Annotated in this window: 94 protein-coding genes, 2 tRNA genes and 5 pseudogenes (1 of these 101 only partly in view); 52 read left to right on the top strand and 49 right to left on the bottom strand. The window is 64.6% G+C overall.

What is annotated here, in order from left to right:
• Positions 1–503: 503 nt before the first annotated feature.
• The 4 genes from G7007_RS05270 to G7007_RS05285 all read right to left on the bottom strand — a co-directional run bounded on the left by G7007_RS05270 (position 504) and on the right by G7007_RS05285 (position 5,565).
• Entirely contained in the window at positions 504–1,130 is a 627-nt protein-coding gene (locus tag G7007_RS05270) for a TetR/AcrR family transcriptional regulator (RefSeq protein ID WP_181099638.1), read from the bottom strand.
• Positions 1,130–2,722 carry a glutamate--cysteine ligase gene (gshA, locus tag G7007_RS05275; protein WP_181099640.1) on the bottom strand — a complete coding sequence of 531 codons (1,593 nt, stop codon included), beginning with the start codon at positions 2,720–2,722 and terminating at the stop codon, positions 1,130–1,132. Before gshA ends, G7007_RS05270 begins: the two co-directional genes overlap by 1 nt.
• A 138-nt stretch (positions 2,723–2,860) precedes the next feature.
• Positions 2,861–3,250, bottom strand: a complete 390-nt coding sequence (locus G7007_RS05280; protein ID WP_181099642.1) for a PaaI family thioesterase — start codon at positions 3,248–3,250, stop codon at positions 2,861–2,863.
• Positions 3,250–5,565: a Tex family protein gene (locus tag G7007_RS05285; protein ID WP_181099644.1), complete on the bottom strand. Its 2,316-nt coding sequence runs from the start codon at positions 5,563–5,565 to the stop codon at positions 3,250–3,252. The genes G7007_RS05280 and G7007_RS05285 overlap by 1 nt, the downstream gene beginning before the upstream one ends.
• Before the next feature lie 281 nt (positions 5,566–5,846).
• On the opposite strand from G7007_RS05285, the gene ompR reads away from it, so the two are divergent.
• On the top strand, positions 5,847–6,587 hold the full coding sequence (gene ompR, locus G7007_RS05290; protein WP_181099651.1) for an osmolarity response regulator transcription factor OmpR: 741 nt from the start codon (positions 5,847–5,849) through the stop codon (positions 6,585–6,587).
• A gap of 124 nt (positions 6,588–6,711) precedes the next feature.
• A complete protein-coding gene (locus G7007_RS05295) occupies positions 6,712–8,025 on the top strand; it encodes an ATP-binding protein (protein WP_181099654.1) in 1,314 nt (437 codons plus the stop codon).
• Positions 8,026–8,079: 54 nt separating this feature from the next.
• Here the strand turns inward: G7007_RS05295 and rimK are convergent, their stop codons facing one another.
• Positions 8,080–8,985 (bottom strand): 30S ribosomal protein S6--L-glutamate ligase, encoded by a 906-nt coding sequence (gene rimK / locus G7007_RS05300; protein WP_181099656.1) that lies wholly within the window; start codon positions 8,983–8,985, stop codon positions 8,080–8,082.
• On the bottom strand, positions 8,982–9,464 hold the full coding sequence (gene rimB / locus G7007_RS05305) for a retropepsin-like aspartic endopeptidase RimB (protein WP_060395549.1): 483 nt from the start codon (positions 9,462–9,464) through the stop codon (positions 8,982–8,984). The genes rimK and rimB overlap by 4 nt, the downstream gene beginning before the upstream one ends.
• Before the next feature lie 112 nt (positions 9,465–9,576).
• Between rimB and G7007_RS05310 the strand changes: the two genes are divergently transcribed.
• Complete coding sequence (locus G7007_RS05310) at positions 9,577–9,978, top strand: RNA-binding S4 domain-containing protein (RefSeq protein ID WP_181099657.1); 402 nt, start codon at positions 9,577–9,579, stop codon at positions 9,976–9,978.
• Positions 9,979–10,008: 30 nt separating this feature from the next.
• Here G7007_RS05310 and G7007_RS05315 read toward each other — a convergent pair whose 3' ends face one another.
• A complete protein-coding gene (locus tag G7007_RS05315) occupies positions 10,009–10,812 on the bottom strand; it encodes a phosphatase PAP2 family protein (protein ID WP_181099660.1) in 804 nt (267 codons plus the stop codon).
• A gap of 108 nt (positions 10,813–10,920) precedes the next feature.
• On the opposite strand from G7007_RS05315, the gene hslO reads away from it, so the two are divergent.
• The 3 genes from hslO to G7007_RS05330 all read left to right on the top strand — a co-directional run bounded on the left by hslO (position 10,921) and on the right by G7007_RS05330 (position 14,166).
• Positions 10,921–11,823 (top strand): Hsp33 family molecular chaperone HslO, encoded by a 903-nt coding sequence (gene hslO / locus G7007_RS05320; RefSeq protein WP_181099662.1) that lies wholly within the window; start codon positions 10,921–10,923, stop codon positions 11,821–11,823.
• Positions 11,824–12,004: 181 nt separating this feature from the next.
• A complete protein-coding gene (locus G7007_RS05325) occupies positions 12,005–13,546 on the top strand; it encodes a phosphoenolpyruvate carboxykinase (protein WP_181099663.1) in 1,542 nt (513 codons plus the stop codon).
• 197 nt (positions 13,547–13,743) lie between these two features.
• Complete coding sequence (locus G7007_RS05330) at positions 13,744–14,166, top strand: acyl-CoA thioesterase (RefSeq protein WP_181099665.1); 423 nt, start codon at positions 13,744–13,746, stop codon at positions 14,164–14,166.
• A 52-nt stretch (positions 14,167–14,218) separates the two neighbouring features.
• On the opposite strand, the gene G7007_RS05335 is transcribed toward G7007_RS05330, so the two are convergent.
• The 4 genes from G7007_RS05335 to yrfG all read right to left on the bottom strand — a co-directional run bounded on the left by G7007_RS05335 (position 14,219) and on the right by yrfG (position 18,867).
• Positions 14,219–14,686, bottom strand: coding sequence for a glycine zipper domain-containing protein (locus G7007_RS05335; RefSeq protein WP_181099667.1), 468 nt, complete (start codon positions 14,684–14,686; stop codon positions 14,219–14,221).
• A 211-nt stretch (positions 14,687–14,897) separates the two neighbouring features.
• Positions 14,898–17,237, bottom strand: coding sequence for an FdhF/YdeP family oxidoreductase (locus G7007_RS05340; RefSeq protein ID WP_181099669.1), 2,340 nt, complete (start codon positions 17,235–17,237; stop codon positions 14,898–14,900).
• A 5-nt stretch (positions 17,238–17,242) separates the two neighbouring features.
• Positions 17,243–18,073 (bottom strand): formate dehydrogenase accessory sulfurtransferase FdhD, encoded by an 831-nt coding sequence (gene fdhD, locus G7007_RS05345; protein ID WP_181099671.1) that lies wholly within the window; start codon positions 18,071–18,073, stop codon positions 17,243–17,245.
• 131 nt (positions 18,074–18,204) lie between these two features.
• Positions 18,205–18,867, bottom strand: coding sequence for a GMP/IMP nucleotidase (yrfG, locus tag G7007_RS05350; protein ID WP_181099673.1), 663 nt, complete (start codon positions 18,865–18,867; stop codon positions 18,205–18,207).
• Positions 18,868–18,932: 65 nt separating this feature from the next.
• On the opposite strand from yrfG, the gene nudE reads away from it, so the two are divergent.
• Positions 18,933–19,496 (top strand): ADP compounds hydrolase NudE, encoded by a 564-nt coding sequence (nudE, locus tag G7007_RS05355; RefSeq protein ID WP_181099675.1) that lies wholly within the window; start codon positions 18,933–18,935, stop codon positions 19,494–19,496.
• The gene (cysQ, locus tag G7007_RS05360) at positions 19,493–20,323 is read left to right on the top strand and encodes a 3'(2'),5'-bisphosphate nucleotidase CysQ (protein WP_181099676.1); all 831 of its coding nucleotides are present in this window, start codon (positions 19,493–19,495) and stop codon (positions 20,321–20,323) included. Before nudE ends, cysQ begins: the two co-directional genes overlap by 4 nt.
• On the opposite strand, the gene G7007_RS05365 is transcribed toward cysQ, so the two are convergent.
• The 5 genes from G7007_RS05365 to rfbB form a co-directional block, all read right to left on the bottom strand.
• Positions 20,312–20,770 carry a YiiD C-terminal domain-containing protein gene (locus G7007_RS05365; RefSeq protein WP_181099678.1) on the bottom strand — a complete coding sequence of 153 codons (459 nt, stop codon included), beginning with the start codon at positions 20,768–20,770 and terminating at the stop codon, positions 20,312–20,314. The two genes, cysQ and G7007_RS05365, sit on opposite strands and share 12 nt — an antisense overlap.
• The gene (locus G7007_RS05370) at positions 20,767–22,176 is read right to left on the bottom strand and encodes a sigma-54-dependent transcriptional regulator (protein ID WP_181099680.1); all 1,410 of its coding nucleotides are present in this window, start codon (positions 22,174–22,176) and stop codon (positions 20,767–20,769) included. Before G7007_RS05370 ends, G7007_RS05365 begins: the two co-directional genes overlap by 4 nt.
• Positions 22,173–23,987: a sensor histidine kinase gene (locus G7007_RS05375; protein WP_181099889.1), complete on the bottom strand. Its 1,815-nt coding sequence runs from the start codon at positions 23,985–23,987 to the stop codon at positions 22,173–22,175. The genes G7007_RS05370 and G7007_RS05375 overlap by 4 nt, the downstream gene beginning before the upstream one ends.
• 38 nt (positions 23,988–24,025) lie before the next feature.
• On the bottom strand, positions 24,026–24,901 hold the full coding sequence (rfbD, locus tag G7007_RS05380; RefSeq protein WP_181099682.1) for a dTDP-4-dehydrorhamnose reductase: 876 nt from the start codon (positions 24,899–24,901) through the stop codon (positions 24,026–24,028).
• A gap of 63 nt (positions 24,902–24,964) precedes the next feature.
• Positions 24,965–26,047 carry a dTDP-glucose 4,6-dehydratase gene (rfbB, locus tag G7007_RS05385; protein WP_181099684.1) on the bottom strand — a complete coding sequence of 361 codons (1,083 nt, stop codon included), beginning with the start codon at positions 26,045–26,047 and terminating at the stop codon, positions 24,965–24,967.
• A gap of 331 nt (positions 26,048–26,378) precedes the next feature.
• On the opposite strand from rfbB, the gene aguA reads away from it, so the two are divergent.
• Both aguA and G7007_RS05395 read left to right on the top strand, forming a co-directional pair.
• A complete protein-coding gene (gene aguA, locus G7007_RS05390) occupies positions 26,379–27,485 on the top strand; it encodes an agmatine deiminase (protein WP_181099686.1) in 1,107 nt (368 codons plus the stop codon).
• Between the two features lie 635 nt (positions 27,486–28,120).
• Entirely contained in the window at positions 28,121–29,410 is a 1,290-nt protein-coding gene (locus G7007_RS05395; RefSeq protein ID WP_181099688.1) for an OprD family porin, read from the top strand.
• Positions 29,411–29,572: 162 nt separating this feature from the next.
• Here G7007_RS05395 and G7007_RS05400 read toward each other — a convergent pair whose 3' ends face one another.
• Both G7007_RS05400 and G7007_RS05405 read right to left on the bottom strand, forming a co-directional pair.
• Positions 29,573–30,961, bottom strand: coding sequence for an ATP-binding protein (locus G7007_RS05400; protein WP_181099690.1), 1,389 nt, complete (start codon positions 30,959–30,961; stop codon positions 29,573–29,575).
• Position 30,962: 1 nt separating this feature from the next.
• Positions 30,963–31,679, bottom strand: a complete 717-nt coding sequence (locus G7007_RS05405) for a response regulator (protein WP_181099692.1) — start codon at positions 31,677–31,679, stop codon at positions 30,963–30,965.
• A 134-nt stretch (positions 31,680–31,813) separates the two neighbouring features.
• Here G7007_RS05405 and G7007_RS05410 point away from each other — a divergent pair, with 134 nt between their 5' ends.
• The 3 genes and pseudogenes from G7007_RS05410 to G7007_RS05420 form a co-directional block, all read left to right on the top strand.
• Positions 31,814–34,108 carry a TonB-dependent siderophore receptor gene (locus tag G7007_RS05410; RefSeq protein ID WP_181099694.1) on the top strand — a complete coding sequence of 765 codons (2,295 nt, stop codon included), beginning with the start codon at positions 31,814–31,816 and terminating at the stop codon, positions 34,106–34,108.
• A gap of 264 nt (positions 34,109–34,372) precedes the next feature.
• Positions 34,373–34,612 carry a type II toxin-antitoxin system RelB/DinJ family antitoxin gene (locus tag G7007_RS05415; RefSeq protein WP_181099696.1) on the top strand — a complete coding sequence of 80 codons (240 nt, stop codon included), beginning with the start codon at positions 34,373–34,375 and terminating at the stop codon, positions 34,610–34,612.
• Positions 34,602–34,691: pseudogene (locus G7007_RS05420) on the top strand (type II toxin-antitoxin system RelE family toxin); the annotation flags it as partial. The gene G7007_RS05415 and the pseudogene G7007_RS05420, both read left to right, overlap by 11 nt.
• A gap of 709 nt (positions 34,692–35,400) precedes the next feature.
• Here G7007_RS05420 and G7007_RS05425 read toward each other — a convergent pair.
• The 7 genes from G7007_RS05425 to G7007_RS05455 form a co-directional block, all read right to left on the bottom strand.
• Positions 35,401–35,476 (bottom strand) — tRNA-Thr (locus G7007_RS05425).
• A 105-nt stretch (positions 35,477–35,581) separates the two neighbouring features.
• On the bottom strand, positions 35,582–35,797 hold the full coding sequence (locus G7007_RS05430; protein ID WP_181099698.1) for a hypothetical protein: 216 nt from the start codon (positions 35,795–35,797) through the stop codon (positions 35,582–35,584).
• A gap of 327 nt (positions 35,798–36,124) precedes the next feature.
• Positions 36,125–37,381 carry a methyltransferase gene (locus G7007_RS05435; RefSeq protein ID WP_181099700.1) on the bottom strand — a complete coding sequence of 419 codons (1,257 nt, stop codon included), beginning with the start codon at positions 37,379–37,381 and terminating at the stop codon, positions 36,125–36,127.
• 46 nt (positions 37,382–37,427) lie between these two features.
• Complete coding sequence (locus tag G7007_RS05440) at positions 37,428–38,117, bottom strand: ABC transporter permease (protein ID WP_060392157.1); 690 nt, start codon at positions 38,115–38,117, stop codon at positions 37,428–37,430.
• Positions 38,114–38,809: an ABC transporter permease gene (locus G7007_RS05445; RefSeq protein ID WP_181099702.1), complete on the bottom strand. Its 696-nt coding sequence runs from the start codon at positions 38,807–38,809 to the stop codon at positions 38,114–38,116. The genes G7007_RS05440 and G7007_RS05445 overlap by 4 nt, the downstream gene beginning before the upstream one ends.
• A 56-nt stretch (positions 38,810–38,865) precedes the next feature.
• Positions 38,866–39,621: an ABC transporter substrate-binding protein gene (locus G7007_RS05450; protein ID WP_181099704.1), complete on the bottom strand. Its 756-nt coding sequence runs from the start codon at positions 39,619–39,621 to the stop codon at positions 38,866–38,868.
• Positions 39,622–39,632: 11 nt separating this feature from the next.
• A complete protein-coding gene (locus G7007_RS05455; protein WP_181092744.1) occupies positions 39,633–40,406 on the bottom strand; it encodes an ABC transporter ATP-binding protein in 774 nt (257 codons plus the stop codon).
• Positions 40,407–41,008: 602 nt separating this feature from the next.
• On the opposite strand from G7007_RS05455, the gene gabP reads away from it, so the two are divergent.
• On the top strand, positions 41,009–42,409 hold the full coding sequence (gene gabP, locus G7007_RS05460) for a GABA permease (RefSeq protein ID WP_181099706.1): 1,401 nt from the start codon (positions 41,009–41,011) through the stop codon (positions 42,407–42,409).
• 262 nt (positions 42,410–42,671) lie between these two features.
• Here gabP and G7007_RS05465 read toward each other — a convergent pair whose 3' ends face one another.
• From G7007_RS05465 to G7007_RS05485, 5 genes are all read right to left on the bottom strand, one after another.
• Complete coding sequence (locus G7007_RS05465; RefSeq protein WP_144940928.1) at positions 42,672–43,115, bottom strand: hypothetical protein; 444 nt, start codon at positions 43,113–43,115, stop codon at positions 42,672–42,674.
• A 231-nt stretch (positions 43,116–43,346) separates the two neighbouring features.
• Positions 43,347–43,422: transfer RNA gene (locus G7007_RS05470), tRNA-Phe, on the bottom strand.
• Positions 43,423–43,512: 90 nt separating this feature from the next.
• On the bottom strand, positions 43,513–43,785 hold the full coding sequence (locus G7007_RS05475; protein ID WP_181099708.1) for an oxidative damage protection protein: 273 nt from the start codon (positions 43,783–43,785) through the stop codon (positions 43,513–43,515).
• Positions 43,782–44,849, bottom strand: coding sequence for an A/G-specific adenine glycosylase (mutY, locus tag G7007_RS05480; protein ID WP_181099710.1), 1,068 nt, complete (start codon positions 44,847–44,849; stop codon positions 43,782–43,784). Before mutY ends, G7007_RS05475 begins: the two co-directional genes overlap by 4 nt.
• The gene (locus G7007_RS05485; protein ID WP_181099712.1) at positions 44,846–47,095 is read right to left on the bottom strand and encodes an AsmA family protein; all 2,250 of its coding nucleotides are present in this window, start codon (positions 47,093–47,095) and stop codon (positions 44,846–44,848) included. The genes mutY and G7007_RS05485 overlap by 4 nt, the downstream gene beginning before the upstream one ends.
• 379 nt (positions 47,096–47,474) lie before the next feature.
• On the opposite strand from G7007_RS05485, the gene G7007_RS05490 reads away from it, so the two are divergent.
• The 6 genes from G7007_RS05490 to hisF all read left to right on the top strand — a co-directional run bounded on the left by G7007_RS05490 (position 47,475) and on the right by hisF (position 52,560).
• The gene (locus G7007_RS05490) at positions 47,475–49,136 is read left to right on the top strand and encodes an OFA family MFS transporter (protein WP_181099714.1); all 1,662 of its coding nucleotides are present in this window, start codon (positions 47,475–47,477) and stop codon (positions 49,134–49,136) included.
• A gap of 197 nt (positions 49,137–49,333) precedes the next feature.
• Positions 49,334–49,927, top strand: coding sequence for an imidazoleglycerol-phosphate dehydratase HisB (gene hisB / locus G7007_RS05495; RefSeq protein WP_181092749.1), 594 nt, complete (start codon positions 49,334–49,336; stop codon positions 49,925–49,927).
• Positions 49,927–50,565, top strand: a complete 639-nt coding sequence (hisH, locus tag G7007_RS05500; protein ID WP_181099716.1) for an imidazole glycerol phosphate synthase subunit HisH — start codon at positions 49,927–49,929, stop codon at positions 50,563–50,565. Before hisB ends, hisH begins: the two co-directional genes overlap by 1 nt.
• Positions 50,565–50,828 (top strand): DUF2164 domain-containing protein, encoded by a 264-nt coding sequence (locus G7007_RS05505; protein WP_181099718.1) that lies wholly within the window; start codon positions 50,565–50,567, stop codon positions 50,826–50,828. Before hisH ends, G7007_RS05505 begins: the two co-directional genes overlap by 1 nt.
• 106 nt (positions 50,829–50,934) lie before the next feature.
• Positions 50,935–51,663, top strand: a complete 729-nt coding sequence (gene hisA, locus G7007_RS05510; protein ID WP_181099720.1) for a 1-(5-phosphoribosyl)-5-[(5-phosphoribosylamino)methylideneamino]imidazole-4-carboxamide isomerase — start codon at positions 50,935–50,937, stop codon at positions 51,661–51,663.
• A gap of 126 nt (positions 51,664–51,789) precedes the next feature.
• Complete coding sequence (hisF, locus tag G7007_RS05515) at positions 51,790–52,560, top strand: imidazole glycerol phosphate synthase subunit HisF (protein ID WP_060392171.1); 771 nt, start codon at positions 51,790–51,792, stop codon at positions 52,558–52,560.
• A gap of 622 nt (positions 52,561–53,182) precedes the next feature.
• On the opposite strand, the gene choV is transcribed toward hisF, so the two are convergent.
• The 3 genes from choV to G7007_RS05530 form a co-directional block, all read right to left on the bottom strand.
• Positions 53,183–54,361 (bottom strand): choline ABC transporter ATP-binding protein, encoded by a 1,179-nt coding sequence (choV, locus tag G7007_RS05520; RefSeq protein WP_181099722.1) that lies wholly within the window; start codon positions 54,359–54,361, stop codon positions 53,183–53,185.
• Entirely contained in the window at positions 54,358–55,206 is an 849-nt protein-coding gene (gene choW / locus G7007_RS05525) for a choline ABC transporter permease subunit (RefSeq protein ID WP_181099891.1), read from the bottom strand. The genes choV and choW overlap by 4 nt, the downstream gene beginning before the upstream one ends.
• Before the next feature lie 72 nt (positions 55,207–55,278).
• On the bottom strand, positions 55,279–56,226 hold the full coding sequence (locus G7007_RS05530; RefSeq protein WP_181099724.1) for a choline ABC transporter substrate-binding protein: 948 nt from the start codon (positions 56,224–56,226) through the stop codon (positions 55,279–55,281).
• A gap of 442 nt (positions 56,227–56,668) precedes the next feature.
• On the opposite strand from G7007_RS05530, the gene G7007_RS05535 reads away from it, so the two are divergent.
• Positions 56,669–58,048, top strand: coding sequence for an L-serine ammonia-lyase (locus G7007_RS05535; RefSeq protein ID WP_181099726.1), 1,380 nt, complete (start codon positions 56,669–56,671; stop codon positions 58,046–58,048).
• 391 nt (positions 58,049–58,439) lie between these two features.
• Positions 58,440–59,546, top strand: a complete 1,107-nt coding sequence (locus tag G7007_RS05540; protein ID WP_181099728.1) for a choline metabolism transcriptional regulator GbdR — start codon at positions 58,440–58,442, stop codon at positions 59,544–59,546.
• A 205-nt stretch (positions 59,547–59,751) separates the two neighbouring features.
• Here G7007_RS05540 and G7007_RS05545 read toward each other — a convergent pair whose 3' ends face one another.
• The 4 genes from G7007_RS05545 to G7007_RS05560 form a co-directional block, all read right to left on the bottom strand.
• Positions 59,752–60,009 carry a hypothetical protein gene (locus G7007_RS05545; RefSeq protein ID WP_181099730.1) on the bottom strand — a complete coding sequence of 86 codons (258 nt, stop codon included), beginning with the start codon at positions 60,007–60,009 and terminating at the stop codon, positions 59,752–59,754.
• A 391-nt stretch (positions 60,010–60,400) separates the two neighbouring features.
• The gene (locus G7007_RS05550) at positions 60,401–60,796 is read right to left on the bottom strand and encodes a lysozyme inhibitor LprI family protein (RefSeq protein WP_181099732.1); all 396 of its coding nucleotides are present in this window, start codon (positions 60,794–60,796) and stop codon (positions 60,401–60,403) included.
• A 133-nt stretch (positions 60,797–60,929) separates the two neighbouring features.
• On the bottom strand, positions 60,930–61,646 hold the full coding sequence (locus tag G7007_RS05555) for a hypothetical protein (RefSeq protein WP_181099734.1): 717 nt from the start codon (positions 61,644–61,646) through the stop codon (positions 60,930–60,932).
• Positions 61,647–61,697: 51 nt separating this feature from the next.
• Positions 61,698–62,471, bottom strand: a complete 774-nt coding sequence (locus G7007_RS05560) for a hypothetical protein (protein ID WP_181099736.1) — start codon at positions 62,469–62,471, stop codon at positions 61,698–61,700.
• A gap of 250 nt (positions 62,472–62,721) precedes the next feature.
• Between G7007_RS05560 and G7007_RS05565 the strand changes: the two genes are divergently transcribed.
• From G7007_RS05565 to G7007_RS22480, 7 genes are all read left to right on the top strand, one after another.
• Positions 62,722–63,699, top strand: a complete 978-nt coding sequence (locus tag G7007_RS05565) for a dipeptidase (RefSeq protein WP_060392181.1) — start codon at positions 62,722–62,724, stop codon at positions 63,697–63,699.
• Positions 63,700–63,777: 78 nt separating this feature from the next.
• Positions 63,778–64,308, top strand: coding sequence for a DUF5943 domain-containing protein (locus tag G7007_RS05570; protein ID WP_060392182.1), 531 nt, complete (start codon positions 63,778–63,780; stop codon positions 64,306–64,308).
• A 16-nt stretch (positions 64,309–64,324) separates the two neighbouring features.
• Complete coding sequence (gene dgcA, locus G7007_RS05575; RefSeq protein WP_181099738.1) at positions 64,325–66,385, top strand: dimethylglycine demethylation protein DgcA; 2,061 nt, start codon at positions 64,325–64,327, stop codon at positions 66,383–66,385.
• Positions 66,386–66,571: 186 nt separating this feature from the next.
• Positions 66,572–68,527, top strand: coding sequence for a dimethylglycine demethylation protein DgcB (dgcB, locus tag G7007_RS05580; RefSeq protein ID WP_181099740.1), 1,956 nt, complete (start codon positions 66,572–66,574; stop codon positions 68,525–68,527).
• The gene (gene etfA / locus G7007_RS05585; RefSeq protein WP_181099742.1) at positions 68,527–69,759 is read left to right on the top strand and encodes an electron transfer flavoprotein subunit alpha; all 1,233 of its coding nucleotides are present in this window, start codon (positions 68,527–68,529) and stop codon (positions 69,757–69,759) included. The genes dgcB and etfA overlap by 1 nt, the downstream gene beginning before the upstream one ends.
• A 10-nt stretch (positions 69,760–69,769) precedes the next feature.
• Positions 69,770–70,540: an electron transfer flavoprotein subunit beta gene (gene etfB / locus G7007_RS05590; RefSeq protein ID WP_181099745.1), complete on the top strand. Its 771-nt coding sequence runs from the start codon at positions 69,770–69,772 to the stop codon at positions 70,538–70,540.
• Between the two features lie 105 nt (positions 70,541–70,645).
• Positions 70,646–71,425 (top strand): RHS repeat-associated core domain-containing protein, encoded by a 780-nt coding sequence (locus G7007_RS22480; protein WP_258198495.1) that lies wholly within the window; start codon positions 70,646–70,648, stop codon positions 71,423–71,425.
• Between the two features lie 80 nt (positions 71,426–71,505).
• Here G7007_RS22480 and gbcA read toward each other — a convergent pair whose 3' ends face one another.
• A complete protein-coding gene (gbcA, locus tag G7007_RS05600) occupies positions 71,506–72,798 on the bottom strand; it encodes a glycine-betaine demethylase subunit GbcA (protein ID WP_181099749.1) in 1,293 nt (430 codons plus the stop codon).
• Between the two features lie 294 nt (positions 72,799–73,092).
• Here gbcA and gbcB point away from each other — a divergent pair, with 294 nt between their 5' ends.
• The 3 genes from gbcB to G7007_RS05615 all read left to right on the top strand — a co-directional run bounded on the left by gbcB (position 73,093) and on the right by G7007_RS05615 (position 74,910).
• Entirely contained in the window at positions 73,093–74,193 is a 1,101-nt protein-coding gene (gene gbcB / locus G7007_RS05605; protein WP_181099751.1) for a glycine-betaine demethylase subunit GbcB, read from the top strand.
• Between the two features lie 199 nt (positions 74,194–74,392).
• Positions 74,393–74,623, top strand: a complete 231-nt coding sequence (locus tag G7007_RS05610; RefSeq protein ID WP_181099753.1) for a hypothetical protein — start codon at positions 74,393–74,395, stop codon at positions 74,621–74,623.
• The gene (locus G7007_RS05615) at positions 74,620–74,910 is read left to right on the top strand and encodes a cell division protein ZapA (RefSeq protein WP_181099754.1); all 291 of its coding nucleotides are present in this window, start codon (positions 74,620–74,622) and stop codon (positions 74,908–74,910) included. Before G7007_RS05610 ends, G7007_RS05615 begins: the two co-directional genes overlap by 4 nt.
• A gap of 308 nt (positions 74,911–75,218) precedes the next feature.
• Here G7007_RS05615 and G7007_RS05620 read toward each other — a convergent pair whose 3' ends face one another.
• A complete protein-coding gene (locus G7007_RS05620) occupies positions 75,219–76,259 on the bottom strand; it encodes a threonine aldolase family protein (protein WP_181099756.1) in 1,041 nt (346 codons plus the stop codon).
• Between the two features lie 347 nt (positions 76,260–76,606).
• Here G7007_RS05620 and G7007_RS05625 point away from each other — a divergent pair, with 347 nt between their 5' ends.
• The 6 genes from G7007_RS05625 to purU all read left to right on the top strand — a co-directional run bounded on the left by G7007_RS05625 (position 76,607) and on the right by purU (position 84,166).
• A complete protein-coding gene (locus G7007_RS05625) occupies positions 76,607–77,860 on the top strand; it encodes a serine hydroxymethyltransferase (RefSeq protein WP_181099758.1) in 1,254 nt (417 codons plus the stop codon).
• Positions 77,861–77,875: 15 nt separating this feature from the next.
• A complete protein-coding gene (locus G7007_RS05630) occupies positions 77,876–79,126 on the top strand; it encodes a sarcosine oxidase subunit beta family protein (protein ID WP_181099760.1) in 1,251 nt (416 codons plus the stop codon).
• 15 nt (positions 79,127–79,141) lie between these two features.
• Positions 79,142–79,477 carry a sarcosine oxidase subunit delta gene (locus G7007_RS05635; protein ID WP_181099761.1) on the top strand — a complete coding sequence of 112 codons (336 nt, stop codon included), beginning with the start codon at positions 79,142–79,144 and terminating at the stop codon, positions 79,475–79,477.
• Positions 79,474–82,491 carry a sarcosine oxidase subunit alpha gene (locus tag G7007_RS05640; RefSeq protein ID WP_181099763.1) on the top strand — a complete coding sequence of 1,006 codons (3,018 nt, stop codon included), beginning with the start codon at positions 79,474–79,476 and terminating at the stop codon, positions 82,489–82,491. Before G7007_RS05635 ends, G7007_RS05640 begins: the two co-directional genes overlap by 4 nt.
• Before the next feature lie 173 nt (positions 82,492–82,664).
• The gene (locus tag G7007_RS05645) at positions 82,665–83,297 is read left to right on the top strand and encodes a sarcosine oxidase subunit gamma (RefSeq protein WP_181099765.1); all 633 of its coding nucleotides are present in this window, start codon (positions 82,665–82,667) and stop codon (positions 83,295–83,297) included.
• An 11-nt stretch (positions 83,298–83,308) separates the two neighbouring features.
• Positions 83,309–84,166: a formyltetrahydrofolate deformylase gene (gene purU / locus G7007_RS05650; protein ID WP_181099767.1), complete on the top strand. Its 858-nt coding sequence runs from the start codon at positions 83,309–83,311 to the stop codon at positions 84,164–84,166.
• Between the two features lie 712 nt (positions 84,167–84,878).
• Here purU and G7007_RS22115 read toward each other — a convergent pair.
• Positions 84,879–85,112 (bottom strand): annotated as a pseudogene (locus G7007_RS22115) (RHS repeat-associated core domain-containing protein); the annotation flags it as partial.
• A gap of 545 nt (positions 85,113–85,657) precedes the next feature.
• Here G7007_RS22115 and fdhA point away from each other — a divergent pair.
• A complete protein-coding gene (gene fdhA, locus G7007_RS05660; RefSeq protein WP_181099772.1) occupies positions 85,658–86,857 on the top strand; it encodes a formaldehyde dehydrogenase, glutathione-independent in 1,200 nt (399 codons plus the stop codon).
• Positions 86,858–86,949: 92 nt separating this feature from the next.
• Here the strand turns inward: fdhA and G7007_RS05665 are convergent, their stop codons facing one another.
• Positions 86,950–87,891 carry an RHS repeat-associated core domain-containing protein gene (locus G7007_RS05665; RefSeq protein ID WP_219858963.1) on the bottom strand — a complete coding sequence of 314 codons (942 nt, stop codon included), beginning with the start codon at positions 87,889–87,891 and terminating at the stop codon, positions 86,950–86,952.
• A gap of 741 nt (positions 87,892–88,632) precedes the next feature.
• Here G7007_RS05665 and G7007_RS05670 point away from each other — a divergent pair.
• A pseudogene (locus G7007_RS05670) lies at positions 88,633–89,340 on the top strand (IS3 family transposase); the annotation flags it as partial.
• Positions 89,331–90,113: pseudogene (locus G7007_RS05675) on the top strand (zinc-binding dehydrogenase); the annotation flags it as partial. The pseudogenes G7007_RS05670 and G7007_RS05675, both read left to right, overlap by 10 nt.
• Positions 90,114–90,160: 47 nt before the next feature.
• On the opposite strand, the gene G7007_RS05680 reads toward G7007_RS05675, so the two are convergent.
• Positions 90,161–90,370, bottom strand: a complete 210-nt coding sequence (locus G7007_RS05680) for a hypothetical protein (RefSeq protein ID WP_181099773.1) — start codon at positions 90,368–90,370, stop codon at positions 90,161–90,163.
• Between the two features lie 230 nt (positions 90,371–90,600).
• Positions 90,601–91,380: an RHS repeat-associated core domain-containing protein gene (locus G7007_RS22485; RefSeq protein WP_181099775.1), complete on the bottom strand. Its 780-nt coding sequence runs from the start codon at positions 91,378–91,380 to the stop codon at positions 90,601–90,603.
• A gap of 263 nt (positions 91,381–91,643) precedes the next feature.
• Here G7007_RS22485 and G7007_RS05690 point away from each other — a divergent pair.
• Positions 91,644–92,444, top strand: a pseudogene (locus tag G7007_RS05690) (IS5 family transposase); the annotation flags it as partial.
• A 10-nt stretch (positions 92,445–92,454) separates the two neighbouring features.
• Here G7007_RS05690 and G7007_RS05695 read toward each other — a convergent pair.
• Entirely contained in the window at positions 92,455–93,372 is a 918-nt protein-coding gene (locus G7007_RS05695) for an acyltransferase (RefSeq protein ID WP_181099895.1), read from the bottom strand.
• Between the two features lie 194 nt (positions 93,373–93,566).
• Here G7007_RS05695 and rloA2 point away from each other — a divergent pair, with 194 nt between their 5' ends.
• The 4 genes from rloA2 (at position 93,567) to creD (ending at position 97,855) form a co-directional block, all read left to right on the top strand.
• Positions 93,567–94,067: a retropepsin-like aspartic peptidase RloA2 gene (gene rloA2, locus G7007_RS05700; protein WP_181099777.1), complete on the top strand. Its 501-nt coding sequence runs from the start codon at positions 93,567–93,569 to the stop codon at positions 94,065–94,067.
• A 242-nt stretch (positions 94,068–94,309) separates the two neighbouring features.
• A complete protein-coding gene (gene creB / locus G7007_RS05705) occupies positions 94,310–94,990 on the top strand; it encodes a two-component system response regulator CreB (RefSeq protein WP_181099779.1) in 681 nt (226 codons plus the stop codon).
• Positions 94,990–96,435 (top strand): two-component system sensor histidine kinase CreC, encoded by a 1,446-nt coding sequence (gene creC / locus G7007_RS05710; protein WP_181099781.1) that lies wholly within the window; start codon positions 94,990–94,992, stop codon positions 96,433–96,435. Before creB ends, creC begins: the two co-directional genes overlap by 1 nt.
• Positions 96,436–96,526: 91 nt before the next feature.
• Positions 96,527–97,855 (top strand): cell envelope integrity protein CreD, encoded by a 1,329-nt coding sequence (gene creD / locus G7007_RS05715; RefSeq protein ID WP_181099783.1) that lies wholly within the window; start codon positions 96,527–96,529, stop codon positions 97,853–97,855.
• Between the two features lie 285 nt (positions 97,856–98,140).
• Here the strand turns inward: creD and G7007_RS05720 are convergent, their stop codons facing one another.
• From G7007_RS05720 to aceE, 5 genes are all read right to left on the bottom strand, one after another.
• Positions 98,141–98,764 (bottom strand): glutathione S-transferase, encoded by a 624-nt coding sequence (locus G7007_RS05720; protein ID WP_181099785.1) that lies wholly within the window; start codon positions 98,762–98,764, stop codon positions 98,141–98,143.
• Between the two features lie 10 nt (positions 98,765–98,774).
• Entirely contained in the window at positions 98,775–99,440 is a 666-nt protein-coding gene (msrA, locus tag G7007_RS05725; protein WP_181099787.1) for a peptide-methionine (S)-S-oxide reductase MsrA, read from the bottom strand.
• Between the two features lie 63 nt (positions 99,441–99,503).
• On the bottom strand, positions 99,504–102,197 hold the full coding sequence (locus G7007_RS05730; RefSeq protein WP_181099789.1) for a putative bifunctional diguanylate cyclase/phosphodiesterase: 2,694 nt from the start codon (positions 102,195–102,197) through the stop codon (positions 99,504–99,506).
• Between the two features lie 294 nt (positions 102,198–102,491).
• Positions 102,492–104,150, bottom strand: a complete 1,659-nt coding sequence (gene aceF, locus G7007_RS05735) for a dihydrolipoyllysine-residue acetyltransferase (protein WP_181099791.1) — start codon at positions 104,148–104,150, stop codon at positions 102,492–102,494.
• An 11-nt stretch (positions 104,151–104,161) separates the two neighbouring features.
• Positions 104,162–106,807: a pyruvate dehydrogenase (acetyl-transferring), homodimeric type gene (gene aceE / locus G7007_RS05740; RefSeq protein WP_060392210.1), complete on the bottom strand. Its 2,646-nt coding sequence runs from the start codon at positions 106,805–106,807 to the stop codon at positions 104,162–104,164.
• A 380-nt stretch (positions 106,808–107,187) separates the two neighbouring features.
• Between aceE and glnE the strand changes: the two genes are divergently transcribed.
• The 6 genes from glnE to G7007_RS05770 form a co-directional block, all read left to right on the top strand.
• The gene (gene glnE / locus G7007_RS05745; protein WP_181099793.1) at positions 107,188–110,118 is read left to right on the top strand and encodes a bifunctional [glutamate--ammonia ligase]-adenylyl-L-tyrosine phosphorylase/[glutamate--ammonia-ligase] adenylyltransferase; all 2,931 of its coding nucleotides are present in this window, start codon (positions 107,188–107,190) and stop codon (positions 110,116–110,118) included.
• 267 nt (positions 110,119–110,385) lie between these two features.
• Positions 110,386–111,435, top strand: coding sequence for a lipopolysaccharide heptosyltransferase II (gene waaF / locus G7007_RS05750; protein WP_181099795.1), 1,050 nt, complete (start codon positions 110,386–110,388; stop codon positions 111,433–111,435).
• Between the two features lies 1 nt (position 111,436).
• Entirely contained in the window at positions 111,437–112,495 is a 1,059-nt protein-coding gene (gene waaC, locus G7007_RS05755) for a lipopolysaccharide heptosyltransferase I (protein WP_181099797.1), read from the top strand.
• Positions 112,495–113,619 (top strand): glycosyltransferase family 4 protein, encoded by a 1,125-nt coding sequence (locus tag G7007_RS05760; protein WP_181099799.1) that lies wholly within the window; start codon positions 112,495–112,497, stop codon positions 113,617–113,619. The genes waaC and G7007_RS05760 overlap by 1 nt, the downstream gene beginning before the upstream one ends.
• Positions 113,616–114,422, top strand: a complete 807-nt coding sequence (gene rfaP / locus G7007_RS05765) for a lipopolysaccharide core heptose(I) kinase RfaP (protein WP_181099801.1) — start codon at positions 113,616–113,618, stop codon at positions 114,420–114,422. The genes G7007_RS05760 and rfaP overlap by 4 nt, the downstream gene beginning before the upstream one ends.
• On the top strand, positions 114,422–114,696 hold the 5' end (the start) of the coding sequence (locus G7007_RS05770) for a lipopolysaccharide kinase InaA family protein (RefSeq protein ID WP_181099803.1). 460 nt of this gene lie beyond the right edge of the window; the window shows 275 of its 735 coding nt (coding positions 1–275); its start codon is at positions 114,422–114,424; its stop codon lies off the right edge, out of view. Before rfaP ends, G7007_RS05770 begins: the two co-directional genes overlap by 1 nt.

Raw genomic sequence — 114,696 nt, forward strand, 5'->3', positions numbered from 1 at the left:
GATCATCCAGCACTCGGTTCAACCTTGTGAATGCGTGCTCACGCCGGGGGCGGGCACTAGATACCGTTCGAACTGTTCGAGTGAGGGTGGAAGGCCCGAGCATATCTACAATGCGGGCTCGATGCCCTAGGAGCGGCTCTGCTTCATGGCCTTCCCTCGATGATCAGTCGAGAACTTTGGCCTGCAAGGAGGCAAAAGTCGAGATACAAGGAGCGGCCCCTGTGCCGCGATTGGCCCCGCAGGGGCCACATTCGCACTTGGCAGGAACCATAGAATCTCCCACAGATTGCATGCGCAGCCATGCCTACACCGACAAGCTGCAGCGATCTGGGTGGGCGCTGGCTTGCCAGCGACAGAGCCCTGTCAGGCGGCGCCTGCATCGCGGGCAAGCCCCCACGGAGGGCTGCGCTTGCTTGTAGCATGCCGGTGAATCCGTGAATACGGCGATGACCCTATCTTGTGGTCTTTCCAAAGACGTAGAAAAGCCTGGATTCACGCATACATTAGCGCTTGGCCAACCACGGCGGCAGGTATACCCCCATGTACGCCACGAACACACGCAACCCTTCCTCGGCCATGCGCGGCGTGATCGTGCCATGCACGTGCAGCGAACGTGCGTACACCCGGTCGCTCAAGGCCATCGCCAACGCGAACACGTCCACGTCATCGGGCAGGACCGGCAACTGGAAATGCCGATCGAACAACGCGTGCATCAAGGCGCCCAGTTCCAGGTCATGCTGTCGGTCGGCCTGGTCGATCTCGACCAGGCCATGCTGTACCAGAATGAGCTGCCGCGCCGCCGCATCGGCCTGGTAGCGTTCGAGCATGCGTTGCTCGATCACCTTGGCCAGGTCATGCCAGGTGTGCAGCGCCGCTGCCTCCACCGGCGCCAGCAGTGTCGCGCGAAAGGCCTGATGCACGTCCAGGGTCAATGCCTCGAGCAGCGCCGGAACGCTGGCGAAGAAGTGGTAGACCGAGGAAGGGGGCATCCCTGCCAGTCGGGCCACGTCGTACATCGACAGACCGGCCACGCCCGATTCGGCCAGCAAGGTCCGGGCGGCCGCCAGGATGGCGTCGATCCTCGCCTGGCTGCTGGCCCGCGGCTTGCGCGGGCCGGACACCCGGCTCATCAGTTGCTGATGGCCAAGATGCTCGCCTGGTAGGCGCTGACGAACAGGTCGAAATCGCCGACCTCTTCCTGCTCCAGGCGCGACTGCTCGGCCAGCGACTCACGGGCGGTCGATTCGTAGGCCTGCTGGGTGGCGACATCCAGCGGCGTTTCACGGAACGCCTCGGCGTGGGCGCGGCTCTGGCGCAGCGAGAAGGCCACGAAGCCCTCCTGGTGCTCGGTCATGCGCGCCAGGACCTGGGCCGAGGGCGTGAGCGACACATCGTCGACCTTGGCCTGTTGCGCTGCCAAGGCCTGGGCATGGGCGTCGCCCCCGTGAGCCTGGTCCAACAGGTCGGCCAGCGCCCCGATGCCGTCGAGCAGCTCGGTCGCCCACTGCTTGAGCGTCACCGACTCGCCGCCGCGGCGCAGCTCCAGGCCGGGGCGCCGGCCCTCCTTGACCACCGCCAGGAAGTTCTGCGTGCAGTCCTGGCATTCGCCACCTTCGAACAGCGGGCTGTCCTGCAGCGCGCAGTACAGCAGGAAGGCATCGAGGAAGCGTGCCTCGGTCAGGTCGATGCCGACCGGCAGCAACGGGTTGATGTCCAGGCAGCGCACTTCGATGTACTGCACGCCACGCGCCATCAGCGCCTGGATGGGGCGTTCGCCGGCGTAGGTCACCCGCTTGGGCCGGATGTTCGAATAGTACTCGTTCTCGATCTGCAGGATGTTGGTGTTGAGCTGGACCCAGTCGCCGTCCTGGTGCGTGCCGACCTCGACGTACGGCGGGTAGGGCGTCGCCACGGCCCGGCGCAGGCTGTCGGTGTAGCTGGCCAGGTTGTTGTAGCAGGGCGTGAGCCCGGACTGGGCGTTGCTCTGGTAGCCCAGGTCGCTCATGCGCAGGCTGGTGGCGAAGGGCAGGTAGAGCGTGTTGGCGTCGAAAGTCTCGAGCGAGTGCGCGCGATCGCGCAGGAAGCCGGCGTCCAGGGCTGGCGACGCACCGAACAGGTACATGAGCAGCCAGCTGTAGCGGCGGAAGTTGCGGATCAGGGCGATGTAGGCCGAGGACTGGAAGTCGCGGTCGCTCTCGCCGGTGTCCTGCCCGTCGCGCAACAGCGGCCAGAAGGCCTCCGGCAACGAGAAGTTGTAGTGGATGCCGGCGATGCACTGCATGGTCCGGCCATAGCGCAGGGCCAGGCCCTTGCGGTAGACATGCTTGAGCTTGCCGAGGTTGGAGCTGCCGTACTCGGCGATCGGGATGTTCTCCTCGGTCGGCAAGGTGCACGGCATCGAGGGGCTCCACAGGTATTCGTTGTGCAGCTTGCTGTAGACGAAGCGGTGGATCTGGTCCAGCTTCTCGAGCACCTCGGCCGGATCGGCCAGCGCCGGTGTGATGAACTCCAGCAGCGACTCGGAGTAGTCGGTGGTGATCTGCTCGTTGGTCAGCGCCGACCCAAGGGCTTCGGGGTGCGGCGTCTGGGCCAGGCGACCTTCGTCGGTGACTCGCAGGCCCTCGCGCTCGATGCCGTGCAGGCACTGCTTGAGCAGGGGAAGATGGGCGCCGAGCAGGCTCAGGCGGCGGTTGAAGAGGTCGCTCAAGATGTATTCCTTCACACGTCAGTCGCCCCAATATGGGGGTAGCCTGGACGGTCTGCAAGGTTGGGAAAAAGGAACGGGCGTTGTCGCCTGGTCAACACGAGCTCCGGCAATGCCTGTGCACTGCCGAAGGTACCGTAAAGAAGGCTCGGGCAGCTAGAGCAGGGCGAAGGTTCCCTGGGCCTTGGCGATCCGTCTGTCGCCCTGGAACACGTCGGCTTCCACCACCAGGGTGCGGCGCCCGGCGTGCAGCACGCGCGCCGTGCACACGACCTCGCCTTCACCGACCGCGCGCAGGTAGTTGATCTTGCACTCCAGGGTCACGCTGCTCTGGTCGAAGCCGTGGCTGGCCGAGCAGGCCAGGCCCATGGCGATGTCGACCAGGCTGAACAGCGCGCCGCCGTGCAGCGTGCCGCCCCGGTTACGCAGCGGAGGCGTCAGGGTCAGCGCCACGACGGCCTCCGCCGCCGCGGCGTCCAGACGGAGCAGGCGGCAGCCGAGCAGCCGGCTGAAGGCGCTTTCGACGTGGTCGGCCGGGACGTCCATCACTTCTTCTTCAACGTCTTGGCGTTGGCGAACAGCGAGGCCATGGCGTTGTTGGCCGGCGCGGGCGTCTCACGCGGGCGAGCCGGTTGTGCCGGGCGTGCGCCGCCGGCACCGCGTCCACCGCGCTGGCCCTCGACCTTCTCGCCCGGCGTGTCGCTCATGCGCATGGACAGACCCACACGCTTGCGCGGGATGTCCACTTCCATGACCTTGACCTTGACCACGTCGCCGGCCTTGACCGCCTCCCGTGGATCCTTGACGAACTTCTCGGACAGCGCCGAAATGTGCACCAGGCCATCCTGATGGACACCGATGTCGACGAAGGCGCCGAAGTTGGTCACGTTGGTCACCACCCCTTCGAGGATCATGCCGGGCTCGAGGTCCTTGAGGTCTTCCACGCCGTCCTGGAACGTGGCGGTCTTGAATTCCGGACGCGGATCTCGGCCTGGCTTGTCCAGCTCCTGGAGAATGTCGGTCACCGTCGGCAGGCCGAAGGTCTCGTCGGTGAAGCGCTTGGGGTCGAGGCGCTTGAGGAAGCCGCTGTCGCCGATCAGCGAGCGGATGTCGCGGTCGGTGGTGGCAGCGATGCGCTGCACCAGCGGGTAGGCTTCCGGGTGCACGGCCGAGGCGTCCAGCGGGTTGTCGCCATTCATCACGCGCAGGAAGCCGGCGGCCTGCTCGAAGGTCTTCTCGCCCAGGCGGCTGACCTTCTTCAGGGCCGCGCGGGTGGCGAACGGCCCATTGGCATCGCGGTGCGCGACGATGTTGTGCGCCAGGGTCGCATTGAGCCCGGAGATGCGCGCCAGCAGAGCGACCGAGGCGGTGTTCACATCGACGCCCACGGCGTTCACGCAGTCCTCGACCACCGCGTCCAGGCCACGGGCCAGCTTCACCTGGGACACGTCGTGCTGGTACTGGCCGACGCCGATCGACTTGGGATCGATCTTCACCAGCTCGGCCAGCGGATCCTGCAGACGGCGGGCGATCGACACCGCGCCGCGCAGCGACACGTCCAGCTCGGGGAACTCGCGGGCCGCCAGCTCCGAGGCCGAGTACACCGAGGCGCCGGCCTCGGAGACCATGACCTTGGTCATCTTCAGGGCCGGGTACTGCTTGATCAGTTCGGCGGCCAGCTTGTCCGTCTCACGGCTGGCAGTGCCATTGCCGATGGCGATCAGCTCGACCGCGTGCTTGGCGCACAGGGCCGCGAGCACGGCCAGGGTGCGATCCCAGTCGTTCTTCGGCACGTGCGGGTAGACGGTGGCGGTGTCGAGCAGTTTGCCGGTGCGATCGACCACCGCGACCTTGCAGCCGGTGCGCAGGCCAGGGTCCAGGCCGAGCGTGGTGCGCGGTCCGGCGGGGGCGGCCAGTAGCAGGTCGTGCAGGTTGTGGGCGAACACCTCGATGGCCCCGCTTTCGGCACGGTCGCGCAGCTCGCCGAACAGGTCGGTCTCCAGGTGGGTGTAGAGCTTGACCTTCCAGGTCCAGCGCACCACTTCGCCCAGCCACTTGTCGGCCGGCCGACCACGGTTGTCGATCCCGACATGCTCGCCGATCATCAGCTCGCACGGGTGCAGGGTACCGGGCAACTCCTCGCCGACCTTGAGCGTCGCGCTCAGCACGCCTTCGTTGCGCCCGCGGAAGATCGCCAGGGCACGGTGCGACGGCACGCTGCGCAGCAGTTCGTCATGGGCGAAGTAGTCGCGGAACTTGGCGCCTTCCTCGTCCTTGCCAGCGACCAGGCGGGCGCTGAGCACCGCGTCCTGCTTGAGGAAGGTGCGCAGTTTCTCGAGCAGGCCGGCGTCCTCGGCGAAGCGCTCCATGAGGATGTACTTGGCGCCTTCGAGGGCGGCCTTGACGTCGGCCACGCCCTTGTCGGCGTCGACGAAGCGAGCGGCCTCGGTTTCCGGGGTCAGTTGCGGGTCGGCGAACAGCCCGTCGGCCAGCTCGCCGAGGCCCGCCTCGAGGGCGATCTGGCCCTTGGTGCGGCGCTTCTGCTTGTACGGCAGGTACAGGTCTTCGAGGCGGGTCTTGGTGTCGGCCAGGTTGATCTCGCGGGTCAGCTCGGGCGTCAGCTTGCCCTGCTCCTGGATGCTGGCCAAGATGCTGGCGCGGCGCTCGTCGAGCTCGCGCAGGTAGCGCAGGCGTTCTTCCAGGTGGCGCAGCTGGGTGTCGTCCAGGCTGCCCGTCACCTCCTTGCGGTAACGCGCGATGAAAGGCACGGTCGAACCTTCGTCCAACAGGGTGACGGCCGCCTCGACCTGCTGCGGGCGTACGCCCAGTTCCTCGGCGATACGGCTGTTGATGCTGTCCATGGAATCCACCTGAAAGTCTGTCGATGCCGGCGCCATGACCGGCGGCACTGGGAAAAACCGCGCATTATACGCGCCGTCTCCCGCTTGCGGTGATGGCCCGGCGCCAGGCAGTCGGCCGAGAGGTGAGGCGGCCGTCGTCGTGCCTGGCGAGCGACATGCTCCGAACGAGCCCTGCCGCGCCGCGGATCCCGTGTCCTGCAAGGAAAAATCTGCTAACAATGCACCCGGCACGGCGTCCCAGGGCTACGCCATAATGCGCGCCGAGATCAGAGGAGTTATCCATGAGCAGCACCGCAACCAACGCTGAAGGCGAAAAGATTCTCATCGTCGACGATGACCCGGGGCTGAGCAGCCTGCTGGAGCGCTTCTTCACCAGCAAGGGCTATCGCGCGCGCGCCGTGCCCAACGTGGAGCAGATGGACCGTCTGCTGGCCCGTGAAGTCTTCAATCTGATCGTGCTCGACCTGATGCTGCCAGGGGAAGATGGGCTCTCCGCCTGCCGTCGCCTGCGCGCGGGCAACAACCAGATCCCGATCATCATGCTCACCGCCAAGGGCGACGAGCTCAGCCGCATCAAGGGCCTGGAACTGGGGGCCGACGATTACCTGGCCAAGCCGTTCAACCCCGACGAACTGGTCGCCCGGGTCAAGGCCGTGCTGCGCCGTCAGGCCACCAGCGTTCCCGGTGCACCGGGCAGCGAGGACGAGACGGTCACCTTCGGCGACTACGAACTGTCGCTGGCCACCCGCGAGCTGAAGAAGGGTGATGAAGTGCACATGCTCACCACCGGCGAGTTCGCGGTGCTCAAGGCCCTGGTCATGCACGCGCGCGAACCGCTGACCCGCGACAAGCTGATGAACCTGGCCCGTGGTCGCGAGTGGGACGCGCTGGAGCGCTCCATCGACGTGCAGATCTCGCGCCTGCGACGCATGATCGAGCCGGACCCGTCCAAGCCGCGCTACATCCAGACCGTCTGGGGTGTCGGCTACGTCTTCGTGCCGGACGGAAACGCCAGCAAATGACGGTCAGCCCACCGGCTGGCTGTGCCGCGACAGGGCGGGCCCACGGGCTCGCCCTGTTTTCGTCTGCGGCATGCGAACCGGGTCTCCCGGTCCCTTCGCCCTCGCACCTTGGTAGCTGTCCCCGATGAAGACCCCCGTGTGGTTCCCGCAAAGCTTCTTCGCCCGCACCCTGTGGCTGGTGCTGATCGTGGTGCTGTTCTCCAAGGCCCTGACTCTGGTCTACCTGCTGATGAACGAGGACGTGCTCGTCGATCGGCAGTACAGTCACGGCGTTGCCCTGACCCTGCGTGCCTACTGGGCCGCCGACGAGGAAAACCGCGACAGGATCGCCGAGGCCGCAGGCCTGATCCGGGTCACCGGTGCGGGCGTGCCCGAGGGTGAGCAGCACTGGCCCTACAGCGAAATCTACCAGCGCCAGATGCAGGCCGAGCTGGGCGAGGACACCGAGGTGCGTCTGCGCATCCATGCGCCGCCCGCACTCTGGGTCAATGCGCCCAGCCTGGGCCCCGGTTGGCTGAAGGTGCCGCTGTACCCGCACCCGCTGCGCGGGCAGAAGATCTGGAACGTGCTGGGCTGGTTCCTGGCCATCGGCCTGCTCTCCACGGCGTCGGCCTGGATCTTCGTGCGTCAGCTCAATCAGCCGCTCAAGCGTCTGGTGTTCGCCGCGCGCCAGTTGGGGCAGGGGCGCAGCGTCCGTCTGCCGATCAGCGACACGCCCAGTGAAATGACCGAGGTGTACCGCTCGTTCAACCAGATGGCCGAGGATGTCGAGCAGGCCGCACGCGAGCGAGAACTGATGCTGGCGGGCGTTTCCCATGATCTGCGCACGCCCCTGACACGCCTGCGGCTCTCGTTGTCCTTGCTGCCGACCGAGGGTGAGCTGACCGACGGCATGGTGCGCGACATCGAGGACATGGATGCCATCCTCGACCAGTTCCTGGCCTTCATCCGCGACGGTCGCGACGAACCGGTCGAGGAGGTCGACCTGGTGAGCCTGGTGCACGAGGTGGTGGCGCCGTTCAACCAGCCGGAGGAGCGCGTGCGGCTGTGCCTGGAGCCCATTCCGCCTTTCCCGCTGCGCCGGGTCTCGGTCAAGCGCATGCTGACCAACCTGGTGGGCAATGCCCTGTATCACGGCGGCGAGGCGGTGGAAGTGGCGGCCTCCGTATCGGGGGACCAGGGCGCGCCTTACGTGGTGCTGAGCGTGCTCGACCGAGGCGCAGGCATCGATCCGTCGGAGCTGGAGACCATCTTCAACCCGTTCATCCGGGGTGACCGGGCACGCAGTGGCAAGGGCACCGGGCTGGGCCTGGCCATCGTCAAGCGCATCGCTGCGCAGCATGGCGGCAACGTCGAGCTGCGCAACCGCTCGGGCGGGGGGATCGAAGCCCGTGTCCGTCTGCCGTTGGGGCTGTTGCTGCCACGCGATGCGGTCTGAGCCGCCGCCCTGGAGTCGACCCTGCCAGACGAGGTGACGGGCAGGGCCTGGGGGTCAGCCCTTGCCCTTGGTGCGGGTCTGGTTCGGCCCGCCGTGCTTTTCCAGGTGCTCGATGATCATCCCGGCGACGTCCTTGCTGGTGGTGACTTCGATCCCCTCCAGCCCGGGCGACGAGTTGACCTCCATGACCAGCGGCCCATGATTGGAGCGCAGTATGTCCACGCCGGCGACGCTCAGACCCATGACCTTGGCAGCGCGGATGGCGGTCATGCGCTCTTCGGGGGTGATCTTGATCAGGCTGGCCACGCCGCCCCGGTGCAGGTTGGAGCGGAACTCGCCAGGCTTGGCCTGGCGCTTCATCGAGGCGATGACCTTGTCGCCCACCACGAAGCAGCGGATGTCGGCGCCGCCGGCTTCCTTGATGTATTCCTGCACCATGATGTTCTGCTTGAGACCCATGAAGGCCTCGATCACCGATTCGGCGGCCTTGGTGGTCTCGCACAGCACCACGCCGATGCCCTGGGTGCCTTCCAGCACCTTGATCACCAGCGGCGCACCATTGACCATCTGGATGAGGTCCGGGATGTCGTCGGGCGAATGGGCGAAGCCGGTGACCGGCAGGCCGATGCCCCGTCGCGACAGCAGCTGCAGCGAGCGCAGCTTGTCCCGCGAGCGGGCGATGGCGACCGATTCGTTGAGCGGGAACACGCCCATCATCTCGAACTGGCGCAGCACCGCGCAGCCGTAGAAGGTCACCGAGGCCCCGATGCGCGGGATCACCGCGTCGAAGCCTTCCAGCGGCTTGCCGCGGTAGTGGATCTGCGGCTTGTGGCTGGCGATGTTCATGTAGGCGCGCAGGGTATCGATCACCACCATGTCATGGCCACGTTGAGTACCGGCTTCGACCAGGCGGCGGGTTGAATACAGACGCGGGTTACGCGAAAGCACAGCGATCTTCATGCAGCACCTGTGGCTGGAATGGTTGAAACCGGAAAGGCCGGTTTGTCCTGGACGTACTTCAGACCCGGGTTGACCACCAGCTGACCCTGGACCAGCGCCTTGGAGCCCAGCAGCAGGCGGTAGCGCATGGTCTTGCGACAGGTCAGCGTGAACTCGACGTCCCACACCCGATCGCCCAAGGCCAGGGGCGTGCGGATCACATAGCGATGCTGGGCGTGGCCATTCGAGCTCTTGATGGTCTTCATGGTCACCAGGGGCGCTTCGCAGCGGCGATGCCGCAGCTGCACGATCGAACCGAGGTGGGCAGTGAATCTGACCCACGGCTGGCCGTCTCGTTCGAACGGTTCGATGTCCGTCGCATGCAGGGCGGAGGTGCTGGCTCCGGTGTCGACCTTGGCGCGCAGACCGGCCAGGCCGAGCAGGGGCAGGGCCACCCACTCACGCAGGCCGATCACACTCAGGTGGTCAAATGTTTTCACGAATGCATAACCCTGTGAATGCAGGTGGGCACTGTAAAGCACGGCAGGGCGTTTTTGCATCCGCCACCGACAGTAGTACAGTTCTGTGACAGACAGCATTCGAGGAAGCGAGATGGCGCAGAAGTCGGAAGAAGACGACAAGGTCCGTCTGGATAAATGGCTATGGGCCGCGCGGTTCTACAAGACCCGTGCCCTGGCCAAGGCGGCCATCGAAAGCGGCAAGGTGCATTGCCGGGGCGAGCGCTGCAAGCCGGGCAAGGAGCCGCGAGTGGGCGACCACTTCGTGCTGCGCACCGGTTTCGATGAACGCACGGTGGTGGTCAAGGCGCTTTCCGTGGTGCGCCGTGGGGCGCCAGAAGCCCAGACGCTGTACGAGGAAACCGAAGACAGCATCCAGCGTCGTCAGCAGGCGGCGGACCTGCGCAAGGCCGGGGCCCTCGGTGTGACCACCGACGGACGCCCGACCAAGAAACAGCGGCGCCAGATTCATCAACTGCAGGGCAGTCACGACTGACGTGAGGGGGCGCCCAGGCGCCCCAGGCCATCAACGCGGTGCCTTGACCACGCTCAGGCACCTGACCAGCGGCAGCCGCGCCAGCAGCGCGAACAACCCGGACGTCCAGCGCAGCAGGGCCGCGCTGGCCTTGGCTGCCAGAGGGGTGTAGCAGCTCCAGCCCAAGGCCAGGATCGCCATCAGCAGGCCGCCGATGTAGTCGTCCTGCCCCCAGTGGGCGCCAGCGACCAGGCGCGGCAGCATGAACAGCACGGCCAGGCCCCAGATCACCAGGTACTGCCCGACACGGCGGCTGAACAGGCTCATGAACAGGGCCCAGATCAGCAGCACCGAGGCATGGTCGCCCGGGAAGCTCTGGCCGGAACGGTCCTTGAGCTCCCAGCGCGATTCCAGGTGTGGGTAGAAATCGCTCAGGCGCACGGCGTCGGGCAGCACCATCGAAGGGCTCTCGTGTTGCCAGCCCATCGCGTCGGTCCACTTGGAAAACAGCGCGCGAATCACCACTAACAGGATCAGCGTGACCAGAAAGCCGAAGAAGGCCTCGCGGACCTGGCAGGCCTTGAACACCCAATTGCCCTTGATCAGCAGGCTCAGCAGGATCAGCCCCACGACGATGTCGAACGGGCGCAGGCTGCCGACCGTCCAGATGGCACGCCAGACCCCATGGTCGGTCAGCGGTGCGTTGAGGCTGTGGAACAGCCATTCGTCGAATGCGGTGCACAACATCTGGCCAAGAGGCCATAACCAGAAACACAGTAGAGCGATGGGCAGCAGGGTACAGGCTGCCAATGGCCCCCAGGACCACTTGGCTTGGAACAGTGGCCGATTGTCCATAAGATACCTTCCATAACACGCAGGGATTCGAGACGCCACGAGGGCGCCAAAACGGGCTCGTCATCGAGCTGCAAACATTTTGTCATCATTTTCAGATACCCAGAACTCATGCACGATATTCCCGAGACCGATTTCACCCAACGTTTCATCTTCGATGACCGCGATGTGCGCGGCGAGTGGGTGGAGCTGGACCACAGCTACGCCGAAGTGCTGGCGCGCCATCCCTATCCGCGCCCGGTCGCGCTGCTGCTCGGCGAGCTCATGGCCGCTGCTGCGCTGCTGGTCGGCACGCTGAAGTTCGACGGCATCATGACCTTGCAGGCGCGCTCGTCGGGACCGATTCCCTTGCTGATGGTCGAGTGCTCCAGCGAGCGCGACATCCGTGGCATGGCCCGTTACGAGGCCGAGCAGATCGCCGACGATGCCACCCTGCACCAGATGATGCCGGCCGGTGACCTGACCCTGACCATCGATCCGGTCAAGGGCCAGCGTTACCAAGGCATCGTCGACCTGGACGGCGACGACCTGTCCCAGTGCTTCACCAACTACTTCGTGCAGTCGCAGCAGGTGAACACGCGCTTCTGGCTCGATGCCAATGGCGAGCGTGCCCGCGGCCTGCTGCTGCAACAGCTGCCGGTCGACCGCGAGCGTGACGAGGATGATCGCGCCGCCAGCTGGCAGCACGTGACCACCCTCGCTGCGACCCTGTCGCACGAAGAGCTGCTGACGCTCGACAACCAGACCTTGTTGCACCGCCTGTACCACGACGAAGCCGTCCGCCTGTTCGATACCCACCCGCTGCGCTTCCGTTGCAGCTGCTCCCGCGAGCGTTCCGGCAATGCCCTGATCAGCCTCGGCGAAGCCGATGCACTGGCCCTGGTGCGTGAGATGAACAACCGGGTCGAAGTCGATTGCCAGTTCTGCAACGAGCGCTATGTCTTCGATGAAGCCGACATCCGCCAACTGTTTGCAGGGGGCGGGACAGAAGCGCCGTCAGAAACTCGTCACTGAAACGTTTAACCTCAGGAGATTCTCCTGTCATGCAGCGCTAAGCGGCTGTTCTGACAGGAGGGGTCTACTTTTTTTGGGCGTTTCTGGCATAATCCGGCCACTTTTTTTCGCTGTAGTAGTTTGGAACAGACGACTACAAAACGTTTGGAACACTCGGCCGCAGGCCTGATAGGGTATTCTCATGACGCAAGCCAACAACACCGTGTACACCGACCTGAATGTCGATGATCTGGTAAAAGAAGCGCTGTCTCGCGGTGAAGGGGAGTTGGCTGACACGGGTGCACTGGTCGTGCAAACCGGCCACCGTACCGGGCGTTCGCCAGCCGATCGTTTCATCGTCGACGAGCCGAGCACCACCGCGGCCATCGCCTGGGGCCCGATCAACCGCAAGTTCCCGGCCGACACGTTCGATGCCCTGTGGGACCGCGTCGAGGCGTTCAACGCTGCCCAGGACCACTTCGTTTCCTACGTTCACGTAGGGGCGGCGGCCGAGCACTACCTGCCGGTCAAGATGACCACCCAGACCGCTTGGCAGAATCTGTTCGGCCGTTGCCTGTTCATCAACCCGGCCCAGTACAACCCGGCCGGCCGCGATGAGTGGCAGATCCTCAACGTGGCCAACTTCGAGTGCGTGCCCGAGCGTGACGGCACTAACTCCGACGGCTGCGTGATCATCAACTTCGCCCAGAAGAAGGTGCTGATCGCGGGCATGCGCTACGCCGGCGAAATGAAGAAAGCCATGTTCTCGGTGCAGAACTTCCTCCTGCCAGCAGCCGACGTGCTGCCGATGCACTGCGCCGCCAACATCGGCGAAGACGGCGACGTCACCCTGTTCTTCGGCCTGTCCGGCACCGGCAAGACCACCCTGTCGGCCGACGAAAGCCGTTACCTGATCGGTGACGACGAGCACGGCTGGGGCGAAGGCGTGGTGTTCAACATGGAAGGCGGTTGCTATGCCAAGTGCATCGACCTGTCCGAGAAGAACGAGCCGGTCATCTGGAAAGCCATCAAGCACGGCGCGGTGCTGGAAAACGTCATCATCGACGACGCCAAGCACGCCGACTACACCGATGTCAGCCTGACCCAGAACAGCCGTGCGGCCTATCCGCTCGAGCACGTCGCCAAGCGCTCCGACGCCAACCTGGGCGGCGAGCCGAACGCGGTCATCTTCCTGACTTGCGACCTGACCGGCGTACTGCCTCCGGTGTCGATCCTGAACAACGAACAGGCGGCCTATCACTTCCTGTCCGGCTACACCGCGCTGGTCGGTTCCACCGAGATGGGGTCGGGCAGCGGCATCAAGTCGACCTTCTCCACCTGCTTCGGCGCACCGTTCTTCCCGCGTCCAGCCGGTGAATACGCCGAACTGCTGATCAAGCGGATCAACGGTTTCGGCTCGAAGGTCTACCTGGTCAACACCGGCTGGACCGGTGGCGGCTACGGCGTCGGCCAGCGCTTCAACATCCCGACCACCCGTGCCGTGATCGCGGCCATCCAGAGCGGCGCGCTGGTCGGTGCTGAGACCGAGCACCTGGACATCATCAACCTGGACGTGCCGAAGGCCGTGCCGGGCGTCGAGACCCACCTGCTCAACCCACGCAACACCTGGGCTGATCCGGCTGCCTATGACGAAGCTGCCAAGGGCCTGGCCAAGCTGTTCATCGAGAACTTCAAGAAGTTCGAAGTCTCCGACGCCATCACGGCTGCGGGCCCACAGCTGTAAGACGCTGGTGAATTGCCCGACAGCTCAGTCACTGAGGCTGTCGGGTTGAAGCACCCAGGGCCGCCAGGCGGCCCATCGCTGGCAAGCCAGCTCCCACAAGGCACAGGGCGCAGCTCATGACCTTGTGGGAGCTGGATTGCCAGCGATCTGGCTGCGCAGCAGCTCCGCGAACACCCTCTGACCAACAGGTCGCCCCCATGATCGATGCTCCCTCCCGTACCGATTGCGGTTACTTCCACACCCTCACCAGCCGTTACCAGGACAACGACGCCAATGGCTTCCTGTCGGGCGCAGCCGTGCATGCCTGCTTCGAGTCCGCCGTGCAGGCGTTCTTGCTGCAACGGGCCGGGCTCGACCTGCGTGAAGGGGCGTTGGCGGCCTTCGTGATCCACACCTCGGCGGATTTCCTGGCATTGCCCGGTTTCCCGGACGGACTCGAGGTGGGGCTGGGTATCCTGGGCGCCAGCGGCAGTACCGTGGAATATCGACTGGTGCTGTTTCGTCGGGGCGAGGATCAGGCCTGCGCCACGGGCAGGTGGGTGCAGGTGTTCGTCGATCGCGCCAGTGGCGAGCCGGCGCGGTTGCCCGAAGGGCTGAAAGAGGCGTTGCGGGCCTTGTAGGCCTGGAGCGAGCCAGGGCCGGCCATGGGATGGGCCGGATCAGGCGCTGCCCTCAGCGATGACGCCAGTGGCGCTTGTGCTTGCGATGGCCGTAGTGGTGACCACGGTCATGACGACGGTTGTCGTAGCCGCGGCGGTCACGACGATCGTCCTGGTCGGCCTTGTTGCCCATGTAGTTGCCCAGGGCACCGCCAGCGCCACCGCCAGCCGCTGCACCGATCAGGCTGCCGGTGTTGCCACCCACGCTGCGCCCGACCACGTTGCCACCGGCTGCACCCAAGGCACCGCCGATGGCCGCTTCACCGCGCTGGCGCTTGTCGGCACCGACGGCACTGCCGGCTGCGCCACCCAGACCGGCGCCGATGGCCGAACCGGTGCTGCCGCCGATCGACTGGCCCACGACGGAGCCGAGTACCCCACCCAATGCGCCACCGATACCGGCTTCGGTGTTGCCACCCGCCATGACGGCACCACTGAACAGACCAAAGAACAACAACAGAATCGAGGAGTACTTCTTCATTGAGAAAGCCTCATGTAATGGACGAGGCGAATGTGAAGTGCGACGTTGAAACTGGCAACCAAAAACCGACGAATAACCTGTTGCACTAACAGTTTGTCAGGTTGTTGTTTTTACAGTGAAACTTTATTCAAAAGCCCCGGTCTTACGGGGTTCGCTTAGTTAAAGACCCGTTCTTTTTCGGACGGGTCTTTACGGTCGTTTTACTTAAGTTTTACACAATACGCCCGGTGTCGCGAGGGGCTTCCAGTCGAATGGCCACGAACTTCGACGTGGGGGTATGACTGCCATCGCCGATACTGTCCAAGGGCACCAGCGGATTGACTTCAGGGTAATAAGCCGCTGCCTGACCGCCCGGAATGTCGAACGCCAACAGCGTGAAACCGTTGACCCGCCGCTCGATGTCATCCCCCCACAGCGACACGATGTCCACCTTCTGCCCTGGCACGAAGCCCAGGCGCATGATGTCCGCCTCGTTGACGAAGATCACGTCGCGCTGGCCGCGTACACCGCGGTAGCGGTCGTCCAGGCCATAGATGGTGGTGTTGTACTGGTCGTGGGAGCGCATCGACTGCATGACCAGGTCCGGCTCCTGGCCGCTGGCACGCACGCGCGCGTCGATCAAGGTGTCCGGCAGCAGGTTGGGCTTGAAGTTGGCCTTGCCCGTGGGGGTCTTCCAGACCCGCGAGCCGGCCGTATTGCCCAGGTAGAAGCCGCCCGGCTCGAGTAGGCGTTCGTTGAAGCCGGCGAAGCCTGGGATGGTATCGGCGATCAGTTCGCGGATGCGGTCGTAGTCGGCTACCGCCCAGTGCCAGTCGATCGGGTGGTTGCCCAGAGTCGCGGCAGCGATGCCCGCCACCACGGCCGGTTCCGACCGCATGGCCTTGGACAGCGGCTGAAGCTGGCCGTTGGAGGCGTGCACCATGCTGAAGGAGTCTTCCACGGTGACGGCCTGCGGACCTTCGGCCTGGCGGTCGATGTCGGTCCGCCCCAGGCACGGCAGGATCAGCGCCTGCTTGCCGTGTACCAGGTGACTGCGGTTGAGCTTGGTGCTGATCTGCACGGTCAGGTCGCAGTTGCGCAACGCCTGGTGCGTACGTGCGGTGTCGGGCGTGGCCTGAGCGAAGTTGCCACCCAGGCCGATGAACACCTTGGCGCGGCCGTCGAGCATGGCGTGGATCGCCTCGACCGTGTTGTGGCCATTCTGACGCGGCACCGTGAAGCCGAAGCGGCGCTCGATGTTGTCCAGCAGCACCACCGGCGGACGCTCGTTGATGCCCATGGTCCGGTCGCCCTGCACGTTGCTGTGGCCGCGCACCGGACACAGGCCGGCCCCAGGCATGCCGAGGTTGCCGCGCAGCAGCATGACGTTGACGATTTCCTGGATGGTCGGTACCGAGTGACGGTGCTGGGTGATGCCCATCGCCCAGCACATGATCACCCGCTTGCCCTTGCAGTACATCCGGGCGGCCTGCTCGACCTCGGCCAGGGACAGGCCGGACTGCGCCTCGATGTGCTCCCACGACGTAGCGTCGACCGCTTCGAGGTAGGCATCGATCCCATGGCCGTGCTCGGCGATGAAGGCATGGTCGAAGATCGCCGGTTCGCCCTTGGCCTGGGCCTCGCGCTCCCATTGCAGCAGGAACTTGGCCATGCCGCGCAGCAAGGCCATGTCGCCGCCCAGGGCAGGGCGGAAATAGGCGGTATTGGTCGGCCGGTCGCTGTTGGTGAGCATCTCCAGCGGGTTCTGCGGATGCTGGAAGCGCTCCAGGCCACGCTCCTTGAGCGGGTTGACCGAGACCACCTGGGCACCGCGCTTGACCGCGTCACGCAGCGGATCGAGCATGCGCGGGTGGTTGGTGCCCGGGTTCTGGCCCCAGACGAAGATCGCATCGGCGTGCTCGAAGTCGTGGAAGGTCACCGTGCCCTTGCCCACGCCGACACTCTGGCCGAGCGCCACGCCACTGGCTTCGTGGCACATGTTCGAGCAGTCGGGGAAGTTGTTGGTGCCGTAGGCGCGCACGAACAGCTGGTAGAGAAACGCCGCTTCGTTGCTGGCCCGGCCCGAGGTGTAGAACTCAGCCTGGTCAGGGCTCTCCAGCCCCTTGAGGTGCTGGGCGATCAGGGCGAAGGCGCCGTCCCAGTCGATCGGCTGGTAGCGGTCGGTCTGCGGGTCGTAGACCATCGGCTCGGTCAGGCGACCCTGGTATTCGAGCCAGTAGTCGCTCTGCTCGAGCAGCGCACTCACGCTGTGCTTGGCGAAGAACGCCGCGTCGACCCGGCGCTTGGTGGCTTCCCAGTTCACGGCCTTGGCGCCGTTCTCGCAGAACTTGACCATGCCGCTTTCGGGCGAGTCGCCCCAGGCACAGCCCGGGCAGTCGAAGCCGCCGTTCTGGTTGGTCTTGAGCAGGGCGCGGATGTTCTTCAGCGCGTTGTCGCTGCCGACCCAGGCCTTGGCCACGCTGCGCAGCGCGCCCCACCCGCCGGCAGGGCCGGCGTAGGGCTTGTAGCGCGGGTTGGACTTGGTCTGGGGAAGTTGCTGATGGGTGGTCATGGCGATCACGGCTCCCTCACGGGGCTGAATACCCGCGGTGCACTGTGTTTGGGCAAATGAATGAGGTTGAGGTTGTGGCGGCGCGCCCACTGCGTGGCCAGGCCGGTCGGCGCGGACAGGCTGACCAGGGTCTGGATACCGGCGCGCAGGACCTTCTGGATCAGTTCCAGGCTGCAGCGGCTGGTCACGATCGCCAGGCCACCGGCCGTGTCGATGCGCTGGCGCAGCAGGCCCCCGATCACCTTGTCCAGGGCGTTGTGCCGGCCGATGTCTTCGCGGCCCATCAGCAGCTCGCCCTGGGCGTCCATGAACAGGGCGGCATGCACGGCGCCGCAATCCTGACCCAGGACCTGGAACGGTTCGATCCGCTGGCGCAGGCCCTGCAGCCAGGCCGCCGGGGGCAGCGGGGCGCCGGGCAGCGCGCTTAGCTCAGGCAAGGCCTGCTCCAGGGCCTCGACCCCGCACAGGCCGCAGCCGCTGGTACCGGCCAGTTGGCGGCGCTGGTCCTTCAAGGCCCAGAAGGCGCGGCTGGCGATCTGCACGTCGGCGTAGAGCGCCGAGCCACTGCCCGAGAGGGTGAGGTCATACAGGTCCGACAGGTCGGTGACGATGCCGCTGCCGACGCTGAACCCGACCACGAAATCCTCGAGGTCCGTGGGGCTGACCAGCATCACGGCCTGGTTGAGACCGTTGTAGGCGATCGCCAGGGCTACTTCCTCGGCAAGCGGGGTCGCCTCGGCAGTCTGTGCGTCGAGGGGTTGATAGTCGTAGGTGCTGCGAGCGGCAGGCAGGGCGAAGGACGTGGGTGCCGCGCAGACCGGAAGTGTGCTGTTCATGGCAACGGATCACCGGCGGCGTTTATCACTCGATCAAGCGTATGCCTCAATGGACACCCCGTCTAATCGCTTGACTCGATACGGTGATAGACGCCGTCGATGGACGGCGGTCGCGCTACCTGCCCGTCAGGCTACAGCTCCTCGAGCAACGCTCGGTAATCCTCCACGGCGGCGAATTCCTCGGTGTCGCGCGGTCCGCGCCGGCTGTCCGGCTCGCGCACGGCCAGCAGGTGCCCCACCCCGTAGCGTCGGGCGCTGCGCAGGACCGCCAGGGTGTCGTCGATGAACAGGCTGCGCGCTGGCGTGAAACCGATGTCTGCCTGCAAGGCGTCCCAGAACTGCGGGCTTTCCTTGGGGAAGCCGTAGTCGTGGGAACTGATCAGGCGCTCGAAGTAAGGGGCCAGCTCCACCCGCTCCAGCTTCAGCGACAGCGAATCACGGTGCGCGTTGGTGATCATCACCACGCGTTTGCCTGCGTCGCGCACGGCAGCCAGGAACACGTCGGCGTCCGGGCGCAAGGCGATCAGGTCGGCGATCTCGCGCTTGAGCTCGCGGATCGGCAGGTTCAGCTCGCGGCTCCAGAAATCCAGGCAGTACCAGTTGAGGGTGCCCGCATTGCGCTCGAACAGCGGTTGCAGTTCCAGTTCGGCCATGGCCCGACTCACGCCGTGCACCTGGGCATAGCGGGCCGGCAGGTGCTCCAGCCAGAACTGGTTGTCGTAGTGCAGGTCGAGCAGGGTGCCGTCCATGTCCAGCAGCACGGTATCGATGGACGTCCAGTTCAGAAGAGGCATGTGAAGTTCTCGATCGGTCGGCAAGCCACGGTATAGTACCCCGTTCATGCCAAGGAGCCGTTCCCATGCGCCAGAAACCCACCGTGCTCGGTCGCGAGATCGTCGCCAGCAGCCGCCTGTTCCGAGTCGAAGCCGTGCAGCTGCGTTTCACCAACGGGACCGAGCGGACCTACGAGCGGCTGGTCGGCAGCGGCACGGGCCATGGCGCGGTGATGATCGTGGCCATGCTCGACGATGAGCATGCCGTGCTGATCGAGGAATACTGTGGCGGCACCGACAGCTACGAGCTGTCCTTGCCCAAAGGCCTGATCGAGCCTGGCGAAGACGTGCTGGCGGCCGCCAACCGTGAGCTCAAGGAGGAGGCCGGGTTCGGCGCACGCCAGCTTGAACACCTGACCGAGCTGTCGCTGTCGCCCGGCTACATGAGCCAGAAGATCCAGGTGGTGCTGGCCACCGACCTCTTCGAAGAGCGCCTGGAAGGCGACGAGCCCGAGCCGATGCGCGTGGACAAAGTCAACCTGCGCGAGCTGTCGTCGCTGGCCACGCATCCGCAGTTCTCCGAGGGCCGGGCACTGGCGGCGCTGTACCTGGTGCGTGACCTGCTGTCGCAACGGGGGCTGTTCGCATGAGTGACGAGCGCGACCTGATGCAGGCCGTCGTCACCCTGGCACGTCGTGCCGGCGAGGCGATCATGCCGTTCTGGCGGGCCGACGTGGCGGTGACCGCCAAGGCCGACGACTCCCCTGTGACGGCCGCCGACCTGGCGGCGCATGCGGTCATCGAGGCCGGCCTGAAGGCGCTGGCACCGGAGATTCCGGTGCTGTCGGAAGAGGACTGCGACATTCCGCTCGCGCAGCGCGAAGGCTGGACGCGCTGGTGGCTGGTCGATCCGCTGGACGGCACCAAGGAGTTCATCGCCGGCAGCGAAGAGTTCACCGTCAACATCGCCCTGGTCGAGCGCGGCGAGGTGGTGTTCGGCGTGGTGGTGATGCCGGTTAACGGGCGCAGCTATCACGGCGGGCGCGGGCTGGGGGCATGGCGGGCCGACGCAGGGGATGTCGAGCGGCCCATCCGCGCCCGGCACCAGCCTGCGGCAGGCGAGCGCTTCACGGTGGTCGCCAGCCGACGTCACTCCAGCCCGCGACAGGAAGCCCTGCTGGCCGGGCTGGGCGAGGCGCTGGGCGAACTGACACTGGCCAACATCGGCAGCTCCTTGAAGTTCTGCCTCCTGGCCGAAGGCTCTGCCGACTGCTACCCACGCCTGGCGCCGACCTCGCAGTGGGACACCGCCGCGGCCCAGGGCGTGCTCGAAGGCGCCGGTGGCGAAGTGCTCGACCTCGAAGGCCAGCGTTTCGCCTATCCGCCTCGCGAGTCGCTGCTCAACGGTCACTTCCTTGCGCTGCCTGCTGCCGCGCCGTGGCGCCAGACCTTGCTGGCGCTGGCCTCAACGGTGTAGCACGTACTGCCCGCTGAAGGTCACGGCCGGCGTTTCGTCCCCTTCGTTGAACACGACGGTGTCCAGGACCAGCCGCGCGCGTCCGCGCCGCTGGTACAGCCTGACGAAGCGGTCCCAGGCCTCGGCTGGCGGCGCCTCGCACACGGCGATCGCCACGCCGGTGACCGGCCTTGGGTAGCCGATCTGACCGTCCTGGATGACGATGTGCCCGTCGTCGATGCCGGCCTCGCGCAGGCGCAGGTGCAGCCAGCCCCAGCCGGCCAGCACGGCCACGCAGTACAGGCTGCCGCCGAACATGGTGTTCTTGTGGTTGACGTTGGCGGCCAAGGGCAGCCCCAGACGCAACACATGGGCCTCCCAGCCGCGTACCTCCAGCCCCATCTGCCGGGTCAGCGGAATGTCGTCGTGCAGCAGGGCCTGAAGGTCGTCACAGGTCTGGCGAGTCATCGGGCATCCTCCTGATCGTCCTGGGTGTGGCCATCGGTGAAGCTCAGGCCATGCTTGCGCAGCTTGTCGTGCAGGGTCTTGCGCGGCATTCCCAGGGCTTCGGCCAGGCTGCGCAGGGACGTGTGGGGCCGCGCCATTTCAGCGACGATCAACCCACGCTCGAACTGCTCCACCTGCTCGCTCAGACGCCCCTCGGCCGGGCCTGCGGCACTGACGGCCTGGGCATCGACCGGCTCCTGGCCATCGAGGGCCAGCTCCAGGCCCAGGGCGAAGCGTTCGGCGGCGTTCTGCAGTTCACGCACGTTGCCTGGCCAGGCATGGCGCAACAGCAGGGCGCGCTGTGCAGGCTGCACGTCATGGCGCGGCAGGCCATGCCGTTGGCTGGCCGCATCGGCGAAATGCTGGAACAGCATCAGGATGTCGTCACCGCGTTCGCGCAGGGCGGGGATGCGCAACGAGGCGACGTTCAGCCGGTAGTACAGGTCGGCGCGGAAGCGGCCCTGGTCGGCCGCCTGGCGCAGGTCTTCCTTGGTGGCGGCGATCACGCGGATGTCCAGCGGGATCAGCTGGTTGCCGCCCAGGCGCTCGACCACGCGCTCCTGCAGCAGGCGCAGCAGTTTAACCTGCACGTCCAGGCTCATGCTCTCGATCTCGTCCAGGAACAAGGTGCCACCGTTGGCGAACTCGAACTTGCCGATGCGGCGTTTCTGCGCGCCGGTGAACGCGCCCGGTTCGTGCCCGAACAGCTCGCTCTCGACCACCGACTCGGCCAGCGCGCCGGCGTTGATCGCCACGAAAGGCCCGCTGCGCCGCGCCGACAGGTCGTGCAGGGCACGTGCGACGACTTCCTTGCCGGCCCCGGTCTCGCCGAGGATCAGCACGTCGGCGCGGGTACCGGCCAGGGCGCCGATCTGCTCGCGCAGGCGCTGCATCGAGGGCGACTGGCCCACCAGGCGGGTCGCCAGCTGCTGCCGGTCGCTGAGCGCCAGGCGCAGGCTGCGGTTCTCCAGCACCAGCCGACGCACATCGAGGGCGCGCCGTACGCTGTCGAGCAGCGCGTCGCTGGCGAAGGGCTTTTCCAGGAAGTCGTAGGCGCCGGCTCGCATGGCCTGCACGGCCAGGGGAACATCGCCATGTCCGGTGATGAGCAGCACCGGCAGGTCGCGGTCACGGGCATGCACGCGCTCGAGCAGTTGCAGGCCGTCGATGCCCGGCATGCGGATGTCACTGACCAGCACGCCGGGCCAGTCAGGCTCGATCCGCTCGACCAGGCCCTGGGCGCTGTCCAGCGTGACCACCTTGAGGCCGGCCAGGTCCAGGGTCTGGCTCAGGGCGCGGCGCAGGTGCGGGTCGTCGTCGACCAGGATCACCTGGACGTGACTGTCGATCATGTCTCCGGGCGTCATGCCGAAGGGTCCTCCGAAGATGGCAGGCTGGCGCCGGGCTTGGCGACCCGCAGTTGCAGGGTCAGCAGGGCGCCGCCTTCCGGGTGGTTGGCCAGCAGCAGTTCCCCACCCAGCGCACGCATCAGGCTGTCGCAGATGGCCAGCCCCAGGCCCAGGCCCTGGGTGCGGGTCTTGGTGGTGAAGAACGGCTCCTTGGCCTGTTCCAGGGCCTGACGGGTGAAGCCAGGACCGTTGTCGCGAATGTACAGGTAGACGTGCTCATCACGTCGTTCGGCACTGAGCCACAGGCGTCGCGGGTTGGCCTTTTCGGTCAGGGCATCGAGGGCGTTGGCCAGCAGGTTGCCGAGCACCTGGCGCAGGCGGGTTTCACCGGCCTGCACCCAGAGCGGCGCGTCCGGCAGGTCGCGGATCAGCTCCACCGCCATGGCCCGTCGACGCTTGGCCAGCAACGCCAGGGCATCGTCGAGGGCCGGCTGCAGCGCTACGCTTTCCGGGGCATGCCGATCGCGCCGGGCGAAGGCGCGCAGGTGCGCGATGATCGAGGCCATGCGCCCGGTCAGCTCGCCGATCAGCTTGAGGTTGCCACGTGCGTCGTCGAGCCGTTGGTGGTCAAGCAGGATTTCGGCGTTCTCCGCGTAACTGCGGATGGCCGCCAGTGGCTGATTGAGTTCGTGGCTGATGCTCGCCGACATGGTCCCCAGTACCGACAGCTTACCGGCCTGGACCAGTTCGTCCTGGGCGCGCACCAGGTCCTGCTGGGCCTGTTCGCGTTCGAGCACTTCCTCCTTGAGGCGGGCGTTGAGCCCTTCGAGGTCGGCGGTCCGGGCGACCACGCGCTTTTCCAGTTCCTGGCGGCCATGGGCCTCCAGGTCGATGCGGTCGATGTAGTGGCGCCGCCGCTGCATGGCCAGGCCCAGCAACAGCATCAGCACCAGCAAGGCCCCGGCGCCGATGGCCATGACCGTCTGCACCGAGCGATCGACCAGCGTGCGCGGCGCCAGGATGCTCACCTGCCAGCCGGTCTCGGCGATCCCTTCGCTTTGCACCAGCCAGGCATCGGGCTTGAGCGCCAGCGGTTGCGGGGACTTGGTGGGGTAGGGCTGGATCGCCGCGACCGCCTCACGCTCGGCCTCGGTCAGCGGGCGCGTCGCGCGGAATCGCCAGTCCGGGCGCGAGGTCAGCACCACCACGCCGTTGTGGTCGGTCAGCAGCAGTTGTTCCGGGGTGTGGCCCCACAAGGTCTCGGTGTGGTCCAGGTCGACCTTGACCACCAGCACGCCGATGGCCTGCCCGCCATCGCGTACCGCAGCGGCGAAGAAGTAGCCTCGCTTGGCCGACGTCGTGCCCTGGCCGAAGAAGCGGCCCAGGCGCCCTTGCATGGCCTCCATGAAGTAGGGCCGGAAGGCGAAGTTGCGCCCTGCGAAGCTGTCAGGCTTGTCCCAGTTGGAGGCGGCCAGGGTGTTGCCATTGACGTCCATCAGGTACATCACCTCGGCGCCGGTCTGGCGGGCGATGTCCTTGAGCAGCCGATTGGCGTTGGTCAACCCCTCGAGCTTGAGCGGGTCGGCGAGCGCAGTGCGCAGGGCCGGCAGCTCGCCCAGGATCTGCGGCAGCGTCTCGTAGCGGTGCAGGGTGCCGAGCAGGTTGGCGACGTACAGGTCGAGGGTCTGGCGGTTCTGCGAGGCCAGTTCGCTCTGGTAGTAACGTTCGGCCAGGTGGTGCAGCGGCCACAGCAGCGGCGCCAGGCACACGGCCAGCAGGGCAAGGCTGCGCCACCGGGGGCGGCGCGTGGGTATCGAAATGGAGATCATCGCCAGCATGCGTCAGGAGGGCCTGACGCGATTATGCGCTAGTTGAAGGCATCCATCAGCGCCTGCCGCCAATCCGGCTGTGTCACGTGCCACTGCTCGCGCAGGCGAGTGCAGTTCAGGCGTGAGTTGAGTGGGCGTCGGGCGGGTGTTGGGTACTCGCTGGACGGGATCGGTATCAGACGGGCGCACGACCTGCCTTGGGCGGTGAGCTGCTCGGCGATGGCCTGGGTGAAACCGAACCAGGACGTTTCGCCTTGGGCCGTCAGGTGATAGACGCCCCAGGCCCCTGCCTCACCGGCCTGCCAGCGTTCGATCAGTGCAGTTGTACTGGCGGCGATGGTGTCTGCAGACGTCGGCGCACCGATCTGGTCGTCGACCACGCGCAGCTCGGGTTTTTCCTGCAGCAGGCGCTGCATGGTGAGGAAGAAGTTGCGGCCGTGGTTGGAATAGACCCAGCTGGTGCGCAGGATCAGGTACTGACCGCCGGCGGCCATGACCGCTTGCTCACCGGCCCACTTGCTCTCGCCATACACGCCCAGGGGGTTGGGGGTGTCGTCTTCGTCATAGGGCGCGGGCTTGAGCCCGTCGAACACGTAGTCGGTCGAGTAGTGGATGAACGGCACGCCCAATTCGGCGGCGACCTGGGCCAGCAGCCCTGGCGCCTCGCCGTTGAGGGCGAAGGCGGGGGCCGGGTCGGTTTCGGCCTGGTCCACGGCCGTGTAGGCGGCCGCGTTGATGATCAGGTTCGGGCGCAGTTGGCGGATGCGCTCGCCGACCTGCGTGGCCTGAGCGAGATCGATTTCAGCGCGACCCCAGGCGTGCAGGCGATGCTGGGCCAGGCGCTCGCGCAAGGCGCGGGCAACCTGACCGTCGCGGCCGATGATGAGAATGTCGAGTGTGGTGGTAGGACTCATGAAACCTCCTGGATCAGTGGGCCACGGCGGCTGCCCTGGCCCTGTCGATCGAACGCCTGTGGATCAGGCGATCAGGTCTTTCGGCTCGCTGTTGCCCAAGCGTTCGCGCTGGTAGCTGCCGTCCTGAACGTGGCGGCACCAATCCAGGTTGTCCAGGTACCACTGCACGGTCTTGCGCAATCCACTCTCGAATGTTTCACGTGGAACCCATCCCAATTCGCGTTCGATCTTGCTGGCGTCGATGGCGTAGCGCTGGTCGTGGCCGGGACGATCCTTGACGAAGGTGATGAGGTCGGCGTACTGGGCCAGCCCGGCAGGACGCTGCGGCGCGAGCTCTTCGAGCAGTGCGCAGATGCCGCGCACCACGTCGATGTTCTTCTGCTCGTTGTGGCCGCCGATGTTGTAGGTCTCGCCGACCTGGCCTTCGCTCACCACCTTGAACAGGGCGCGTGCATGGTCTTCGACGAACAGCCAGTCGCGCACCTGCAAGCCATCGCCATACACCGGCAGCGGCTTGCCTTCTAGCGCGTTGAGGATGACCAGCGGGATGAGCTTTTCCGGAAAGTGGTAAGGGCCGTAGTTGTTCGAGCAGTTGGTCAGCAGCACGGGCAGGCCGTAGGTGCGGTGCCAGGCGCGGACCAGATGGTCCGAGGCCGCCTTGCTGGCCGAGTAGGGCGAGCTGGGGGCGTAGGGCGTGGTTTCGGTGAACAGGTCGTCCACACCGTGCAGGTCGCCATAGACCTCGTCGGTGGAGATGTGGTGGAAGCGGAAGGCCGCGCGTTCCGTCTCTGGCAGCGCCGACCAGTAGCCGCGCACGGCTTCGAGCAGGCTGTAGGTGCCGACGATGTTGGTCTGGATGAACGCCGAGGGCCCATCGATGGAGCGGTCGACGTGGGACTCGGCTGCCAGGTGCATGACGGCGTGGGGCTGGAAGCGCTCGAGGACCTGGCTGACCGCCGCCTGGTCGACGATGTCGGCCTGCACGAACTCGTAACGCGTGTCGGTGGCGATGCTGCTCAACGACTCCAGGTTGCCGGCATAGGTCAGCTTGTCGAGGTTCAGCACGTCATGGGACGTGTCGTTGATCAGGTGACGGACCAGGGCCGATCCGATGAAGCCTGCGCCGCCGGTGATGAGAATTCGCATAGGAGTGCTGCCTTGCCTGACTGTCGGTTCGTGATAGGGCATGAGGGTCGTCGTTCGGCGCGCATTATTCAAGGCTGGCGCATGCAGACGACGCTTCACGGTGCGACAGCATGCGATACCAGAGGCCTGGATAAGTTCTGCTGGCCGATTTTAATCGGCAATCGACACAAATTTTAGGCGAGTTAAGGTGTCTGTTCGCTTCCAGACTCGATAAATATCGACTATAAAGACAGCGTCTGTCACGGTATGCTCGACGACGTATTCGCGTCGTCTTGGTCCGTTCACTTCACCCATTCGGCCTGGCCCCTGGCCGCCCTTGAAGAGGTTACCCATGAAGACCCTCACCACCACCCCCCGTGCCGACGGCTTCCACATGCCGGCCGAATGGGCACCGCAGAGCCAAGTCTGGATGATCTGGCCGGAGCGTCCCGACAACTGGCGCCTGGGCGGCAAGGCGGCGCAGGCTGCGCACATCACCTTGGCCAAGGCCATCGCCCGCTTCGAGCCGGTCACGGTCGGGGTGTCCGCCGGCCAGTACGAGAATGCCCGCAGCCGCCTGGACCTGCCCAACATCCGCGTGGTCGAGCTGAGCAGCGACGACGCCTGGGTGCGTGACACCGGTCCGACCTTCGTCATCGACGACCACGGTGAGGTGCGCGGCGTGCACTGGGACTTCAACGCCTGGGGTGGCTTCGAAGGCGGCCTGTACGCGCCCTGGAACCGTGACCAGGCCGTGGGCGTCAAGGTGCTGGAGATGGAGCGTTGCCAGCGCTACCACACCGAAGGCTTCGTGCTCGAGGGCGGTTCGATCCACGTGGACGGCGAGGGCACGCTGATCACCACCGAAGAGTGCCTGCTCAACCGCAACCGCAACCCGCACCTGGACCGCGCGCAGATCGAAGCGATCCTGCGCGATCACCTGGCGGTGGACACCATCGTCTGGCTGCCCGAAGGGCTGTACAACGACGAGACCGACGGGCACGTCGACAACTTCTGCTGCTACGTGCGCCCAGGCGAAGTGCTGCTGGCCTGGACCGACGACCCGCAGGACCCGAACTACGGCCGCTGCCGCGCCGCCCTCGAGGTGTTGAACGCCAGCCGCGACGCCAAGGGCCGTGAGTTCCTCGTGCACAAGATGCCCATCCCCGCGCCGCTGTACGCGACACAAGAGGAATGCGACGGCGTCGACCAGATCGCCGGCAGCCAGGAGCGCAACCCCTCGGTTCGTCTGGCCGGTTCCTACGTCAACTTCCTCATCGTCAACGGCGGCATCATCGCCCCGAGCTTCGACGACCCGATGGACGCCGAGGCGCGTGCCCTGCTGACCAGGCTGTTCCCCGATCACGAAGTGGTCATGATTCCTGGTCGCGAACTATTGCTGGGCGGCGGTAACATCCACTGCCTGACCCAACAGCAACCGGCGCCTTACAAGGGCTGAGTCATAAGCGGCAAGCGGCAAGCTGATCGTGTGAGGGCAGCCATCAGCGCTTCCCCCAACCTCAGTGGTACAGACAATCGCGGTCCGTGTGGCGACCCCTGCCGGGGCGGCCGCAATGGACCGCGAAGCGCTTCCTCCTTCAGCCCTACCGTCTTTCTATCTCTCCTCACCCCCAATCGCCCACGCTCTTAGCTTGCAGCTTGCAGCTTGCAGCTTGCAGCTTGCAGCTTGCAGCTTGCAGCTTGCAGCTTGCAGCTTGCAGCTTGCAGCTTGCAGCTTGCAGCTTGCAGCTTGCAGCTTGCAGCTTGCAGCTTGCACTCTCAGACCCTTCCTACATCCCTCTCAGAAAAAACAGATTGCACCGATCCCGCCGGTATCTGCGCGTAATTTCTCTGCTAAGCCCCCAACCTTTGGTTATAACGCTCTGTTTTTCACGTTTTTTTGACATCTTCGCTTCGGCGCGGCTAGGATGCCGCGTCCGCCTGTTGGCCCTTACCGGTCTTTGGTCGTACGAGCGCCTGCCATCTCCGGCGAGCGCCGCCCGTCCAGACCTGTAACGCGTCGAACCTACGAAGGGGCGTCAGGCCCGGCGTTTCGTCGACAGCGCGTTTTTGATTCGTTACAAGGAAAACAACATGTTCAAAACCAGGATCAGCCTCATCGCCGTGGCACTGATGGCCGCGACCCAGGCCCAGGCCAATGATCAGGCCGCCAGCAACGGCTTCATCGAAGACAGCAGCGCCAGCGTGCTGCTGCGCAACGCCTACATCCACCGCGACAAGAAGCACGGCGCCTCGAACCAGGCCGAATGGGGCCAGGGCTTCATCGGCACCTTCGCGTCGGGCTTCACCCAGGGCACCGTGGGCGTCGGCGTCGATGCCTTCGGTCTGTACGCCCTGCGCCTGGACGGCGGCAAGGGCCGCAATGGCGGTGCGGGTGTCGACTTCTTCAAGCCGAGCGATGGCGAGCCGACCAACTCCCCGCACAACCTGGCGCGCGCCGGTGCGGCGATCAAGTTCCGCGTGTCCAACACCGTGCTCAAGTACGGTGACATGATGCCGTCGCTGCCGGTCCTGCAATACGACGATTCGCGCCTGCTGCCGGAAAGCTTCGCCGGCACCATGGTCACCTCCAAGGAGATCGAGGGCCTGGAGCTGAACGCCGGTCGCTTCACCCAGGAAGCGCGCAAGAGCATGGAAAGCCGCGACAGCGGCGGCCTGAAGTCGATCAACGTGCTGGGCGGCAGCTACAAGTTCACCGACAACCTGTCGGCCTCGCTGTACACCTCGGACATCGAGGACGTGCTGAAGAAGCACTACCTGGGCGTGAACTACGTGCACCCGATCGCCGACGACCAGGCGCTGACCCTGGACTTCAACGGCTACAAGACCAGCATCGACAGCCAGTACGAGCGTGAAGCCGGCCTGACTGGCGACTCCAACACCATCTGGAGCCTGGCCGCGACCTACGCGTACGGCCCGCACTCGTTCACCCTGGCGCACCAGCGCAGCACCGGCAGCACCGGCTACAACTACGGCTGGTACCAGAACCGTGGCGGCGTCGGCGACGGCGGCTCGACCATCTACCTGGCCAACTCCTACTGGTCCGACTTCAACGCCGAGGACGAGCGCTCCTGGCAGGTCGCCTACGGCCTGGACTTCAGCGCTTATGGCGTGCCAGGCCTGAGCTACAAGGTCGCCTACGTGCGGGGTGACAACATCAACACCCACGGCTTCGGCGAAGGCAAGGAGCGCGAGCTGTTCAACCAGGTGCGCTACGTCGTTCAGGAAGGCCCGGCCAAGGACCTCTCGGTCAAGCTGCGCAGCTCGATCCTGCGTACCTCCAACAGCGTGCGCCAGAACGGCTACAACGACGACGGCAACGAAGTGCGCGTGTTCGTCGAATACCCGATCAGCATTCTCTGATCCGCTGGCCGGGGTGGTGTGCAGCCTTGCGGCACACCACCCCGGCCGCACCGACGTCTCTTCGGCGCCCAGCCGCGTCCAGCGCGGCCATCGAAGAGACACCGGGTAGCGAACGCCAAGGGCCGTTCAGGGCCTTGCGCGATACCTCCTCTCGATCACGCCTCACACCTCCCGCTCGACCGGCAAGCTCACCGTCGCCTGCAACCCTCCACCTTCCCGGTTCGTCAGCGTCAACCGCCCGCCATGACTCGCCGCGATCCGCTCGGCGATGCTCAACCCCAAGCCATACCCGCCATGGGCGCGATTGCGCGAGCCTTCACCCCGCACGAACGGCTCGACGATGCTCGCCAGCTGGGCCGGATCGATGCCTGGCCCGCGATCTTCCACGTGCACGTGCACCCAGCCCGCTTCACGCTCCAGGCGGATACTGACCTCACGGCCATAGCGCAGGGCATTGGTGATCAGGTTCTGCAGGCAGCGCTGCATCATCAGCGCGTCCACGTCCACAGCCCCGACGCTGCCTTGCACCGGCAAGGGTTCATCGGCACTGCCCAGGTCGGCGCAGACCCGGCTCACCAGGCGATCCAGGGCCACGACCTGCAGGTTCTGCTGCTCGCCGGCCTGCAGGTAATCGAGCACCTGGCCGATCATGCCGTCCATCTGCGCGACGTTCTGGCGCAAGCGGTCCTTGTCCGTGCCCTCGGGCAGACGCTCGAGACGCAGGCGCATGCGGGTCAGGGGCGTGCGCAGGTCGTGGGAGACCGCCGCCAGGAAGTAGGCCTTGTCGTGGATCATGCCCACCAGCCGCTGCTGCATGGCATTGAACGCCTGGGCCGCCTGACGCACTTCATGGGGCCCGTCCAGCGGCAGCGGTGGTTGCGCCAGGTTCTGGCCCAGCCCGTGTGCCGCGTCGCTCAGCCGTTGCAGCGGCCGCAGGCACAGACGCACCGCGATCAGACAGACCAACAGCACGGCGATGATCCGCAGGACATAGACGCGCAGCAGGTAGTCGCCGATCAGCACCCAGGCCGACTCGCCGCTCCAGCCTTGCAGCTCGCGGCCCTCGACGATCAGCCAGTGCCCATCTGGCAGCCCTACGGCGAAGCGCAGGTGCGCCTGGGCCGTGCGCAGGCCGAACAGGCTGTGCCAGACCACCGGTCGTCCCTGTTCGTCGATCAGTTCGCCGAGCAACAAGCGGACTGCCCGTGGCTGGCCCGACTCGTAGGTGAGCGCCTGGTCGAGCAGCAGCTCGATCCGATGCCGACCGGGCCGATCATCGTGGCGCGTGGCAGGCAGCCGATCGGCACAGCGCACCCGATAGCGCGGCGGCACCTGGGCGCTGGGTACGTGGCAGTCGGCCTGGGCGATGAGCGGAGCGGTCCGCGCTGCCATTAGCCGCACCGGCGCCTCCAGCACCTGGGCGAAGCGCACGTCGAACCAGATGCTGCTGGACATCAACTGCACCACCAGGGTGCCGCTGACCATGATCAGCAACAACTGACCGAACAGGGTCCGCGGCCACAGACGGCGAAGCAGGGCAGGGACGGCCATCTCAGCTGGCCGCGGCGGCGCGCGCGATGCTCAGCAGGTAACCTTCATTGCGGATGGTCAGGATCTGCACGCGGCTGCCCGGCAGGCGTTGCAGGTGTTGACGCAAGCGGCTGACGCACATGTCCACCGAACGGTCCTCGGGCAGATGATCGCGACCGAAGGCGCTGCGCGTCAGCAGGTCCCGCGAGACCACGCGCTCGCTGGCCTCCAGCAGTTCACGCAGCACCCGATGGTCGGAGCGCGGCAAGGTCAGGGTGGTGCCATCCGGGAAGGTCAGCAGGCGCTTGACCGAGTCCAGCCGATGCCCGGCGAAGGCCTGCACCGTGTCGTCCTGCGGCTCGGCGCTTTCGAGCCGCTGCGGGCGGCGCAGCACGGCCTTGATGCGGGCGATCAGCTCACGGGGCTCGAAGGGCTTGGCCAGGTAATCGTCGGCGCCGACTTCCAGCCCGACGATGCGGTCCAGGGTGCTGCCCTTGGCCGACAGCATGATCACCGCCAGCCCCGGGTGCGCCTGCAACTGCCGACACAGGCTCAGGCCGTCTTCGCCCGGCAGCATCAGGTCCAGCACCACCAGGTCGACCTTGTGCTGCGCCAGGCGGGCGCGCATCTGCGTGCCGTCGGCCGCTTCGATCACGGTGTAGCCGGCCTCGCTGAGGTAATCGCAGAGCAGTTCGCGGATCTCGTCGTCATCGTCGACGACCAGCAGGGTGGCATTCATGGGTAACGGCCTCGTTGGAAAATGCTGGCGCTCGTTACGTTCGATTACATCCCCGTACAAGCTCGTCATGGAGCCCGAGAGCCGCATTCGTAGAATCCTACCAAAAAATCATCTGCGAATACGACGCTTTCCCAATGACATCACCGAACCGCACCCCTGCTTTCTCCTTCATCGGCCGGGGCGGCAGCCGCCTGACCCCGTTGGCCGCCTGCATTGCCCTGAGCCTCAGCCACGGTGCATGGGCCGCCGATGTCCAGCCGCTGCAACTGGACGCCACCCAGATCGAAGACAGCGCCCTGATGTCCGACGAGGCCGGCCAGATCGGCTACACCGTCGAATCCACGCGCAGCTCCACGGGCCTGGACCTCACGCCCCGGCAGACCCCGCAGTCGGTCACCACCATCACCCGCCAGCAGATGGACGACCGGCAGATCCAGAGCATCGAGCAAGCCCTGGACACCACCCCCGGCGTCACCGCCAGCAAGGCCGAGGTCGGCGGGCGCACCGACTACCGCGCGCGCGGCTACTCCATCAGCAACTGGAAGGTCGATGGCCTGCAGTTCCAGGGCGGTTCGGACTTCAATGGCGGCGGCAACGCGCTGAACATGGACCTGTACGAGCGCATCGACATCGTGCGCGGCGCCAACGGCCTGCTGGGCGGCACGGGCGACCCGTCGGCCACGGTCGACCTGATCCGCAAGACCCCGACCCGCACCTTCGGCGGCAGCGCCTACGCCACCTACGGCAGCTGGGACAAGCGCCGCCTGGGCGCCGACCTGAACCTGCCACTGTCCGAGGACGGTCGCCTGCGCTCGCGCTTCGTGATGACCCAGCAGGAGGCCGACTCCTTCCGCGATCACCAGTCCGACCGCAGCCGTGCCGCCCTGGCCACCTTCGCCTTCGACCTGGACGAGGCCACCACCCTCGGCGCCGGCTTCCAGTACGAGTACAACAAGGTCGTCGGGGGCGGCTGGGGCGCGAACATCCCGATCTGGTACGCCAACGGTCACAAGACCGACCTGCCGCGCAGCACCAACGTGGTGCCCAGCTGGAGCTTCGGCGAATACACCACCCGCACCACCTTCGGCTCGGTGCAGCACCGCTTCGACAACGACTGGAGCCTGGACCTGCGCCTGGCCCAGAGCAGCAGCGACGCGCTCAACCACCGTGGCCTGGCCAAGGTCAATTCGGCCGGCCGTGGCCGTTTCGGCGGGTACTGGAACGAGGACGGCAGCGGGGCGGTGCTCAACGGCCTGCACAGCTCGACCGACACCACCCAGCAGTCCGCGCAGATCGACCTGGACGGCCCGTTCCAGCTGTTCGGCCGCACCCACCAGGCCATGGTCGGCTACAACGACAGCCGTACCGTCGCCTGGTCGCCCCAGTACAGCTGCACCCTGGTCGGTGGCGACCGCATCAGCGCGCCCTCGGTGGGTTGCCAGTTCCGCGCCAACAACGGCTTCCCGGTCAGCAACTGGTACGACGGCGTGGACGACGACTTCGCCATGCTGACCTCCAAGACCGGCCTGCACAGCAAGACCACCACCCGCCTGCAAGGCCTGTACGCCGCCACCCGCCTGAGCCTCACCGACCCGCTGTCGGTCATCCTCGGCGTGCGCAGCAGCGACTACAGCGCCGTCACCCGCAGCACCGCCGGCGTGCGCAGCAGCCAGCAAGAACACGGCATCGTCACCCCCTACCTGGGCGTGGTGTACGACCTCGATGACACCTACTCGTTGTACGCCAGCTATACCGACATCTTCACCCCCCAGAGCGCCGAAACCAGCACCGGCGGCAAGGTCGAGCCGATCCGCGGACAGAGCTACGAAACCGGCTTGAAGGGCGAATGGTTCGACGGCCGCCTGAACGCCTCGGCGGCATACTTCCGCACCAAGCAGGAAAACAAGGCCGTGACCGACGGCGACCTGCTGACCCCGACCGGCGACACCGCCTACACCGCCGGCACCGGCCAGGAAACCGACGGCATCGACCTGGAACTCGCCGGCGCCCTGACCCCGAACTGGAACGTCTACGCCGGCTACACCTACCTGCACTTCCGCCGCGTCGACAGCGACGGGCGCAGCGATCCGTCGCACCTGTTCAAAGCGTCCACTACCTACCGCCTGTCCGGCCCGCTCGAGCGCTTGACGCTGGGGGCTGGGGTGACGGCGCAGAGCAACATTCGTGCATTGTCTTCGCCAGCGGGGCAGCCGGTGAATGGGGTGAGCAGTGGGTCGACCGATGTAAACTGGTCGGGGTATGCGATCTGGAACGCCATGGCCAAGTACCAGGTAACGGATGAGACGGCGGTGAGCGTTAACGTCAATAACCTGTTCGACAAGCATTACTACACGCGGTATGGGTTCTATGCGGGGGCGATTTATGGGGATCCGCGGAGTATGGCGGTGACGGTGAGTACGGCGTTTTGAGGTGAAGTCGGGGTGGGCGTTTGGGGCCTGCTCAGGGGCTAAGCTGTGGGCTCGCTAAAACACCTTCAGCTTTGCCTGCGCTATCTCATCCACAGGTCGGCGTGAAACCGCCGATCTGTGGGAGCCAGCTTGCTGGCGATGAGGGCTGTGAAGGCTGTGAAGAATCAGGCTGCTGCAATGGCAGCCAAGCATCCTATAAAGCGCTGCTCAGAAAGCATACGCTCAGGTCTTGAAGGGCAATGACCATTTCTTGAGGACGTTTCCATGGCATGGATAAGTGTATGGGTCGATGACGAGCTGAAAATGCGTGCTGACAAAGAGCTGGAGAAGCTTGGTGTCACGCCGGCGGAGCTGATGCGTCAAGCGCTTCAGTACGTAGCCGAGCATGGGCATCTGCCTTCCAATGCAGTGCTTGTGACAGATGAAGACGAAGCACTGTTGGCCAAGGTGCGTGAGCGGTTGACGCATCCACAACGAGTGGAGGTTTCGCTGGATAACCTATAGTTTTGAATTCGATTCACGTGCCCTCAAGGAGTGGCGAAAGCTTGGGAGTACGGTAAGGCAACAGTTGAAAAAGAAGCTCTCTCCTGACGGTTGCATACATCGACTGCATCGACATCGGGCATTGTGCAGTACCTATGGGCATTCTTCCCTACTTCCGCGCCGCGCTGTCGTGCAGAGAACATGACGATAGCTGACAGGATTCGAGACTTTATTGCTGATCGATTTTAGGGCCGCTTTGCGGCCCATCGCGGCACTGGGGCCGCTCCCACACGGACCGCGATTGCCTGTACCACCGCGGCGGGTGTAAGAGCGGCCCCTGTGCCGCGATTGGGCTTGAAAGGCCCACATCTGCACTTAGCAGAACCCGTGGAATCTCCCACATGGATCGCGATTGCCTGTACCACTGCGGCGTGAGCGGCCTCTGCCAGGGTGCCAGGCCGTCCGTGATCGGGTCCGCAGGGCCCATATTCATGCTTGGCAGAAATGATGAAATCTCCTACAAGGGCCGCGATTGCCTCTACCACTGCGTCGGGTGCAAGTGGCCTTACCAGGGCGCCGGACCGGCCGTGATTAGTCCAGCAAGGGTCACAAAATCCTGTCCTATGAGAGGCGGTTTGTCGGCGATAAGGTTAGAACGGGTAACACCTGGCAGCCGTACCTACCCAAGCACGTTGGCGTCGAGGAAATTATTTCAATGTGAACCTGGATAAGGCAGGCGTGACGTGAGCTTTTGCAATGCCGGAAACAAAAAAGGCCCACCGTTCGGTGAGCCTTTTGAGTACTGCGTATGGTGCCGGCACCAGGAGTCGAACCCGGGACCTACTGATTACAAGTCAGTTGCTCTACCAGCTGAGCTATACCGGCCTAGGGGCGCATTATAGCGATCGATTCGCCGGTGTAAACCACTTCCGTGCGTTTAATCACGTAATCGCTAAGTCACCGTCCACAAACGGGATTTTCCTACCCGCCTCAGCGCGTCGAGGCCGGGTTGAAGAACAGCTTGTGGTTGTCGCACCCGCCTTTGCGGCACCGGTCGGTGCGAGGCTCCAAGGGCAGGCCGCGGTCGCCGCCGAGCTGCATCGTCGGCATGTCCCAGTCGATGGACGCATGAGGGCGGGCCGGGCTGGCGCAAGCGGCGAGCAGGGCGAAGGTGGCGAGGGCAAAGAGCGTTTTCAACTGAGTCACGGGCTTAGCTTCTGGGATCAGGGGTTCTAGAGGGCGGCTATCATACTGCCGTCAGCGTCGAAGCTGAATGCTCCAAATGTATGAAAGTGGTACAGAGATGCCCCGATCTTGGCCGTTCAAGGCCATCTGGGCAGGTTTTCGCCCCCCCCATCGAGCAGGCTCGGGAATAAACGGCGAAACGCTTATTCACAATCTGTGTGCCAAGTTGGACAGGTTTTCAGATCGTTTGGAAATTACCCAAGCTCAATCCGAAAGCCCCCATTTCGCGGGCCATGAGCGCCATCATTGGGTTATGAAGGACGCTTGAGACACACGCACGTGTTCCGATTACGCACCCTTTATCACAGGCTTGTACACAGACTTATCCACAGGTTGTTCCTGACGTTCAGCCAGGATGAGCACGTTTCGGGGCGTCAACGCATAGTCACAAAATACCCCGACCCGTACGTCGTACCCGTGCTCGCGCAGGTACAGCGCCCGGTCGAGCACCAACCACAGCTCCAGCGGCCGGCGGAATAGGTGGCGTACCCGTTCCAGGTTGCGTACCTGCGCCAGGCGCTGCCAACCCCTGGCCTCCAGATCCCTCCAGTTCACGGTGCCTTGCACGGTAAGCCCTTTGAGCTGCGCCAGGTCCCGGCAGTAGGTTTCGAACGGTTTCTCCAGCCAGGCGACCGGCAACGACGGCGTGGGCAGGTAGTCATCGACGCCGCGCTGCTGGCGCTGCAACAGGTCGAAGCCCAACCGTCGTGCCATGGAGGCGTCACGCTGGCGCCGCGTGCGGGCGCCAGCGGTGACGGCTTCGCTCAGGGGCAGGCCGAGATCGTCGAGGGACAGGTGCAGCGACGAGGCGCGTGCTGCCTGGGACACGGGGCTGTACTGCTCGCCGGCGATGCGGTTGTAGCAGCAGGGCGCCACGGCGATCTGCGGGCAGCCGCGCTGGCTGGCCAGGTGCAGCAGGCGCACGTGCAGGTCGCCACAGGCATGCAGTGCCACGGGGCTGAGGTGGTCGTCGAGTCGGTCGGCGCAGTCGACGGCCATGACGTCCTGGCGCAGGTGCCGGGCGGGCAGGTGATGGTGATCGCTGAGGGCCTGGCCGGCGTCCACCAGCGCGGCGTCGTACTCCAGGCAGGTCAGGCGCTGGCCGGGTTGCAACAGGCGACGGCCGAGGTGGCCCTTGCCGGCGCACCAGTCCAGCCAATGCTCGGGCGTGCGTGCATAGGTCAGGCAACGGCCGAACGCTTCGATCTGCGCCCACTTGCGGCCGGGTACGCCGGTGGACTGGCGATGACCGGCGGCGGCGAGTTCGCCCTGGGGCAACGGCCCTACGGCCGCGAGGTGCTGCGCCTCCCCGGCCAGCGCAGGAAAGGGCATCGGCAGCGTCGCCGGGTCGGGCGTCCGTTCGGCCTCGTCCAGCGAGCGCTCGCGCAGCCAGGCCGCCAGGGCCGGGTGCTCATGCTCCCAGGCCAACACCGGCTCGGTGAAGGGCCGAGGGCGCCAAAGGCCTCGATGGGTGATCAGGAAACGATCGAGCGCCTGGAAGCGCTCGTCGAGCAGGTCGCCGTGCAGGTAGGAGGTCGGGGTCATGATGATCGCAGGACGCGGGGCCGTTGCCAGCCCCGTGCTCGGTGGCTCAGCGGCCCTGGCTGGCGTCGACGCGCAGCCAGCGCTCGAGCAGCTTGAAGCACTGCACCAGCAGGAAGGAGATCAGCAGGTAGAACACGCCGGCGGCGAAGAAGATCTCCACCGGCAGGTAGGTGCGGGCGATGATGGTCCGGGCCATGCCGGTCAGTTCGAGCAGGGTCACGGTGCTGGCCAGGGCGCTGGCCTTGAGCATCAGGATCACTTCGTTGCTGTAGGCCGGCAGGCCGATGCGTGCGGCACGCGGCAGCATGATGTAGAACAGCGCCTTGCCACGGGACATGCCCAGGGCGCGGGCCGCTTCGATCTCGCCCCGGGGGATGGCCTGCAGGGCACCGCGCAGGATCTCGGCGATGTAGGCGGCGGTGTGCAGGGTCATGGTCAGCACCGTGCACCAGAACGGATCGCGCAGGTAGGGCCACAGCGAGCTGCTGCGCACTGCATCGAACTGCGCCAGGCCGTAGTAGACCAGGAACAGCTGTACCAGCAGCGGGGTGCCGCGGAAAAAGAAGATGTAGCCGAAGGGCAGGGCGCGCACGTACCAGCTGCGCGAAGAGCGGGCGATGCCCAGCGGGATGGCCAGGATCAGCCCGGCGATGACCGCGATGGCCACCAGCTCCAGGGTCAGGGTCGCACCCTGGGCCAGGCGTGGCAGCCACTTGATGATGACGTCCCAGTTCATGCGTTGTCCCTCGCGAAGCCGCGAGCGGCGCGTTTTTCCAGCAGGTGCATGCCGGTCATGGCGATGACGGTCAGGCCCAGGTAGATGAAGGCGGCGACCATGTAGAAGGTGAAGGGCTCCTTGCTCACGGTCACGGCGATCTGCGCGTGGCGCATGATTTCTTCCAGGCCGATGACCGAAACCAGGGCGGTGTCCTTCATCAGGATCATGAACAGGTTGCCCAGGCCCGGCAGCGCCACGCGCCACATCTGCGGCAGGACGATGCGCGACAGGATGCGGCCACGGGACAGGCCCAGCGCCAGGCCGGCCTCACGGTGCCCCTTGGGGATGGCCAGGATCGCGCCGCGGAACACCTCGGTGGCGTAGGCGCCGAAGCACAGGCCCAGGGCGATCACCCCGGCGGCGAAGGCGTCGAGCTCGAGGCCGGGCAGGTTCAGGGCCTCGCCCAGGCGGTTCATCAGGCTCACGGTGCCGAAGTAGATCAGCAGGACCCAGAGCAGTTCGGGAATGCCGCGAACCAGGGTGGAATAGGTGCCGCCCAGCCATTGCAGTGGCTTGATCGGAGAGGTCTTGGCCAGCGCGCCGAGCAGCCCGAGGACCAGCCCCAGCAGCAGGGCGCACAGCGCCAGTTTTACGGTCATCAGTGCGCCGGCCGCCAGGGCCGGACCGAATCCGTGCAGGTCGATAGTCATGGGTAGGTGCATTCAAGGGACGGGCGCCGCGCAGGGGCGGCGCCGGTCGGGGTGACTCAGTAGATGCTGAACGGGAAGTACTTGTCGTTGATCTTCTTGTACGTGCCGTCGGCGACGATTTCTTTCAGGGCGGCGTTCAGCTGAGTGCGCAACGCGTCGTCACCCTTGCGCACGGCGATGCCGATCTTGTCGCTCTCGACCACGGGCTCGCCCTTGAACTCGTAGTTCTGGCCGTCCTTGCTCTTGAGCCACTCGTAGTTGACGTACTTGTCGGCCAGGATGCCGTCGATGCGGCCGGACACCAGGTCCAGGTAGGCGTTTTCCTGGGTGTCGTACAGCTTGATGTCGATGTCGCTGCCGTAGTTGTCTTCCAGCCAGGTGCCGGCCAGGGTCGCGCGCTGGGTGCCGATGGACTTGCCCTTCAGGTAGTCCTTGTCGGTCTTGAAGTCGACGTTCTTCGGCGCGATGAACTGCAGCTTGTTGGAGTAGTAGGGGTCGGTGAAGTCGACCGCCTGCTTGCGCTCGTCGGTGATCGACAGCGACGACACCAGGAAGTCGAACTTCTTGGCGTTCAAGGCCGGGATGATGCCGTCCCAGTCGGAGGTGACCACGTCGCACTCGACCTTCATCTTGGCGCACAGGGCGTCGCCGATGTCCCGGTCGAAACCGACCACGTTGCCGCTGGCGTCCTTGTTGTTGAAGGGTGGGTAGGCGGCTTCGATCCCCATGCGCAGCTTTTCGGCGGCCATCGCATTGGCAGAGAACACCAGCGTGGCGGCAGCGGCCAGGAGGAATTTCTTGTAAGTCTGCATGTGTTGCTCCGTTAGCTGTGACTGGACATGAACTGCTTGCAGCGCGCCGAGGCCGGGTTTTCGAAGACCTGCTGCGGCGTTCCTTGCTCTTCGACCAGGCCCTGGTGCAGGAAGACCACCTCGCTCGACACCTGACGGGCAAAACCCATCTCGTGGGTGACCAGCAGCATGGTACGGCCTTCCTCGGCCAGGGCACGGATGACGCTAAGCACTTCCTGGACCATTTCCGGATCGAGGGCCGAGGTCGGCTCGTCGAACAGGATGACCTTGGGCTTCATGGCCAGTGTACGGGCAATCGCCGCCCGTTGTTGCTGACCCCCGGAGAGCTGTGCCGGATAGGCGTGACGCTTGTCGTGAATGCCGACCTTGGCCAGCAGCGCTTCGGCGTGCTCGATGGCCTCGGCCTTGCTCTGGCCCAGCACGCGGCGTGGCGCCTCGATGAGGTTGTCGAGGATCGACATGTGCGGCCAGAGGTTGAAGTTCTGGAAGACGAAGCCGATCTCGCTGCGCAGGCGATTGATCTGGCGGTTGTCGGCGGCGATCAGCTCGCCGTTCTTGACCGGCTTGAGCTTGAGTTCTTCGCCGGCGACGAGGATCTGCCCGGCGTGAGGGTTTTCCAGCAGGTTGATGCAGCGCAGGAGCGTGGACTTGCCTGAGCCGGACGAACCGAGGATCGAGATCACGTCACCATCGCGTGCGGTGAGCGAAATGCCCTTGAGAATCTCCTGCTCGCCGTAGCGTTTGTGCAGGTTGCGGATTTCAAGCGCGGGCGTGGCCTGGGCCATGTGCGGTCCTCATGTCTTCGAGTGCGTTCCCAGCTTATTGGCGGCCTTCCTGGCGAGCGCCAAGCTAGCATAGCGGCTTCATGACAGCCACCGGGTCGCGGTTTGCTTCAGGGGACGCCAGGTCAGGTTGTCGCATCGTCACAGAAGACTGTCGCGAGGATGTCTGCCTGGCTGCTCGTCCGTGATGAAGCCTTTGATGAAAAAAAGGCGCGATGGTGCCAGTTTTGAGGCGATGAGGGAAGCCGCGCCCGACGGGGTAGTACCTTTTCAGCGGCCCCTGGCTAACGGGTTGTACCTAGGTTGCGCCTGCGCTGCGCTGTCAAGGTGCACGAGTGTTACCTAGGCCCACCTTTGGTGCAGTTGTAAATGAGTATTTCAGTAAAACCGGGTTTGACGGGGGATTTGGCGGGCTTTCGGTCACATCGTGGCCAAAAGGCCTGTAAGCCTTGTTTTACGGGGTTGTGCGAAATATCCGACACCCTGTGTGCTGTCATGGCGCACTTATTGCCAGTCGATGGGCATGGTGCGCAATGCGGCACCGATTCAAGGACCGACAGGTACGCCGCATTCGCAGACGTTCACCCTTCACAAAAGGTGCTTTCATGAGCGGTAGCCACAATTCCAACGACCTCGCTCAGGGGCTCAAACAACGGCATGTGACCATGCTGTCCATCGCGGGCGTCATCGGTGCCGGCCTGTTCGTCGGTTCGGGCCACGCCATCGCCGAAGCAGGCCCTGCCGTCCTGCTGGCCTATGCCGCCGCCGGTACCCTGGTGGTGCTGGTGATGCGCATGCTGGCCGAAATGGCCATCGCCTCGCCCGACACCGGCTCATTCTCCACCTACGCCGACCGTGCCATCGGCCATTGGGCCGGGTTCACCATCGGCTGGTTGTACTGGTGGTTCTGGGTGCTGGTGATCCCGCTGGAGGCCAACGCCGCCGCCGCGATCCTGCACGCCTGGTTCCCGGCCGTGGACCTGTGGGCCTTTTCCCTGATCATCACCCTGGCGCTGACCGTCACCAACCTGTTCAGCGTGAAGAACTACGGTGAGTTCGAGTTCTGGTTCGCCCTGCTCAAGGTGCTGGCCATCGTCGCCTTCATCGTGGTCGGCTGCGTGGCCATGTTCGGCCTGGTGCCGGGCAGCCAGGTCAGCGGCGTCAGTCATCTGTTCGACACCCAAGGCTTCATGCCCAATGGCCTGGGCGCCGTGCTGGCGGCCATGCTGACCACCATGTTCTCGTTCATGGGCACCGAGATCGTCACCATCGCAGCGGCCGAGTCGAAGGATCCAGGCAAGCAGATCACCAAGGCGACCAACTCGGTGATCTGGCGGATCTGCCTGTTCTACCTGGTGTCGATCTTCCTGGTCGTGGCCCTGGTGCCATGGAACAGCCCAGAGCTGGCCAGCACCGGTTCCTACCAGACCGTGCTGAACCTGATCGGCGTGCCGAATGCCAAGCTGATCGTCGACATCGTCGTGCTGATCGCGGTGACCAGCTGCCTGAACTCGGCGCTATACACCTCCTCGCGCATGCTGTTCTCCCTGGCCAAGCGCGGCGACGCGCCAGCCGTGGCCCAGCGCACCAGCAAGGCCGGCACACCGCACTGGGCCGTGCTGATGTCGACCGCCGCCGCCTTCCTGACCGTGTTCGCCAACTTCCTCGCGCCGGCAGCAGTGTTCGAGTTCCTGCTGGCCAGCTCGGGCGCGATCGCGCTGCTGGTGTACCTGGTGATCGCCGTGTCGCAGCTGCGCATGCGTCGTCAGCGTGAAGCGAACGGTGAAGCGATCGCTTTCAAGATGTGGCTGTTCCCGGGCCTGACCTGGGCGACCATCGTCTTCATCGTCGGCGTGCTGGGGGTGATGGCGATCCGTCCGGACCACCGTGCCGAGATCGTCGCGACCGCGCTGCTGAGCATTGGCGTGGTGGCGGCGGGGCTGCTGGTACAGCGTCGTCGCAAGGCGCAGGGTCTGGGCAATGGCCGCGTGGCGCTGGATCACTGAGTAGGAGGTGGGGGCGGGCCCAGTCGCAGCCTAAGGGTCACCCCAGTCTGGACTGCATCTGGTCTGACAGGTTGGCGCAGTACCTTGTGGGGCTTGCCCGCGATGGCGTCCGGTCCATCACCGCCTGCATCGCGGGCAAGCCCGCTCCCACAGGCCCGGTTCTGATGTCTAAGCGGTATTTCTGCCAGACGTTTGACCTGAACGAAAAAGGCCTCGCTCCTGACTGGAGCGAGGCCTTTTTCATGGTTGGGCTTTGATGCCCTCAGCCGAACTGCTTCTGCTGTTGCTGCTGCTTGGCGACCGCCTCGGAGGCTGCGATGTATGCCTCTTGGAATTCATCGCTCTCCAGCCAGGCCATGGTGGTGTCTTCGTCGGCGCCGTCGAGCCAGTCGCGGTAGGCGGTGAAGACCAGCACGATGTAGTCGGTGGCGTGTTCTTCCTTGTGGCCCTTGAGCACCAGGGCCAGCAGCGGGTCGACCAGGAACACCGAGATCATCGGCACCAGGCCGCCTTCCTGGGCCTGCTTCATGCGGGCGAACAGGTCGTCGTAGCTGCCCGAGTCCTTGGCCTTGTTGAAGACCTGCTCGACGCTGGTGCTCTCGCCGCTGCTTGCCTTGACCGACTGGCCGCTGCGAACCATGCGGTTCTGCTTGGCTTTGCTGGCGGCGCGCTTGGCGCGTTTCTGTTGTTTGGTGTTGGAGGCCATGGGTGCGGTCCTTGGGTTGGGGAGGGGCGACAGGCTGGGTTGGCTGGCTGGGGCTGCTGGGCAGCCTATCGCGGCCGGTCCGGCGCCCCGGCAGGGGCCGCTACAGGGGAGGCGGCGTCGATCTGGCAGAGGGCGTTGCGTTACGCCTCTGGAAGCCGCCTCGATCCTTCAAGCACTACCACCCGCCCAACAAAAAACCCCTGAACCTTTCGATTCAGGGGTTTCGGAGTTTGGTGCCCAGAGACGGAGTCGAACCGCCGACACGAGGATTTTCAATCCTCTGCTCTACCGACTGAGCTATCTGGGCAACGGGGCGCATTAAAAAGCTTTTTCAGGTTTCGGTCAAGCGTCTTTTGAAAATTTTTTAAATTAATTCCGTCGCTTACGGTTTTCCGGCTCATTCGCTGGGCGGAACGTACCCTTCGGCCTTGGCGTAGTCCTCGCCCGAGAAGAACTTGTCCATCTCGCCCTGGAGGTACTTGCGGTCCTCGGCGTTCATCATGTTCAGGCGCTTCTCGTTGATCAGCATGGTCTGTTCTTTCTGCCAATCGGCCCAGGCCTTCTGCGAGATGTGGTCGAAGATGTCCTGGCCCTTGGCCCCCGGGTAGGGCGGACGCTCCAGGCCTGGCAGTTCCTCGTTGTACTTGCGGCACAGCACGGTGCGGGTCATGGCGACTCTCCTGCGTTCAATTCATCGGCCGCGCGGTGCAAGAGCTTCTTGACCGGGGCGGCAAGGCCCAGGCGCGGCGGGGTGGCGAGGTTATACCAGAGCCAGTCGGCCTCGACCACGGGCGCGGCGCGGGTGTCGACCCGTACCTGCCAGGGGGCGATGGCCAGCTGGAAATGGCTGAAGGTGTGGGTCAGGCCGGGCAGCGCGCGCTGGCTGAGCACGTGCAGGCCATGCTGGGCGGCGAGGTCCTCGATCTGCTCGACCTGCTCCAGTTCCGGCAGGCTCCACAGGCCGCCCCACAGACCGCTCGAGGGGCGCCGGTAGAGCAGGATCTCGCCGGCCTCGTTGGTCAGCAGCGGCATCACCGCTTGGCGTTGCGGCAGGGTCTTGCGCGGCTTGGGTTCGGGGAAGCGGGTTTCCAGGCCCAGCAAGTGCGCTTCGCAGCCGGCCTGCAACGGGCAGATCAGGCAGGTCGGCTTGCTGCGGGTGCACACCGTCGCGCCCAGGTCCATCATCGCCTGGGTGTAGTGATTGACCCGGGTGAGCGGGGTGTACAGCTCGGCAGCGTTCCACAGCGCATTGGCCACCTTCGGCTCGCCGGGGTAGCCCTGTTGCGCGATGAAGCGGGCCAGCACGCGCTTGACGTTGCCGTCCAGGATCGGCGCGCGTAGGCCCATGCTGATGCTGGCGATGGCGCCGGCGGTGGAGCGGCCGATGCCGGGCAGCTCGGTCAGCTCGGCCACGCTGCGGGGGAATTCGCCGCCGTGCTGCTCGACGACGATCTTCGCGGCCTTCTGCAGGTTGCGGGCGCGGGTGTAGTAACCCAGCCCCGTCCACAGGTGCAGCACCTCGTCTTCCGGTGCCTCGGCCAGGTCGCGCACGGTCGGCAGCGCCGCCATGAAGCGGTCGAAGTAGTTGAGCACGGTGCTGACCTGGGTCTGCTGCAACATGATTTCCGACACCCACACCCGGTACGGGTTGATGTCCTGCTGCCAGGGCAGGTTGTGGCGGCCGTGCCGGTCGAACCAGGTCAGCACGGCGCTGGAGAACTGCTGGGAATTCATCGTTTGAACAGGCCCTTGAGCGCGTCTTTGAGCTCGGGACTGACCTTGTCACCCAGCTTTTCGTCGATCTTCTCGTTGAGTGTGTCGTTGAGGCGGTTACCCGCCAGTTTGGCGGCGACCTGGCCCAGGCCGTCCTTGTCCAGGCGACAGGCCTTGGCGCCCAGCTCCAGCGGGCCACGGCAGCGCAGGGGCAGCTCGACACCCACGTAGCGTTCGTTGACCTGGCAGGCCGGGTCGGGCATGGCGCGCTGGTCGCCTTCGACGATGACGCCGATACGGTAGTCCATGCCCAGCACGCGCAGGTCCAGGTCGCCATGACCGTTCACGGTCAGGCCCGGAATGCGCGCCTTGAGGTCGGGGTTGCTGGCCACGCCGTTGCGGATCGCCAGGCTGCCGCGCAGCTCCTGGAACGGTGTGTCCTTGCCGCGTGGTTCGCCGCTGAGCGACTTGCGGTTGAGGGTGGCGATGGCCTGGCACAGCTGCTGTTCGAGGTTGGCCTCGACCAGTACGCCGTTGGCGATGCTGAAGTTGGCCTTGCCGTTGAGCGTGTCGATCAGCGCCTTCTGGCTGTTGCCGCTGGCGGTCAGGTCGCTGGCCAGGGTCAGCTGACCCTTGACCGGCGGCGCCTTCTGCGGATCGTCGGTCTTGATGAAGTGCTCCACCGGCACGTTGTCGATGCGGGTGTTGATGCCGAGCTGCGGCACGGCCGGGCGCGCGTCGAGGGTGCCGGTGACGGCGAAGCGGCCGTTGTACAGGTTGCCGCGCAGGCCTTGCAACGTGATCAGGCCGCCCTGGCCGCTGGCCTTGAGGCTGGCGTCGTCGATCGGCAGCGTGTCCAGGGTCAGTTTCCCGAAGGCCAGGTCGGCTTGCAGGTCCAGGATGCGCACGCGCTCCAGGGGCAGCAGCGGATCGGTGCTCCAGGCCTGCTGGGTGGGCTTGTCCGGCAATGTCGTGGTGCCGGCACCGGCCACGGCGGAAGCTTCCTGCTGGTTGACCTCGGCTTGGCGGGCAGCCTTGGCGCCCTTGGCCGCTTCACTCTTGGCCGGCAGGTAGCGATCGGCGTCGAGTGCATCGGCGTTCAACTGCACGCGCAGGGCCTGACGCGCGAAGTCCTCGACCGCCAGGCGGCCGGTGAAGGTGCTGTCGTCGAGCTTCAGGTTGAGGCCTTCGAGGGCCAGGCTGTTGGGGGTGGCGTCCAGGCGCCCGACCAGTTCGAGCTTGCCGAACGCGGCCGGGTCGCCCGTGGCCGGCAGCGGATGGCCGATGCCGTCGAGGAAGGTGCGCAGGTTGAACTGGGCGATGGACAGCGTGCCGGTGACGTGGGGCGCCGTGTCCAGGCCACTGACGTCCAGCTCGCCCAGGGCGCGCAGCTGGTTGGCCGACACCTTCAGGCTGCTCCAGGCCGCCGTGTGGGCGGCCATGTCGACCAGCAGTTGTCCCTGGGCGGCGAACGTCAGGGTCTTGCCGGCCAGCGGTTCACCGGCGGTTTCGCCGGACAAGCGCATGTCTTCGAGGGTGTAGCGCTGGCGCGTGCGGTCGAAGCGTGCCTGCCCGGTCAGCTCGGCACGCACCTTGAGGTTCGGCTGGCCGACGCTGAGGAAGCCCGACGCCTTGAGCGGGATGTTGATACCTTCGTGCACGGCATCGGTGCTGACCTGAATGCTTTCGGCCTCGAAGGTCTGCCCGGTGGTGGCGTCGGAGTAGTGCACCCGTGCGTTGTTGACGGTCAGGCTGTCGATGTCGAGCTTGAGTGCGCGCTCGTTGCCCTCGCGGGCGGCAGGTGCGTCCTTATCGTCAGCCGGGGGCGTGGCACCAGGCGAGGCCGGGGCCGTGGCGTCGGCCACCGGTTTGCCGATGTCTTCCCAGTTGCCATGACCCTGGACGTCACGCGCCAGCGTCAGGTTCAGGCCTTCGATGCGCACGTCGCTCATCTGCACCTCGCGGCGCAGCAGCGGCAGCACGCGGACCGACAGGCCGAGCATCTGCAGGTCGGCAAAGGGCGTCTTCGGGTTCTGCAGGGTGGCGACGCTGGCCTGATGCAATTCCAGGCCCAGCCAGGGGAACAGGCTCCAGCCGATGTCGCCGTCGAGGGTCAGTTCGACGTGGGCCTTGTCGCGGGCCAGCTGGCGAATCTCGTCTTTGTAGTCGTTGGGATCGAAGAGGTGGGTCAGGGCGAATCCCAGAGCCACGATGATCAGCAGCAACCCGAGGAGCACCAGCCCCAGGATTTTGCCAAAGGCTTTCATGGGCGAGTCCTTTGTAGTCCAATTTCTGAATAGGGCGACCGCCGAGTATAACGCCGCCGCTCCCAGACCTGAGTGTCCGACAAGACATATGGGGTATTTCATGCACTTTTTGTCGGCTTTGGCGACAGCCAGGTCCATCGTCGTCCTTTCATGCAGGAACGTGCGGTCGACGTGACGCAAAGCGGCGCATGCGTCAATGATGGCATTTCGTCTCTAAAGGCGCGCGCGACCGTCTCGTCGCTGGTACTCTTGCGCGCCTGCAAAACGCCTGCGACCGGTTGTCGCGGCGTCATCAGCACCGGCTGGCCATCGCCTGCGTGCAGTCAGGACGGCACCGCGCATCGATCCGCCTCGCGAATCCGACACTTGAGGAACAACAATGAACAAGAGTATCGAGACCGGAGCCAGGGCCAGCGCCCCGGGCTTCCTGTCCAAGGAGCGCATCATCGCTCGCCCCGGCTTCAACCGCTGGCTGGTCCCGCCGGCAGCGTTGGCCATCCACCTGTGCATCGGCATGGCCTACGGTTTCTCGGTGTTCTGGCTGCCGCTGTCGCAAGCCATCGGCATCAGCGCTCCCGTCGCCTGCTCGCCGGACATGGGCTTCATCGCTCGCCTGTTCAGCGCCGAATGCGACTGGCCGATCTCGATGCTGAGCTGGATCTACACCTTGTTCTTCGTGTTCCTGGGCTGCTCGGCCGCGGTCCTCGGTGGCTGGCTCGAACACGCCGGCCCACGCAAGGCCGGCCTGGTCTCGGCCTTGTGCTGGTGCGGCGGCCTGCTGATCTCGGCCATCGGCGTGAAGACCCACCAGCTGTGGCTGATGTGGCTGGGGTCGGGGGTGATCGGGGGGATCGGCCTGGGCCTGGGCTACATCTCGCCGGTGTCGACGCTGATCAAGTGGTTTCCGGACAAGCGCGGCATGGCCACCGGCATGGCGATCATGGGCTTCGGTGGCGGCGCGATGGTCGGCGCGCCCCTGGCCACCACGCTGATGGGGCATTTCGCCACGGGCCAGGACGTCGGCGTCTGGCAGAGCTTCATGGTCATGGCCGCGATCTACTTCGTGTTCATGACCGCCGGCGCGCTCGCCTACCGCGTGCCACCGACCGGCTGGAAGCCGGCCGGTTGGATCGCGCCACAGAAAAAGGCCGGCAGCGGCATGATCACCGACCGCCACGTGCACGTCAGCGTGGCCTGGAAGACGCCGCAGTTCGCGCTGATCTGGCTGGTGCTGTGCCTGAACGTCTCGGCCGGCATCGGCATCCTCGGCATGGCCTCGCCACTGCTGCAGGAAGTGTTCGGCGGCAAGCTGCTGGGCAATGAGCTGAGCTTCAGCGAACTCAATGCCGGCCAGCTGGCACAGATCGCCGCCATCGCCGCCGGCTTCACCGGCCTGCTGAGCCTGTTCAACATCGGCGGACGGTTCTTCTGGGCCTCGTTCTCCGACTACATCGGGCGCAAGAACACCTACTTCGCCTTCTTTGCCCTGGGCGTGGCGCTGTACGCGCTGATCCCGAACATGGGCCACATCGGCAACGTCGCGCTGTTCGTGGCAGCGTTCTGCATCATCCTGTCGATGTACGGCGGTGGTTTCTCCACCGTGCCGGCCTACCTGGCCGACCTGTTCGGCACCCAGATGGTCGGCGCGATTCACGGTCGTCTGCTGACCGCCTGGGCCGCGGCGGGCGTGCTTGGCCCGGTGCTGATCACCTACCTGCGCGAGTACCAGCTGGCGCTGGGCGTCGAGCGTTCGGCTGCCTACGACATCACCCTGTACATCCTGGCCGGCCTGCTGGTGCTGGGCTTCATCTGCAACGCCCTGGTGCGTCCGGTGGCCGACAAGTACTTCATGACCGAGTCCGAGCTGGCCGCCGAGCGCGCGCTGAGCCATGACAAGGGTGCCGACGGCAGCCAGGTCCTGGAGTGGAGCGCAGCCCCGGCCAGCAAGCCGCTGGTGGTGGTGGCCTGGCTGGTGGTGGGCATCCCGCTGGCCTGGGGGATCTGGATCACCCTGCAGAAGACCGCCGTGCTGTTCAACTGACCCCGAAACGAGCCGGGGAGGGCGCCCTGCGCTGCCCCCCTGGCAGGAAGACGGCCTGTGCAAGGCAGGCCGTCCTCGACAGGCCCATGCCTGGGACCGGCAAATTTCCCCGATCACACCTCATCCGCGTTTCAAGCCGGGCATTTCTGCGCCTATAATGTGGCCCTTTTCGCCCAACGATTCTTGCGGAGCTGGTGATGGTCGAACGTAAGGCTTCCGTCGAGCGCAATACCCTGGAAACCCAGGTGAAGGCCTCGATCAACCTCGATGGCAGTGGCAAAGCGCGCTTCGCCATCGGTGTGCCCTTCCTTGAACACATGCTCGACCAGATCGCCCGTCATGGGCTGATCGACCTGGACATCGAGTGCCACGGCGACCTGCACATCGACGACCACCACACGGTCGAGGACGTCGGCATCACCCTGGGCCAGGCCTTCGCCCAGGCCATCGGCGACAAGAAGGGCATCCGTCGCTACGGGCATGCCTATGTGCCGCTGGACGAAGCGCTGTCGCGGGTGGTGATCGACTTCTCCGGTCGCCCCGGCCTGCAGATGCACGTGCCCTACACCCGCGCGTCGGTCGGTGGCTTCGATGTCGACCTGTTCCAGGAATTTTTCCAGGGCTTCGTCAACCATGCCCTGGTGACGCTGCACATCGACAACCTGCGTGGGCACAACACCCACCACCAGATCGAGACCGTGTTCAAGGCCTTCGGCCGCGCGCTGCGCATGGCGGTGGAACTGGACGACCGCATGGCCGGGCAGATGCCCTCCACCAAGGGTTGCCTCTGATGCAGACAGTAGCCGTGATCGACTATGGCATGGGCAACCTGCACTCGGTGGCCAAGGCCCTGGAGCACGTGGGTGCCGGCAAGGTGCTGGTCACCAGTGACGCGGCCGTGATCCGCGAGGCGGACCGGGTGGTGTTCCCAGGCGTCGGCGCGATCCGCGACTGCATGGCCGAGATCCGCCGCCTGGGCTTCGACGGCCTGGTGCGCGAGGTCAGCCAGGACCGTCCGTTCCTCGGCATCTGCGTCGGCATGCAGGCGCTGCTCGAGCACAGCGAGGAGAACGACGGCGTCGACTGCATCGGCCTGTTCCCGGGCAAGGTACGGTTCTTCGGCAAGGACCTGCATGAAGACGGCCAGCACCTGAAGGTGCCACACATGGGCTGGAACGAGGTGACCCAGGGTGTCGATCACCCGCTGTGGCACGACATCCCCGACCGGGCGCGCTTCTATTTCGTGCACAGCTACTACATCGAGGCCGGCAAGCCGAGCCAGGTGGTCGGTCGCGGTCACTACGGCGTCGACTTCGCCGCCGCGCTGGCCGAAGGCTCGCGCTTCGCCGTGCAGTTCCACCCGGAGAAGAGCCACACCCACGGCCTCCAGCTGCTGCAGAACTTCATCAGCTGGGACGGCCGCTGGTAATGAGCCGTGCGCGCGCCACACCACCGCGCATCACCCTGGCGCCCGAGCAGGAGCGCGAAGCGCTGGAGACCTTGAAGCGGTTTCTCGAAGACCGCTTCGAGCTGCAGCTGGGGTCGTTCGAAGTGGCCGAGGTGCTCGAGCTGTTCAGCCGGGACATCGCGCCCCACTACTACAACCGGGCCATCGCCGATGTGCAGGTGCACCTCAAGGACCGCTTCGAGAGCATCGAAAGCGACCTGTGGGCGCTCGAGAAAGGCGACTGACCCGACGATCGCCGCCTGCCCGGCATGATCGCCAGACGAACCATTGACGCGCATGCGTGCGGCCATCGACGCGCAGCATGCCGCCTGAACCGACGAAGGACACAGCATGCTGATTATCCCCGCTATCGATCTGAAGGACGGCGCCTGCGTGCGTCTGCGCCAGGGCCGCATGGAAGACTCCACGGTGTTTTCCGATGACCCGGTGAGCATGGCCGCCAAGTGGGTGGAGGGCGGTTGCCGCCGCCTGCACCTGGTCGACCTGAACGGCGCCTTCGAAGGCCAGCCGGTCAACGGTGAAGTGGTGACCGCGATCGCCAAGCGCTACCCGCACCTGCCGATCCAGATCGGCGGCGGCATCCGTTCGCTGGAGACCATCGAGCACTACGTCAAGGCCGGCGTCAGCTACGTGATCATCGGCACCAAGGCGGTCAAGCAGCCCGAGTTCGTCGCCGAAGCCTGCAAGGCCTTCCCTGGCAAGGTGATCGTCGGCCTGGACGCCAAGGACGGCTTCGTCGCCACCGACGGCTGGGCCGAAGTCAGCTCGGTGCAGGTCATCGACCTGGCCCGTCGCTTCGAGGCCGATGGCGTCTCGGCGATCGTCTACACCGACATCGCCAAGGACGGCATGATGCAGGGCTGCAACGTGCCCTTCACCAAGGCCCTGGCCGAAGCCACTTCGATCCCGGTGATCGCCTCCGGCGGCATCCACAACCTGGGCGACATCCAGGCCCTGCTGGACGCCAAGACCCCAGGCATCATCGGCGCGATCACCGGCCGTGCCATCTACGAAGGCACCCTCGACGTCGCCGAAGCCCAGGCGCTCTGCGACCGTTGAATGGGGAGCAAGCGGCAAGCCACGAGCTACAAGCGGACGGTAGTGCGTGACGTCATGTGTTGACGAGGCGCCTAGGCGGCGCTGACGTGCTCTGGCCTGCAGCTTGCAGCTTAAAGGAGAAAGTTCATGGCTTTAGCGAAACGCATCATCCCTTGCCTGGACGTGGACAACGGCCGGGTGGTCAAGGGCGTCAAGTTCGAGAACATCCGTGACGCGGGCGATCCGGTGGAAATCGCCCGGCGCTACGATGAGCAGGGTGCCGACGAGATCACCTTCCTCGACATCACCGCCAGCGTCGATGGCCGTGACACGACATTGCACACCGTCGAGCGCATGGCCAGCCAGGTGTTCATTCCGCTGACCGTGGGCGGCGGCGTGCGGACCGTGCAGGACATTCGCAACCTGCTCAACGCGGGGGCCGACAAGGTCTCGATCAACACGGCGGCCGTGTTCACCCCCGAGTTCGTGGGCGAGGCGGCCGATCGGTTCGGTTCCCAGTGCATCGTCGTGGCCATCGATGCCAAACAGGTCTCCGCGCCTGGTGAGCCACCGCGCTGGGAGATCTTCACCCATGGCGGTCGCAAGCCGACCGGCCTGGATGCCGTGGCCTGGGCGCGCAAGATGGAAGGGCTGGGCGCGGGCGAGATCCTGCTGACCAGCATGGACCAGGACGGCATGAAGAACGGTTTCGACCTGGGCGTGACCCGGGCCATCAGCGATGCGGTCGGTATCCCGGTGATTGCCTCGGGCGGCGTCGGCAACCTGCAGCACCTGGCCGACGGCATCCTGGAAGGGCACGCCAGCGCGGTACTGGCGGCGAGCATCTTCCACTTCGGCGAGTACACCGTGCCGGAAGCCAAGGCCTACCTGGCGCAGCGCGGGATCGTGGTGCGCTGAAAACCGTGCGACGCGTGGTTGCGGGTTGCCTGTAGCGCGGGCAAGCCCGCTTCCACAGGTGACGTCGCCATCGTGCCGATATCTGCTTGGAATGAGTACCTGTGGGAGCTGGCTTGCCAGCGATAGGGTCTGTGCATTCACCCCAGGGCTGGCAGGCCAATGTTCAAGCTGTCGGTCACGTGTCGGGTTTGCCACCGCTATCGCGGGCAAGCCCGCTCCCACAGGTGGCGGCGCCATCGTGCTGCTGCCTGCTTGAAATGAGTATCTGTGGGAGCTGGCTTGCCAGCGATAGAGTCTGTGCATTCACCTCAGGGCTGCCAGGCCAGCGTTCGATCTGTCGGCCATGCGGCGGGTTTACCACCGCTATCGCGGGCAAGCTCGCTCCCACAGGTGGCGTCGCTATCGTGCTGCTGCCTGCTTGAGATGGGTACCTGTAGGAGCTGGCTTGCCAGCGATGGGGCCTGTGCATTCACCCCAGGACTGACAGGCCAGTATTCAGCCTGCCGGCCATAGGTCGGTCTGCTATCGCTATCGCGGGCAGGCCCCACGAAATCATCGGCACCGTAAAGCATGGATCAAACCGCAGTTACCCCCACGGGATACCTGCACCTCCCACGCCTACCTACCCATGGCTACGCCCCAGCAGCGCATGGTACAGCTCGCTGTCGCCCAGGATTCCCACCACCGAATTGCCCTCCTGCAGCACCAGCTTGTTGCCCGTCTGGTAACGAATCTGCAAGGCCTCGCGCATGCCGATGTCGGCGTGCACCAGTGTCGGCTGGCGGGCCAGGTCGTCCACCGACTGCCCCGGCACCCAGTTCTGCAGGGTCATGCCGTTGACGCCCTGGCGGGCGCCCTTGAGGGTGTTGCCCTCGGCCAGGTCGAGCCAGGAGTCATTGCTTGGGTCCAGGCACACCGAGCCGTTGAGGCGCTTGCAGTTGTCCAGCGTGCGCATCAGGCTGCGGCCGCAGAGCACGTTGAGCGGGTTGGTGTGGGCGACGAAGGTGCGCACGTAATCGTCGGCCGGGTTGAGGACGATTTCCTCGGGACGGCTGTACTGGATGATGCGGCCGTCCTTCATGATGGCGATGCGGCTACCCAGCTTGAGCGCTTCGTCCAGGTCGTGGCTGACGAAGACGATGGTCTTGTTCAGCTTGCGTTGCAGTTCCAGCAACTCGTCCTGTAGCCCTTGACGAATCAGCGGGTCGAGCGCGGAGAACGGCTCGTCCATCAGCAGGATGTCGGCGTCCATGGCCAAGGCCCGGGCCAGCCCCACACGCTGCTGCATGCCGCCGGACAGCTCATCGGGTTTCTTGTTGCGCCACTGTGTCAGGCCGACCAGTTCGAGCTTCTCGTCCACCAACTTGCGCCGCTCCTTCTCGGGGCGGCCCTGCATCTCCAGACCGAAGCTGATGTTCTCGCGCACGGTGAGCCAGGGCATCAGGGCGAACTTCTGGAACACCATGGCGATGCGCTGGGTGCGCATCATCTTCAGCTCGGCGGGCGTGCAGTGGGCGATGTCGATCTGGCTGCCCTCGTGCTCGACGAACAGCTTGCCGCGGCTGACGGTGTTCAGCCCGTTGATGCAGCGCAGCAGGCTCGATTTGCCGGAGCCGGAGAGCCCCATCAGCACGCAGATCTCGCCTTTCTGGATGTCCAGGTTGGCCTTTTCCACCCCCAGAACCAGGCCGGTGCGCTTGAGGATCTGCTCGCGGTTCAGGCCTTGGTCGAGCAGGGCCAGGGCTTCGCGTGGCTTGCTGGAGAACACCACGTCGACGTCTTCGAATCGAATGATACTCATGCTTCGCTCCTGGCCGGCAGCTCGGGTTGCTTGCAGATACGGTCGAGCATGATCGCCAGCAGCACGATGGCAAGACCCGCTTCGAAGCCCAGTGAGATGTCAGCGGTGTTCAAGGCGTTGACCACTGGCTTGCCCAGCCCGTCGGCGCCAACCAGGGCGGCGATCACCACCATCGACAGCGACAGCATGATGCACTGCGTGACGCCTGCGGCGATGCTCGGCATGGCGTGGGGCAGCTCGATGCGGGTCAGCAGCTGGCGGCGCGAGCAGCCGAACGCCTTGCCAGCGTCGAGCAGTTCCTGGGGCACGTCGCAGATGCCCAGGTAGGTCAGGCGGATCGGCGCGGCGATGGCGAACACCACGGTCGAGATCAGCCCAGGGACCACGCCGAGGCCGAACAGGGTCAGCGTGGGGATCAGGTAGACGAAGGTCGGCACGGTCTGCATCAGGTCCAGCACCGGGCGCAGGCCGGTGTAGAACATCGGCTTGTGCGCCGCGACGATACCCAGCGGCACGCCGATGGCCACGCACACCACCGTGGCGAAGGTGACCTGGGCCAGGGTCTCCATGGTTTCTTGCCAGTAGCCCAGGTTGAGGATCAACAGAAAGGAGAGGGCGCAGAACAGGGTCAGTGACCACTTGCGCTGAATCAGGTGCGCCAGTGCGGCAAGCAGTGCAATCAAAACGAAGGGGTTGAACCAGGTCAAGGCACTGGTGACACCATGGATCATCAGTTCCAGGCCTTGAGCGATAGCGTCGAAGTAGTTGGCGCCATGCTGGGTCAACCATTCGACAAATGAGGCCATGTACTGCCCTAGCGGTAATTTCTGATCGATAAGCATGATAGCGAACGTCCACCTGCGAGGATTGAGGTCGACCTGCGCCGTCACGGTGGCGGCGCAGGGGCATACGTGCGGCTACTGCGCCAGCTTGGCTTTCGCGGCTTCCAGCCCCGGTTGGCCCTCCACGGTCGTCACCCCGGCCAGCCAGGTCTCGAGCACCTGGGGGTTGGCCTTCAGCCAGGCCTTGGCAGCGGCCTCGGGTTTGACCTTGTCGTCCAGAATGGCACCCATCAGTGTGCTTTCCATGTCCAGGGTGAACGACAGGTTCTGCAACAGGCGCCCGACGTTGCCGCACTGCTCGACGTAGCCCTTGCGGGTGTTCGTGAACACGGTGGCCTTGCCATAGTCGGGGCCGAAGAAGTCATCGCCGCCGGAGAGGTACTTGAGGGCGAAGCGCGTGTTCATCGGGTGGGGTTCCCAGCCAAGGAACACGATGTCCTCGTCGCGCTGCTGGGCGCGGGCGACCTGGGACAGCATGCCGGCCTCGCTGGACTGCACCAGCTTGAAGCCGGCGTCCTTCAGGCCGAAGGCGTTCTTGTCGATCATGCTCTGGATCGTGCGGTTGCCGTCGTTGCCCGGCTCGATGCCGTAGAGCTTGCCGCCCAACTGCTCCTTGAAGCGGGGGATGTCGGCGAAATCCTTCAGGCCCTTGTCGTACAGCGCCTGGGGGACGGCCAGGGTGTACTTGGCGTTCTCCAGGTTGGCGCGCACGGTGTCCACCGTGCCGGCGTCGCGGTAGGGCTTGATGTCGTTTTCCATGGTCGGCATCCAGTTGCCGAGAAACACGTCCAGGTCCTTGCCGGCCGCCAGGGACTTGTAGGTCACCGGTACCGAGATCAGGGTGGTTTTCGTCGTGTAGCCCAGTGCCTGGAGCACCGTGCTGGTCACCGCGGTGGTCGCGGTGATGTCGGTCCAGCCGACATCGGAGAAACGAACGGTCCGGCATTGTTCCGGCTCGGCGGCCGAAGCCATCAGCGTGGTTCCGAGCAATGCGACCGGCAACAGCGAAAGCGGGCCTCTCATGGGGTGGACTCCTGTGTTCTTTTCTTCGGGTGTCCCGGGTCGCCGTGCTTCTGTGGCAGCGGTCGGCCAATGGCTGCCGGGCGGCAGCGGTCGGGGCCGTGCAGTGATGAGTCGCGTTCGATCATCCACCAGCGTCGGGCGATCGACTACTGCCAGGGTCGTAACCAGTACAGGGTGGGTCGTATCCAGAGAGGAGGGTGTCGCATATGGAGATTTCCCGGGGGATGGGAACGGGTTTGCGTCATTAGCCACCCTGAAAGCGCCTTCTCACGCCTTCCAGAACGGGGCGTAGGCGGACAAAAGTACGTCGGTTGCAGACCGCGTGCGGCCCCGCAAAAGCCCGATGATGCGTGCCTGTGCGGCGGTCCCTTGCCTGAGCCTGTCAGGCCCGCCACCCGCGTCATGTCGCGGGAAGACAAGCCCATCAAGAGGTGATTCGACAATGGCCATCAGCGTGTTCGACCTGTTCAAGATAGGCATCGGGCCTTCCAGTTCCCATACCGTCGGCCCGATGCGCGCCGCGGCCCTGTTCGTTCAAGGGCTGCGTGAGCGTGGCGAACTGGACCAGGTCGAGCGAGTCGAGGTCCGTCTCTACGGTTCGCTGTCGGCCACCGGCGTCGGCCATGGCACGGACACCGCCACGATCATGGGGCTGATGGGAGAATGGCCGGACGCCATCGACCCGACCCAGATCGTCCCGCGCATCGCCGACCTGCGCGAAACCGACACTCTGCTGCTGGATAACCGCCGTCCCATCCCGTTCGTCTGGGCGCGGGACATGCAGCTGCTCGACGAGAACCTGCCCTACCACCCTAACGCCATGACGCTGATCGCCGAAGGCCCAGGTGGCAGCCCCTTGCACAGCGACACCTACTACTCGGTGGGTGGTGGCTTCGTGGTCGATGCCGCGCAGGCGGCCAGTGGCGTGCTGGACGCCGATACCACCGTGTTGCCCTACGATTTCGACAGCGCCGCGCAGCTGCTGCGCCTGTGCGAGGAAAACGACCTGAGCGTGGCGCAATTGATGATGGCCAACGAACGGGTCTGGCGCAGCGAAACAGAGATCCGCGCAGGCCTGCTCACGCTCTGGGACGCCATGCAGGCGTGTGTGAACAACGGTCTGAAGTACGAAGGCATCCTGCCCGGTGGGCTCAACGTCCGCCGTCGGGCTGCCAAGCTGCACCGCAGCCTGCAGGAGCTGGGCAAGCCGAACGTCATCGGCTCGACCTTGAGCGCCATGGAGTGGGTCAACCTGTTCGCCCTGGCGGTCAACGAGGAAAACGCCGCCGGCGGGCGGATGGTCACGGCGCCGACCAATGGCGCGGCGGGCATCATTCCAGCGGTACTGCACTATTTCATGCGCTTCAGCAGCGCGGTGGGCGAAGCCGACGTCGTGGATTTCTTCCTCGCCGCTGCAGCGGTCGGCATCCTGTGCAAGAAGAACGCGTCGATCTCCGGTGCCGAGGTCGGCTGCCAGGGTGAAGTGGGATCTGCCTGCGCCATGGCCGCTGCCGGGCTGGCTCAGGTATTGGGCGCCACGCCCCGGCAGCTGGAAAACGCCGCCGAGATCGCCCTGGAGCACAACCTGGGGCTGACCTGCGATCCGGTCGGCGGACTGGTGCAGGTGCCTTGCATCGAGCGCAACGCGATCGCGGCAGTGAAAGCGATCAACGCCGTGCAGATGGCGTTGCGCGGGGATGGCGAGCATTTCATCTCCCTCGACCAGGTCATTCGCACCATGCGCGACACCGGTGCCGACATGCACGACAAGTACAAGGAAACCTCGCGCGGCGGCCTGGCCGTCAGCGTCATCGAGTGCTGAGTCGCCTGCACCCTTCTGCACCATGACACCCTCGGCGTGCCGCGTTGCGGTGCGCCGCAGCGCCCTGATTCTCCTCTTGTCCAAAGACGACGCGATCACCAACGGTGACAGAGGTGTGCTGTCGCGTGCAGGTATGTTTCCTGCCAGTGCTACTTAAATGCTCACTGAAGGCAAGGAAACGCACTGGGACGAGGGTTAGCAAAGGATTACAGACGCTGTCGAAACCGCCTACAAACTGACTGCATGGTCGTTTTCAGGATTTTTTGGACGACCGTTCAATCTCAGGCACGACATTTGCGTTGTGTTGTACAAAGCCCCGCAGACGAATCGGGGCCCTGACAAGAAACAGTGCCCGCCTGAGGCACACCCTGCATTGTGTGGAGAACTCGCGATGACGTCGTACACCTCCGGAAGCCAGCACCAGAACCGCACAGCCCCTCAGTCCATCGGCTTCCTGCTGCTGGACAACTTCACGCTCATCTCCCTGGCCTCGGCCGTCGAGCCGCTGCGCATGGCCAACCAGCTGTCCGGGCGCGAGCTGTATCGCTGGCACACCCTGACCCTGGACGGTGGGCAGGTCTGGGCCAGCGACGGCTTGCAGATCACCCCGGACGCCTCCATGCACAGCGCGCCGCCGATGGACACGATCATCGTCTGTGGGGGCGTCGGCATCCAGCGTGCCGTGACCCGCGAGCACGTGAGCTGGCTGCAGACCCAGGCCCGCCAGTCGCGCCGCCTCGGTGCGGTCTGCACCGGCAGCTGGGCCCTGGCCTGTGCCGGCCTGCTCGACGGCTTCGATTGCAGCGTGCACTGGGAATGCCTGGCCGCGATGCAGGAAGCCTTCCCGCGGGTCAACATGAGCACCCGGCTGTTCACCCTCGACCGTAACCGCTTCACCAGCTCCGGCGGCACGGCGCCCCTGGACATGATGCTGCACCTGATCAGCCGTGATCACGGCCGCGAACTGTCGGCGGCGATCTCCGAGATGTTCGTCTACGAGCGGATTCGTAACGAGCAGGACCATCAGCGCGTGCCGCTCAAGCACATGCTGGGCACCAACCAGCCGAAGCTGCAGGAGATCGTCGCGCTGATGGAGGCCAACCTGGAAGAGCCGATCGACCTCGACGAGCTGGCGGTGTACGTGTCGGTCTCGCGCCGACAGCTGGAGCGGCTGTTCCAGAAGTACCTGCACTGCTCGCCATCGCGCTATTACCTCAAGCTGCGCCTGATCCGCGCACGGCAGCTGCTCAAGCAGACGCCGATGTCGATCATCGAGGTGGCGTCGGTCTGCGGCTTCGTGTCCACGCCGCACTTCTCCAAGTGCTACCGCGAATACTTCGGCATTCCGCCGCGCGACGAGCGTGTCGGCTCGAACACCACCCAGCAGGTGGCGATGATGCCGATCCCGCAGGCCATGGTGCTGTCGCCGCACAGCGGGCCGATGGCGGCGCTGAGCCAGGCGCGCAACGAGTCGACCTTCGCCAGTGTGAGGCTCTGAGACCGCGACGTCTGCATCGCGGGCAAGCCCGCTCCCACAGGCCCGCGACAGTCTGTGGGCACTGACGGGTGTGGGAGCGGGCTTGCCCGCGATGAGGCCGGTGCAGCTGATGCATCGGCATCAGAAAGGTTGGGGAGAGGGACGGCGAGCGCCGCCTGAAAACCCTGGCCTTGGCAGAAGCATCCGCCAAGGCCAGGTCGCTGTTTCAGCCGCGGGTCTTGAACTGTGCTAGCGCCGGCAGCAACTGCTTGTCGATTGCCTGGCGTACCGCCGGCAGAATGGTCGCGCTACCGGTGTACATGGCCTCGACCACATCCTTGAGCGCCCGCGCATTGGCGTGCGTCAGCCCACGCACCACCGTTTCGCAGGCCTGCTCGGCACTGGCGCCGGCTGGAATGTCGAACCCGCGCGAGCGCAGGTGGCCTGCCAAATCGTCCTGGTCAATCAAATCCGCATGCATCATGGCTGTTTCCCTCGTCGATCGCTGAGCGTGTGCTGCTGTTGTTTGCGACCGATTCTGTGACGAGGACGACAGGCCCGCAACCCTGGCGTGCGTGCATGGCCGCTTTGGCTAAGAACAGGTCGTTTCCGGCTAAACCGGCAAGGTGGCAAGTGCGCACACTCGCTGCATCGACGCAACGAAGGGTTTGGTCACCCACGTTCGTGCATCGTGGACAGTGCTCGCGCTTGGCCCCGGAGGCTCACGGCTTTCCGGGGCTATTTTTTTATGGCGTCTTGCGTGATGGCGCCTGCACCTGAGCGATGCCAGGCGCTTGACGACACGATGCGGCCGCATCGCAAAGGGTCAGCCTGTGATGAGGATTCTCGAAGGAAGACGCCGACACGTCTGGCGCTCACGGCTGCAAGATCGATTGCAGGTATTCGGAGCGGTCGTCGCTGTGTTGGGCCATGCAGTTGTTCCATGCCGCTTGATGGGCTTGACTGCCAGGTTGCACGCTGCCCGTTTCGGCTTCGCAGTCAGCCTCGCGCACTTGGCGCCACAGGGCGTCGGCCGCGTTCAGGCGATGTACCAGCGCCTGGGCCTGGGCCCCTGGGTATTGATCGTTCACGCGCTGCAGCAGATCGTCGAACGCTGCCTTGAGTTCACGCTCTGCGGTCTGCTGATTGAAGGCGGCGCAGGCGTAAGCCTGCTGGTCGTTCTCGACCGTGTCGCATGGGGTGCTTTCGTCCTGTGCCGCATGGGCACTCAACAGACAACCCATCAGGGCCAGGCCTGCCATACGTTTCATCCATCGCTCTCCGGGTCGTCATGAAAGAAGCGCGATTCTCGCGCAACACCCGGCCCGTTGAACAGCAGGCGTCAGGGTGTTCATCGGTAGACTTGCCGCGCGCATGGTCAGCGCTACGGCAAGCAGGCGCAGGTCATTTCATCTTGATGTCGCCAGGCGTCACGCCCAGGGGCGGTGCTGGATCCGGCATGTCTTGAGCGTTCTCGATCACACTCAGGTACTGGCCCGGCTTGTCGCCCAGTGCCTTGACGACCTTGGCTCTGATCTCATCGTAGGCAGGCGCGAGTTCGCACTGGGCATAGCGCAGCTTGAAGATGGAGCCTTCAGGTACCGTATCGAATGCACTGCCCGACCAGTCGAGCGACAGCGTGGGCTCAGGTGCTTCCACGGTCAGGGCGAAGGTCTTGATGTCAGAGGCATCTGTCACCTGTACCAGCCCGAACCACAGGTTACTGGGCCGCAGATGACCATGAGGCTTGCAGACCGCCTGGCGGAAGATGGTCAGCGCATGCGTGTTGGTCGGCTGACGCAATGCACGCAAGGTGTCCATCAGCAGGATCTTCGCGTGCATCGGCATCGCGGCAGTGTCGATCAGGTCCGTCAGTGTCGCGGTCGGCGAGTCCGGCGTGATCGAATGCACGCTATCGCTCGTGCGCACCCAGTGCATGCGTGTCAGGGCACTGGTGTAACCGTGATGCCAATTGCTCAAGGTGGTGAACCGTGCCTTGTCGGCCAGCAATTGAGCCAGCAGGGAGACGTACAGGATGTCGGATTTGAGCGTGGTGGCGATTGATGGCGCAAAGGCCACGATCTGCGCGGCATTGATGTAGCGAGTAGTGGCGTCAGGCATTGGGTCGTCCTCGGAAGCAGACGCGCCGAACGAATCGGCACATTCGACGCATCACAAGTTGATACCTTCGAAGAAGTCGTTGGCAGTCTTGTGGAGCTTGTCCTCGATCTGGTTGCGGATCTTGCCGTAGTGGTAGGTGTTCAGCTCGATCTGCGTCGCTGCGCGGTAGATGTCGACGTCACTGCGGTTGAAGCGGAAGAACAGTACCTTGCGCTGGCTGACCTTCTTCTTGAAATCGATGCACGTCATGATCATCGCCGGCACGCCCGAGGTGGTTTCCGTACAAGGCAGGGTCTGGAACGTGGCAAAGGTCTCGGACGCGTTGTTGTTTTCCAGGATGCTCAGGGCCTTTTCATTGTTCTGCAACGCGCCGAACGCCTGACGCGCCATTTCGACGAAGACAAACTGGCCTTGACTGGCCGCTTGGATGATCTCCAGCGCGATCTGGTCCATGGAGAAACTGCGTGCCGACGGCGAATATTGCTGGCGTGCATAGTTGCGGGTGTTCCAGCCGGCGTAACGGAGCACTTCGAAATAGGCGTCGAACCATTGGCCGAGCTGAGCTTCCTTGTTGGCTTTCTGGTTGGCGTACTGCTGTGCCAGAGAGATGCAATTCATGACGTCCTTGGCGTTCTGCTCCGACAGTCGGTCGGTCAGGCCGACGACCGCATCGCCGATGACGGCGCCATTCGCCTTGCCTGCCTCGACCAAGTCACCTGGCAGAGAGGAGCTGGGTGCCGACAGAAGCGTATTGAAAGGCACGGGACGGAGGGCTGGCGACAATTCGATCTTCGAGAAGAAGTCGATGGCTTCGGATTGCAGCATGGGAAGTCTCCTTGTGAGTGAACCGTTCGTATACGGCCCGATCAGCATGCAGCGGCAGCGCCAGACACCCCAGAGGGAGGCGTTTCAGCGCGAGCCAGACGTTCGGCGACGCCCCGAATCGACGATTGACGCTTTCGGCAAACCCCCTGTCGTTTTTACATCCTGCTCGTCGGGCGCGCAGGCATATGCTGGCCTCCAAAGCGCCCATGCACTGGCGGCGCGACCAAGATGACAAGAAGGGGACAGCCTGATGAGCCCAGCCGAATTACACGCCGACAGCATCGTCATCGACGGTCTGATCATCGCCAAGTGGAACCGTGAACTGTTCGAGGACATGCGCAAGGGTGGCCTGACCGCCGCCAACTGCACGGTGTCGGTGTGGGAAGGGTTCAAGGCGACCGTGGACAACATCGCCGCCAGCCAGAAGCTGATCCGCGAGAACAGCGACCTGGTCATGCCGGTACGCACCACCGCCGACATCCGCAAGGCCAAGGAGCAGGGCAAGACCGGCATCCTCTTCGGGTTCCAGAACGCCCATGCCTTCGAAGACCAGATCGCCTACGTGGAGATTTTCAAGCAGCTGGGCGTGGGCATCGTGCAGATGTGCTACAACACCCAGAACCTGGTCGGCACCGGCTGCTACGAGCGTGACGGCGGCCTGTCGGGCTTCGGTCGCGAGATCGTCGCCGAGATGAACCGGGTCGGCATCATGTGCGACCTGTCCCACGTCGGCTCCAAGACCTCCGAGGAAGTCATCCTCGAGTCGAAGAAGCCGGTCTGCTATTCCCACTGCCTGCCCCTGGGCCTGAAGGATCACCCGCGCAACAAGTCCGACGAAGAGCTGAAGTTCATCGCCGATCATGGCGGGTTCGTCGGCGTGACCATGTTCGCGCCGTTCCTGGCCAAGGGCATCGATTCGACCATCGACGATTATGCCGAAGCCATCGAGTACGTGATGAACATCGTCGGTGAGGACGCCATCGGCATCGGGACCGACTTCACCCAGGGCCATGGCAAGGACTTCTTCGAGTACCTGACCCACGACAAGGGCTACGCCCGCCGCCTGACCAACTTCGGCAAGATCATCAACCCGCTGGGTATCCGTACCGTCGGCGAGTTCCCCAACCTCACCGAGACGCTGCTCAAGCGCGGTCACTCGGAGCGGGTGGTGCGCAAGATCATGGGCGAGAACTGGGTCAACGTGCTGCGCGACGTCTGGGGCGAGTAAGCCCCCGCCTACCTGTTTCAGCCCTGGCCGCTGCGCCAGGGCGCTCTTATCCAACACTAATTCTGGAGTTAGGTTTCCATGGCCAAGATCGCCCCGCAATTGCCCATCGAAGTCGACAGCGAGACTGGCGTCTGGACCTCCGATGCCTTGCCGATGCTGTACGTGCCGCGTCATTTCTTCGTCAACAACCACATGGGCATCGAAGAAGTCCTGGGCGCCGACAAGTACGCCGAGATCCTCTACAAGGCCGGCTACAAGTCCGCCTGGCACTGGTGCGAGAAAGAAGCCGAATGCCATGGCCTGGAAGGCGTGGCGGTGTTCGAACACTACATGAAGCGCCTGTCCCAGCGCGGCTGGGGCCTGTTCGAGATCCAGGACATCGACCTGGACAAGGGCACCTGCAGCGTCAAGCTCAAGCACTCGGCGTTCGTGTACGTGTACGGCAAGGTCGGCCGCAAGGTCGACTACATGTTCACCGGCTGGTTCGCCGGTGCCATGGACCAGATCCTCGCTGCCCGTGGCAGCTCGATTCGCACCGTGGCCGAGCAGGTCTACGGTGGCTCTGAAGAAGGTCACGAAGATGGCCTGTTCGTAACGAAGCCGTTGTAAAGCCGGAGAACGCGTCATGGCCTTCGAAGCAATGTTCCAGCCGATCCAGATCGGCAAACTGACCATCCGTAACCGTGTGCTCAGTACCGCCCACGCCGAGGTGTACGCCACCGACGGCGGGATGACCACCGACCGTTACGTCAAGTACTACGAAGAGAAGGCCAAGGGCGGCATTGGCATGGCGATCTGCGGTGGATCGTCCGTGGTGGCCATCGACAGCCCCCAGGAATGGTGGGCGTCGGTGAACCTGTCGACCGACCGGATCATCCCGCATTTCCAGAACCTGGCCGATGCCATGCACAAGCATGGCGCCAAGATCATGATCCAGATCACCCACATGGGGCGGCGCTCGCGCTGGGACGGCTTCAACTGGCCGACCCTGATGTCGCCGTCCGGCATCCGTGAACCCGTTCACCGGGCCACCTGCAAGACCATCGAGCCCGAGGAAATCTGGCGGGTGATCGGCAACTACGCCCAGGCCGCGCGCCGGGCCAAGGAAGGTGGCCTGGACGGCGTCGAACTGTCGGCCGTGCACCAGCACATGATCGACCAGTTCTGGAGCCCGCGCGTCAACAAGCGGACCGACGAATGGGGCGGCAGCTTCGAAGGCCGCATGAAGTTCGGTCTGGAAGTACTCAAGGCCGTGCGCGCCGAGGTGGGTGACGACTTCTGCGTCGGCATGCGCATCTGTGGCGACGAGTTCCACCCGGACGGCCTCAGCCACGAAGACATGAAGGAAATCGCCCAGTACTACGATGCCACCGGCATGGTCGATTTCTTCGGCGTGATCGGCTCGGGGTGCGACACGCACAACACCCTGGCCAACGTCATCCCCAACATGAGCTACCCGCCAGAGCCGTTCCTGCACCTGGCGGCCGGCATCAAGGAAGTGGTCAAGGTCCCGGTCCTGCACGCGCAGAACATCAAGGACCCGAACCAGGCCCAGCGCATCCTCGAGGGTGGCTACGTCGACATGGTCGGCATGACCCGTGCGCACATGGCCGACCCGCACCTGATCGCCAAGATCAAGATGGGCCAGGTCGACCAGATCAAGCAGTGCGTCGGCGCCAACTATTGCATCGACCGTCAGTACCAGGGTCTGGACGTGCTGTGCATCCAGAACGCCGCGACTTCCCGTGAATACATGGGCGTGCCGCACATCATCGAGAAGTCCACTGGGCCCAAGCGCAAGGTCGTCGTCGTCGGTGCCGGCCCTGCCGGGATGGAGGCTGCACGGGTCGCGGCCGAGCGTGGCCACGACGTGACCGTGTTCGAGAAGAAGGAGCAGATCGGCGGGCAGATCACCATCGCCGCCAAGGCGCCGCAGCGCGACCAGATCGCCGGCATCACCCGCTGGTACCAGCTGGAGTTCGCCCGCCTGAAGATCGACCTGCGCCTGGGCACCGCCGCGGACGTCGACACGATCAAGGACCTGCGTCCGGACATCATCGTGCTGGCCGTCGGCGGTCACCCGTTCGTCGAACAGAACCCACACTGGGGCGCTGAAGAAGGCCTGGTGGTGAGCAGTTGGGACGTGCTCGACGGCAAGGTCGCGCCGGGCAAGAACGTGCTGGTCTACGACACCATCTGCGAGTTCACCGGCATGTCCACCGCCGACTTCATCGCCGACAAGGGCAGCCAGGTCGAGATCGTCACCGACGACATCAAGCCGGGCGTGGCCATGGGCGGGACGACGTTCCCGACCTACTACCGCAGCATGTACCCCAAGGAAGTGATCATGACCGGCGACATGATGCTGGAAAAGGTCTACCGCGAGGGGGACAAGCTGGTGGCCGTGCTCGAGAACGAATACACCGGAGGCCGCGAAGAGCGTGTGGTCGACCAGGTGGTGATCGAGAACGGCGTGCGTCCCGACGAGGCGTTGTACTACGCCCTCAAGGACGGTTCGCGCAACAAGGGCCAGATCGACGTCGAGGCGCTGTTCGCCATCCAGCCACAGCCGATCCTGTCGCAGCCGGGCGAAGGCTACCTGCTGTACCGCATCGGTGACTGCGTGGCCCAGCGTAACGTGCATGCGGCGATCTACGATGGTCTGCGGTTGTGCAAGGACTTCTAGAAGCAGTGGCGAGTGACAAGCTGCAAGCGGCAAGCAAGAGCACTTCCTAGTGCTTTTACTTGCCGTGGCACGCCTTGATCCCTGCATACCGAAACATGAGTCGACGCAGCTGCCTTTGCTTGCAGCTTGAAGCTTGTCTCTTGCCGCCCAAACCGCGCCGCCCGCGACTCAATGGGAGCTAAACCCATGTTGAACACCCTGATACCCATCCTCCTGTTCGCCGCACTGGGCCTGGCCGTGCTGGGTGCCGTACGCCGCGTGCGCATGTGGCGCCGTGGGCGGCCGTCCAAGGTGAACCTGCTCGGCGGCCTGCTGGCCGTGCCGCGCCGTTATCTGGTCGACCTGCACCATGTGGTCGGGCGCGACAAGTACATCTCCAATACCCACGTGGCCACCGCGGGCGGCTTCGTGCTGTCGGCGCTGCTGGCCATCGCGGTCTACGGCTTCGGCCTGCAGAGCCAGATCCTCGGCTACGCGCTGCTGGTGGCCACGGCCGTCATGTTCACGGGTGCTCTCTTCGTCTACAAGCGCCGGGTGAACCCGCCTGCGCGCCTGTCCAAAGGCCCCTGGATGCGTCTGCCCAAGAGCCTGCTGGTGTTCGCCGCGACCTTCTTCGTCGCCACCCTGCCGGTGGCGGGTATCCTGCCGGCCGGCACCGGTGGCTGGATCCTGGTCGGCCTGCTGTGCCTGGGTGTGTTCTGGGGCGTGTCCGAGATGTTCTTCGGCATGACCTGGGGCGGGCCGATGAAGCATGCCTTCGCCGGTGCCCTGCACCTGGCCTGGCACCGTCGCCCCGAGCGCTTCGGCGGTGGCCGCTCCAGCGGGCTCAAGCCGATCGACCTGGAAGACCCGAACGCACTGCTGGGTGTGGAAAAGCCGGCCGACTTCACCTGGAACCAGCTGCTGGGCTTCGATGCCTGCGTCCAGTGCGGCCGCTGTGAAGCGATGTGCCCGGCATTCGCCGCCGGCCAGCCGCTCAACCCGAAGAAGCTGATCCAGGACATGGTCGTCGGCCTGGCCGGCGGCACCGATGCCCGCTTTGCCGGCAGTCCGTACCCTGGCAAGCCGATCGGCGAACATGGCGGTAGTCCGCACCAGCCGATCGTCAATGGCCTGGTCGATGCCGAGACGCTGTGGTCGTGCACCACCTGCCGCGCCTGCGTCGAAGAGTGCCCGATGATGATCGAACACGTCGATGCCATCGTCGACATGCGTCGGCACCTGACGCTGGAGAAAGGCGCCACGCCGAACAAGGGCGCCGAAGTGCTGGAAAACCTGATCGCCACCGACAACCCCGGCGGCTTCAACCCGGGCGGGCGGATGAACTGGGCCGCCGACCTGAACATGCAGGTGCTCGGTGAGGTCAAGCGCACCGAAGTGCTGTTCTGGGTCGGTGACGGCGCGTTCGACATGCGCAACCAGCGTACCCTGCGCGCCTTCGTCAAAGTGCTCAAGGCCTCCGGCGTGGACTTCGCCGTGCTGGGCCTGGAGGAGCGTGACAGCGGCGACGTGGCGCGCCGACTGGGCGACGAGGCGACCTTCCAGCAACTGGCCAAGCGCAACATCCAGACCCTGAGCCAGTACAGCTTCCAGCGCATCGTGACCTGCGATCCGCACAGCTTCCACGTGCTCAAGAACGAATACGGCGCGCTGGGCGGCGAGTACCAGGTGCAGCACCACAGCACCTACATCGCCGAACTGATCGCGGCCGGCAAGCTCAACCTGGGGCAGCACAAGGGCGGTAGCGTGACCTACCACGACCCGTGCTACCTGGGCCGCTACAACGGCGAATACGAAGCCCCGCGCGAGGTGTTGCGCGCGCTCGGGATCGAAGTGCGCGAGATGGAACGCTCGGGCTTCCGCTCACGTTGCTGCGGCGGTGGCGGCGGTGCGCCGATCACCGACATCCCGGGCAAGCAGCGGATCCCGGACATGCGCATGGACGACATCCGTGAAACCGAGGCCGAGGTGGTCGCGGTGGGCTGTCCGCAATGCACGGCCATGCTCGAAGGCGTGGTCGAGCCACGGCCGCAGATCAAGGACCTGGCCGAACTGGTGGCCGAGGTGCTGATCGAGGACGAAGCGCCTGCCACCACGCGAAAGGCAGCGCCTGCCAAACCTGAACTCGCGGAGGTGCACTGATGAGCGAGATCATTCGTCGCGACCCACGGGTCGAGTGGATTGCCCGTAACCGCCTGCACCCGCTGCATGCGGCGATGCAGACGCAACAGACCCAGTGGATGGGCCCCAATGGGGTGATGCGCAAGAACGTCCACGCGATGGCGGCCGGCTTCATTGGCCCCCATGGCCTCAAGCGCATCGATCGCAGCGGCGCCCAACAGGGCACCGCGACGGGTGCGCGACGTGGCGCCGCTGCCGAGGTCCAGCTGCCACTGCACCAGGTCGTGAATCCGGCCTTCTACGTGGCGGTGGTGCCCGACATGATCGGCGGTCGCCTGGGCGCCTACGACCGTGACGTGCTCGGCCTGGCGCGCAGCCTGGCAGGCAGCGACGGCGCGGTCCTGGCGATCGTGTTCGGTGAGCACAAGGAGGACCACTTCGACACCGCGGGCGTCGATCGCCTGCTGGTGCTCGAAGGCGATCAGTACAAAGGGTACGCACCGGAGCAGTTGGTCCAGGGCCTGCGTGCGGTGGACAACCAGTTCGCGCCGCAGCACTGGCTGCTGCCGGACAGCCGTGGCAGTGGCGGTGAGCTGGGGCGTCGTCTCTCGGCGGCCTTGGGCGAGCGGCCGGCCACGCGCGTCTGGCAGGTCAAGGATGGCCAGTGCATCGGCCGTGCCGGGGCTGGACAACAGGACCTGCAACGCAGCCTGCCACGGGTGATCCTGGCAGCGCCCGAATGCGCCGAGCCCGTCAGCGAGACGCGTCACGAGGCACTGCCGGTGGTGCTTTCGGTACAGGTGGCGCGCAGTCTGTCGCGCATCGAAGACCTGGGCTCGGTCGCGGTCGACCCTGCCTCGATCGCCATGGCCGAATCGGAGTTCATCGTCTCCGGGGGCAACGGTATCAAGGACTGGGACCTGTTCCACCGGGCCACGGCCGCGCTGGGCGCGACCGAGGGCGCTTCGCGGGTGGCGGTCGACGATGGCTTCATGCCGCGCCACCGTCAGGTCGGCGCGACCGGTACCTGGGTCACGGCACGGGTCTACGTAGCGGTGGGCATCTCCGGCGCTGTCCAGCACCTGCAAGGCATCGGTGCCTGCGAGAAAGTGGTGGCGATCAACATGGACCCGGGTTGCGACATGATCAAGCGCGCGGACCTTTCGATCATCGGTGACAGCACGGCGGTGCTACAGGCACTGATCGAGGCCGTCGAACAGCTACGCGGTGGCGAACAGCGCGACGCGGCCTGAGGAGGCAAGCATGAAGACCAAAGTCATCAGCCTGGTGTCGATCGGCTCGCACCCTGGGTCGGGCCGTGCCCGACGCGCCGAGCAGGACGCGCGCGCCGTGGAACTGGGTTTGCAATTGGCCGGGGACGCGTTGCAGGTGGTGCATGCGGGGGATCCTCGCGAAGAGGCCCTGCGTGGCTACCTGGGCATGGGCCTGGACCACCTGGACGTGCTCGAGCAACCGGTGGGGGCAGATGTGCTCAACGTCCTCACCGAGTATCTGCGAGAGGCTGGCGCGCAACTGGTGCTGACCGGCAGCCAGGCCGAAACCGGCGAGGGGTCGGGCATGTTGCCGTTCCTGCTGGCCGAGCGTCTCGGCTGGCCGCTGGTGGTCGGCCTGGCCGAGGTGGAGTCGATCGAGAACGGCACCGCCCAGGTCCTTCAGGCCTTGCCTCGCGGCCAGCGACGTCGTCTCAAGGTGCGTCTGCCCGTACTCGCCACCGTCGACACCGCCGCACCCAAGCCCCGCCAAAGCGCGTTCGGTCCGGCACGCCGGGGTGTGCTGGCCGCCCGTAGTGCAGCCATCGTGGAAGACGAGCTGCTGGCCGAGGCCGAGCTGCAACCGGCCAAGCCGCGACCCAAACGCCTCAAGGTGATCAAGGCCAAGAGCGGCGCCGACCGGATGAAGGCGGCGACGGCCAAGGCCAGTGGAGGAGGTGGCAAGGTGCTCAAGGATGCGTCGCCGCAGGAGGCCGCCCAGGCGATCGTCAAACTGCTGGTGGAAGAGGGTGTGTTGCGCTGACTCGCGGGTGCAGACGCAGGGCTGCACCCACCTGCCAGTTTTGCCAGTACCGCGACGGGGGGCTGTGTACTAAGGTGGCCCAAACTCTCAGAGCCTGTCGACATGATGACACGATCATTTGCCCGCTTTCGGCTGAGCGCTTCTCCTGCCTACACGCCCTATGGCAGCGTCAGCTCGCCTTTACCCATGCTGGCATTCTGTGGTGAACGGCGTGACCCGGTTGCCGGGTTTTATCATCTGGGCAATGGCCATCGAATCTACAACCCCACACTCGGGCGTTTTCTCTCGGCTGATCGGTTGAGTCCGTTCGGCGCTGGCGGGCTCAACGCTTATGCTTATTGCCTGGGTGACCCTGTCAATCACTGTGATCCGACGGGGCGTGAAGCCGAGAAGTACGTGCTTCCCGTGCTCAGCATCATGACCAACGTGCTTGGATTGTTCGTCAGTGGCTTGAGGTTCAGATCCTTCTACAAACAGTCGATCGCCGCGCGTACGGGGGGGGACGTCATTGGCTCTGCTTCAAGCATCGTCATGCCGGACCGTAGAGATTGGGTGCTTTCGAGCATCAGTGCGCTATCGGCTAGCGCAGGGTTGGCCATCGGGGTCGCCAGGACCGTCGAGCCTGACAATAAATGGCAGACATGGGTACTGGCTGGGCTGACAGGCATCTCATTGGTCACGACAGGTTTCGAGGCGTGGGCAATGAGCAAGCGACGACCTTGGAAACCTGAGGTGGTTACAGTCGCGCTTCAAGACCTGAGCCGGAGCAGGAGTCCGGGCGTGGAGCCTGCCATACCGTCTGACAGTACACGCCGCTCGACATCGCGGCCCCGAAGCGACAGCGCAATCATGACTGGGGCCGCATCCAACATACGAAAAGGATAGCAGTCACCTCAATCACAGCTGAGCGAAAAAAGCGGATCACGATTTTGATCGCCCTCCGCTTTTTTCCGGCACTCATTGCCTTATTGTGTTTTGACTTCTTTCAAGTAAGGCGCAGGCTCAGCCCCCAGGTTGTTCAATACCCGCTCGCTGTACCAGTCGATGAAGTTCACCACACCGAACTCGTAGGTCTTGGAGTACGGCCCCGGCTGGTACGCCGTGGAGTTGATCCCGCGCTGGTTCTCCTCGGCCAGACGACGGTCCTGGTCGTTGGTGGCGTCCCAGACCTTGCGCATGTTCGCCGGATCGTAGTCGACGCCTTCGACGGCATCTTTGTGCACCAGCCACTTGGTGGTGACCATCGACTCCTGGGCGCTGATCGGCCACACGGTGAAGACGATCATGTGGTCGCCCATGCAGTGGTTCCAGGCATGGGGCAGGTGCAGGATGCGCATCGAACCCAGGTCCGGGTTCTGGATGCGGCCCATCAACTTCTTGCACGCCGGCTTGCCGTCCATGGTCATCGACACGGTGCCCTTGAGCAGCGGCATGCGCACGATACGGTTACGCAGGCCATGGCTCTTGTGCAGGTACGGAATCTTCTCGGCTTCCCAGGCGGCGGAGCAGGCCGCGACCTGGTCCTTGAATTCCTGGCTGGCGCGCGGATCGTTGGTGTCGTCGAACTCCAGCAGGGTCTGCAGCAGCTCGGGGTGCGAGCCGTTGCAGTGGTAGCACTCGCGGTTGTTTTCCAGCACCAGCTTCCAGTTGGCCTTTTCGAACAGCTGGGTCTGCACCGCGACCTTGGTGTTCTCCATGTCGTACGGTTCCATGTAATGGTCCAAGGTGGCCAGGAACTCGTCGATGGCCGGCGGGTTTTCCGCCAGGCTGATGAAGATGTAGCCGCCGGCGACCTTCACGTTGACCGGCTTGAGACCATACTGCTTCATGTCGAAGTCGGCGCCCATCTCGGTGCCGGCGAACAGCAGGCGGCCGTCGAGTTCGTAGGTCCACTGGTGATACGGGCAGACCAGCTTGGCCACCTTGCCCTTGTCGCTGACGCACAGGCGCGAGCCGCGGTGACGGCAGACGTTGTGGAAGGCGTGCACCTTGCCCTCGGTGCCGCGCACCACCAGGATCGGGTTCTTGCCGATCTGCAAGGTGATGTAGTTGCCCTTGGCCGGAATCTCGCACGTCATGCCCGCGATCAGCCACTCTTTATGGAAGATTTCCTCCATGTCGATCTGGAACAGACGCTCGTCGGTGTAGAACGGCTGAGGCAGCGAGTAGGTGCGCTCGCGGGTCTGCAGCATCTCGGCGGTGGCCTTGCGTGCAGGTTCCAGTGGATCGCCCAGGCTCAGGGTTGCGGTGACGTCCATCGTATCGGTCCTCTTGGCCGCAGGCGGCCAACGAAAAGTGGCTAATCGTTCTTGTAGTGCCGCAGGGCTGTTTGCGAGAAACAGCGTGTTCATTTGCGGTGGAGTGTGCGTTCGCCGCCGTCCCGATCCGTATCCATGGGCGACATGGCCGAATCCGTTCCCGACGCGCCAGCCCTTGCCCCACAAGGCTGGTCGCGATAAGCACGCCGACGTCGTAGATAGGCAAGTGCGGCCTGTCGGGCTTGCGCATCATCGACGCATAAAAAATGCCGTTGTCGGCTGTTGGAGACGAACATGTCCAATCCTTTCCTCAATCCGGTCACCACCCAGACCTGGGCCAATGGCCGCCACGTCGTGCGCTGCGTCAAGGTCATCCAGGAAACCTGGGACGTGCGTACGTTCTGTTTCATGGCCGACCAGCCGATCATGTTCTTCTTCAAACCCGGGCAGTTCGTGACCCTCGAGCTGGAGATCGAAGGCCAGCAGGTGATGCGCTCCTACACCATCTCCAGCGCGCCGTCGGTCCCCTACAGCTTCTCGGTGACCATCAAGCGCGTACCGGGGGGCAAGGTGTCGAACTGGCTGCACGACACCCTGCACGAGGGCCAGGAGCTGGCCGTGCACGGGCCGGTGGGGCTGTTCAATGCCATCGACTTCCCGTCGCCCAAGGTGCTCTACCTCAGCGGTGGCGTCGGCATCACCCCGGTGATGTCGATGGCCCGCTGGTTCTACGACACCAACGCCAACGTCGACATGGTCTTCGTGCACAGCGCCCGCTCCCCCAAGGACATCATCTACCACCGTGAGCTGGAGCAGATGGCCTCGCGGGTGCCCAACTTCGGCCTGCACATCATCTGCGAGAAGCACGGGCTGGGCGAACCCTGGGCCGGCTACCGGGGCTACCTGAACCAGCGCCTGCTGGAGCTGATGGCGCCGGACTTCCTCGACCGCGAGATCTTCTGCTGCGGCCCGACGCCCTACATGACCGCCGTCAAGCGCCTGCTCGAGGACGCAGGCTTCGACATGAAGCGCTACCACGAGGAGTCCTTCGGCGCGACGCCGCCGGAAGCCAAGGCCGACGCCGTGGAGCATGCCGAGCAGGCGGCCGACGCACCGGACGTGCCGACGGCGGATCTGAACCTGGTGGAATTCGTCGACAGCGGCAAGAGCATCCGCATCGCGCCGGGCGAAACCGTACACGCGGCGGCGGCCAAGGTCGGCCTGATGATTCCGAAGGCCTGCGGCATGGGCATCTGCGGAACCTGCAAGGTGCTCAAGCTCGGCGGCGAAGTGGACATGGAGCACAACGGCGGCATTACCGAAGAAGACGAAGCCGAAGGCTACATCCTGTCGTGCTGCAGCGTGCCGAAGGGCGATGTGCGCATCGAATACTGAAGCCGTTCCCTACGCGTCGGCCGATGAGGTCGGCGCGCTCTTCTCGCTGGGTTCTGGACGAGCGGACAGCCGCTTCCGGAACCCGGCGCGCTCGCTCGAGTCCATGTGCCCAGCTGGTAACCGATGTTACTGATATTTAATGGCAGGCCTGGGCGCTTTTCTTTATCGTGTGCGCCCCCGCAACAACCGAGATAGCGCAATGTTGGAAGCATCCCTGAACACCCTCGAACAACTGGTCGGCGATCTGGTACAACAGAACGCCCGTCTGACCGAGCAGAACGCCCAGCTCAACCAGGCGCTGACCCAGTCCAAGGAAGAGAACGACACGCTGCAGCTGGCGTTGATGGAGCATGAGGAGAAGCACGGTGCCGCCGCCGCGCGCATCCAGGCCCTGGTCGAGCGCGCCAGCGCCGGTACCGTCGGCGCATGAGTTCGGTCAATGTCGTGTCGATCCTCGGCAGCGACTACTCCATCAAGGCGCCCGAAGGCCAGGAGCAGACGCTGGACCAGGCCGTGCAGATGCTGCAGCGCGCGTTGAGCGAGACCAAGCGTCTGTACCCGACCCTGATCGGCGACAAGCTGCTGGTGCTGGCTGCGCTCAACCTGTGCTCGCGCCAGATCGACCTGCAGCGTGAGCATCAGCAGACGCTCGAACGTTGCCAGGAGCAGGTCAGCGCCACCGTGCAGACCCTCAGCCGCACGTTGGGTGAGGGCTGAGGCCGATCGATTCGCTGGTCAATGGCGTCGGTGTCGGCACGAGCGCCATCGCGGGCAAGCCCGCTCCCACAGGGACCTGAGCTAGGCCGAAGTGGCGGTGCCGTGCGCCTGAAGCAGAGACCCTGCGGGCGTGCCTGCGATAGCGCCAGCCCCTGGGGCCTTTCAACCTCCAACAGGGGCGGGCTGAAGTGGCCGTGTTGTGTGCCTGAAGCAGGGACCCTGTGGGAGCGGGCTTGCCCGCGATGGCGTCGGCCCCGTCACAGTGGCTTTCTCTGGCCAACTCGATCCTGTCAGCCCCCTGGCGCCTCTCAACCTCCCATGACCTGCCGAATGTCCGCCGCCAGCGCCTGCACTCGTGCCACCTGAATGTCCCACGAGCACATGAACCGCGCACCGCCGCTGCCGATGAAGGTGTAGAAGCGCCATCCCTTGTCCCGCAAGACCTGCAAGGCCGCCTCCGGCATCTGCAGGAACACCCCGTTGGCCTCGACCGGGAACATCAGGCTCACCCCGGGGATGTCGCTCACCAGGCTGCCCAGCAGCTGCGCGCACTGGTTGGCATGCTGGGCATGGCGCAGCCAGGCGCCATCCTCCAGCAGACCGACCCAGGGCGCCGACAGGAAGCGCATCTTCGAGGCCAGTTGCCCGGCCTGCTTGCAGCGATAGTCGAAGTCGGCAGCCAGGTCATGGTTGAAGAACAGGATCGCCTCGCCCACGGCCATGCCGTTCTTGGTCCCGCCGAAGCACAGCACATCGACCCCCGACTTCCAGGTCAGCTCGGCCGGCGTGCAGCCGAGGAACGCGCACGCGTTGCTGAACCGTGCCCCGTCCATGTGCAGGTTCAGGCCCAGCGCCTTGCAGGTCGCGCTGATGGCCTTGAGTTCGTCGGGGCGGTAGACGGTCCCCACCTCGGTGGCCTGGGTAAGCGTCACCACACGCGGCTTGGGGTAGTGGATGTCCTGACGTTTGCTGGCCACTTCACGAATCGACTCGGGCGTGAGCTTGCCGCTGACGCTGCCTGCCGTGAGCAGCTTGGAACCGTTGGAGAAGAACTCGGGCGCGCCGCATTCGTCGGTCTCGACGTGCGCGGTCTCCGAGCAGATGACGCTGTGGTAGCTCTGGCACAACGAGGCCAGGGCAAGGGAGTTGGCCGCGGTGCCATTGAAGGCGAAGAACACTTCGCAGTCGGTTTCGAACAGCTGGCGAAAGTGATCGGCCGCGCGCTGTGTCCACTGGTCGTCGCCATAGGCACGTTCGTGACCCAGGTTGGCTTGCTCCATCGCCGCCCAGGCTTCGGGGCAGATGCCGGAATAGTTGTCGCTGGCGAATTGCTGATTGTTGTTGTTCATGAGGCAGTCCCGGAACGGTGAAAACGCACTCTAAACCATTGTCTGGCCCACTGCCTACGCACGCTGCCCAGCCTGCCGCGCCCCATCGCATGGCCTGTACGCAAGCCCTCTGGCAAGGGCATTTCCGGCGTCTTCACGGCATAGCGCCGTACCCCTGCAGGGTCTTGTCTGCAAAGGCCCGACAGACAGCCCATCGTCAGGTTCCGTCGTCTCGACCGAGCAATGTCGTAAACGCGCCATTGCGAGGCGTGCGCAGGCATCTGCCACCCCCCGTCGCGGCCCTACCATCGCCGCAAAGGGTCGAAGTGCCCTCAATGACAAGAATGATCGCTGCCGGGAGAATCAAGATGTTCAGCAAGCAAGACCAGATCCAGGGTTACGACGATGCACTGCTGGCGGCGATCAATGCCGAAGAGCAGCGTCAGGAAGACCACATCGAGCTGATCGCCTCGGAAAACTACACCAGCAAGCGCGTGATGCAGGCTCAAGGCAGCGGCCTGACCAACAAGTACGCCGAAGGGTATCCGGCCAAGCGTTACTACGGGGGTTGCGAGCACGTCGACAAAGTCGAGCAGCTGGCCATCGACCGCGCCAAGCAACTGTTCGGTGCCGACTATGCCAACGTCCAGCCGCACTCCGGCTCGTCGGCCAACAGCGCCGTGTACCTGGCATTGCTGCAACCGGGCGACACCCTGCTGGGCATGAGCCTGGCCCATGGCGGTCACCTGACCCACGGCGCCAAAGTCTCGTCGTCCGGCAAGCTGTACAACGCCGTGCAGTACGGCATCGACACTGCCACCGGCCTGATCGACTACGACGAGGTCGAGCGCCTGGCCATCGAGCACACGCCGAAGATGATCGTCGCCGGTTTCTCGGCCTACTCCAAGACCCTGGACTTCGCCCGCTTCCGCGAGATCGCCGACAAGGTCGGTGCGCTGCTGTTCGTCGACATGGCCCACGTCGCGGGCCTGGTCGCCGCCGGCCTGTACCCGAACCCGATCCCGTTCGCCGACGTGGTCACCACCACCACCCACAAGACCCTGCGCGGTCCACGGGGCGGCCTGATCCTGGCCAAGTCCAACCCGGACATCGAGAAGAAGCTCAACGCCGCGGTCTTCCCGGGCGCCCAGGGCGGCCCGCTGATGCACGTCATCGCCGCCAAGGCCGTGTGCTTCAAGGAGGCCCTGGAGCCTGAGTTCAAGACCTACCAGAAGCAGGTCATCGAGAACGCCCAGGCGATGGCCCAAGTCTTCGTCGACCGTGGCTACGACGTGGTCTCCGGCGGCACCGACAACCACCTGTTCCTGGTCAGCCTGATCCGTCAAGGCCTGACCGGCAAGGACGCTGATGCGGCCCTGGGCCGCGCTCACGTCACCGTCAACAAGAACGCCGTGCCCAACGATCCGCAGTCGCCGTTCGTCACCTCCGGTCTGCGCATCGGCACCCCGGCCGTCACCACCCGTGGCTTCAAGGTCGCCCAATGCGTGGCGCTGGCTGGCTGGATCTGCGACATCCTCGACAACCTCGGCGATGCCGATGTCGAGGCCGACGTCGCCCGGAACGTCGCCGCCTTGTGCGCGGACTTCCCCGTTTACCGCTGAGTGGGAGCTTTGATCATGAAACGCTTTTCAGGCTTCGGCCTTCTCAAACATTCCCTCAGCCACCACGAGAACTGGCAGCGCATGTGGCGCACGCCGACGCCGAAGAAAGTCTACGACGTGGTCATCGTCGGTGGTGGCGGGCACGGGTTGGCCACGGCCTACTACCTGGCCAAGGAACACGGCATCACCAACGTGGCCGTGATCGAAAAAGGCTGGCTGGGTGGCGGCAACACCGCCCGCAACACCACCATCGTGCGTTCCAATTACCTGTGGGACGAGTCGGCGCGCCTGTACGAGCACGCCATGAAGTTGTGGGAGGGCCTGTCCCAGGACCTGAACTACAACGTCATGTTCTCCCAGCGCGGCGTCTACAACCTGTGCCACACCCTGCAGGACATCCGTGACTCCGAGCGTCGGGTCAGCGCCAACCGCCTCAACGGCATCGACGGTGAGCTGCTCAACACCGAACAGGTCGCGGCCGAGATCCCGCACTTGGACTGCTCGAAGAACACCCGTTATCCGATTCTCGGCGCCACCGTGCAGCGTCGCGGCGGCGTGGCCCGTCACGATGCCGTGGCCTGGGGCTTCGCCCGTGCGGCCGACGCCCTGGGCGTGGACCTGATTCAACAGACCGAGGTCACGGGCTTCCGCAAGGAGAACGGCGCGGTCATCGGGGTCGAGACCAACAAAGGCTTCATCGGCGCCAAGCGCGTCGGCGTGGTCACCGCGGGCAACTCCGGGCACATGGCGCGTCTGGCCGGCTTCCGTCTGCCGCTGGAATCGCACCCGCTGCAGGCCCTGGTATCCGAGCCGATCAAGCCGATCATCGACAGCGTGATCATGTCCAACGCCGTGCACGGCTACATCAGCCAGTCCGACAAGGGTGACCTGGTCATCGGCGCCGGTATCGACGGTTACGTGGGCTACGGCCAGCGCGGGTCGTACCCGGTCATCGAGCACACCGTCCAGGCCATCGTCGAGATGTTCCCGATCCTCTCGCGCGTGCGCATGAACCGCCAGTGGGGCGGCATCGTCGACACCTGCCCGGATGCGTGCCCGATCATCACCAAGACCCCGGTCAAGAACCTCTTCTTCAACTGCGGCTGGGGCACCGGCGGCTTCAAGGCCACCCCGGGCTCGGGCAACATCTTCGCGGCCAGCCTGGCCAAGGGCGAGATGCACCCGATCGCCAAGCCTTTCTCGATGGATCGCTTCTACACCGGCGCATTGATCGACGAGCACGGCGCCGCCGCCGTCGCCCACTAATCGGAGACAACGTTCATGTTGCATATTTTCTGTCCCCACTGCGGCGAGCTGCGTTCCGAAGAAGAATTCCACGCTTCCGGTCAGGCGCACATCGCGCGCCCCCTGGACCCGGCGGCCTGCTCCGATGCGGAGTGGGGCGAGTACGTGTTCTTCCGTGACAACCCCCGTGGCATCCACCACGAGCTGTGGGACCACGTCGCCGGCTGCCGCCAGTACTTCAACGTCACGCGTAACACCGAGACCTACGAGATCCTGGAATCCTACAAGATTGGCGAGAAGCCGAAGATGGCCGCTCGTGAACACACACCCGCTCAGTCGGCGGCCGTCAACGCACGGGGAGAAAACGTATGAGCCAGACCTATCGCCTCTCCAGCGGTGGCCGCGTCGACCGTAGCAAGGTGCTGAACTTCACCTTCAACGGCAAGAGCTACCAGGGCTACGCCGGTGACACGCTGGCCGCCGCGTTGCTGGCCAACGGCGTCGACATCGTCGGTCGCAGCTTCAAGTACTCGCGTCCGCGCGGGATCATCGCCGCCGGTTCCGAAGAGCCGAACGCGATCCTGCAACTGGGCTCCAGCGAAGCCACCCAGATCCCCAACGTGCGCGCCACCCAGCAGGCGCTGTACTCGGGCCTGGTCGCCACCAGCACCAACGGTTGGCCGAACGTCAACACCGACGTGATGGGCATCATCGGCAAGGTCGGCGGCAACATGATGCCGCCCGGGTTCTACTACAAGACCTTCATGTACCCCAAGTCCTTCTGGATGACGTACGAGAAGTACATCCGCAAGGCTGCTGGCCTGGGCCGTTCGCCGCTGCAGAACGACCCGGACAGCTACGACTACATGAACCAGCACTGCGACGTGCTGATCGTCGGCGGTGGCCCTGCCGGGCTGGCTGCTGCCCTGGCCGCCGGGCGCAGTGGCGCCCGGGTGATCCTGGCCGACGAGCAGGAAGAGTTCGGCGGCTGCCTGCTCGACAGCCGTGAGACCCTCGATGGCAAACCGGCCGCCGACTGGGTCGCGGCCGTGGTGGCCGAGCTGGAATCGCTGCCGGAAGTGACCTTGCTGCCGCGAGCCACGGTCAACGGCTACCACGACCACAACTTCCTGACCATCCACGAGCGCCTGACCGACCACCTCGGCGATCGCGCACCGATCGGCCAGGTGCGTCAGCGTGTCCACCGGGTCCGCGCCAAGCGCGTGGTGCTGGCGGCAGGCGCTCAGGAGCGTCCGCTGGTCTACGGCAACAACGACCTGCCCGGCAACATGGTGGCCGGCTCGATCTCCACCTACGTGCGTCGCTATGGCGTGGCGCCGGGCCGCAAGCTGGTGCTGTCGACCAACAACGACCACGCCTACCGCGTGGCCCTGGACTGGCACGACGCTGGCCTGCAGGTCGTGGCCGTGGCCGATGCCCGTCACAACCCGCGTGGCTCGCTGGTCGAGGCGGCACGTGCCAAGGGTATCCGCATTCTCACCTCCAGCGCCGTGATCGAGACCCGGGGCGGCAAGCACGTGACCGCTGCCCGCGTGGCGGCCATCGATGTGCCGGGCCATCAGGTCACCAGCCCGGGCGAGTGGCTCGAGTGCGACCTGGTCGGCACCTCCGGCGGCTACAGCCCGGTGGTCCACCTGGCCTCGCACCTGGGCGGTCGCCCGGTGTGGCGTGAAGACATCCTCGGCTTCGTGCCGGGCGATGCACCGCAAAAACGCGTCTGCGTAGGCGGCGTGAATGGCGTCTACGCGCTCGGCGACGTGCTGGCCGATGGTTTCGAAGGCGGCGTGCGCGCGGCCAACGAAGCGGGCTTCAAGGCCGTCGTCGGCACCTTGCCGAAAACCGTTGCAGTCAAGGAAGACGCCACCGTCGCGCTGTTCCAGGTCCCGCACGACAAGGGCACCGCCCGTGCGCCCAAGCAGTTCGTCGATCAGCAGAACGACGTCACCGCGGCGGCTATCGAACTGGCGACCCGCGAAGGCTTCGAGTCGGTCGAGCACGTCAAGCGCTACACCGCGCTGGGCTTCGGCACCGACCAAGGCAAGCTGGGCAACATCAACGGCCTGGCCATCGCCGCGCGTTCGATGGGCATCACCATCCCGCAGATGGGCACCACCATGTTCCGCCCCAACTACACGCCGGTGACCTTCGGCGCGGTGGCCGGTCGCCACTGTGGGCACATCTTCGAGCCGGTGCGCTTCACCGCGCTGCACGCCTGGCACCTGAAGAACGGCGCCGAGTTCGAGGACGTCGGCCAGTGGAAGCGTCCGTGGTACTTCCCCAAGGCGGGCGAAGACATCCATGCCGCCGTGGCCCGTGAGTGCAAGGCCGTGCGTGACAGCGTCGGCCTGCTCGACGCCTCGACCCTGGGCAAGATCGACATCCAGGGCCCGGACGCCCGTGAATTCCTCAACCGCGTGTACACCAACGCCTGGACCAAGCTCGACGTGGGCAAGGCCCGCTATGGCCTGATGTGCAAGGAAGACGGCATGGTCTTCGACGACGGCGTCACCGCCTGTCTGGCCGACAACCACTTCCTGATGACCACCACCACCGGTGGCGCGGCCCGCGTGCTGCAATGGCTGGAGCTGTACCACCAGACCGAATGGCCGGAGCTGAAGGTGTACTTCACCTCGGTCACCGACCACTGGGCCACGCTGACCCTGTCCGGCCCCAACAGCCGCAAGCTGCTGGCCGAGGTCACCGACATCGACCTGGACAAGGATGCCTTCCCGTTCATGACCTGGAAGGAAGGGCTGGTCGGCGGCGTGCCGGCGCGGGTCTTCCGGATTTCGTTCACCGGCGAGCTGTCGTACGAAGTCAACATCCAGGCCAACTACGCCATGGGTGTCCTGGAAAAGATCGTCGAGGCCGGCAAGCAGTACAACCTGACACCGTACGGCACCGAGACCATGCACGTGCTGCGCGCCGAGAAGGGCTTCATCATCGTCGGTCAGGACACCGATGGCTCGATGAACCCGGACGACCTGAACATGAGCTGGTGCGTCGGTCGTAACAAGCCGTTCTCCTGGATCGGCCTGCGCGGCATGAACCGCGAAGACTGCCTGCGCGACGACCGCAAGCAACTGGTCGGTATCAAGCCGCTGGACCCGACCAAGTGGCTGGCCGAAGGCGCCCAGATCATCCTCGATCCGCAGCAGCCGATGCCGCAGGAGATGGTGGGCCACATCACCTCCAGCTATGCCCACAACTCGCTGGGGTATTCCTTCGCGATGGGCGTGGTCAAGGGCGGCCTCAAGCGCATGGGCGAACGCATCTGGGTCTCGCAATCGGACGGAAGCGTGAGCGAAGCGGAGATCGTGTCGTCGGTCTTCTTCGACCCGAAAGGTGAACGTCAGAACGTCTGAGACCCCCGGCACCCATCGGTGCCTGGCGCACGACAGAGGCTTCTTGTGGGAGCGGGCTTGCCCGCGAAGACGGTGTTCAATCCACCGCCTTCTTTCGCGGGCAAGCCTGCTCCCACGCAAGCATCGACGTCCCAGGCATCGCGGTCGAATCCAGAATTCAAGGCAGGTAAAAAATGAGTGCGATCAACGTCTACCAGCAAAACCCCAGCGCCGACGTCAAGGCCCAGACCCCGCTGCACCATGCCGACCTGGCCAGCCTGGTCGGCAAGGGCCGCCAGAACGCCGGCGTCACCCTGCGCGAAAAGAAATTCCTCGGCCACCTGACCCTGCGTGGCGATGGCCATAACCCGGCGTTCGCCGCAGGTGTGCAGAAGGCCCTGGGCCTGGAGCTGCCGGTCGCCCTGACCGTGGTGGCCGATGGCGAGACCTCGCTGCAATGGGTCGGCCCGGACGAGTGGCTGCTGATCGTCCCGGGCGGTCAGGAGCTCGAGGCCGAGCAGAAGCTGCGCGCGGCCCTCGAAGGTCAGCACATCCAGGTGGTCAACGTCAGTGGCGGGCAGACCCTGCTGGAGCTGCGTGGCCCGAACGTGCGCGAGGTGCTGATGAAGTCCACCAGCTATGACGTGCACCCGAACAACTTCCCGGTCGGCAAGGCCGTCGGCACCGTGTTCGCCAAGTCGCAGCTGGTGATCCGCCGCACCGCTGAGGACACCTGGGAGCTGATGATCCGTCGCAGCTTCGCCGATTACTGGTGGCTGTGGTTGCAGGACGCGTCGGCCGAGTACGGCCTGACCATCGAGGCCTGAGGAGAACACCGATGAGCCGAGCACCGGATACCTGGATCCTGACTGCCGACTGCCCAAGCACGCTCGGCACCGTCGACGTGGTGACGCGTTTTCTGCACGAACAGCAGTGCTATGTCACGGAACACCACTCGTTCGACGACCGGCTGTCCGGCCGCTTCTTCATCCGCGTGGAATTCCGTCAGCCTGCCGACTTCGATGAGGCCGCGTTCCGTGCGGGCCTGGGCGAGCGCAGTGCGGGCTTTGGCATGGGCTTCGAGCTGACCGCGCCTCATCACCGCCCCAAGGTGGTGATCATGGTGTCCAAGGCCGACCACTGCCTGAACGACCTGCTCTACCGGCAACGCATTGGTCAACTGGGCATGGACGTGGTCGCGGTGATCTCCAATCACCCCGACCTCGAACCCCTGGCCCAATGGCACAAGATTCCCTACCACCACTTTCCGCTCGACCCCAAGGACAAGCCCGGGCAGGAGCGTCAGGTGCTGCGCGTGATCGAGGAGACCGGCGCCGAGCTGGTGATCCTGGCGCGCTACATGCAGGTGCTGTCGCCCGAGCTGTGCCGTCGGCTCGATGGCTGGGCGATCAATATCCATCACTCATTGTTGCCAGGCTTCAAGGGCGCCAAGCCCTATCACCAGGCCTACAACAAGGGTGTGAAGATGGTTGGCGCCACGGCGCACTACATCAACAACGATCTGGACGAAGGCCCGATCATCGCCCAGGGCGTCGAGACCGTGGACCACAGCGACTACCCCGAGGACCTGATCGCCAAGGGCCGCGACATCGAATGCCTGACGCTGGCGCGCGCGGTGGGGTACCACATCGAGAAGCGCGTGTTCCTCAATGCCAATCGGACGGTGGTGCTCTAAAATCAGTGAACGACCTAGGCGTTGTACGGAAAGTCACCGAACGGCGAGCAGGCAAGGCGAAAACAGGTGAGAAAGCGCAGGTTACATAGAGCAAATGAGCAGTTTCGAACGTGTGTCCGACACGGCCTGATCGCCCGCAGGTACGGTGCGTACAAAGCCTAGGAAGTTGGGTAGGCGTTGTAGCTGCATCATTCGCCCTATGTGGAATCTAAAAAATTTTGCAAGCGTGACGTGCACCCACAGACTATTGGAGTCAAGGGGTATAGTTGACAGCGATGGGTTCAAATCCAAGTGATCTAAACTTCTCAACGGCACTCGCTAAAGAATCGAATTTGGGGCGATAATGTCCTGATCGGTTATAGACAAAGACTTCACCAAGGCTGCCAACTCTAAAGGTGCCTGCGCTTATTACTTTTTTGCTGGCGACGCGCTCCGCCAGCGAGGGGTGTGATATATAGGTCGGAGAATTTTTGGCTCCTGACGACGCAACAATAAGTTGGTTGTCTTTAGTCAATACATATTTTTGTTCGACGCCCACGCCGGCCTCGGAAACGTCAGACGCTCGGGTGACGACCCTTCTAGGATCTTTTCCAGCAGAAGCTTTGTAGTTTTCGACAAGAGCGATTTCTTTTTTCAAAATCTTTGGGTAATGGTTAGGTAAATAGGCTGGTTTGGGCTGACTCGAGCGTCTAGAAAACCTACTAAAAAACTGGCCCGTTGGATCGCTGCGGTTGATGGGGTCACCACCACAATACGCGTAACAATTTAGCCCGCCCTGATCAAAGGGGCTCAGCGCATCAGGTGACAGAAAGCGCATTAAGGCTGGGCCTAGCATGCGATGACCGTTACCGAGCGAGTAGGTATTTTCTAACAGTCGGGCATATCCATTGAATCCCAATAATCTGTCGCCAAGTCTTTCATGGCCATAGGGTGTGTAACAAAGCGCCACTGTATTCATATGCTTCTCCAAGGCAAAGCGCTTGCAAGGTCCTGATAAGAGGAAGATCCACAGGTCTGGGCTGGTACGTTCAATGATTTTTCATCGCAACACAACTGACATTTATATCAGGTGTGCACCCATGCCAGACGGTTGAAATAGCCTTGTTTTAAGCGAGCACAATGAATCCATTCACGAATGGTGAAGTGTGTAAAAGCAGTCAACGTACCGGGGGCAGGATCCAGAGGCACGGGCAGCCATGCATAACATTCCATAGCATCGAAGGGCTTCGTCAGGGTCATTGCAACATGCGCCGAGCGCTCGCCCGTTGATCATGTCCCGTTTGCCAATCTGACGCTCCAAAGCAAGCCACTGTCGTTCCCAGTCACCGTACCCCCTCACGACAAGACCACAATGGACCGCACCAAATGCGCGGCCCTGTACGCCTTTGCGCCGTGGCAGGCCTCCTTCCACGGCATCCGCAACATCTGTCGTCCTGGGAGGGCGGCGCTTCAACCACCGCTGCATAACTAGAATTCAAGCGAGGTAAGAGCATGTCAGGCAATCGTGGAGTGGTGTATCTCGGCGCCGGCAAGGTCGAGGTGCAGAAGATCGACTACCCGAAAATGCAGGACCCGCGTGGCAAGAAGATCGAGCACGGGGTGATCCTCAAGGTGGTCTCCACCAACATCTGCGGCTCCGACCAGCACATGGTCCGCGGCCGCACCACTGCCCAGGTCGGCCTGGTCCTGGGCCACGAAATCACCGGTGAAATCGTCGAGAAGGGCAGCGACGTCGAGCGCATGCAGATCGGCGATCTGGTCTCGGTGCCCTTCAACGTTGCCTGCGGCCGTTGCCGCTCCTGCAAGGAAATGCACACCGGCGTCTGCCTCACCGTCAACCCGGCCCGCGCCGGGGGTGCCTACGGCTATGTGGACATGGGCGACTGGACCGGCGGCCAGGCCGAATACGTGCTGGTGCCGTATGCCGACTTCAACCTGCTGAAACTGCCCGAGCGTGACAAGGCCATGGAAAAGATCCGTGACCTGACCTGCCTGTCCGACATCCTGCCGACCGGCTACCACGGCGCCGTGACCGCAGGCGTCGGCCCAGGTAGCACCGTCTACGTCGCCGGTGCCGGTCCGGTCGGCCTGGCCGCTGCCGCCTCGGCACGTCTGCTGGGCGCCGCCTGCGTGATCGTCGGCGACCTCAATCCGGCCCGTCTGGCCCACGCCAAGTCGCAAGGCTTCGAAGTGGTCGACCTGTCCAAGGACACCCCGCTGCACGAGCAGATCGTCGACATCCTCGGCGAGCCGGAAGTGGACTGCGCGGTCGATGCCGTCGGCTTCGAAGCCCGTGGCCATGGCCATGAAGGCGCCAAGCACGAAGCCCCGGCCACCGTGCTGAACTCGCTGATGCAGGTGACCCGCGTGGCCGGCAGCATCGGTATCCCGGGCCTGTACGTGACCGAAGACCCGGGCGCATCGGATGCCGCCGCCAAGATCGGCGCCCTGAGCATCCGCTTCGGCCTGGGCTGGGCCAAGTCGCACAGCTTCCACACCGGCCAGACCCCGACCATGAAGTACAACCGCCAGCTGATGCAGGCGATCATGTGGGACCGGATCAACATCGCCGAGGTGGTGGGCGTGCAGGTGATCAACCTCGACCAGGCGCCGGAAGGGTATGGCGAGTTCGATGCCGGTGTGCCGAAGAAGTTTGTGATCGACCCGCACAAAATGTGGGGCGCGGCGTAAGGTGCCGTGAGTCAGGAAGGTCCCTCGTGATGAGGGGCTTTCTTTTTCCAGACTTGAAAGTGACGCACCGGTATCGTTCTACAATTGCGGGCCTACCAGGGCTCTAATTGCGGGCCTCTCAGAGCTCTGCGGATGCCCTCGTTGATACGGGCGATCTCGTCTTCGGAATCTGATGCAGAAGATACAGAGTCAAAAGACGGCGACCTGTCGCGCTGAGCTGCCCGAAACTGTCTGTCGGCTTCGATATTGCGTATCAGCTGATCCCGCACCGGGGATTTGCCCTTGAAGGGGGTGAGGTCTATGGAAGGGCTTTTCACTAGAACTTCGTAAGAATGCCCAAGCGCAGGGCCAACGGTGCCTTCCTGTGCAGAGGCCAGTAGCAGTTCAGGTTGTTCCCGCGAACGCTTGATCTTGGTCATTGCGGGTTGGGTCATCTGTTTCAGGTGTTTGCTGGCTCGAGACAGCGCGGCGGCATCGGCCAAGCGGCTGTGCTTGATGATGTTCGCGAAGATATCCGGTTCCCTCAGCGCGGTGATCGTGGGTGTCGAGGGTGGGACTCTCAGGGCGGAGCTCGGCATGTGCCCACTGGGGTCCTGATTGTTCACCGGGTCGCCTGCACAGAACGCGTAGGGGTTGAGTCCGCCTTGCCCGAAGGGGCTCCAGTCATCGGGTGATTGAAAGCGCATCAAGCCCGGACTGTAGGAGCGATAGCCGCTGCCCAGCGGATAGCAGCCAGATGCACGCTCGAAGTGTTCGCCATTGAAGCCCAGTAGCCTGCGCGACGAAGGCAACCCGGGTTCATGCCCATAGGCGGAGTACCTGCGCGGCTCGTCTTCATCGGCTTCCTGCACCGACAGCACCGAACCTTTATCATCGATGGCGAGCAGGCCTGCCGACGTGCTGCCGGCCGTTTGCTGCTCGGCCAACGGCATGTCTGGGGTGCGGAGAATAATGCGACTGACGGCGCCTTGTTTCACGGTAACCAGCCTGTCGCCTTGATAGAAGAACAGCGAATTATTCTGTGCTTTGTTCATGATTCAAATCTCTTTACATGAAGGCGTTCATGAAAATTGTCTCAAGCCCATTCTGGACATCGTCAAAGCGTTGCGTGCTGGCAGGGCACCTTGGCCACCGCTTTCCGAGCTAAGATCAGTCAGGATCACGCATGGATTTCTGTGGGGACGCGACCCGGGGCGGGTAAGCAAAATCTTTCTTGTGCTCAGCATAGGACGGGAGTTGAGACACAACACGGACCTTGATTGGAATCCGAGCAGTGGATGGATGCCCGAACGCTCTATTCGCCGTAGACAGAAAATTGTCCAGACGGATCGACGTGATTTATCGGGTCGCCTGAGGAATAGGCGTAATAGTTGATGCCCCCTCAGCAAAGGGGGAGCGTGAGTCTGGCGAAAGGAATCGCAGCACGTTGGGTGAGTAATTGCGATGTCCGTTGCCCAGCAGATAACTGCCGAGGACAGCTAAATAGAAGTCGCCGTTAAACCCAGAAAGCGTTTCGCTTAATGATGTACTGGCGGCGTACCCGGATGCTGAGTAGGCCCGATTTTCGCCCTGGGACATAGGTAAACCCTCATCAAAACAAGTTGCGGTCTCGCTAACGGTTTCCAACGATGGTTGGGAGTATCGTGCAGTGACGGGCGCGTTACTACTGTCAAAAATGCTAGGCGACAGGTGCCGATGGCATACAGCCTGGTTAATGTCTCCCACACCAGCGTCATTGCGGGCTGACGCCCACTCCCACAGGTTGAGCGCCACACCTTAAAAAAAGCTACGGCTTTCTTTGCCCGCGAATTGAAGTGATCCACCAGCTGGGTTCACCAATTGCAACGCAAGGCCTACCCGGTGGTGCGTGTCTGCCGAGTACTGCGGATTAGTCGTTCGAGGTTCTACGAAGCCCGTCAGCAACACGCCAGGCCGCGTCCGGCCTGTCCGATCACTGCCCGGCTCAAGGCCATCTTCGAATCCACGGAGCGCTGCTACGCAAGCCGCCGCCTGCTCGGCGCACTGCGCAACGAGGGCATGGTCCTCGGCCGCTTCAAGGTCCGAGCCTCATGAAACAACAGGGCTTACACCCAGTCTGGAAGCGCACGTTTGTTCATACTACCAACAGCAAGCACAGTTACCCGGTCGCCCTGAACCTGCTCAACCGCCAATTCACGCCGGCAGGGGTCAATCAGTCCTGGGTGGCTGACATCACGTACATCCGTATCCGCAGCAGCTGGCTGTACCTGGTCGTGGTCATGGACCTGTTCTCGCGCAAGATCGTAGGTTGGGCGATGGCGCCGCACATGTGTGTCGACCTGGTGTGCAATGCCCTGCAACTGGCGATTGCGCAATGGCAGCCGCCATCGGGCCTGATTACCCACTCCGACCGCGGCAGCCAGCACGACGGCGTTGCCTACCAGAGCCTGCTGGCGCGGCATGGTATGCACTGCAGCATGAGTCGCAAGGGAAACTGTTGGGACCGTACGCCGACTTCAACCTGCTGAAACTGCCCGAGCGTGACAAGGCCATGGAGAAGATCCGTTACCTGACCTGCCTGTCCGACATCCTGCCCACCGGCTACCACGGGGCCGTGACCGCGGGCGTCGGCCCAGGCAGCACCGTCTACGTCGCCGGCGCCGGTCCGGTCGGCCTGGCCGCTGCCGCCTCGGCACGTCTGCTGGGCGCCGCCTGCGTGATCGTCGGCGACCTCAACCCGGCCCGTCTGGCCCACGCCAAGTCGCAAGGCTTCGAAGTGGTCGACCTGTCCAAGGACACCCCGCTGCACGAACAGATCGTCGACATCCTCGGCGAGCCGGAAGTGGACTGCGCGGTCGATGCCGTCGGCTTCGAGGCCCGTGGCCATGGCCATGAGGGCGCCAAGCACGAAGCCCCGGCCACCGTGCTGAACTCGCTGATGCAGGTGACCCGCGTGGCCGGCAGCATCGGTATCCCGGGCCTGTACGTGGCCGAAGACCCGGGCGCATCGGATGCCGCCGCCAAGATCGGCGCCCTGAGCATCCGCTTCGGCCTGGGCTGGGCCAAGTCGCACAGCTTCCACACCGGCCAGACCCCGACCATGAAGTACAACCGCCAGTTGATGCAGGCGATCATGTGGGACCGCATCAACATCGCCGAGGTGGTGGGCGTGCAGGTGATCAACCTGGACCAGGCGCCTGAAGGGTATGGCGAGTTCGATGCCGGCGTACCGAAGAAATTCGTGATCGACCCGCACAAGATGTGGGGCGCGGCGTGATGCCGTGAGGTGACGTCACGAAGAGCCCCTCGCATCGAGGGGCTTTTTCATGGCTGTTCGTCCGGGCTTTGCACGACGAGGATCGAGCCTTTGTCGTCGGTGGCCAGCAGACCGTTGGTTCGGGCGTCGTCGGCACTCAATTCAGCCAACGGTTGTTCCGCAGCGCGAAAGATAGCGCGATGCTGATCGCTCTGACTCACGGTGATCAGCTTGTGGCCCTGATAGAAGAAAAGCGAGTTGTTCGAGGCTTTGCGCATGGGTCGAGTCCCTGCCGTACTGAATAGGTGGAGGCTGCGTGAAACCTATTCTGAGCAACCCTGAAATTTTTGATACTGGCAGAAATGACAGTTCATCGCCTGTGGCAACACCTGTGGGGGCTAGCAGTGGCTTCGCTATGTAGGACTTCAACCAGCCTTGCCGAAGATTTCACCCGTAGCGATGTTTCGACTGATTTCAAAGCTTTGGTAGAGGCGCGATATACCGTGTGTTAAGGCCCCAATAAATCTCGGATAACGTCGCGGCGTTGTTGAATGTTCCGCAGGGTTTGATAGTAGGATTCAGGAACAGTAAGGTTCCGTCTTTCCATTGTTCTAATGTTGCGTCTAACATTTCGATAATGAGCGGTTTCTTCCTCAAGCTCCGTCCGATAGGCTGCAACTTGCTCTGGAGGGAGGCTGGTTTTTATTTGGGGCCTGGAAGGCAACGTTTCGTATTTCGGAGGCACAGGTGGTTTTACATGGCCGCCAGAAGGGGTATAGCTTGGGCCCACCACATACATGTGGCCTTTTGGTAGCCGTTTAGAGTAGTGTGGAAGGAGGCCTGGATCATAACTTGGTGGCGAGCCAGGCGATGAAAAAGCATAGGGGTCAGAAGGGTAGTAGGGTGGTGCATCCCTTTTAGAAGGTGTAATGACATGAGCTGGGCTATCGAGGTTCATCAGGATTTGTAAGCGCGTTTGAACTCTTTGATTAAAGCGCTTTGCGATCAAAGTGCTCACTCTGGAATGACCTGTAGGGTCAGTGTAATTGATAGGGTCACCCTTGTTATAAGTATAGGCGTTTAGACCGCCTATTCCAAATGGTGACAGGGTGTCTGGTGCACTATAACGCATCGAGATTGTGCTATACGATCTGTACCCTAAACCTAACATGTATAATCCTGTAAGCGGATCGGGGCGTTCACCATTAAATGCCAGCAAGGGTTGCCCTTTTGGGTAAGGCATCGCATAGCCATAGGCTGTGTAGCTGCGTGTTAGGTTCGTTTTCATTGAAAGGCACCGTGAAAGTCTAGGCGGAAGATAACAAGCATCAGTATTCCGGAAGAAGATTTGTGGCGCTACTGACAGAAATGTCAGGGGAAGTACCGCTGCGATGCACTCTTGTAGCCCGTTATGAGCCTGAAGGAAACTTCTGAAACTTCAGAAAACCTAGTCTAGCTCCCTGATGACAGGTTTTGGGGTTTTCAGCCTTCTGCAGCAATGGATTCTGTGTGGTTGCAAAGCGTTACGAACTCTCAGACGAAGCCTGGTCTATGGTGGCTGACCTATTCACTGAAAGCGCAATCGAGGCCGGCCACGCTTGAGCGATCGCTTGATGCTCGATGGTGTTCTTTGGATCCTGTGCTCAGGTGCCGCCTGGCGAGACATGCCTGAGCGATTCGGTCCCTGGTCCACGGTGTAGCAGCGATTCCGGACGTGGCGTAATCAAGACCCGTTCGACCAGACGCTCAGACGCTTGCATCTGAAACTCAATGATCAAGGCCTCATAGACGTGCAGGTCTGGATGATCGATTCGACCACTGTAAGCGCCACCTGAGCTTCCTCAGACGCGGGAGAGAACGTGGGCCTGAAGAACCCGCCGATTACGCTTTAGGCCGCAATCGCGGCGGACTGACCACCAAGATCCATATGCTGTGTGATGCCCAAGGTGTGCCGCTACGCTTCCTGCTCTCCGGCGGCCACGCCAGCGACATCGTTTATGCTCAGCCGCTTCTGGATGATGTCAGTATCCCTTCAAGTGGTCGCGGTCGTCCGCGCAAGCGATGCAGGTGGCTGCTTGCTGAAAAGGCTACGGCTGCCAAGCGCTGCGGCGCTACTGTGACGATTATCGAATGAAGTCGGTCATTCCACTGCGCTCGATGACGTGCAGACCCAGGCCTGGCTTGCCCCGGTTGTTTGACCGACCCAAGTACCGTAAACGCAACGCCATCGAGCGTATGTTTGGCTGGCTGAAAGAGAATCGCCGGATCGTCACGCACTTCGACAAGCTCGCAAAAAGCTACGCGGCCATGGTCTCACTGGCTTGTGCCATGCGGTGTTTGCGACCTCTTTTTCGTACAGAGCTTAGTGTCTGCATGTGGGCGCAATGGTGGATCGCTTCAGCTCATCCCGCAACTTACCAATACGTGCGTCCTTCTCCTTCCATAACTGGTTCACCCACCCCTGCACCTGTTGGCGAAACGCAGGGTCGCCCTCATATTCTCCACCCCACAGTGCTGAATCCAAAGGCCGCACCTGGATGTCCACGATTACCCGCCTAATACTGCCATTGAGCAGATCCCAGAACCCAGGCGCCCGATCACCGGGATATACAATGGTCACGTCTAACAGCGCATCCAGCTGCTCGCCCAGCGCGGCCAACACGAATGCCACGCCTCCCGCCTTGGGCTTGAGCAGGTAACGGTAAGGCGACTGCTGAGCCTGGTGTTTGGCCGGCGTGAAGCGCGTGCCTTCGAGGTAGTTGACCACGGTCACCGGCTGGCGCTTGAACAGCTCGCAGGCGGCCTTGGTGATTTCCAGGTCCTTGCCCTTGAGCTCGGGGTGCTTTTCCAGGAAGGCTTTGCTGTAGCGCTTCATGAACGGATAGTCCAAGCCCCACCAGGCCAGCCCCAGCAGGGGCACCCAGATCAGCTCCTTCTTCAGGAAGAACTTGAAGAACGGCGTACGGCGGTTGAGGCTTTCCATCAGCGCTGGGATATCCACCCAGCTCTGGTGGTTGCTGACGCACAGATAGGAGGTGTCCGGGCGCAGGTTGTCGATGCCGCGGATGTCCCAGCGAGTCGGGATGCACGCGGCGAAGATCCGCTTGTCGATCTCGGCCCAGGTCTCGGCCACCCACATGACCGCGCGCGAGGCCCAGTCGCGGCCGCGAGCCGGCAGCACCAGCTTGAGCACGGCGAAGCACAGCAAGGGGCAAATCAGTATTAGTGTGTTGAGCAACAGCAGGATGGCCACGAGGATGCCGGTGAACAGGCGACGCATAGGGAAACTCTTGTGGTCTGAGCAGGGAGCCATGATAAGCATGCCGCTGCGCCCCGCCAAATGCGTCGGGCCGGGCGGTGCGAACAAATGTTTCACATTGTGTTGGCTAGAGTCGCAGGCCGTTGCCAGGGATCGTTGAAACATCGACGTGCGCTTGGCGTCCAACCGGTACCGTCGAATCAGGAGCCTTGCCCGTGAAACCCATGCTTGCCTTGCTGTGCACCTTGTCCCTGCCTGTGATGGCGGCGGACCCCATGCTGTATGGGCGCTACGAACACATCGGCCTGCCGGAACTTGGCGAAACCCTCAAGGCCAAGATGGACACCGGTGCCTGGACCGCCTCGCTGTCGGCCAAGGACATCGAGCGTTTCAGCCGTAATGGCGATGACTGGGTACGTTTCCGCCTGGCGACCCCGGACGCGGACGACAAGGTCTACGAGCACAAGCTGGCGCGCATCAGCAAGATCAAGAGCCGGGCCGACGAGGATGACGAAGGCGAGGCGGCCGGCTTCGCCAAGCGGCCGGTGATCGACCTGGACCTGTGCCTGGGCAACGTCAAGCGCACTGTCGAGGTGAATCTCACCGACCGCAGCAGCTTCGACTACCCATTGCTGATCGGCGCCAAGGCCCTGCGCGAGTTCAAGGCGGCCATCGACCCGGCACAGCGTTACACTGCGGACAAGCCGGACTGCTGAGGGCGAGGGGCTGCAAGTCGTAAGTTACAAGCTACAAGCTACAAGCTACAAGCTACAAGCTACAAGCTACAAGCTACAAGCTACAAGCTAGAAGCTAGAAGCTAGAAGCTAGAAGCTAGAAGCTAGAAGCCGTAACCAGTAGGATTCAGCGTACATCCATGCGCCACACTCCTGCTTGCAGCTTGCAGCTTGCAGCTTGCAGCTTGCAGCTTGCAGCTTGCAGCCCGCCACTCGAGACCCCCATGCCCCACATCCTCATCGTCGAAGACGAAGCCGCCATCGCCGACACGCTGGTCTACGCCCTGCAGGCCGACGGTCACAGCACCGACTGGGTCACCCTGGGTGGCGCGGCGCTCGAGCGGCTGCGTCTGCAGCCGGCGGACCTAGTGATTCTCGACATCGGGCTGCCCGACATCAGCGGATTCGAGACGTGTCGGCAGTTGCGTCGGTTCTCCGAGGTGCCGGTGATGTTCCTCAGCGCGCGCGATGGCGAGATCGATCGGGTGGTGGGGCTGGAGATCGGCGCCGACGATTATGTCGTCAAGCCGTTCAGTCCGCGTGAAGTGACGGCGCGGGTACGGGCGATTCTCAAGCGCATGGCGCCACGGATCGAGCCTGTGGAAGCGGCCACCCCATTCCAGGTGGACACCGTGCGCATGCTGATCCACTACCGCGGCCAGCCGCTGTCGCTGACGCGCCATGAGTTTCGCCTGCTGCACACTCTGCTGGCGCAACCGCAGCGAGTGTTCAGCCGCGAGCAACTGCTCGACGCGCTCGGGGTCGCCTCCGATGTCGGCTACGAACGGACCATCGACAGCCATATCAAGAGCCTGCGTGCCAAGCTGCGCCAGGTCGCCGTGCACGTCGAGCCGATCCAGACCCACCGCGGGCTGGGCTACAGCTACAGCCCGGATCAGGCCTGATGCGCTTAGGCATCCGGATTTTCCTGGTGTACTTCCTGTTCGTCGGCCTGGCCGGCTACTTCCTGCTCAATACCGTGCGCGAGCAGATCCGTCCGGTGGTGCGCCAGTCCTCCGAGGAAACCCTGGTGGACACCGCCAACCTGCTGGCGGAAATCCTGCACGATGACGTCAAGGCCGGCACCCTGGGCCAGAGTCGCCTGCCCGAGGTGCTCAAGGCCTATGGCCTGCGCAGCCCCGGCGCGCGGATCTGGGGGCTGGAAAAACATCAGGTCAGCCACCGGATCTACGTCACCGATGCCCAGGGCATCGTGCTGCTCGACTCCAGCGGCCAGGCGCTCGGGCAGGACTACTCGCGCTGGAATGATGTCTACCTGACCTTGCGCGGGCAGTACGGTGCGCGTTCCACGCGCAGCGTCGAGGCGGACGAGAGCACCTCGGTGATGCACGTGGCGGCGCCGATCCTGGATCAAGGCCACATCATCGGTGTGGTCACCGTGGCCAAGCCCAACAGCTCCCTGCAACCGTACATCGATCGTTCCGAACGGCGGCTGCTGACCCTTGGGCTGGGCGTGATCGTCATGGGCCTGCTGGTCGGGGCGGCCTTGTCCTGGTGGCTGGCGCGTTCCCTGCGCAAGCTGGCCCGTTACGCCCAGGCGGTCAGCGAAGGCGAACGGGCCGCGCTGCCATTCTACAAGGGGGGTGAGCTGGCGCACCTGGCCGGTGCCGTCGAGCGTATGCGCACGCAGCTCGAAGGCAAGGCGTACGTCGAGCGTTACGTCCACACCCTGACCCATGAGCTGAAAAGCCCGCTGGCCGCGATCCGCGGTGCGGCGGAGCTGTTGCAGGGGGAGATGCCGGCCGAGCAGCGGGCGAAGTTCGCTGCCAACGTCGAGCGCGAGAGCGAGCGCGTGCAGCAGATGATCGAGCGCCTGCTCGACCTGGCCAAGGTCGAGCAGATGCAGGCGTTGGACGACGAGCAGCACGTGGACATCGCGGCACTGGTCGATGAGCTGCTGATGGCCCAGGCGGCCCGCTTGGCGGCTGGAGACCTCCAGGTGCACCAGCATATACCGGCGTGCCGGTTACTGTGCGATCCCTTCCTGATGCGTCAGGCCCTGGCCAACTTGCTGGACAACGCCCTGGATTTCACGCCCTCCGGTGGCGCCCTGACGTTCGACCTGACGCAGCAGGGCGAGCAGGTGGCGCTGAGTGTGTTCAATCAGGGAGAGGCAATCCCTGACTACGCCATCGACCGGGTCGCCGAGCGCTTCTACTCGCTGCCCCGTCCTGGGACCGGACGCAAGAGCACGGGCCTGGGGCTGAACTTCGTGGCCGAGGTGATGCACCTGCATGGCGGTGCCCTGGCCGTGGACAATGTCGAGGGCGGGGTACGTGTTCAGCTGTGGTTGCCAGCACGACGCTTCGGCCGGGCCTTCGAAGGCTGACGCGCCCTGCAACTTCACACACTCTCCACACAGCCTCCTCGAAGCGTCCACACGGCCTGCGCAGACTGCCTCCACTGACCCAGGAGGCCCCATGAACAAGACCCTTGCTTTCAAGCTCGGCACCATTGCCCTGCTGACGCTGCTGTTGCTGATCCCGCTGCTCATGATCGATGGCCTGATCGGCGAACGTCAGCGCCTGCGCGACGACGTGGTGCAGAACATCGCCCAGAGCGCCAGCTTCGACCAACGCATCAGCGGCCCGTTGCTGGTCGTGCCGTACCGCAAGCTCCAACGCCGCTGGATCGAGAAGGACGGTCAGCGTGTGCAGGACGTCAGCACGGTCGCCGGGCAGCTCTACTTTCTGCCCGAGACCTTCGCCGCCGACCTGAACGTGGACACGGAACAGCGAGCCCGTGGTATCTACCAGGCGCGACTGTTCCATGCCAAAGGGCACTTGGGCGGCAGCTTCCGGTTGCCAACGCGCTGGGGCATCGACAAGGACTACGAGGACTACCACTTCGACACCCCGCGTCTGGTGGTCGGCATCAGCGACATTCGCGGGATCGAGAACGCCCTGCAACTCACCGTCGACGGCACGTCCCGGACGTTCGAAGCCGGCACCGGGTTGGACTGGCTGCGTGACGGTGTGCAAGTGGCCTTGCCCCAGTTCGAGGATCCGGTCGCCCGTGAGTTCGAGTACGGTTTCGACCTGGCGTTGCAGGGCACGGGGCAGTTACAGCTCTTGCCGGTAGGGCGCACCAGTCGTGTCGACCTGCAGGCCAGTTGGCCGCACCCAAGCTTCATCGGCAGCTACCTGCCCAATCGGCATACGATCGACGATCAAGGCTTCACCGCGCATTGGCAGACGTCGTTCTTCGCCACCAACCTCGAAGACGCCTTGCAGCAGTGTGCCACGGGCGGGCAGTGCGAGGCCTTCGGCGAGCGTACCTTCGGCGTGAGCTTCGTCGACCCGGTCGACCAGTACCTGAAGAGCGAACGCGCCATCAAGTACGCCCTGCTGTTCATCGCCCTGACCTTCGCCGGCTTCTTCCTGTTCGAGGTGCTCAGGAATCTCAGCGTGCACCCGGTGCAGTACATCCTGGTCGGCACGGCCCTGGCCTTCTTCTACCTGCTGCTGTTGTCGCTGTCCGAACACCTGGGGTTCGGGCTGGCGTACGGCCTGTCGGCGACGGCCTGCGTGGCGTTGATCGGGTTCTACCTGAGCCATGTGTTGCACAGCGCGGCCCGCGGCGTCGGCTTTGCGGCAGGGTTGGCAACGCTGTACGCCCTGCTTTACGGGCTGCTCAGTGCCGAGGATTACGCCCTGCTGATGGGGTCGTTGCTATGTTTCGGGTTGCTGGGGGTGTTCATGGTTCTCACGCGCCGGCTCGACTGGGCGCGGGTAGGGCGGCCGGCATGAGGGAGGATAAAGCGATCGGGCGTTGGCTGGCGCAGCGGGTTGGGCAGTTGTTCGGTACGACGCCGCAGCTACACGCTACACGCAAGGGGACTTAGCGACTTGCGCGACAAGCGTCCGGTCCGGCGGCGCCTGCATCGCGGGCAAGCCCGCTTCCACAGAGGGCTGTGCCAGCCCGACAAATGGGCGTTGCGAGCGACCGACCCATCGAGCTGAAACGTGCCCTGGCACAGGGCCTGTGGGAGCGGGCTTGCCCGCGATGCAGACGCTGAGGACGGAACAGTGCCCTCAGACCGTCGGCATCGTGGCAAGCATGGACGGCCGTTTCGCAACCTCGGCATACCAGGCCGCCAGCCCCGGTTGTCGCTCGCGCCAGCCGAACCCAGGCTGGCGCAGATCCAGGTAGCCCAGGGCACAGGCCACACCAATGGCAGCGATGTCGAACACCGAAGCCAGCTCCGCCAGATGTGCCTGCTCGAGGTCGGCCAACGCGCGCTGGATCTTCTGCGTCTGCGCCTCCACCCAGCCGTCCCAGCGCTTGTCCTCCGGGCGCAGGAAGGTCTCGTAGCGGGTCGACACCGCCGCATCCAGGATCCCATCGGCCTGGGACGCCAGGGTCAGCCGCCGCCAACGGGCGGCGCCTTCGCGCGGGATCAGCGGGTGGCCGACATGCTGCTGGTCCAGGTATTCGCAGATCACCCGGCTGTCGTGCAGCACGATGCCGTCGGCCAGGCGCAAGGCCGGGATCTTGCCGAGCGGGTTGCCCTGATTGAGCGCTTCGTCACCACTGACCGGGCTGATGTTCACGCCTTGCAGGGTGACCCGGTCCTGCTGTCCGGTCTCGTGCAGCAGGACCCTAACCTTGCGCACGAACGGTGACAGCGGGGAGTGGAACAGGGTCATGTCGCTCATGGCCGAGCCCTCAGTTGCCTTGCAGGCTGGGCGGCAGGCATACGCCGGTGCCGCCGATGCCGCAGTAGCCATTGGGGTTCTTGGCCAGGTACTGCTGGTGGTAGGCCTCGGCGAAGTACACGGTCGGTGCCTGGTCGATCTCGGTGGTGATGTCGCCAAAGCCGGCCTTGTCCAGCTCGGCCTGGTACTCGGCCTTGCTGGCCTGGGCCTGTTCCAGCTGTTCGGGGCTGGTGCAGTAGATCACCGAGCGGTACTGGGTGCCCACATCATTGCCCTGGCGCATGCCCTGGGTCGGGTTGTGCAGCTCCCAGAACATCGCCAGCAACTCGCGGTAGCTGACCTTGGCCTTGTCGAACACCACCAGCACCACTTCGGTATGGCCGGTCAGGCCCGAGCAGACTTCTTCGTAGGTCGGGTTCGGGGTGAAGCCGCCCGCATAGCCCACGACCGTACTGACCACGCCGTCACGCTGCCAGAAGCGGCGCTCGGCACCCCAGAAGCAGCCCAGGCCGAAGATGGCGAAGTCGACGTCCTCGAAGAACGGGCCGAGCAGGGGCGTGTCCTTGAACACGTAATGGAACTCAGGCAGGGTCATCGGCGTTTCGCGGCCAGGGAGCGCCTGTTCCGCGGTAGGCAGGACGTTTTTGTTCACCAGGATTTCAGAACGCAGGACCATGGCCGTACCTCTTGAGTCGGTCGAAAGGGAAGATCCCTAGTGTGCCCGAGAGTCGCGCGGCTGTCAGGTCGCCGGGCCACGCGGGTAGCGTGCGAGGCGCTCGACCAGCTCGCGGCCCGGAATCGGCTTGTCGAACAGGTAGCCCTGGCCGACGTCGCAGCGGTGACGGCGCAAGAAGGCCAGTTGCTGCGCCGTCTCGATACCCTCGGCCACGACCTTGAGCTTGAGGTTGTGGGCCATGGCGATCACCGCCGAGGTGATTTCCATGTCGTCCTGATTGTCCGGGATCTCGCTGATGAAGCTGCGGTCGATCTTGAGGATGTCGATCGGGAATTTCTTCAGGTAGCTCAGCGACGAATACCCGGTGCCGAAGTCGTCCATCGCCAGGCTCAGCCCCAGCTCCTTGAGCTGTTCGAGTTGGCGTCGGGTGTCGTCGGTGGCCTCCAGCAGCAGGCCTTCGGTCAGTTCCAGCTCCAGCAGGTGAGGCGGCAGGGCCTGCTCCTGGAGGATGCCCGCGATCGAGCTGACCAGCTCGGGATCGGAAAACTGCTTGGGCGAGAGGTTGATGGCCACGTGCAGGTCGCCCAGGCCAGCGGCGCTCAGGCGCTTGCTCATGGCGCAGGACTCGCGCACCACCCATTTGCCGATGGGGATGATCAGGCCGGTCTCCTCGGCCACGCTGATGAACTGGTCCGGGCGAATCATGCCGCGCTCCGGGTGGTTCCAGCGCAGCAAGGCTTCCAGCCCCAGCAGGCGGCCGCTGCGCAGGCACAGCTTGGGCTGGTAGAAGACGTCCAGTTCGTCCTGGGTCAGGGCGCGGCGCAGGTTGTTCTCGACGAACAGCTTGTAGCTGGCCTCGGCGTTGAGTACCTCGGTGAACACCTGCACCTGATGCTTGCCGTTGGCCTTGGCCTTGTGCAGGGCCAGGCCGGCGTTCTTCATCAGGGTCTGGGGGTCGCGCCCATGCAGCGGCGCGCAGGCCAGGCCGACCGAAGCGGTGACGTTGATCAGCTGGTTGTCCACGAACATCGGCTTGTCGAGGGTCTGCAGCAGGCGCTGAGCGATGTACTGGCCGTCTTCCAGGGCTGTGTCGTCGAGCAGCACGGCGAACTCGTTGCTGGCGAAGCGCGCCAGGCAACCACTGGTGTCCAGGCTGTTGCGCAGGCGCCGTGCCAGGCTGACCAGCAACTTGTCACCCGCATGATGGCCAAGGCTGTCATTGATGCGCTTGAAGTTGTCGATGTCCACGAACAGCAGGCAGATCAGGCTGTCGCCATCGCGCGCGAAGCGTTCGTCGAGGCAGCGGATGAAGGCCGGGCGGTTGCCCAGGTTGGTGAGGTTGTCGGTGTAGGCCAGACGCTCGATGCGCTGCTGGGCCAGCTTGCCCTGGGTGATGTCTTCATAGATGCCGATGTAGTGGGTCAGCTCGCGGTTGTCGCCATAGACCTTGGAGATCGACAACTGACCCCAGTAGGGCTCCAGGCTCTTGCGCCGGCTTTTGAACTCGCCCTGCCAGCTGTTGCCGATGGCCAGGGTGGACGAGGAGTCGAACAGCAGCTCGCTGAGGTTTTCCAGCGCCGGCAACTCGGCCAGGTGATGGCCTTGCACTTCTTCGGTGCTGTACTGCGTGATGGCCGTGAAGCTCGGGTTCACGTACTCGACCACGCCTTTGCGATTGACCAGCAGAAAGGCGCTGGCGCTCTGCTCGACCGCACGTTGGAAGAGTTGCAGCGCACTGGCCGCCGTGCGCCGGTTCTGACTGGTGATGACCTGAGCGACCTGGTCGGCCAGCTCACCGGCGAAGGCGATCTCGTCGGCCTGCCAGGTACGCGGGCCGCGGGTCTGCTCCAGGCACAGCACGCCCACCACCTGGCCGTCGATGCGAATGCCGGCGTCCAGCAAGGCGTTGTTGCCGGTGGCGTACAAGTCATCGACCAGGTCCCGCGTGCGCGGGTCGTGGCTGGCATTGTGCGCATCGATGGCACGGCTGGCGTGCAGGGCGTCGAGGTAGTCGGGGAAGCCGGCGATATCGAGCGGTTCCGGCAGCAGGTGTCGCTGCTCGGCCTGATGCCAGGACGAAATCGGTTCCAGCCGCTGATCCACCAGATGCCACAGGCTGGCGCGGTCGACCCGGTAGATCTCGCAGGCACTGCGCGTGATCAGCTCGGCGGCTTCGAGCAAGGAATTGCCTGCGCTGTAGCGCTGGCGTGCCAGGCGCAGGATCAGACTCTGCTGGGCCTGCACCCGTTCGAGGTGCTCGAGCTGCTCTTGCTGCACGTTCTGGTTGGCCAGCAAGGCTTGTTCCAGGCGCGTGTTGCGGCTTTCCAGGTCGAGCGCGTCGAGGGCTGGGTCGGCGACCTGCCCTTCGTCGAGCAGGGTCAGGTAGCCCCGCAGCATCTGCCGAGTCGCCTGGCGGAACGCTTCGCCCGCTTCCAGCACGCGCAACGTCCTGTCGTCCAGATGCAGGGTGTAGCGCACCTGGTAATGAGGACGCTGCGCCAGTTGCAGCTGGATCTCGTCGTGCAGCCGGTAACGGGCTTCGGGCTCCATCAGGCTGGCGAAGGGCGAGCCGACCAGCGCGCACAATTCGGCGGCAGGCTGGCCCAGGGTGCGTTCGCACGCTGGGTCGAGGTACAGGAGCGCCCAACTGGCTTCGTTGAGCCGCTCGAAACGCAGCATGCCGAGCCGGGAAGGCACGGGCAATTGCGTGACGACCTCGGCCACCACGCGGCTGATGGCATCGGGTTGGCTTTTCATCGAAGACTCGCTCGGACAAGGCAATGGGCGCGGAATGCGGTTCATCGACGGCGCGTTCAGCAAGGTTGCATCATGCTCCATGGGCTGGCAAGCGGCCATAGGAGCCTATAGGCAGTTTATCGGTCGAACACGGGAAGTCTGAAGGGTGCAGGCGAGGCAGGCGGGCAAGCGCGGCCCGAGAGGGGGGAGGTGCGGTCCAGAGGACCCGTCCACCTCCGCGAGCCCCGTACGTGGCAGGGCAGCGGTGTGAAACGTCAACGCCGCTGCCCAGGGCATGAGCAGCGGCGAGGCAGGTTACAGCAGCAGCGTGCGGATGTCCGCCAGCAGGTCACCCAGGCGCTTGGTGAAGCGTGCGGCGGCGGCGCCGTTGATCACACGGTGATCGTAGGACAGCGACAGCGGCAGCATCAGCTTGGGCTGGAAGGCCTTGCCGTCCCAGACCGGCTGCAGGGTGGCCTTGGACACCCCCAGGATCGCCACTTCCGGCGCGTTGACGATCGGCGTGAAGCCGGTGCCGCCAATGTGCCCGAGGCTGGAGATCGTGAAGCAGGCACCCTGCATGTCGTCGGCCGCCAGCTTCTTGGTACGGGCCTTTTCGGCCAGTGCCGCCGCTTCGCCCGCCAGTTGCAGCAGGCTCTTCTGGTCGACGTTCTTGATCACCGGGACCAGCAGACCATCCGGGGTGTCCACGGCGAAGCCGATGTTGACGTACTTCTTGCGGATGATCGCCTTGCCGCTCGGGGCCAGGGAACTGTTGAAGTCCGGCAGTTCCTTGAGCAGGTGGGCACAGGCCTTGAGCAGCAGCGGCAGCACGGTGAGCTTGACGCCGGCCTTCTCGGCCACGGCCTTCTGCGCCACGCGGAAGGCTTCGAGCTCGGTGATGTCGGCCGAGTCGAACTGGGTCACGTGCGGCACGTTCAGCCAGCTGCGGTGCAGGTTGGCGGCACCGACCTGCATCAGGCGGGTCAGAGCGACTTCCTCGACTTCGCCGAAGCGGCTGAAATCGACGGCCGGGATCGGCGGAATGCCTGCACCACCGGTCGCGCCCGCAGCAGCCGGCGCTTCCTTGGCCTTCTGCATCATGGACTTGACGTACGCCTGTACGTCTTCCTTGAGGATGCGGCCGTGCGGACCCGAGGCGCTGACGGCGCCCAGCTCGACGCCGAATTCACGGGCCAGCTGGCGTACTGCCGGGCCGGCATGGACCTTGGCGTTGTTGCCAGCAGCGGGCGCGGCATGCGCAGCAGCCGGTTTCTCGGCAGCCGGCGCAGGGGCGGCGGCCTTTTCAGGCGCGGCGGCTGGCGCAGGTGCCTCGGCCTTGGCCGGGGCCGGCTTCTCGGCCGCCTGCGCTGGCGCGGCGCCAGCGATCTTGAGCTTGAGGATCAGATCGCCCGTGCCGACTTCGTCGTCGAGCTTGGCGATCACTTCCTCGACCACGCCAGCGGCCGGAGACGGGATCTCCATGGAGGCCTTGTCGGACTCCAGGGTGATCAGCGACTGGTCGGCTTCGACGCTGTCGCCGGCCTTGACCAGCATCTCGATGATCTTGGCCTTGCCCGACGAGCCGATGTCCGGCACGTGGATGTCCTGCACGCTGGTACCCGCGGCAGGCGCAGGTTCAGCGGCAGCCGGCTGAGCCGGGGCGGCGGGCTTTTCTTCGGCAGCTGGCGCGGGGGCCGGCTTGTCCTCGGCGGCCGGCGCCTCGGACGCCGCGTCGGCGCCCTCGGCTTCCAGTTCCAGCAGTTCGTCGCCTTCCTTGAGGGTGTCGCCCAGCTTCACCTTCAGGGACTTGATCACACCGGCCTTGGGGGCCGGAATTTCCATGGAAGCCTTGTCGGATTCCAGGGTCAGCAGGCTCTGGTCAGCCTCGATGCGATCGCCGACCTTGACGAACAGCTCGATGACTTCACCTTCACCGCTGCCGATGTCAGGTACGCGAATGAGTTCGCTCACAAAAAATCTCCTCAGCAGTCCAGTGGGTTGCGCTTGTCCGGGTCGATACCGAACTTGGTGATGGCCTCGGCCACCACGCTCGGTTCGATCTCGCCGCGATCGGCCAAGGCTTCCAGGGCGGCCAGCACCACGAAGTGACGGTCGACTTCGAAGAAGTGACGCAGCTTCTTGCGGCTGTCGCTGCGACCGAAGCCGTCGGTGCCCAGCACCTTGAATTCCTGGCTCGGTACCCACTGGCGAATCTGTTCGGCGAACAGCTTCATGTAGTCGGTGGAGGCGATGACCGGGCCCTTGCGGCCGCCCAGGCACTGCTCGACGTAGGTCTTCTGCGGGGTCTGGCCCGGCTTGAGACGGTTGGCGCGTTCCACGGCCAGGCCGTCACGACGCAGTTCGTTGAAGCTGGTGACGCTCCAGACGTCGGCACCGACGTTGTACTCCTCGCGCAGGATCTTGGCCGCTTCGCGGACTTCGCGCAGGATGGTGCCCGAACCCAGCAGCTGCACGTGGTGCGCGGCTTCGCGGGTGTCTTCCTCGAGCAGGTACATGCCCTTGACGATGCCTTCCTCGGCACCGGCCGGAATGGCAGGCTGCTGGTAGGACTCGTTCATCACGGTGATGTAGTAGAAGACGTCCTGTTGCTCTTCGGTCATCTTCTTCATGCCGTCCTGGATGATCACCGCCAGCTCGTAGCCGTAGGTCGGATCATAGGTGCGGCAGTTCGGGATGGTCGCGGCCAGCATGTGGCTGTGACCGTCTTCGTGCTGCAGGCCTTCACCGTTGAGGGTGGTACGGCCGGCGGTGCCGCCGATCAGGAAGCCACGGGTACGGCTGTCGCCAGCGGCCCAGGCCAGGTCGCCGATACGCTGGAAGCCGAACATCGAGTAGAAGATGTAGAACGGCAGCATCGGCTGGTTGTGGCTGCTGTACGAGGTACCGGCGGCGATGAACGACGACATGGCGCCGGCTTCGTTGATGCCTTCCTCGAGGATCTGGCCCTTCTTGTCCTCGCGGTAGAACATGACCTGGTCCTTGTCGACCGGATCGTACAGCTGGCCCACGGAGGAGTAGATGCCCAGCTGGCGGAACATGCCTTCCATGCCGAAGGTACGCGCTTCGTCAGGGATGATCGGCACGATACGCTGACCGATCTCCTTGTCCTTGACCAGCTGTGCGAGGATCCGCACGAAGGCCATGGTGGTGGAGATTTCACGGTCGCCCGAGCCGTCGAGGATGGCCTTGAGGGTATCCAGCGGCGGCGTCGGGATGCTGAAGCTCTTGGCGCGGCGCTGAGGCACGAAGCCACCCAGGGCTTCGCGACGCTTGGCCAGGTACTTGGCCTCGGCGCTGTCGGCTTCCGGACGGAAGAACGGCAGGTTCTCGAGGTCGGCATCCTTCACCGGAATGTCGAAGCGGTCGCGGAATTTGCGCAGGCTGTCGACGTCGACCTTCTTGGTGTTGTGCGCGGTGTTCTTGGCTTCGCCTGCACCGGTACCGTACCCCTTGATGGTCTTGGCCAGGATGACGGTGGGCTGTTCCTTGTGGTTGACCGCCTGGTGATAGGCTGCATAGACCTTGTACGGGTCGTGGCCACCGCGGTTGAGCTTCCACACTTCCTCGTCGGACAGGTCTTCGACCATGGCCTTGAGTTCGGGCGTGTTGAAGAAGTGCTCACGGACGAACGCGCCGTCCTTGGCCTTGTAGTTCTGGTACTCGCCGTCGATGACTTCGTCCATGCGACGCTGCAGGGCACCGTTGGTGTCCTTGGCCAGCAGGGGGTCCCAGAAACGGCCCCAGACGACCTTGTTGACGTTCCAGCCACCGCCACGGAACACGCCTTCGAGTTCCTGGATGATCTTGCCGTTGCCGCGCACCGGGCCGTCCAGACGCTGCAGGTTGCAGTTGATCACGAAGATCAGGTTGTCCAGCTTCTCGCGGCCGGCCAGGGAAATGGCGCCCAGGGATTCCGGCTCGTCGCACTCGCCGTCGCCCATGAAGCACCAGACCTTCTGTTTGCCGGCCGGGATGAAGCCGCGTGCTTCCAGGTACTTCATGAAGCGGGCCTGGTAGATCGCCTGGATCGGGCCCAGACCCATGGACACAGTCGGGAACTGCCAGAAGTCCGGCATCAGCCACGGGTGCGGGTACGACGACAGGCCGTTGCCGTCCACTTCCTGGCGGAAGTTGTTCATCTGGTCTTCGCTGATGCGGCCTTCGAGGAAGGCACGGGCGTAGATGCCCGGCGAGGCGTGACCTTGATAGAAGATCAGGTCGCCGCCATGTTCTTCGGTCGGGGCCTGGAAGAAGTAGTTGAAGCCGATGTCGTACAGCGTCGCGCTGGAGGCGAAGCTCGAAATGTGACCACCCAGGTCCGAATCTTTCAGGTTGGTGCGCATGACCATGGCCAGGGCGTTCCAACGTACCATCGAGCGGATGCGGCGTTCCATGAACAGGTCGCCAGGCATGCGCGCTTCGTGAGTGACAGGGATGGTGTTGCGGTATGGCGTGGTGATGGCATACGGCAGCTGCGAACCACTACGGGTGGCCAGCTCGCCCATGCGGGTCATCAGGTAGTGAGCGCGGTCTTCGCCTTCTTTGTCGATGACCGACTCCAAGGCATCCAGCCATTCCTGGGTTTCGACGGGATCGAGGTCTTGCATGGCTTGCTCCAGGGCGGAAAGGCAACCAGAATCGATTGCCTGAGTTTGCGACTGGCCTTTTGGGCAGACGTCGTGAATTCTTGGGGCGCCGTGCAGTGCGCCGGCGTCGTGTAGTTTTACTACAAACGGCCATGTATTTCATGCTTTTGCGCCGAAGGAGGGGCAGTGGCGCGACAAACGCGTGGCTTCTGGCCACTTCACGCGTTGTGAACTAAAACGATACCGCTAAGAAAAAATAGCCGAATACCAAAAAATACTTCGCTCTTATTGCCGTAAAGTCTTTGGCGAAGCTATTTGATGCTTTTGTACGACAGTCCGATCATCGGTCGGACGGCCGCATCTGCCGCTACGTGTTTTCACACGCCGATCAAGGATAGCCCATGCGCCTGCCTTTGCCGCCTCACCTCCCTGCCATCCTCCAGCCTTTGGTCGTTCGCAATCGACAGGCATGGGATGACGCGCTGGCCGCCCATCCCGAGGCGTCAGACCACGCCTTCAGCGAGGAACGACGTCGCCAGTTCGACCAGGTCGCGGCCGCCAGCGAGTTCGTGCTCGACCAGAGCCTGCGTGAGCCGGGCATGGTTTGCGAACTGCTCGCCAGCGGCGAACTGGAACGCGCCCTGGCCCCTGGCGAGCTGCGCGCGCGCATTGCCGCCGCGGTGGCGGCAGCGGACAGTGAAGATGCCCTGGCGCGCCAGCTACGCCGCGAGCGTAATCGCCAGCAGGTGCGCATCATCTGGCGCGACATCACCCGCCAAGCCGATCTGGCGCAGACCTGCCGCGACCTGTCCGACCTGGCCGATGCCTCGATCGACCAGGCCTACCACTGGTTGTACCCGCGTCACTGTCAGCAGTTCGGCACCCCGATCGGCCGCAGCGGCGCGCCCCAGCACATGGTCGTGCTGGGGATGGGCAAGCTCGGCGCCGTGGAGCTGAACCTGTCCTCCGACATCGACCTGATCTTCGCCTTCCCCGAAGGCGGGGAGACCGAGGGCGTCAAGCGCCCGCTGGACAACCAGGAATTCTTCACTCGCCTGGGGCAGCGCCTGATCAAGGCACTCGACCCGGTCACCGTCGACGGCTTCGTGTTCCGCGTCGACATGCGCCTGCGGCCCTATGGTTCGGCAGGTGCCCTGGTCCTGAGCTTCAATGCCCTGGAACACTACTATCAGGACCAGGGCCGCGACTGGGAACGCTACGCCATGATCAAGGCCCGCGTGGTGGCGGGCGACCAGGACAGCGGCGCGCAACTGCAGGCGATGCTGCGGCCGTTCGTCTACCGCCGCTACCTGGACTTCTCGGCCATCGAGGCGCTGCGCACCATGAAGCAGCTGATCCAGCAGGAGGTGCGGCGCAAGGGCATGGCCGACAATATCAAGCTGGGGGCCGGTGGCATCCGCGAGGTGGAGTTCATCGCCCAGGCCTTCCAGTTGATCCATGGCGGCCGCGACCTGAGCCTGCAGCAGCGACCGCTGCTCAAGGTGCTGGCCACGCTCGAAGACCAAGGCTACCTGCCGCCGGCGGTCGTGGCCGAGCTGCGTGACGGGTACGCCTTCCTGCGCTATACCGAGCACGCCATCCAGGCCATCGCCGACCGCCAGACCCAGATGCTGCCGGAGGATGAAACGGGGCGCGCTCGGGTCGCCTATATGCTCGGTTTCGACGACTGGGAAGCGTTCCATGCGCAGCTCATGCACTGGCGCGGCCGCATCGACTGGCACTTCCGCCAGGTGATCGCCGACCCCGACGAGGACGAGGCCGAGGGCGAGCTGGTGGTCGGGGGCGAGTGGTCGCCGCTGTGGGAGCAGGTCCAGGATGAAGAGGCGGCCAGTCGCCAGCTGCACGAAGCCGGCTTCGGCCGTCCCGATGAGGCCCTGCGGCGCCTGGCCGGCTTGCGCGCCAGCCCTTCGTTGCGCTCGATGCAGCGCATCGGTCGCGAACGCCTCGACGCCTTCATCCCGCGCCTGCTGGCCCAGGCCGTGGAGCACGCCGACCCGGACCTGGTGCTTGAGCGTGTACTGCCGCTGGTGGAGGCCGTGGCGCGACGCTCGGCCTATCTGGTGCTACTGACGGAAAACCCTGGGGCCCTGCGCCGCCTGCTGACCCTGTGCGCGGCCAGCCCGTGGATCGCCGAGCAGATCGCTCGTTACCCGCTGTTGCTCGACGAGCTGCTCAACGAAGGACGGCTGTTCAGCCCGCCCCTGGCGCCCGAACTGGCCTCGGAGCTGCGCGAGCGGTTGACGCGCATTCCCGAGGACGACCTGGAGCAGCAGATGGAAGCCCTGCGGCATTTCAAGCTGGCCCACAACCTGCGCGTGGCCGCCTCGGAAATCACCGGTCACCTGCCGCTGATGAAGGTCAGCGACTACCTGACCTGGCTGGCCGAAGCGATCCTCGACCAGGTGCTGGCCCTGGCCTGGCGCCAGACCGTGGCTCGCCACGGACAGCCCAAGCGTCTCGACGGCAGCCTGTGCGACCCAGGGTTCATCATCGTGGGCTACGGCAAGGTCGGGGGAATCGAACTAGGGCACGGCTCGGACCTGGACCTGGTGTTCATCCACGACGGCGACCCGCAGGCCGAAACCGACGGTGCCAAGCCGATCGATGGCGCGCAGTTCTTCACCCGGCTCGGGCAGCGCATCATCCACCTGCTGACCACCCACACCGCCTCCGGCCAGCTCTACGACGTCGACATGCGCCTGCGCCCGTCGGGCGCGTCTGGCCTGCTGGTCAGTTCGCTGGGGGCGTTCGAGCGCTACCAGCAGAAGGAGGCCTGGACCTGGGAGCACCAGGCCCTGGTGCGGGCCCGCGTGCTGGTCGGCTGCAGCCAGGTCGGCCAAGCGTTCGAGGCCGTGAGGGCGCAGGTGCTGGGTCAGCCACGGGCGCTGGAGACGCTGCGCACGCAAGTCAGCGAGATGCGCGCCAAGATGCGCGACAACCTCGGCAGCCGCGCCACCGCTGCCGGTACGGCAGCCAACGCGTTCGACCCCGGTCAGCCGTTCGACATCAAGCAGGACGCCGGTGGCATCGTCGACATCGAGTTCATGGTGCAGTACGCCACGCTTGCCTGGTCCCATACGCACCCGGCGCTACTGCGCTGGACTGACAACGTGCGCCTGCTCGAAGAACTCGAGCAGGCCGGGCTGCTGCCGGCCAGCGATGCCGGGCTGTTGCGTGAAGTCTACAAGGCCTACCGTTCGGCCTCCCACCGGCAGGCCCTGCAGAAGCACCCGGGCGTGATCGATGCCTCGCAGTTCGCCGACGAGCGTCGTCAGGTACGGCGCATCTGGGCAGCGCTGGGGTTGTCGTGACCGGGAGCGGGTCCACGGTGGTACACTGGCCGGCATTTAGCCTGAAGCGCATACGGTGCCTCGGGCGTGGCAGGGTAAGGTTCGAAGGGGTAGGGGATCGCGTTGCGGTCCATCGCGGCACTGGGGCCGCTCCCACAGAGGCGACGGCGCGCCTCGGTCCGTGGGAGCGGCTTCGATGCCTTGAGTGCCCTGCAGCGCCCCTCGACCGCCCGTCGCCCTCAAGCCCGATCGAGGCCCCAGGCCTGCCGGAGCGATACTGGAAGACGCATGAACATTCTGATCATTGGGCCCAGCTGGGTCGGCGACATGGTGATGGCGCAGACCTTGTTCCAGTGCCTGAAACTGCAGCACCCCGAGTGCGTGATCGATGTACTGGCCCCCGAGTGGAGCCGGCCGATCCTCGAGCGCATGCCCGAAGTCCGCCAGGCCTTGAGCTTCCCGCTCGGCCACGGCGCGCTCGAGCTCGGCACCCGGCGGCGCATCGGCAAGTCCCTGGCCGGTCAGTACGACCAGGCGATCCTGCTGCCCAACTCGCTGAAATCGGCGCTGGTGCCCTTCTTCGCCGGGATCCCCAAACGGACCGGCTGGCGTGGCGAATGGCGTTTCGGTCTGCTCAACGACGTGCGTCGGCTGGACAAGGCCCGCTACCCGCTGATGATCGAGCGCTTCATGGCGCTGGCCTATCCATCCGGCACCGAGCTGACCCAGCCCTACCCACGACCCGCGCTGCGCATCGAGCCGGCCAGCCGCGACGCGGCCCTGGCCAAGTTCGGGCTGGAGCTGGACCGGCCGGTCCTGGCATTGTGTCCCGGGGCCGAGTTCGGCGAGTCCAAACGTTGGCCGGCCGAGCATTACGCCGAGGTGGCCGAGGCCCTGATTCGCCTGGGCTGGCAGGTCTGGCTGTTCGGCTCGAAGAAGGACCATCCGGTGGGCGAGTCGATTCGCGAGCGGTTGATCCCAGGCTTCAGGGAAGAGTCGGTGAACCTCTCCGGCGAGACCTCGCTGGCCGAGGCCATCGACCTGTTGTCCTGCGCCACGGCGGCGGTGTCCAACGATTCGGGCCTCATGCACGTGGCCGCCGCGTTGGCACGCCCCCTGGTGGCCGTGTACGGCTCGACCTCGCCAGGCTTCACCCCGCCGCTGGCCGAGCAGGTCGAAGTGGTGCGCCTGGGTATCGAGTGCAGCCCGTGCTTCGAGCGCACCTGCCGCTTCGGCCACTACAACTGCCTGCGCCTGCTCGAGCCGCCTGCGGTCATCGCCGCCCTGCGACGATTGCCTGGCGCGGCGCTGATCGATGTCCTGGCCGAGGTCGACTGACGTGCGCGTCCTGATCGTCAAGACCTCGTCCCTGGGCGACGTGATCCACACGCTGCCGGCGCTGACCGATGCGGCCCGTGCCATCCCCGGTATCCGCTTCGACTGGGTGGTGGAGGAGGGCTTCGCCGAGATCCCCAGCTGGCACCCGGCCGTGGACCAGGTCATTCCGGTGAACATCCGCCGGTGGCGCAAACAGCTCTGGCAGACGTTCAGGAACGGCGAGTGGCGCCAGTTCAAGGCACGCGTGCGCGAGCGTTCCTATGACCTGGTCATCGATGCCCAGGGCCTGCTCAAGTCGGCGTGGCTGACCCGTTACGTCAAGGCACCGGTCGCCGGGCTGGATCGCTACTCGGCGCGCGAAGGCTGGTCGAGCCGCTTCTACGACCGGCGCCTGTCGGTCGCCCTCGGCCAGCATGCCGTCGAGCGCGTGCGCCAACTGTTCGCCCTGGCGCTGGCCTACGACCTGCCCGACGGGCTGGGCGACTACGGCCTGGACCTGAGCCGCCTGGACCTGCCGCCGACCGCGCCGTACGTGGTGTTCCTGCACGGCACCACTTGGGACACCAAGCACTGGCCGGAAGCCTATTGGCGCGCCCTGGCCGAGCGCATGGACCAGCACCGCCTGAAGGTCTGCCTGCCCTGGGGCAACCCGACCGAGAAGGCCCGCGCCGAGCGCATCGCCCAAGGCCTGGCGCACTGTCAGGTGCTGCCCAAGCTGAATCTGGCCGGCGTTGCCCGTATCCTGGCCGCTGCCAGGGCGTGCGTGGCGGTGGACACCGGCCTCGGCCACCTGGCTGCGGCGTTGGACGTGCCGACCGTGTCGCTGTTCGGCCCGACCGACCCTGGCCTGACCGGCGCCTACGGGCGTGCCCAGGTGCACCTGGGCAGCGACTGGCCCTGCGCGCCCTGCCTGCAGAAGACCTGTACCTATAAGCCGAGCGCCGAGGACCTGCGCCGGTTCGACATCCAACGCGAGTGGCCGCTGTGCTTCACTCGCCTGAATCCCGAGCACGTGGCGCGCCGCCTGAGCGCGCTGCTGCTGACCGAGGCTGTTCGTTGATGCAACTGGCTTTCGTACTCTACAAATACTTCCCCTTCGGCGGACTGCAGCGTGACTTCATGCGCATCGCCCTGGAGTGCCAGGCACGCGGTCACCAGATCCGCGTGTACACCCTGATCTGGGAGGGCGACGTGCCCCCAGGCTTCGAGGTGAACGTGGCCCCGGTCAAGGCGTTGTTCAACCACCGCCGCAACGAGAAGCTCAGTGCGTGGATGGCCGCGGACCTCGCGCGTCGGCCGGTCGATCGCCTGATCGGCTTCAACAAGATGCCGGGCCTGGACGTCTACTACGCCGCCGACGGCTGTTTCGAGGACAAGGCCCAGACCCTGCGCGGCGGGCTGTATCGCCGCTGGGGCCGCTACCGGCATTTCGCCGAGTACGAGCGCGCGGTGTTCGGGCGCGAGGCGCACACCGAGATCCTGATGATCTCCGAGGTGCAGCAGCCGCTGTTCGTCAAACACTACGGTACGCCGGCCGAGCGCTTTCACCTGTTGCCGCCCGGCATCTCGCCGGACCGCCGCCGCCCGGCCGATGCCGACGCCATTCGCGCGCAGTTTCGCCGCGAGTTCAAGCTGGCCGACGATGACCTGCTGCTGGTGCAGATCGGCTCGGGCTTCAAGACCAAGGGCGTCGACCGCAGCCTCAAGGCACTCGCCGCGCTGCCGCCAGCCTTGCGCAAGCGTACCCGGCTGATGGTGATCGGCCAGGACGACCCCAAGGTCTTCCAGTTGCAGAGCACCGCGCTGGGGCTGGGCGAGCACGTGCAGTTCCTCAAGGGGCGCAGCGACATCCCGCGTTTCCTGCTGGGCGCCGACCTGCTGATCCACCCGGCCTACAACGAGAACACCGGCACGGTCCTGCTCGAAGCCCTGGTCGCCGGCCTGCCGGTGCTGGTCTCCAAGGTCTGCGGTTACGCCCACTACATCGCCGAAGCCGACAGCGGTCTGGTGCTGGACGAGCCGTTCGCGCAAGGGCAGCTCGACGACTGCCTGCGCCGCCTGCTCGAGGACGATGCCGCGCGTGCCCAGTGGTCGCGCAATGGCGTGGCCTTCGCCGACCGCGCCGACCTCTACAGCATGCCGCAGCGCGCCGCCGACGTGATCCTCGGGCAGGAGACCCCATGAAACTGATACTGGCCGAACCCTTCGCGCGGCTGTGGGCCGGACGCGACCCCTTCGAGGCGGTCGAGGGCTTGCAGGGCGTGGTCTACCGGGAGCTGGAAGCGCGCCGCACGCTGCGCACCGAGGTCGACGGCAAGGGCTATTTCGTCAAGATCCATCGCGGTATCGGCTGGGGCGAGATCGCCAAGAACCTGCTCACGGCCAAGCTGCCGGTGCTCGGTGCCGGCCAGGAATGGCGCGCGCTCGAACGCCTGCATCAGGCCGGCGTGCCGACCATGACCGCCGTGGCGTATGGTGAGCGTGGCGACAACCCGGCGACCCAGCACTCGTTCATCGTCACCGAAGAACTGGCGCCCACCGTCAGCCTCGAGGACTACAGCCTCGACTGGCGGCGCCAACCGCCTGAGCCTCGGCTCAAGCGCGCCCTGATCGCCGAAGTCGCGCGCATGACCGGCACCATGCACCGTGCCGGGGTCAACCATCGCGACTGCTACATCTGCCATTTCCTGCTGCACACCGATCGCCCGGTGACCGCCGACGGCCTGAAGCTGTCGCTCATCGACCTGCACCGGGCCCAGACCCGCACCGCCACGCCACGGCGCTGGCGCGACAAGGACCTGGCGGGCCTGTACTTCTCGGCCCTGGACATCGGCCTGACCCGCCGTGACCTGCTGCGCTTTCTCAAGGGCTACTTTTGCAAGCCGCTGCGCACGATCCTGACCGAAGAGGCCGCGTTGCTCGCTGCCCTGCGCGGCAAGGCGGACAAGCTCTACGCCCGCAAGCAACGCTACGGGGACGCGCTCTGATGGCCGGCTGGACACTGGCGCCGGACTACCCGCACCTGGCGCACGACTTCGGCAGCCTCGATGCGGTGTTCGCCTTGCAGGGCGAGCGCCTGACCCGCGATCCGCTGAGCGAGGTGATCCGCGTCCAGCGCGACGGCGTCAACTACTACGTCAAGCGTTACACCGGCGCGGGCAAGGGCCTGCGCCGCTACCTGGGCCGCCCACGGATCAAGGCCGAATGGCAGAACCTCAAGCAGTTCGCCAAGTGGGGCATACCGACCGCCGAGGTGGTCGC

The sequence above is a fragment of the Pseudomonas entomophila genome, from assembly GCF_013523125.1.
GTDB classification, from domain to species: domain Bacteria; phylum Pseudomonadota; class Gammaproteobacteria; order Pseudomonadales; family Pseudomonadaceae; genus Aquipseudomonas; species Aquipseudomonas entomophila_B.

What these genes read in the sequence shown, in the direction of transcription:
- G7007_RS05270 (WP_181099638.1), bottom strand. Translation starts at nt 1,130, where the DNA reads ATGAGCCGGGTGTCCGGCCCGCGCAAGCCGCGGGCCAGCAGCCAGGCG.
- G7007_RS05280 (WP_181099642.1), bottom strand. Translation starts at nt 3,250, where the DNA reads ATGGACGTCCCGGCCGACCACGTCGAAAGCGCCTTCAGCCGGCTGCTC.
- G7007_RS05285 (WP_181099644.1), bottom strand. Translation starts at nt 5,565, where the DNA reads ATGGACAGCATCAACAGCCGTATCGCCGAGGAACTGGGCGTACGCCCG.
- ompR (WP_181099651.1), top strand. Translation starts at nt 5,847, where the DNA reads ATGAGCAGCACCGCAACCAACGCTGAAGGCGAAAAGATTCTCATCGTC.
- G7007_RS05295 (WP_181099654.1), top strand. Translation starts at nt 6,712, where the DNA reads ATGAAGACCCCCGTGTGGTTCCCGCAAAGCTTCTTCGCCCGCACCCTG.
- rimK (WP_181099656.1), bottom strand. Translation starts at nt 8,985, where the DNA reads ATGAAGATCGCTGTGCTTTCGCGTAACCCGCGTCTGTATTCAACCCGC.
- G7007_RS05310 (WP_181099657.1), top strand. Translation starts at nt 9,577, where the DNA reads ATGGCGCAGAAGTCGGAAGAAGACGACAAGGTCCGTCTGGATAAATGG.
- G7007_RS05315 (WP_181099660.1), bottom strand. Translation starts at nt 10,812, where the DNA reads ATGGACAATCGGCCACTGTTCCAAGCCAAGTGGTCCTGGGGGCCATTG.
- hslO (WP_181099662.1), top strand. Translation starts at nt 10,921, where the DNA reads ATGCACGATATTCCCGAGACCGATTTCACCCAACGTTTCATCTTCGAT.
- G7007_RS05325 (WP_181099663.1), top strand. Translation starts at nt 12,005, where the DNA reads ATGACGCAAGCCAACAACACCGTGTACACCGACCTGAATGTCGATGAT.
- G7007_RS05330 (WP_181099665.1), top strand. Translation starts at nt 13,744, where the DNA reads ATGATCGATGCTCCCTCCCGTACCGATTGCGGTTACTTCCACACCCTC.
- G7007_RS05335 (WP_181099667.1), bottom strand. Translation starts at nt 14,686, where the DNA reads ATGAAGAAGTACTCCTCGATTCTGTTGTTGTTCTTTGGTCTGTTCAGT.
- G7007_RS05340 (WP_181099669.1), bottom strand. Translation starts at nt 17,237, where the DNA reads ATGACCACCCATCAGCAACTTCCCCAGACCAAGTCCAACCCGCGCTAC.
- fdhD (WP_181099671.1), bottom strand. Translation starts at nt 18,073, where the DNA reads ATGAACAGCACACTTCCGGTCTGCGCGGCACCCACGTCCTTCGCCCTG.
- yrfG (WP_181099673.1), bottom strand. Translation starts at nt 18,867, where the DNA reads ATGCCTCTTCTGAACTGGACGTCCATCGATACCGTGCTGCTGGACATG.
- nudE (WP_181099675.1), top strand. Translation starts at nt 18,933, where the DNA reads ATGCGCCAGAAACCCACCGTGCTCGGTCGCGAGATCGTCGCCAGCAGC.
- cysQ (WP_181099676.1), top strand. Translation starts at nt 19,493, where the DNA reads ATGAGTGACGAGCGCGACCTGATGCAGGCCGTCGTCACCCTGGCACGT.
- G7007_RS05365 (WP_181099678.1), bottom strand. Translation starts at nt 20,770, where the DNA reads ATGACTCGCCAGACCTGTGACGACCTTCAGGCCCTGCTGCACGACGAC.
- G7007_RS05370 (WP_181099680.1), bottom strand. Translation starts at nt 22,176, where the DNA reads ATGACGCCCGGAGACATGATCGACAGTCACGTCCAGGTGATCCTGGTC.
- G7007_RS05375 (WP_181099889.1), bottom strand. Translation starts at nt 23,987, where the DNA reads ATGATCTCCATTTCGATACCCACGCGCCGCCCCCGGTGGCGCAGCCTT.
- rfbD (WP_181099682.1), bottom strand. Translation starts at nt 24,901, where the DNA reads ATGAGTCCTACCACCACACTCGACATTCTCATCATCGGCCGCGACGGT.
- rfbB (WP_181099684.1), bottom strand. Translation starts at nt 26,047, where the DNA reads ATGCGAATTCTCATCACCGGCGGCGCAGGCTTCATCGGATCGGCCCTG.
- aguA (WP_181099686.1), top strand. Translation starts at nt 26,379, where the DNA reads ATGAAGACCCTCACCACCACCCCCCGTGCCGACGGCTTCCACATGCCG.
- G7007_RS05395 (WP_181099688.1), top strand. Translation starts at nt 28,121, where the DNA reads ATGTTCAAAACCAGGATCAGCCTCATCGCCGTGGCACTGATGGCCGCG.
- G7007_RS05400 (WP_181099690.1), bottom strand. Translation starts at nt 30,961, where the DNA reads ATGGCCGTCCCTGCCCTGCTTCGCCGTCTGTGGCCGCGGACCCTGTTC.
- G7007_RS05405 (WP_181099692.1), bottom strand. Translation starts at nt 31,679, where the DNA reads ATGAATGCCACCCTGCTGGTCGTCGACGATGACGACGAGATCCGCGAA.
- G7007_RS05410 (WP_181099694.1), top strand. Translation starts at nt 31,814, where the DNA reads ATGACATCACCGAACCGCACCCCTGCTTTCTCCTTCATCGGCCGGGGC.
- G7007_RS05415 (WP_181099696.1), top strand. Translation starts at nt 34,373, where the DNA reads ATGGCATGGATAAGTGTATGGGTCGATGACGAGCTGAAAATGCGTGCT.
- G7007_RS05435 (WP_181099700.1), bottom strand. Translation starts at nt 37,381, where the DNA reads ATGACCCCGACCTCCTACCTGCACGGCGACCTGCTCGACGAGCGCTTC.
- G7007_RS05440 (WP_060392157.1), bottom strand. Translation starts at nt 38,117, where the DNA reads ATGAACTGGGACGTCATCATCAAGTGGCTGCCACGCCTGGCCCAGGGT.
- G7007_RS05445 (WP_181099702.1), bottom strand. Translation starts at nt 38,809, where the DNA reads ATGACTATCGACCTGCACGGATTCGGTCCGGCCCTGGCGGCCGGCGCA.
- G7007_RS05450 (WP_181099704.1), bottom strand. Translation starts at nt 39,621, where the DNA reads ATGCAGACTTACAAGAAATTCCTCCTGGCCGCTGCCGCCACGCTGGTG.
- G7007_RS05455 (WP_181092744.1), bottom strand. Translation starts at nt 40,406, where the DNA reads ATGGCCCAGGCCACGCCCGCGCTTGAAATCCGCAACCTGCACAAACGC.
- gabP (WP_181099706.1), top strand. Translation starts at nt 41,009, where the DNA reads ATGAGCGGTAGCCACAATTCCAACGACCTCGCTCAGGGGCTCAAACAA.
- G7007_RS05465 (WP_144940928.1), bottom strand. Translation starts at nt 43,115, where the DNA reads ATGGCCTCCAACACCAAACAACAGAAACGCGCCAAGCGCGCCGCCAGC.
- G7007_RS05475 (WP_181099708.1), bottom strand. Translation starts at nt 43,785, where the DNA reads ATGACCCGCACCGTGCTGTGCCGCAAGTACAACGAGGAACTGCCAGGC.
- mutY (WP_181099710.1), bottom strand. Translation starts at nt 44,849, where the DNA reads ATGAATTCCCAGCAGTTCTCCAGCGCCGTGCTGACCTGGTTCGACCGG.
- G7007_RS05485 (WP_181099712.1), bottom strand. Translation starts at nt 47,095, where the DNA reads ATGAAAGCCTTTGGCAAAATCCTGGGGCTGGTGCTCCTCGGGTTGCTG.
- G7007_RS05490 (WP_181099714.1), top strand. Translation starts at nt 47,475, where the DNA reads ATGAACAAGAGTATCGAGACCGGAGCCAGGGCCAGCGCCCCGGGCTTC.
- hisB (WP_181092749.1), top strand. Translation starts at nt 49,334, where the DNA reads ATGGTCGAACGTAAGGCTTCCGTCGAGCGCAATACCCTGGAAACCCAG.
- hisH (WP_181099716.1), top strand. Translation starts at nt 49,927, where the DNA reads ATGCAGACAGTAGCCGTGATCGACTATGGCATGGGCAACCTGCACTCG.
- G7007_RS05505 (WP_181099718.1), top strand. Translation starts at nt 50,565, where the DNA reads ATGAGCCGTGCGCGCGCCACACCACCGCGCATCACCCTGGCGCCCGAG.
- hisA (WP_181099720.1), top strand. Translation starts at nt 50,935, where the DNA reads ATGCTGATTATCCCCGCTATCGATCTGAAGGACGGCGCCTGCGTGCGT.
- hisF (WP_060392171.1), top strand. Translation starts at nt 51,790, where the DNA reads ATGGCTTTAGCGAAACGCATCATCCCTTGCCTGGACGTGGACAACGGC.
- choV (WP_181099722.1), bottom strand. Translation starts at nt 54,361, where the DNA reads ATGAGTATCATTCGATTCGAAGACGTCGACGTGGTGTTCTCCAGCAAG.
- G7007_RS05530 (WP_181099724.1), bottom strand. Translation starts at nt 56,226, where the DNA reads ATGAGAGGCCCGCTTTCGCTGTTGCCGGTCGCATTGCTCGGAACCACG.
- G7007_RS05535 (WP_181099726.1), top strand. Translation starts at nt 56,669, where the DNA reads ATGGCCATCAGCGTGTTCGACCTGTTCAAGATAGGCATCGGGCCTTCC.
- G7007_RS05540 (WP_181099728.1), top strand. Translation starts at nt 58,440, where the DNA reads ATGACGTCGTACACCTCCGGAAGCCAGCACCAGAACCGCACAGCCCCT.
- G7007_RS05545 (WP_181099730.1), bottom strand. Translation starts at nt 60,009, where the DNA reads ATGATGCATGCGGATTTGATTGACCAGGACGATTTGGCAGGCCACCTG.
- G7007_RS05550 (WP_181099732.1), bottom strand. Translation starts at nt 60,796, where the DNA reads ATGAAACGTATGGCAGGCCTGGCCCTGATGGGTTGTCTGTTGAGTGCC.
- G7007_RS05555 (WP_181099734.1), bottom strand. Translation starts at nt 61,646, where the DNA reads ATGCCTGACGCCACTACTCGCTACATCAATGCCGCGCAGATCGTGGCC.
- G7007_RS05560 (WP_181099736.1), bottom strand. Translation starts at nt 62,471, where the DNA reads ATGCTGCAATCCGAAGCCATCGACTTCTTCTCGAAGATCGAATTGTCG.
- G7007_RS05565 (WP_060392181.1), top strand. Translation starts at nt 62,722, where the DNA reads ATGAGCCCAGCCGAATTACACGCCGACAGCATCGTCATCGACGGTCTG.
- G7007_RS05570 (WP_060392182.1), top strand. Translation starts at nt 63,778, where the DNA reads ATGGCCAAGATCGCCCCGCAATTGCCCATCGAAGTCGACAGCGAGACT.
- dgcA (WP_181099738.1), top strand. Translation starts at nt 64,325, where the DNA reads ATGGCCTTCGAAGCAATGTTCCAGCCGATCCAGATCGGCAAACTGACC.
- dgcB (WP_181099740.1), top strand. Translation starts at nt 66,572, where the DNA reads ATGTTGAACACCCTGATACCCATCCTCCTGTTCGCCGCACTGGGCCTG.
- etfA (WP_181099742.1), top strand. Translation starts at nt 68,527, where the DNA reads ATGAGCGAGATCATTCGTCGCGACCCACGGGTCGAGTGGATTGCCCGT.
- etfB (WP_181099745.1), top strand. Translation starts at nt 69,770, where the DNA reads ATGAAGACCAAAGTCATCAGCCTGGTGTCGATCGGCTCGCACCCTGGG.
- G7007_RS22480 (WP_258198495.1), top strand. Translation starts at nt 70,646, where the DNA reads ATGACACGATCATTTGCCCGCTTTCGGCTGAGCGCTTCTCCTGCCTAC.
- gbcA (WP_181099749.1), bottom strand. Translation starts at nt 72,798, where the DNA reads ATGGACGTCACCGCAACCCTGAGCCTGGGCGATCCACTGGAACCTGCA.
- gbcB (WP_181099751.1), top strand. Translation starts at nt 73,093, where the DNA reads ATGTCCAATCCTTTCCTCAATCCGGTCACCACCCAGACCTGGGCCAAT.
- G7007_RS05610 (WP_181099753.1), top strand. Translation starts at nt 74,393, where the DNA reads ATGTTGGAAGCATCCCTGAACACCCTCGAACAACTGGTCGGCGATCTG.
- G7007_RS05615 (WP_181099754.1), top strand. Translation starts at nt 74,620, where the DNA reads ATGAGTTCGGTCAATGTCGTGTCGATCCTCGGCAGCGACTACTCCATC.
- G7007_RS05620 (WP_181099756.1), bottom strand. Translation starts at nt 76,259, where the DNA reads ATGAACAACAACAATCAGCAATTCGCCAGCGACAACTATTCCGGCATC.
- G7007_RS05625 (WP_181099758.1), top strand. Translation starts at nt 76,607, where the DNA reads ATGTTCAGCAAGCAAGACCAGATCCAGGGTTACGACGATGCACTGCTG.
- G7007_RS05630 (WP_181099760.1), top strand. Translation starts at nt 77,876, where the DNA reads ATGAAACGCTTTTCAGGCTTCGGCCTTCTCAAACATTCCCTCAGCCAC.
- G7007_RS05635 (WP_181099761.1), top strand. Translation starts at nt 79,142, where the DNA reads ATGTTGCATATTTTCTGTCCCCACTGCGGCGAGCTGCGTTCCGAAGAA.
- G7007_RS05640 (WP_181099763.1), top strand. Translation starts at nt 79,474, where the DNA reads ATGAGCCAGACCTATCGCCTCTCCAGCGGTGGCCGCGTCGACCGTAGC.
- G7007_RS05645 (WP_181099765.1), top strand. Translation starts at nt 82,665, where the DNA reads ATGAGTGCGATCAACGTCTACCAGCAAAACCCCAGCGCCGACGTCAAG.
- purU (WP_181099767.1), top strand. Translation starts at nt 83,309, where the DNA reads ATGAGCCGAGCACCGGATACCTGGATCCTGACTGCCGACTGCCCAAGC.
- fdhA (WP_181099772.1), top strand. Translation starts at nt 85,658, where the DNA reads ATGTCAGGCAATCGTGGAGTGGTGTATCTCGGCGCCGGCAAGGTCGAG.
- G7007_RS05665 (WP_219858963.1), bottom strand. Translation starts at nt 87,891, where the DNA reads ATGAACAAAGCACAGAATAATTCGCTGTTCTTCTATCAAGGCGACAGG.
- G7007_RS05680 (WP_181099773.1), bottom strand. Translation starts at nt 90,370, where the DNA reads ATGCGCAAAGCCTCGAACAACTCGCTTTTCTTCTATCAGGGCCACAAG.
- G7007_RS22485 (WP_181099775.1), bottom strand. Translation starts at nt 91,380, where the DNA reads ATGAAAACGAACCTAACACGCAGCTACACAGCCTATGGCTATGCGATG.
- G7007_RS05695 (WP_181099895.1), bottom strand. Translation starts at nt 93,372, where the DNA reads ATGCGTCGCCTGTTCACCGGCATCCTCGTGGCCATCCTGCTGTTGCTC.
- creB (WP_181099779.1), top strand. Translation starts at nt 94,310, where the DNA reads ATGCCCCACATCCTCATCGTCGAAGACGAAGCCGCCATCGCCGACACG.
- creC (WP_181099781.1), top strand. Translation starts at nt 94,990, where the DNA reads ATGCGCTTAGGCATCCGGATTTTCCTGGTGTACTTCCTGTTCGTCGGC.
- creD (WP_181099783.1), top strand. Translation starts at nt 96,527, where the DNA reads ATGAACAAGACCCTTGCTTTCAAGCTCGGCACCATTGCCCTGCTGACG.
- G7007_RS05720 (WP_181099785.1), bottom strand. Translation starts at nt 98,764, where the DNA reads ATGAGCGACATGACCCTGTTCCACTCCCCGCTGTCACCGTTCGTGCGC.
- msrA (WP_181099787.1), bottom strand. Translation starts at nt 99,440, where the DNA reads ATGGTCCTGCGTTCTGAAATCCTGGTGAACAAAAACGTCCTGCCTACC.
- G7007_RS05730 (WP_181099789.1), bottom strand. Translation starts at nt 102,197, where the DNA reads ATGAAAAGCCAACCCGATGCCATCAGCCGCGTGGTGGCCGAGGTCGTC.
- aceE (WP_060392210.1), bottom strand. Translation starts at nt 106,807, where the DNA reads ATGCAAGACCTCGATCCCGTCGAAACCCAGGAATGGCTGGATGCCTTG.
- glnE (WP_181099793.1), top strand. Translation starts at nt 107,188, where the DNA reads ATGCGCCTGCCTTTGCCGCCTCACCTCCCTGCCATCCTCCAGCCTTTG.
- waaF (WP_181099795.1), top strand. Translation starts at nt 110,386, where the DNA reads ATGAACATTCTGATCATTGGGCCCAGCTGGGTCGGCGACATGGTGATG.
- G7007_RS05760 (WP_181099799.1), top strand. Translation starts at nt 112,495, where the DNA reads ATGCAACTGGCTTTCGTACTCTACAAATACTTCCCCTTCGGCGGACTG.
- rfaP (WP_181099801.1), top strand. Translation starts at nt 113,616, where the DNA reads ATGAAACTGATACTGGCCGAACCCTTCGCGCGGCTGTGGGCCGGACGC.